89 protein-coding genes and 9 pseudogenes (1 of these 98 only partly in view) are annotated in these 115,343 nt (G+C 68.4%); 44 read left to right on the top strand and 54 right to left on the bottom strand.

Annotated features, from left to right (window positions below; genetic code table 11):
• Positions 1–6: 6 nt before the first annotated feature.
• Complete coding sequence (locus tag ACFY29_RS25645; protein WP_386990807.1) at positions 7–756, bottom strand: suppressor of fused domain protein; 750 nt, start codon at positions 754–756, stop codon at positions 7–9.
• Between the two features lie 227 nt (positions 757–983).
• Between ACFY29_RS25645 and ACFY29_RS25640 the strand changes: the two genes are divergently transcribed.
• A complete protein-coding gene (locus tag ACFY29_RS25640) occupies positions 984–1,682 on the top strand; it encodes a LysE family translocator (protein WP_386990240.1) in 699 nt (232 codons plus the stop codon).
• Between the two features lie 201 nt (positions 1,683–1,883).
• The gene (locus tag ACFY29_RS25635; RefSeq protein ID WP_386990238.1) at positions 1,884–2,453 is read left to right on the top strand and encodes a hypothetical protein; all 570 of its coding nucleotides are present in this window, start codon (positions 1,884–1,886) and stop codon (positions 2,451–2,453) included.
• Between the two features lie 858 nt (positions 2,454–3,311).
• Here ACFY29_RS25635 and ACFY29_RS25630 read toward each other — a convergent pair.
• Positions 3,312–4,016, bottom strand: a complete 705-nt coding sequence (locus ACFY29_RS25630) for a hypothetical protein (protein WP_386990236.1) — start codon at positions 4,014–4,016, stop codon at positions 3,312–3,314.
• Positions 4,009–4,524: an RNA polymerase sigma factor gene (locus ACFY29_RS25625; protein WP_386990234.1), complete on the bottom strand. Its 516-nt coding sequence runs from the start codon at positions 4,522–4,524 to the stop codon at positions 4,009–4,011. Before ACFY29_RS25625 ends, ACFY29_RS25630 begins: the two co-directional genes overlap by 8 nt.
• Positions 4,525–4,640: 116 nt before the next feature.
• Between ACFY29_RS25625 and ACFY29_RS25620 the strand changes: the two genes are divergently transcribed.
• The 4 genes from ACFY29_RS25620 to ACFY29_RS25605 all read left to right on the top strand — a co-directional run bounded on the left by ACFY29_RS25620 (position 4,641) and on the right by ACFY29_RS25605 (position 6,203).
• Positions 4,641–5,096, top strand: coding sequence for a hypothetical protein (locus ACFY29_RS25620; RefSeq protein ID WP_386990233.1), 456 nt, complete (start codon positions 4,641–4,643; stop codon positions 5,094–5,096).
• Positions 5,097–5,100: 4 nt separating this feature from the next.
• Positions 5,101–5,763, top strand: coding sequence for a cytochrome b/b6 domain-containing protein (locus ACFY29_RS25615; protein ID WP_386990231.1), 663 nt, complete (start codon positions 5,101–5,103; stop codon positions 5,761–5,763).
• On the top strand, positions 5,753–5,956 hold the full coding sequence (locus tag ACFY29_RS25610) for a hypothetical protein (protein WP_354968209.1): 204 nt from the start codon (positions 5,753–5,755) through the stop codon (positions 5,954–5,956). The genes ACFY29_RS25615 and ACFY29_RS25610 overlap by 11 nt, the downstream gene beginning before the upstream one ends.
• A 97-nt stretch (positions 5,957–6,053) precedes the next feature.
• Complete coding sequence (locus ACFY29_RS25605; RefSeq protein WP_386990230.1) at positions 6,054–6,203, top strand: hypothetical protein; 150 nt, start codon at positions 6,054–6,056, stop codon at positions 6,201–6,203.
• Between the two features lie 21 nt (positions 6,204–6,224).
• Here ACFY29_RS25605 and ACFY29_RS25600 read toward each other — a convergent pair.
• The 12 genes and pseudogenes from ACFY29_RS25600 to ACFY29_RS25545 form a co-directional block, all read right to left on the bottom strand.
• Positions 6,225–6,402, bottom strand: a pseudogene (locus ACFY29_RS25600) (IS6 family transposase); the annotation flags it as partial.
• A gap of 213 nt (positions 6,403–6,615) precedes the next feature.
• A complete protein-coding gene (locus ACFY29_RS25595; RefSeq protein WP_386990228.1) occupies positions 6,616–6,867 on the bottom strand; it encodes an alcohol dehydrogenase catalytic domain-containing protein in 252 nt (83 codons plus the stop codon).
• 216 nt (positions 6,868–7,083) lie between these two features.
• The gene (locus ACFY29_RS25590; protein WP_386990226.1) at positions 7,084–7,782 is read right to left on the bottom strand and encodes a hypothetical protein; all 699 of its coding nucleotides are present in this window, start codon (positions 7,780–7,782) and stop codon (positions 7,084–7,086) included.
• A gap of 52 nt (positions 7,783–7,834) precedes the next feature.
• Positions 7,835–8,074, bottom strand: a complete 240-nt coding sequence (locus ACFY29_RS25585; protein ID WP_386990224.1) for a hypothetical protein — start codon at positions 8,072–8,074, stop codon at positions 7,835–7,837.
• A 7-nt stretch (positions 8,075–8,081) separates the two neighbouring features.
• Positions 8,082–8,351, bottom strand: a pseudogene (locus tag ACFY29_RS25580) (plasmid pRiA4b ORF-3 family protein); the annotation flags it as partial.
• 25 nt (positions 8,352–8,376) lie between these two features.
• Positions 8,377–8,598, bottom strand: a pseudogene (locus tag ACFY29_RS25575) (helicase-associated domain-containing protein); the annotation flags it as partial.
• A gap of 114 nt (positions 8,599–8,712) precedes the next feature.
• Complete coding sequence (locus ACFY29_RS25570) at positions 8,713–10,593, bottom strand: hypothetical protein (protein ID WP_386990222.1); 1,881 nt, start codon at positions 10,591–10,593, stop codon at positions 8,713–8,715.
• Between the two features lie 37 nt (positions 10,594–10,630).
• Entirely contained in the window at positions 10,631–15,565 is a 4,935-nt protein-coding gene (locus ACFY29_RS25565; RefSeq protein ID WP_386990220.1) for a hypothetical protein, read from the bottom strand.
• Positions 15,562–18,729, bottom strand: a complete 3,168-nt coding sequence (locus tag ACFY29_RS25560; RefSeq protein WP_386990219.1) for a hypothetical protein — start codon at positions 18,727–18,729, stop codon at positions 15,562–15,564. Before ACFY29_RS25560 ends, ACFY29_RS25565 begins: the two co-directional genes overlap by 4 nt.
• The gene (locus ACFY29_RS25555) at positions 18,726–22,169 is read right to left on the bottom strand and encodes a DUF6603 domain-containing protein (protein ID WP_386990217.1); all 3,444 of its coding nucleotides are present in this window, start codon (positions 22,167–22,169) and stop codon (positions 18,726–18,728) included. Before ACFY29_RS25555 ends, ACFY29_RS25560 begins: the two co-directional genes overlap by 4 nt.
• On the bottom strand, positions 22,166–24,631 hold the full coding sequence (locus ACFY29_RS25550; protein ID WP_386990215.1) for a hypothetical protein: 2,466 nt from the start codon (positions 24,629–24,631) through the stop codon (positions 22,166–22,168). Before ACFY29_RS25550 ends, ACFY29_RS25555 begins: the two co-directional genes overlap by 4 nt.
• Positions 24,632–24,739: 108 nt before the next feature.
• Positions 24,740–24,955, bottom strand: coding sequence for a hypothetical protein (locus ACFY29_RS25545; protein ID WP_386990846.1), 216 nt, complete (start codon positions 24,953–24,955; stop codon positions 24,740–24,742).
• Between ACFY29_RS25545 and ACFY29_RS25540 the strand changes: the two genes are divergently transcribed.
• Complete coding sequence (locus ACFY29_RS25540) at positions 24,888–25,409, top strand: IS3 family transposase (protein WP_386990805.1); 522 nt, start codon at positions 24,888–24,890, stop codon at positions 25,407–25,409. The two genes, ACFY29_RS25545 and ACFY29_RS25540, sit on opposite strands and share 68 nt — an antisense overlap.
• A gap of 105 nt (positions 25,410–25,514) precedes the next feature.
• Complete coding sequence (locus ACFY29_RS25535) at positions 25,515–27,626, top strand: MMPL family transporter (RefSeq protein WP_386990213.1); 2,112 nt, start codon at positions 25,515–25,517, stop codon at positions 27,624–27,626.
• A gap of 1,339 nt (positions 27,627–28,965) precedes the next feature.
• Here the strand turns inward: ACFY29_RS25535 and ACFY29_RS25530 are convergent.
• The 4 genes from ACFY29_RS25530 to ACFY29_RS25515 form a co-directional block, all read right to left on the bottom strand.
• Positions 28,966–30,090: a DMT family transporter gene (locus ACFY29_RS25530; RefSeq protein WP_386990211.1), complete on the bottom strand. Its 1,125-nt coding sequence runs from the start codon at positions 30,088–30,090 to the stop codon at positions 28,966–28,968.
• A gap of 182 nt (positions 30,091–30,272) precedes the next feature.
• Complete coding sequence (locus tag ACFY29_RS25525) at positions 30,273–30,656, bottom strand: hypothetical protein (protein WP_386990209.1); 384 nt, start codon at positions 30,654–30,656, stop codon at positions 30,273–30,275.
• A gap of 26 nt (positions 30,657–30,682) precedes the next feature.
• Complete coding sequence (locus ACFY29_RS25520; RefSeq protein ID WP_386990207.1) at positions 30,683–31,120, bottom strand: DUF4231 domain-containing protein; 438 nt, start codon at positions 31,118–31,120, stop codon at positions 30,683–30,685.
• 274 nt (positions 31,121–31,394) lie between these two features.
• A complete protein-coding gene (locus ACFY29_RS25515; protein WP_386990206.1) occupies positions 31,395–32,549 on the bottom strand; it encodes a serine hydrolase domain-containing protein in 1,155 nt (384 codons plus the stop codon).
• 1,061 nt (positions 32,550–33,610) lie between these two features.
• Between ACFY29_RS25515 and ACFY29_RS25510 the strand changes: the two genes are divergently transcribed.
• From ACFY29_RS25510 to lepB, 4 genes are all read left to right on the top strand, one after another.
• Positions 33,611–35,350 (top strand): BTAD domain-containing putative transcriptional regulator, encoded by a 1,740-nt coding sequence (locus tag ACFY29_RS25510; protein WP_386990205.1) that lies wholly within the window; start codon positions 33,611–33,613, stop codon positions 35,348–35,350.
• 499 nt (positions 35,351–35,849) lie between these two features.
• Entirely contained in the window at positions 35,850–44,597 is an 8,748-nt protein-coding gene (locus ACFY29_RS25505; protein WP_386990203.1) for a DNRLRE domain-containing protein, read from the top strand.
• Positions 44,598–44,620: 23 nt separating this feature from the next.
• Complete coding sequence (locus ACFY29_RS25500) at positions 44,621–45,211, top strand: hypothetical protein (protein ID WP_386990201.1); 591 nt, start codon at positions 44,621–44,623, stop codon at positions 45,209–45,211.
• Between the two features lie 134 nt (positions 45,212–45,345).
• Positions 45,346–45,837 (top strand): signal peptidase I, encoded by a 492-nt coding sequence (lepB, locus tag ACFY29_RS25495; RefSeq protein WP_386990199.1) that lies wholly within the window; start codon positions 45,346–45,348, stop codon positions 45,835–45,837.
• Positions 45,838–45,996: 159 nt separating this feature from the next.
• On the opposite strand, the gene ACFY29_RS25490 is transcribed toward lepB, so the two are convergent.
• The 3 genes from ACFY29_RS25490 to ACFY29_RS25480 form a co-directional block, all read right to left on the bottom strand.
• Complete coding sequence (locus ACFY29_RS25490; RefSeq protein WP_386990197.1) at positions 45,997–47,241, bottom strand: ISAs1 family transposase; 1,245 nt, start codon at positions 47,239–47,241, stop codon at positions 45,997–45,999.
• Between the two features lie 183 nt (positions 47,242–47,424).
• The gene (locus tag ACFY29_RS25485; RefSeq protein WP_386990195.1) at positions 47,425–48,060 is read right to left on the bottom strand and encodes a response regulator; all 636 of its coding nucleotides are present in this window, start codon (positions 48,058–48,060) and stop codon (positions 47,425–47,427) included.
• Complete coding sequence (locus tag ACFY29_RS25480) at positions 48,057–49,271, bottom strand: sensor histidine kinase (protein ID WP_386990193.1); 1,215 nt, start codon at positions 49,269–49,271, stop codon at positions 48,057–48,059. The genes ACFY29_RS25485 and ACFY29_RS25480 overlap by 4 nt, the downstream gene beginning before the upstream one ends.
• A gap of 228 nt (positions 49,272–49,499) precedes the next feature.
• On the opposite strand from ACFY29_RS25480, the gene ACFY29_RS25475 reads away from it, so the two are divergent.
• The 3 genes from ACFY29_RS25475 (at position 49,500) to ACFY29_RS25465 (ending at position 53,957) form a co-directional block, all read left to right on the top strand.
• Complete coding sequence (locus ACFY29_RS25475) at positions 49,500–50,537, top strand: ABC transporter permease (protein WP_386990191.1); 1,038 nt, start codon at positions 49,500–49,502, stop codon at positions 50,535–50,537.
• Positions 50,534–51,217 (top strand): ABC transporter ATP-binding protein, encoded by a 684-nt coding sequence (locus ACFY29_RS25470; protein WP_386990190.1) that lies wholly within the window; start codon positions 50,534–50,536, stop codon positions 51,215–51,217. The genes ACFY29_RS25475 and ACFY29_RS25470 overlap by 4 nt, the downstream gene beginning before the upstream one ends.
• Positions 51,218–51,614: 397 nt before the next feature.
• Positions 51,615–53,957 carry a flippase-like domain-containing protein gene (locus ACFY29_RS25465; protein WP_386990188.1) on the top strand — a complete coding sequence of 781 codons (2,343 nt, stop codon included), beginning with the start codon at positions 51,615–51,617 and terminating at the stop codon, positions 53,955–53,957.
• A 137-nt stretch (positions 53,958–54,094) separates the two neighbouring features.
• On the opposite strand, the gene ACFY29_RS25460 is transcribed toward ACFY29_RS25465, so the two are convergent.
• Positions 54,095–54,691, bottom strand: coding sequence for a hypothetical protein (locus ACFY29_RS25460; protein ID WP_386990186.1), 597 nt, complete (start codon positions 54,689–54,691; stop codon positions 54,095–54,097).
• A 481-nt stretch (positions 54,692–55,172) separates the two neighbouring features.
• Here ACFY29_RS25460 and ACFY29_RS25455 point away from each other — a divergent pair, with 481 nt between their 5' ends.
• The 3 genes from ACFY29_RS25455 to ACFY29_RS25445 all read left to right on the top strand — a co-directional run bounded on the left by ACFY29_RS25455 (position 55,173) and on the right by ACFY29_RS25445 (position 60,668).
• Positions 55,173–58,358: a penicillin acylase family protein gene (locus ACFY29_RS25455; RefSeq protein ID WP_386990184.1), complete on the top strand. Its 3,186-nt coding sequence runs from the start codon at positions 55,173–55,175 to the stop codon at positions 58,356–58,358.
• Positions 58,359–58,703: 345 nt separating this feature from the next.
• The gene (locus ACFY29_RS25450) at positions 58,704–58,991 is read left to right on the top strand and encodes a hypothetical protein (RefSeq protein WP_386990182.1); all 288 of its coding nucleotides are present in this window, start codon (positions 58,704–58,706) and stop codon (positions 58,989–58,991) included.
• Between the two features lie 81 nt (positions 58,992–59,072).
• Entirely contained in the window at positions 59,073–60,668 is a 1,596-nt protein-coding gene (locus ACFY29_RS25445) for an FAD-dependent monooxygenase (RefSeq protein ID WP_386990180.1), read from the top strand.
• A gap of 56 nt (positions 60,669–60,724) precedes the next feature.
• Here the strand turns inward: ACFY29_RS25445 and ACFY29_RS25440 are convergent, their stop codons facing one another.
• Together ACFY29_RS25440 and ACFY29_RS25435 are read right to left on the bottom strand one after the other, a co-directional pair.
• Positions 60,725–61,561 (bottom strand): hypothetical protein, encoded by an 837-nt coding sequence (locus ACFY29_RS25440; protein ID WP_386990178.1) that lies wholly within the window; start codon positions 61,559–61,561, stop codon positions 60,725–60,727.
• 78 nt (positions 61,562–61,639) lie between these two features.
• Positions 61,640–64,054 (bottom strand): low temperature requirement protein A, encoded by a 2,415-nt coding sequence (locus tag ACFY29_RS25435; protein ID WP_386990176.1) that lies wholly within the window; start codon positions 64,052–64,054, stop codon positions 61,640–61,642.
• A gap of 68 nt (positions 64,055–64,122) precedes the next feature.
• Between ACFY29_RS25435 and ACFY29_RS25430 the strand changes: the two genes are divergently transcribed.
• On the top strand, positions 64,123–64,773 hold the full coding sequence (locus ACFY29_RS25430) for a S8 family serine peptidase (RefSeq protein WP_386990174.1): 651 nt from the start codon (positions 64,123–64,125) through the stop codon (positions 64,771–64,773).
• 30 nt (positions 64,774–64,803) lie between these two features.
• On the opposite strand, the gene ACFY29_RS25425 is transcribed toward ACFY29_RS25430, so the two are convergent.
• Positions 64,804–65,682: an endonuclease/exonuclease/phosphatase family protein gene (locus ACFY29_RS25425; protein ID WP_386990172.1), complete on the bottom strand. Its 879-nt coding sequence runs from the start codon at positions 65,680–65,682 to the stop codon at positions 64,804–64,806.
• 421 nt (positions 65,683–66,103) lie between these two features.
• Positions 66,104–66,481, bottom strand: a pseudogene (locus tag ACFY29_RS25420) (heavy metal-responsive transcriptional regulator); the annotation flags it as partial.
• Between the two features lie 138 nt (positions 66,482–66,619).
• Between ACFY29_RS25420 and ACFY29_RS25415 the strand changes: the two are divergent.
• The 4 genes from ACFY29_RS25415 to ACFY29_RS25400 all read left to right on the top strand — a co-directional run bounded on the left by ACFY29_RS25415 (position 66,620) and on the right by ACFY29_RS25400 (position 70,573).
• Positions 66,620–67,576, top strand: a complete 957-nt coding sequence (locus tag ACFY29_RS25415) for an alkylmercury lyase family protein (protein WP_386990803.1) — start codon at positions 66,620–66,622, stop codon at positions 67,574–67,576.
• A gap of 55 nt (positions 67,577–67,631) precedes the next feature.
• Positions 67,632–68,114, top strand: a complete 483-nt coding sequence (locus ACFY29_RS25410) for a YdeI/OmpD-associated family protein (RefSeq protein WP_386990170.1) — start codon at positions 67,632–67,634, stop codon at positions 68,112–68,114.
• 545 nt (positions 68,115–68,659) lie between these two features.
• The gene (locus tag ACFY29_RS25405) at positions 68,660–69,457 is read left to right on the top strand and encodes an SDR family NAD(P)-dependent oxidoreductase (protein ID WP_386990168.1); all 798 of its coding nucleotides are present in this window, start codon (positions 68,660–68,662) and stop codon (positions 69,455–69,457) included.
• 147 nt (positions 69,458–69,604) lie between these two features.
• Positions 69,605–70,573 (top strand): RNA polymerase sigma-70 factor, encoded by a 969-nt coding sequence (locus tag ACFY29_RS25400; protein ID WP_386990165.1) that lies wholly within the window; start codon positions 69,605–69,607, stop codon positions 70,571–70,573.
• On the opposite strand, the gene ACFY29_RS25395 is transcribed toward ACFY29_RS25400, so the two are convergent.
• From ACFY29_RS25395 to ACFY29_RS25375, 5 genes and pseudogenes are all read right to left on the bottom strand, one after another.
• On the bottom strand, positions 70,550–70,945 hold the full coding sequence (locus tag ACFY29_RS25395) for a hypothetical protein (RefSeq protein WP_386990801.1): 396 nt from the start codon (positions 70,943–70,945) through the stop codon (positions 70,550–70,552). The genes ACFY29_RS25400 and ACFY29_RS25395 overlap by 24 nt on opposite strands.
• A gap of 71 nt (positions 70,946–71,016) precedes the next feature.
• Positions 71,017–71,246 (bottom strand): annotated as a pseudogene (locus ACFY29_RS25390) (YnfA family protein); the annotation flags it as partial.
• Positions 71,247–71,540: 294 nt separating this feature from the next.
• Complete coding sequence (locus ACFY29_RS25385) at positions 71,541–71,984, bottom strand: MerR family transcriptional regulator (RefSeq protein ID WP_386990163.1); 444 nt, start codon at positions 71,982–71,984, stop codon at positions 71,541–71,543.
• Positions 71,981–72,331 (bottom strand): hypothetical protein, encoded by a 351-nt coding sequence (locus ACFY29_RS25380; protein WP_386990161.1) that lies wholly within the window; start codon positions 72,329–72,331, stop codon positions 71,981–71,983. The genes ACFY29_RS25385 and ACFY29_RS25380 overlap by 4 nt, the downstream gene beginning before the upstream one ends.
• Positions 72,332–72,482: 151 nt before the next feature.
• On the bottom strand, positions 72,483–73,478 hold the full coding sequence (locus tag ACFY29_RS25375; RefSeq protein WP_386990159.1) for an ATP-dependent DNA ligase: 996 nt from the start codon (positions 73,476–73,478) through the stop codon (positions 72,483–72,485).
• Positions 73,479–73,756: 278 nt separating this feature from the next.
• On the opposite strand from ACFY29_RS25375, the gene ACFY29_RS25370 reads away from it, so the two are divergent.
• Complete coding sequence (locus ACFY29_RS25370) at positions 73,757–74,431, top strand: HNH endonuclease family protein (RefSeq protein WP_386990157.1); 675 nt, start codon at positions 73,757–73,759, stop codon at positions 74,429–74,431.
• Between the two features lie 479 nt (positions 74,432–74,910).
• Here the strand turns inward: ACFY29_RS25370 and ACFY29_RS25365 are convergent.
• From ACFY29_RS25365 to ACFY29_RS25355, 3 genes and pseudogenes are all read right to left on the bottom strand, one after another.
• Positions 74,911–75,171: pseudogene (locus ACFY29_RS25365) on the bottom strand (transposase); the annotation flags it as partial.
• A 27-nt stretch (positions 75,172–75,198) separates the two neighbouring features.
• Entirely contained in the window at positions 75,199–75,741 is a 543-nt protein-coding gene (locus ACFY29_RS25360; RefSeq protein ID WP_386990155.1) for a peptidoglycan-binding domain-containing protein, read from the bottom strand.
• 22 nt (positions 75,742–75,763) lie between these two features.
• Positions 75,764–76,375 carry a peptidoglycan-binding protein gene (locus ACFY29_RS25355; protein WP_386990153.1) on the bottom strand — a complete coding sequence of 204 codons (612 nt, stop codon included), beginning with the start codon at positions 76,373–76,375 and terminating at the stop codon, positions 75,764–75,766.
• A 494-nt stretch (positions 76,376–76,869) separates the two neighbouring features.
• Between ACFY29_RS25355 and ACFY29_RS25350 the strand changes: the two genes are divergently transcribed.
• Positions 76,870–80,658: a helix-turn-helix domain-containing protein gene (locus ACFY29_RS25350; protein ID WP_386990151.1), complete on the top strand. Its 3,789-nt coding sequence runs from the start codon at positions 76,870–76,872 to the stop codon at positions 80,656–80,658.
• A 1-nt stretch (position 80,659) separates the two neighbouring features.
• A pseudogene (locus ACFY29_RS25345) lies at positions 80,660–80,814 on the top strand (site-specific integrase); the annotation flags it as partial.
• A gap of 766 nt (positions 80,815–81,580) precedes the next feature.
• Here the strand turns inward: ACFY29_RS25345 and ACFY29_RS25340 are convergent.
• From ACFY29_RS25340 to ACFY29_RS25325, 4 genes are all read right to left on the bottom strand, one after another.
• Positions 81,581–82,036, bottom strand: a complete 456-nt coding sequence (locus tag ACFY29_RS25340; RefSeq protein ID WP_386990149.1) for a MaoC family dehydratase — start codon at positions 82,034–82,036, stop codon at positions 81,581–81,583.
• A gap of 34 nt (positions 82,037–82,070) precedes the next feature.
• Positions 82,071–83,006 carry a beta-ketoacyl-ACP synthase III gene (locus tag ACFY29_RS25335; protein WP_386990147.1) on the bottom strand — a complete coding sequence of 312 codons (936 nt, stop codon included), beginning with the start codon at positions 83,004–83,006 and terminating at the stop codon, positions 82,071–82,073.
• Positions 83,007–83,296: 290 nt separating this feature from the next.
• A complete protein-coding gene (locus ACFY29_RS25330) occupies positions 83,297–83,428 on the bottom strand; it encodes a hypothetical protein (RefSeq protein ID WP_386990145.1) in 132 nt (43 codons plus the stop codon).
• Between the two features lie 10 nt (positions 83,429–83,438).
• Positions 83,439–83,915 carry a MerR family transcriptional regulator gene (locus ACFY29_RS25325; protein ID WP_386990143.1) on the bottom strand — a complete coding sequence of 159 codons (477 nt, stop codon included), beginning with the start codon at positions 83,913–83,915 and terminating at the stop codon, positions 83,439–83,441.
• A gap of 116 nt (positions 83,916–84,031) precedes the next feature.
• Between ACFY29_RS25325 and ACFY29_RS25320 the strand changes: the two genes are divergently transcribed.
• Entirely contained in the window at positions 84,032–85,081 is a 1,050-nt protein-coding gene (locus ACFY29_RS25320) for an aldo/keto reductase (RefSeq protein WP_328415294.1), read from the top strand.
• Between the two features lie 260 nt (positions 85,082–85,341).
• Here the strand turns inward: ACFY29_RS25320 and ACFY29_RS25315 are convergent, their stop codons facing one another.
• On the bottom strand, positions 85,342–88,074 hold the full coding sequence (locus ACFY29_RS25315; protein WP_386990140.1) for an ATP-binding protein: 2,733 nt from the start codon (positions 88,072–88,074) through the stop codon (positions 85,342–85,344).
• Between the two features lie 137 nt (positions 88,075–88,211).
• On the opposite strand from ACFY29_RS25315, the gene ACFY29_RS25310 reads away from it, so the two are divergent.
• Both ACFY29_RS25310 and ACFY29_RS25305 read left to right on the top strand, forming a co-directional pair.
• Entirely contained in the window at positions 88,212–88,808 is a 597-nt protein-coding gene (locus ACFY29_RS25310) for a dihydrofolate reductase family protein (RefSeq protein WP_355613705.1), read from the top strand.
• Positions 88,809–88,889: 81 nt separating this feature from the next.
• The gene (locus ACFY29_RS25305; RefSeq protein WP_386990138.1) at positions 88,890–89,240 is read left to right on the top strand and encodes a DUF1801 domain-containing protein; all 351 of its coding nucleotides are present in this window, start codon (positions 88,890–88,892) and stop codon (positions 89,238–89,240) included.
• Between the two features lie 56 nt (positions 89,241–89,296).
• Here ACFY29_RS25305 and ACFY29_RS25300 read toward each other — a convergent pair whose 3' ends face one another.
• Complete coding sequence (locus tag ACFY29_RS25300) at positions 89,297–90,034, bottom strand: VOC family protein (protein WP_386990135.1); 738 nt, start codon at positions 90,032–90,034, stop codon at positions 89,297–89,299.
• Positions 90,035–90,199: 165 nt separating this feature from the next.
• Between ACFY29_RS25300 and ACFY29_RS25295 the strand changes: the two genes are divergently transcribed.
• Complete coding sequence (locus tag ACFY29_RS25295) at positions 90,200–91,435, top strand: low temperature requirement protein A (RefSeq protein WP_355613709.1); 1,236 nt, start codon at positions 90,200–90,202, stop codon at positions 91,433–91,435.
• A gap of 118 nt (positions 91,436–91,553) precedes the next feature.
• On the top strand, positions 91,554–92,972 hold the full coding sequence (locus tag ACFY29_RS25290) for a pyridoxal phosphate-dependent decarboxylase family protein (protein WP_386990133.1): 1,419 nt from the start codon (positions 91,554–91,556) through the stop codon (positions 92,970–92,972).
• Positions 92,973–92,974: 2 nt separating this feature from the next.
• Here ACFY29_RS25290 and ACFY29_RS25285 read toward each other — a convergent pair whose 3' ends face one another.
• Positions 92,975–93,583, bottom strand: a complete 609-nt coding sequence (locus ACFY29_RS25285; protein ID WP_355613713.1) for a TetR/AcrR family transcriptional regulator — start codon at positions 93,581–93,583, stop codon at positions 92,975–92,977.
• 111 nt (positions 93,584–93,694) lie between these two features.
• On the opposite strand from ACFY29_RS25285, the gene ACFY29_RS25280 reads away from it, so the two are divergent.
• Both ACFY29_RS25280 and ACFY29_RS25275 read left to right on the top strand, forming a co-directional pair.
• Entirely contained in the window at positions 93,695–94,255 is a 561-nt protein-coding gene (locus ACFY29_RS25280) for a hypothetical protein (protein WP_386990131.1), read from the top strand.
• A 1-nt stretch (position 94,256) separates the two neighbouring features.
• A complete protein-coding gene (locus ACFY29_RS25275; protein ID WP_386990129.1) occupies positions 94,257–95,675 on the top strand; it encodes a dihydrolipoyl dehydrogenase family protein in 1,419 nt (472 codons plus the stop codon).
• 70 nt (positions 95,676–95,745) lie between these two features.
• Here ACFY29_RS25275 and ACFY29_RS25270 read toward each other — a convergent pair whose 3' ends face one another.
• Together ACFY29_RS25270 and ACFY29_RS25265 are read right to left on the bottom strand one after the other, a co-directional pair.
• Complete coding sequence (locus ACFY29_RS25270) at positions 95,746–96,408, bottom strand: response regulator transcription factor (RefSeq protein WP_328415302.1); 663 nt, start codon at positions 96,406–96,408, stop codon at positions 95,746–95,748.
• A complete protein-coding gene (locus ACFY29_RS25265; protein ID WP_386990127.1) occupies positions 96,396–97,556 on the bottom strand; it encodes a sensor histidine kinase in 1,161 nt (386 codons plus the stop codon). Before ACFY29_RS25265 ends, ACFY29_RS25270 begins: the two co-directional genes overlap by 13 nt.
• A 130-nt stretch (positions 97,557–97,686) precedes the next feature.
• Between ACFY29_RS25265 and ACFY29_RS25260 the strand changes: the two genes are divergently transcribed.
• The 5 genes from ACFY29_RS25260 (at position 97,687) to ACFY29_RS25240 (ending at position 100,097) form a co-directional block, all read left to right on the top strand.
• The gene (locus ACFY29_RS25260) at positions 97,687–98,088 is read left to right on the top strand and encodes a DUF6069 family protein (RefSeq protein ID WP_386990125.1); all 402 of its coding nucleotides are present in this window, start codon (positions 97,687–97,689) and stop codon (positions 98,086–98,088) included.
• Positions 98,085–98,558: a hypothetical protein gene (locus ACFY29_RS25255; protein WP_386990123.1), complete on the top strand. Its 474-nt coding sequence runs from the start codon at positions 98,085–98,087 to the stop codon at positions 98,556–98,558. The genes ACFY29_RS25260 and ACFY29_RS25255 overlap by 4 nt, the downstream gene beginning before the upstream one ends.
• A 314-nt stretch (positions 98,559–98,872) precedes the next feature.
• On the top strand, positions 98,873–99,433 hold the full coding sequence (locus ACFY29_RS25250) for a hypothetical protein (protein ID WP_386990121.1): 561 nt from the start codon (positions 98,873–98,875) through the stop codon (positions 99,431–99,433).
• Positions 99,434–99,478: 45 nt separating this feature from the next.
• Positions 99,479–99,691: an OsmC family protein gene (locus ACFY29_RS25245; RefSeq protein WP_386990119.1), complete on the top strand. Its 213-nt coding sequence runs from the start codon at positions 99,479–99,481 to the stop codon at positions 99,689–99,691.
• 40 nt (positions 99,692–99,731) lie between these two features.
• Complete coding sequence (locus ACFY29_RS25240; RefSeq protein WP_386990117.1) at positions 99,732–100,097, top strand: DNA polymerase ligase N-terminal domain-containing protein; 366 nt, start codon at positions 99,732–99,734, stop codon at positions 100,095–100,097.
• Between the two features lie 262 nt (positions 100,098–100,359).
• On the opposite strand, the gene ACFY29_RS25235 is transcribed toward ACFY29_RS25240, so the two are convergent.
• The 5 genes from ACFY29_RS25235 to ACFY29_RS25215 all read right to left on the bottom strand — a co-directional run bounded on the left by ACFY29_RS25235 (position 100,360) and on the right by ACFY29_RS25215 (position 105,184).
• Positions 100,360–101,019: an MSMEG_1061 family FMN-dependent PPOX-type flavoprotein gene (locus tag ACFY29_RS25235; protein ID WP_386990115.1), complete on the bottom strand. Its 660-nt coding sequence runs from the start codon at positions 101,017–101,019 to the stop codon at positions 100,360–100,362.
• 88 nt (positions 101,020–101,107) lie between these two features.
• Positions 101,108–101,932 (bottom strand): DeoR/GlpR family DNA-binding transcription regulator, encoded by an 825-nt coding sequence (locus tag ACFY29_RS25230; RefSeq protein ID WP_386990113.1) that lies wholly within the window; start codon positions 101,930–101,932, stop codon positions 101,108–101,110.
• A complete protein-coding gene (locus tag ACFY29_RS25225) occupies positions 101,929–102,855 on the bottom strand; it encodes a carbohydrate ABC transporter permease (RefSeq protein WP_355613732.1) in 927 nt (308 codons plus the stop codon). Before ACFY29_RS25225 ends, ACFY29_RS25230 begins: the two co-directional genes overlap by 4 nt.
• Positions 102,856–102,858: 3 nt before the next feature.
• The gene (locus ACFY29_RS25220) at positions 102,859–103,785 is read right to left on the bottom strand and encodes a sugar ABC transporter permease (RefSeq protein ID WP_355613734.1); all 927 of its coding nucleotides are present in this window, start codon (positions 103,783–103,785) and stop codon (positions 102,859–102,861) included.
• A gap of 19 nt (positions 103,786–103,804) precedes the next feature.
• The gene (locus ACFY29_RS25215; protein WP_386990110.1) at positions 103,805–105,184 is read right to left on the bottom strand and encodes an extracellular solute-binding protein; all 1,380 of its coding nucleotides are present in this window, start codon (positions 105,182–105,184) and stop codon (positions 103,805–103,807) included.
• A gap of 162 nt (positions 105,185–105,346) precedes the next feature.
• Here ACFY29_RS25215 and ACFY29_RS25210 point away from each other — a divergent pair, with 162 nt between their 5' ends.
• The gene (locus ACFY29_RS25210; protein WP_386990108.1) at positions 105,347–106,240 is read left to right on the top strand and encodes an SIS domain-containing protein; all 894 of its coding nucleotides are present in this window, start codon (positions 105,347–105,349) and stop codon (positions 106,238–106,240) included.
• Positions 106,241–106,469: 229 nt separating this feature from the next.
• The gene (locus ACFY29_RS25205; protein ID WP_355613740.1) at positions 106,470–107,969 is read left to right on the top strand and encodes a Gfo/Idh/MocA family oxidoreductase; all 1,500 of its coding nucleotides are present in this window, start codon (positions 106,470–106,472) and stop codon (positions 107,967–107,969) included.
• 178 nt (positions 107,970–108,147) lie between these two features.
• Here ACFY29_RS25205 and ACFY29_RS25200 read toward each other — a convergent pair whose 3' ends face one another.
• Positions 108,148–108,990 (bottom strand): LysR family transcriptional regulator, encoded by an 843-nt coding sequence (locus tag ACFY29_RS25200; RefSeq protein WP_386990106.1) that lies wholly within the window; start codon positions 108,988–108,990, stop codon positions 108,148–108,150.
• A 72-nt stretch (positions 108,991–109,062) separates the two neighbouring features.
• Here ACFY29_RS25200 and ACFY29_RS25195 point away from each other — a divergent pair, with 72 nt between their 5' ends.
• Positions 109,063–110,265, top strand: a complete 1,203-nt coding sequence (locus ACFY29_RS25195; protein ID WP_386990105.1) for an MFS transporter — start codon at positions 109,063–109,065, stop codon at positions 110,263–110,265.
• Positions 110,266–110,377: 112 nt separating this feature from the next.
• Positions 110,378–110,551 (top strand): annotated as a pseudogene (locus ACFY29_RS25190) (VOC family protein); the annotation flags it as partial.
• 75 nt (positions 110,552–110,626) lie between these two features.
• Here ACFY29_RS25190 and ACFY29_RS25185 read toward each other — a convergent pair.
• From ACFY29_RS25185 to ACFY29_RS25170, 4 genes and pseudogenes are all read right to left on the bottom strand, one after another.
• Positions 110,627–111,214 carry a transposase gene (locus tag ACFY29_RS25185; RefSeq protein WP_386990103.1) on the bottom strand — a complete coding sequence of 196 codons (588 nt, stop codon included), beginning with the start codon at positions 111,212–111,214 and terminating at the stop codon, positions 110,627–110,629.
• A 217-nt stretch (positions 111,215–111,431) separates the two neighbouring features.
• A complete protein-coding gene (locus ACFY29_RS25180) occupies positions 111,432–112,280 on the bottom strand; it encodes an RNA-guided endonuclease InsQ/TnpB family protein (protein WP_386990101.1) in 849 nt (282 codons plus the stop codon).
• On the bottom strand, positions 112,277–112,759 hold the full coding sequence (locus tag ACFY29_RS25175) for an RNA-guided endonuclease InsQ/TnpB family protein (protein WP_386990099.1): 483 nt from the start codon (positions 112,757–112,759) through the stop codon (positions 112,277–112,279). The genes ACFY29_RS25180 and ACFY29_RS25175 overlap by 4 nt, the downstream gene beginning before the upstream one ends.
• Before the next feature lie 101 nt (positions 112,760–112,860).
• A pseudogene (locus tag ACFY29_RS25170) lies at positions 112,861–114,014 on the bottom strand (IS3 family transposase).
• Between the two features lie 219 nt (positions 114,015–114,233).
• Between ACFY29_RS25170 and ACFY29_RS25165 the strand changes: the two are divergent.
• Positions 114,234–114,758 carry a RidA family protein gene (locus tag ACFY29_RS25165; RefSeq protein WP_386990098.1) on the top strand — a complete coding sequence of 175 codons (525 nt, stop codon included), beginning with the start codon at positions 114,234–114,236 and terminating at the stop codon, positions 114,756–114,758.
• Between the two features lie 327 nt (positions 114,759–115,085).
• Positions 115,086–115,343: the start of a hypothetical protein gene (locus tag ACFY29_RS25160; RefSeq protein WP_386990096.1), read on the top strand. It continues 765 nt past the right edge of the window; the window shows 258 of its 1,023 coding nt (coding positions 1–258); it begins with the start codon at positions 115,086–115,088; its stop codon lies beyond the right edge, outside the window.

The raw sequence follows: 115,343 nt of genomic DNA, 5'->3' as shown, positions 1-115,343 counted from the left end.
GAGCTGTCAGGCGTACGAGGGCCGGCGCGGGTCCAGCAACTCGGTGACGCGGCCACGGTCGAGGACTTCGATGAGTGCGTCGGTACCGCGTTCGACCTTGACCGCTATCTCCTCTGGGTGCAGAGGGATCAGCGCGAGCAACGCGATTCGGACGCCGCCGCCGACGTCGATCGTCCGGGCCTCTGGCGGCACCCGCAGCATCGGCGTGACGACGACTCCGGCGAACGGGGTGTCCGTAGCGTACGGCTGCGCGGGATCGCCGTTCGGCACGGAATGCCATTCGCCGATCCAGGTTCCGTACTCGTGCGGCAGCCGAGCTACCTGCTTGAGGATCCGCAGCGGCCACCCGGTTTCGTCGCCGAGCCCGGCTACCTCGGTCAGCGGCCAATCTGCCGGCAGGCTGAGCATCAGTTCGGCGTACGGGCTGATGTCGTGGCCCTCCGGGACCGTCATCGGCAGATCACTCATCCCAGAAGTGATCAGCGTCCGGTACGGGCGTTCCTCGGTCGGGGCCACGACATAGACATGCACACCGACCAGGCGCGAGGCGATCTCGTGGTAGACGAACTCGACGGGCCCGAAGTGTTCCTCGATGTGTCGGTCGATAGCGTCGGCGAAGGCCTGCTGCGGCCCTTGCGCCGGTACGAACCCGTCGTGCAGCGACTGATGACGGAGGACTCCTGACCCGCGCGACTCGTCCATGGCGACGCAGCCTATGCAAGGGTCCAACGGGGGCGCGACCGGGGGCACGCTCATCGGCACGACCGGACGGCGCATGGCTCGAGCGATCGTGACGCTCCGCAGCGCACGGTCCGCGGCAGAAGCGGATGTCGGGTGCCGGTCACGACGCGCGGGCCGTCGACACCATGGTCCGGAACGTCTGCCGGTACGCCGTCGGCGAGACCCCGATCGCGCCGGTCAGGTGCTGGCGCAGCGACGCCGAACGCGGCATCGACGTCCGGCGGCGCCGGTAGTCGGTTGGCTTGGGAAAGGGGGTTGAGCGGGGCGGCGCCAGTAAGGATGATCCACTAATGGATCTCGTCGCCTCGCTACCTGCCTTCGTCGTTGCCGTTGTGCTGATCTCGGCATCTCCAGGTCCTGCGATGGCGCTGATCATGCGTCGGGCGGCGCTGCGCGGATTCGCCGGAGCAGTGCCGACCGTACTGGGCCTGGAGGCCGGTCTCTACCTCTGGGCGTTGTTCGCCGCCGCAGGTCTGGCAGCCATGGTTGCCGCTTCGCAAGCAGCCTTCATTATCCTCCGGGTGATCGGCGCGGGATTCCTGATCTACCTCGGAATCAAGGCGTGGCGGACCGCCTGGCAGAGCCGGAAGCTGGAGTCGGTCCAGGAGCCGACCGAGGACCTACTGCCCAACCCGAAGCGGAGCTGGTGGAAGTCCTTCGGCGAGGGTGCGTTGGTGATGCTCGCCAACCCGAAGGCCGCCGTGTTCATGATCGCGTTCTACCCCCAGTTCGTGCCGACCGACCGGCCGTTGTTCGCGACCACCACCCTCCTCGCGCTGCTCCAGGTAGCTATCGAGATCGTCCTGTACCTCGGTCTGGCGGCCGTGGTCGGGCGAGCGGGCGCGTGGTTCCGCCGACCGGTGATCCGCCGTCGGCTGGAAGCGGTCAGCGGCACCGTGCTCATCGCCCTGGGGCTACGGGTAGCCGCCGCGACCCGCTGACCGCCGCGACCCCGCCCGACTTCCCGGCGGGTGGCGGCGGGTCGGGCCCGTCGGCGGACGTGGCCATGCTCGGCCGGCGGCAGATCCGTGCACCGCGAGCAGCTCAGACGCAGTCCGGGGCAACCCGGGAAGCGGATTCCGTCCATTATCATCTTCGCGCCGCTGGCTGCGGGGGCACGGCAATTCCACCGGGAGGGGGACATGGCGACGGACGTCTGGGGCGTTCTGGTCGAGGCGCAGCGGCTCCCGTGGTCGTTCACGCCTTTCGAGCGCGTCGGCCCGTTGGAGTTCGGCATGACACACGACCAAGTTCAGGCCGCGGTGCATGGCGCCCTCATCGTTGCCGTCTCGGACGGCACCTCGGGCAGTGAAGGGTGGGCGGAATTCTGGCTTGAGCGATGTACTGACGCGAGGTTCTCCGGGCCGGCGGTTACCGCCTATTACGACGAGTCGATCGGCCTGGCGGGCATCGCGGTTAATGCGCTGCGTGGCCCACAGGTGACCCTGGAGGGGATGCGACTGGTAGGGCAGACGCCCTCACGCCTGGAGGATGAGTTCACTGACTACCTCGTGGCCCACAGCAGGGAAATGCGGTACTCGCAGTGCGCCGATCCGTGCTCGCCACAACTCGGGTTGGTGCTGCGGGCACAGCGAGCTGGCGACGTTGTGCTGAGCCGCCCAGTGATGGTGGCAAAGGCATGGGCTGATCGCTGCTGGGACACCAACGAAGGCCGCATTCCGACACGGGAGTGGAAAACCTTCGAGTGGTGACCCACGCCCGGCCGCTCGCCGGTGGGCGTCTTCGTCAGCCAACTTGGCCACCGTCGCTGTTGTCAGCGAGTCGAGAGCACCAAGATCGGGTACACGCTTCTCGGCAGAAGCGGATGCCTGGCACAGCAGCCGTCGTGGACAGTCGGCGTCACGGTCCGTATCCGGCATGCTCAAGGCCCGTGTAACCCATCAACTGAAGTCACCGTGTAAGGGATCAAGCGGAGTACGACACAGCCGGCTGCCCGGCGAAGTTCAAAGTTTCTGTACGTCTTCAAGCGGCCCGCATCGGGCCCCACGCGCCGCCGCCAGGGGGCGCGCGCCTGCCGCTGCCGCTGTCGCTCTGCGGCCGCCACGCCTGACGCCCGGCGGCTGGCGCGGAAGTGGAGAAGCCCGGAGGGCCGCCGCAGAACGACAGACCGTTGACCGGTGGTGTGATGGGCCGGCAGCCGGCCGGGCCGCGCGGCCAGAACCCGCGCGGCGTAGGGGATCGCGCGCCGGCGGCGTCGGCGAGCTGGCAGCTCGTGCGGGTTGCGGTTAGGGCGCCTCCGGCGGGGGCGCTCCGGCTCCCGGATGGCCGAAGACCGTCGGCGGGTGCCGGGCCGTGGGTGGTTGCGGAGGGAGCCATCCCGCCTGCCATCGACCCGGGCGAGCCGAGCAGGCGCTGTTGCATTAAGCCATCGCGCCGTCTCGGCGCCGCAGATCTTCCCGTCACGAGGTTCCAGACGGGCGGCAGGGCGGCCATCGGTTGCTGGATACGGCTGTCAGTAGGACACCTTTTGTCCCGATCCTGTAGACCGAGTTGTGGGCCCCAAGCTCGATCTTGCAGGAAGTCTTGCGACAAGTGATCTTGACGATCCCTTAACGCATCAGCGCCCCGGTCAGCACGGCGTCGGCCGACTGGAGGCGGATCTGGCTGACCTCGGCGACCGCCAGCCGGAGCTGGTATCCGTAAGTTCCTGTGCGGTTGGTGACCTGGCAGGTGCCGATCGGGTGCATGGCGCCGGCACGGTCGACGGCGAAGGCTACATAGGGGCCGTCGGCGGGCGCGGCGGTGATGGTGACCAGCACCCAGGACGGGTTCCCCTGGTAGAGGAAGACGGTGCCCGCTGGTCGTGCGTCGGCAGTGGTCAGGGTGGTTGCCTTGAGGTAGCGACCGTTAGCGACAGCGAGGGTCTGCCGGTACTGGTCGGCTAGGCGCCGGTCCTCTGCGGTACGTGACTGGACGAACAGCGCCCCACCCACGGCGCCGACCAGCACGGAGACCGCGATCGCCAGGGCCGCCACGACCCGCCGCCGGGCCACGAAACGCCGGCGCGGTGGCGGCGCGGGAGCCGCGTCCAGCCGGGCGAGGACGCTGCTCTCGAACTGCGGCGGGGGATCGACGGAGGGCGCGAGCAGCAGGACGGCATCGGCGGTCGTGGTCAGGTGGTGAAGTTCCCGGCGGCAGTCCTGGCAGCGCGCCACGTGGGCCAGGGCCCAGGCCCGATCATCCCCGGCGGCCGCACCGGAGGCGAGCTCCGGAAGCACGCCGCGCACGTCGGGGCACTGTGGCAGCTCACTCATCACGTACCTCGAAATGATCGCGTAGCCGGGACAGGCCCAGCCTGATCCTGGTCTTGACGGTGCCCAGCGGTAGGCCCTGCCGCTCGGCGATCTCCTTGGCGGTGAGTCCGTGGAAGATCGCCAGGACGACGGCCGTGGCCTGTTCGGGCGGCAGCTCGCGCAGGGCGACGCGGATGCGGTCGGCGTCGGCGACCTCGTCGGTCGGTGCGGTGATGGCGGTTTCGGCGGCGGTGAGCAGCGCCACCATCACCTCCGGCTCGTAGGGGCGATCGCGGCGCAGCCGTATCGCGTCGATTGCCGCGTTGCGGGTGATGGACAGCAGCCACGGCAGCACGGCGCCGCGGCGGGGATCGTAGCCGCCGGCGTACCGCCACGCCCGCACGAACGCCTCCTGGGCGACGTCCTCGGCCGTGGCCGTGACCCCGACGATACTCACTGCCAGGCCGTATACCCGGGCCTGGAAGCGGCGCACGAAGCTCGCCGTGGACTGCGGATCCCCGGCCGCCATCCCAGCGACCATAGCCTCGTCACTGACACCCACATTCAGTACTACGCACGACACGTCGTTGCGGGATCTCTCCTGGGCGAGAAATCCCTCCCCAGGTCGACGCAGGTAGTACTGGTATGAGACTCAAGATTGCGATAGGCGTGGCGATGCTGGCCACACTGGCCGCCTGCACCGGACCGAACGGCGCGACCGGGGGCGACAGCGGCGAGTTGTCGGTCCTCGTCGTCGAGCCCGTCAGCGGCGCCACCGTGTCCACCCCCTTCACCGTCAAGGTCGACAGCAGCGTGCCGCTCGGCGCGAGCGAGTCTGGCCAGCACCACGTCCACATCTGGTTCGACGACAACGAATCCGACTACCTCATCGTCGAGTCGAACACCACCCGGATCACCGACGCGCCCTCGGGCCAGCACACGATGCACGTGTCGCTGCGCAACGCCAACCACTCCCCGGCCGGGGCCGAGGCCACCACGCCGATCACCGTCGGGAGTGGCGGCGGGCCGGCGCCCTCGCCCAGCGCCGGCGGCGATGGTGGGTCGCCCACATCCTCCGGCGCCGATCCGTACGGCTACTGACGCCATGGCCCGGGCTCCAGGCACTGTTCGGCGTTACTCCCGCGCCACGCGGTGGTTCCACGCACTCACCTATCTCACCGTGCTGGTCCTGCTGGGTACTGGCTGGTGGCTGGTCGCCGGGCGGGAGGGGCAACCCAGCGTTGCCGCCCGGATGACCGGGGTCGCCGACACCAGCCTGCACTTGGATGCCGGCTGGGCGCTGACGGCACTGGCCGCCAGCGCGGTGACGCTCGGGGTACGGGCAACCCGCGCCTTCCTCCGGGAGTCGCTGCGCTACGACCACGGCGATCTGAGGTGGTTCGCCCGCTGGCCGGGCGCATTCATGACCGGCCGGTTCGCCCGGCACGAGGGCCACTTCGACCCGGGACAACGGGTCGCGAACCTGCTGATGGTCGGGCTGTTCGTGGCCCTGATCGGCAGCGGCATCGGGTTGGTCCTGGTCACCGGTGGCCCCTGGTTCGTCTGGCTGCAGCGGGTGCACCGATGGGCCACGTACCTCATCACACCGGTCCTCATCGGACACATCGTCATCGCTGCCGGCCTCCCGCCCGGCTACCGCGGCGTGGCCCGAGCCATGCACCTCGGTGGCCGCCTGCCGCTACAGGTCGCCCAGCGGCTCTGGCCGGGCTGGCTCGATCGGCAACGCGGAGCCCACCATGACAGCTGAGCCGCCGTGCCCGTTCACGACCTCGGTCGCCTCGCTGCTCATCGGCGCCCTCGGCCCGCTCGAACGGCAGGAACTTGAAACCCACCTGCGGCAGTGCCCGATGTGCCTGGAGGAACTCATCCTCCTCGCGCCGCTGCCCGGCCTGCTGCACCGAGCAACGCCGCCTGAGTTGTGCCCCCGATGGGAGCCCTGATCGACGGGATGGCAACGAGCGTCGGGGTCGGGCTCGCGGTGGGTGTCCGCGTCGGCAGCTCGGCCGGCTGCTGCGCCAGTTTCGCACCGAGGCCGGCGTGACCGTGCGCGCCGCCGCCGAGGCCCTCGAATACAGCCGGCAGAGGATCTGGCGCATCGAGCGCGCCTCACGCAACCAGCGACCGGCCCGGTGGAGCGGAGTGACCTACCGCTCCACCGCGCACGGTCACCTGGCGAGTGGCGGCTGAAGCGGGCGACGTCGGCCAGCAGTGGGGTGAACCGCTGCACCCACCGGTAGGCGGTGACGTGATCGACCTCCACGCCACGTTCGACCAGCAGTTCCTCAACGTCCCGATACGACAGGTTGAAGCGTAGATACCATCGAACCGCGACCACGATCACCTCCGGTGGGAACCGGAACCCGGCGAACGCGGACGTCGGAGGCAGCCACGGTCCAGGTCGGGTCGATGACTTCACTGCTCAAGTCTGCGTCGATCTTGCCGACGTTCGATGCAACAGAGCCGCCTCGCCCAACGGCCACCGAACCACGATCCCAGCGTCGTCATCCCGATCAACGCGCCGATACGGCGACGACGGATCCTCGGCGGCGTGATCAACGAGTATCACCGAGCGGCCTGACCGGATCAACGAAGCCTCGGGTCAGCCCCGCGCAGCGAGTTTGGCACGATACACGGCCTGTCCGGCGGCGAAACCGGCGACCTTCGGTCCCACCTCGGCGACCACCCCCGAAAAGTCGTTACCCTGCCCCTCCGGGAAGGTCGCCGGCCAGATGTTGGCGAAGATGCCCTCCCAGATACCGATCTCCCCAGGGTTGAGCGCCGCGGTGACGACCTCGACAACCACCTGCCTCGGTCCCGCCGACGGCCGCGGCACTTCCAGGACCTCCAGCACCTCCGGACCGCCGTACCGTCGGAATCGCACCGCTCGCATTCCATCCTCCTTCTCGGCCGCTCGTCTGCGTATCGGGCCTCGGTCGCGCAGGTGGCATGCCGAGCGCCGCGGCCGTCGTCCGAAGGTCGCGACGTACCAGGGTCAGCAGGGAGGGCATCGCCACGCTCGGTGTTGCCCTGCGCCGACTTGCCTGAACCGTTGACGCGGGCTTCCCGGTCAGCTCGGGTAGCCCGTCCCCCGCGGCGGGGACTGCCAGCGCGTCGCGTCTGACTGCCAGGGCTCGTTCGTGGAATGGCTGCGCGGCGAATCGGTCCAGCGTGAACCGCCGGCCATCGCCGGCGCCGGTTCGTCGGACTTACCCGGCTTCGTCGGATCCTCACCCTGCTTCGTCGAGCCGAGCCCGTCCGCGCCGAGCGGGCGGTCCCGTTCCGATACCGGCGGAATGATCGTGTCCGGGACAACGATCGTCGGCTCATCGGCGTCCGACTGCGGCCAGCGCCGCCACCGCTGGACACTGGCGACCCCGACCAGGAGCAGCGAGCCCAGCAGCAGCGTCGTCCCGGTCCGTACGGGGGTGAGCAAGTCAATCTGGTAACCCGCCACGCTCAGCTTGTGACTGAGTAGGTCCAGCAGCCGTGCCGGGCTGAACAACAGGCCTGCGTAGCTGACCGTGTACGCAAGTCCGGTCAGCACCGAGCCGATCGGGGAGATCCGGACGGTGGCGATGAGCCCGAGGAGAAGGCCAGCAGCCGCCAGTACCAGCAACGGCTTCAGCAGAGCGTTAGGGTCGAGCGCATCACCACTGTCCTGCGCATCCGCGAACACCCGCAGGGACCGGCCTTGTCCAGCGGCGAGCAGGACCCAGGCCAGCGGACCCACGATGAGCGCGGCGATGACGGTCTTGATGTGTCGCATTCGGGCAAGGTACCGAGCTTCCCTCGTAGATCGACAACCCGATAAGGAAAACTTAACTTGCCGTCAGGCAACATCGTCCGGCTATCTGACGGTGTCGACGGTGGGCTGTCAGCGTGCGTAGCTCGGTGAGTTCCGCGCCGATCCGGGCGAGTTCCCGGCGACTGCTGGCGGGTAGCCGCTGGGCGTGCGCGACGAGTGCCACCACGATCCCCTCCACGCCCAGGCTCCGCGGCCGGGTTACCAGCGCGTCCAGGAATTCGCCGAGTGCCGCGCGGTGTCGACTGGTGCTCACGGCTGCCCTATCCGGCCGTTGCGCGGTGGTAACGGGCGGGATCGAAGCCCGCGCCGAGCGTCTCAACAGCGTCGTCGCGGTCTGGGCTGGCCGGGTCGGCCAGAGCGGCGAGCAGGTGTTGACACCAGGCAGCGCCGCCGACCTCTTCCGGCGGGCAGGCCCCACCGCCGTCGAGGATGGTGAACGCGTTGTCGGGGCCACCGGGCCGGATGTCGTCGACGGTGACGGTGTGCGTCCACTCGTCGCCGAAGTCGTAGACGTAGGTGAATCGGGCGCCGCGGTCGGTGGCGAGGGTCGGCGCACTCGATCAACCGGACCACGCCCAGGTTACGCAGCCTCCCGGTCCGCGCCTCGACGTCGGCGAGCAGCGTGGTTACCGGGTTGGGCAGCTCATGGGTGGCGCGGTCGGCGAGAAACTGGCGCAGCTGGTCGAGGCTGCGTCCGGCGTCCAAAGCGGTCAGCAGCGTCGCGTCACGCAGGGTCCAGACCCGGTCCGCGGTCTGCGCCACGTACGCGTCCAGCATCAGCCTGTCGGCCGGCGGCAGCTCCCCAATGACCAGGCCTCATATCAGTTGCAGTTCTTCATGGAGGACGATCATGTTGTGGAGAAGACTGACGTGCCTCGACCCTGCCAACACTCAATGCAGCGGTGCCGTTTGATCTCCTGCTGATGTTGACGTTGTGGTGGTCGGCTCGATCCGGTCCCAGGCGAGGCCGCTCGAGCCCTGACCCAGGCCGACCTGCTTGCGGCGGCCGAGCCAGGTGACGACCTGACCATCACTCCACCGGGTGCGCTGGTAGGTGCGGGTGAGGACCACGCCGGCCTTGGGCACTTCCTCCTCGTGGACGAAGTAGGGCCGGCGCGCAGTCTCGTCCAGCCCGGCGCGAAGGAACGAGCCGCGCGGCTCCACAGGCGCCTCCAGCGCGCCCGGGATCAGGCGCGGCATGGCCGCCCGCTGCAGGCGCACGTCCCGACTCGAGCCGGGGTTATGGACCGGGATGAAGGGAATCCAGTTCTCCGGGACGCCGCGGCCGAGTTTGTACTGAATCAGCGCGCCGGTGTCGAGCCTGGGTGGCTCGACGTGGGGCAGCCCAAGCGAGACCAGATACCGCTCCAGGGCCTTGGCGGCCTCGAAGCCGTTCGCGCCCCCGCCGGCCAGCGCCGGGATGGTCTGCTCGACGCCCCAGACCATGTTGGCCATCTCATCCCGCGCCAGGATGACTTTTTCGAGCGGCGCGCTCTCCTGCAGTTTCCCCACCGCGGGAGGCAGGAACAGTCGCTCCAACACCCGGCCCTCACGGTGCAGGCTCAGGTCGAACATTCCCCAGCGCGTCCGCTCCGCGCCGTCAGGCTGCCCGGCCGCGCGGACCAGGGTCCTCGCCCCAAAGACGTCTTTGACGACTACCCCAAACACCTCGCTGAGCGTGCCGATCGGGAGCACATAGGGCACGAGGCTCCAGTCGTTGCCGAACACCAGTCCAAACTCCGCCAGCACCAGCGTCGCCAGGTCGGTGGTGCTGGGCTTCAAATCACCCAAATCGGTCCTGCGATCCTCGAACTCCCACCAGCGCGCGGCCGGCATTCCCCCGAAGACGATCGGGCTGGGGACGAAGCTCAGCGGCGGCTGGACCTCCACGACCGCAGGCGGGATCTCCGCCCCATTCGCGTCGGAGAGGCCGACCGACTGAGCGTCCACGTCGAAGGCATACCAGTCCAGATGCCCCTGGGCGTACTGCTCGGCCACCAGCACGGTCTGGCCCTCACCAGCCACGGCGGGGGCGGAGCAGGCGAACTGATACTCCAGATAGCCGGGCGACCATGTGACCGGGTCGCCGGTCTCGGACTGGCTGTAGGTCCGCCTGAACCAGTCCACGAACCTCTGGCCCGCGTCGCCCAGCGCCTGGCGCGTGTCCGGGTCCGGCACGGCGGCTGCCAGCCATGCGGCGTGCTCGTCGGGGACGGCCTTGATGGCCTCATACAGCTTTCCGCCGTCTGGCATGCGCCTTTGCAGGGCGTGCAGGGTCGACCAGGACTGCGGGTCACTGCGCAGGTGCGCCTCGGCCTCGCTACCGGCGGGCGGGTCGTCGAACGGGTATTGCCCTAGATAGAGGGCCTTGAAGTCGCCGAGCGCGGCGATGAGTTTGAGCCAGTAGCGGCCCAGCTGGGCGCGCGTCATCAGGTCGAGGGGGATGGGCTCGCGCTCGACCTGGGCCTCCAGCGGTAGGCGCTCGTCGTAGGCGATGGCGGGCCCATCGAGCCCGGCGAAGCGGTTCACCCGGGCGGTCGCAAGCTGGACCTTGGCTTCCACCGCCGAGCCTGCGTCTTCCCCGTCGAACTCGCCGAACTGCCACTGACGGCAGATCATCCACAGCGGGTCGCGCACCTCCGCTCGCAGGCTGCGGTCGAAGTCGTGGCCGCGCGGCCGGCCCTCCAGCCTGTTCCAGGTGGTGATGCTGGGGAAGAAGACCTCGGAGAGAAACAGTGCCTTGGTGGCGCGCGGTATCGGAATCTGTGGCACAGGCCCTCCTTCGCGTGTCTGCGCCAGATGTGCCCGGCTATTCCCGGATCGCCGTCTGGTGGGTCAGATCGGTGGAGATGGTGGCGAAGCGGCGGGTGGTGACGGCCGAGAGCACCGCCGGCAACAGGTGGCCAAGCGCAGTGCTCCCGAGCTGGTCCGGCTCGACGGCCCGCTGTCTCACGCGCTCCAGGGTGTCGTTGAGGATTCCCTCCAGCTTGCCCCACGTCCACTGTCCGGTGATCTGTGGCGTGACGGCAAGCAGCAGGACCTGCGGCGGCTCGGTGCTGGGTTGGTTGTAATGCACGGCGATGCCGGTGGTCTCGACCTTGCCGGGTATCACCTCGCTCCATTCGTCGACGAGAAGGCCGCTCTGCTGGGCGGCCGGGTCGAAGCCGCTCGCCGGCAGGCACTGCACGAGCGACACGAACTCGCCTTGCGGGTAGAACACTCCTGGCTGGCCGATCTGCTCCGGCCGGACGGGAGGAAACTCGACCGCCACCCAATGGTCTGCGGCGCGGAAGGGAAGCTGCAGCGGCTTGAGGATGCCGCCCGGGGTTGCGAACAGCTCGCTGAGGATGAGGACCTGCTCGAGGTCGCCCATGCTTTGGCGGGCCCGGGCCACCCCTTGTAGCCACTCGTCGACGAGCAGGGGGTTCTCGTGATGGGACCGGGTCAGGCCTTGGTCGGGCGGCGCATCGCGGAAGGCGGCGGCGGCCTGGACCTCGCTCAGCGCGCTGAGCGAGAAGCGCGGCACAAGGTTGAACGACGGCCCGAAGAGCTCCTGTGCGGCTTGGCGGTAGTCGGCGAGGCGTTCGCTGGCCGGCCGGCTGGCGTCGGCCGCGGAGGTCCGCGCCGCAGTCGCTAGCACCAGCCTCGCATGGCCGATCTTCAGCAGGCGCAGTCCCTGGTCGCCCAGTGTCTGGCGGGCGCGGTCCGAGTCGCCCGCCGCGCTGAGCGGTACGGCGTCGGGCAGGCCGAAACGTGCCAGAGCCAGGATGAAGCCTCGCACGGTTTCCGCGACGATGGCGCCCACCACCGGGTCCCCGTTGCCGTCCACGGGGATGGCGGCGGCCAGGTCTGCCAAGGCCGTGTCGAACCGACCGATGGCCGTCTGCAGGCGGCCATCGAGCTCGTCCAGGTCGTAGCCCTGAGGGTTGAGGTTCTCCGCCGGGTTGGTGTTCGCTTCGGAGGGCAGGCGGAAATCGAGGGCCGAGAGCGGGCGGGCGGTGGTGACCAGATTCCGCAGGCGGCGCAGCAGCGGCAGAAGTGGGAACAGGTTGGCGCTTGCCGGATCGGCAGGCTCGGCCATGAACTCGAACGTGACCTGCAGGTCGTCGTCGTGCTGGTCCACGCGGATGGCGGAGGCCAGGCGCTTCTCCAGTTCCGTCTCCTGGCTCAAAATCTCATCCCCCGCCAGCAGGACCAGGTCGATGGGCTGGAGCCCCAAGTCGGCCAAGCTCTGCTCGTGCGGAGGGTGTCCCTCCCAACTCGCCTTAACGACGATGCGGTCGGGCGCGGGGAGGTGCTCGCCCAGCCAGCGGTTCAGGCCCGGTTCGACCCGCGCCCGCTCGGTTGGTGCCCCCGGCCAGGACCCAGGTCCCGTTTCGCCCGGCAGGTGCAGCGCTACGCGCTGGGTGATAGCGAGGCCGCTGCGCGGGGTTCGAGCGATCTCGGGTTCGGGCGGCAGCCCGCCCTCGGCGAGAGTCTTGATCGAGGCCGCGGCCCGTTCGAAGTTGCCCTCGGTCACCTGGAAGACGCCTTCTGCCAGGAGGAGGTCGGCGATGGCGTCGAGGCTGTCGGCCAGGCGGGCGACCTCGGCCTGGACGGCGACCGCGTGTGGCGAGGCTGGGTCGGCGGGCAGGCCCTCGACGCCGTATGGATAGGCCACCGGGGTGGCCCGTAGGAAGGCGGCTTCGACCAGGGCGTAACCGTCCAGCACATTGCGAGATTCCTTGGTCTCGATGGGGCTGCCGCTCTCGTCAGGCGTGATCTTGTCGGCCAGCAGCGGGTACTGAACCCGGAAGAGGGGGAGGTACTGGTTGAGGGACGGGTCGTCATACCGATCATGCAGGCCGCGCTCAAACTGGTAGCCCAGCAGCGCGCCAAGCTCCTGGCCGTTGCGGACCCCTTCGATGAAGGACAGCGCGGTCCGCACCCGATCCGAAGACAGGTTGACCGCCATCGTCTCCGGGCGGGCCGGGTCGAAATGGGTGAGGTAGGCGCCGCGCAGTACCGCCGCCGCCACGGCGTGGTTGAGCGACGGCGCGTGGATGAAGCCGCCATTGTCGGGCTGCTCGAACAGGTCGCCGTCGCTCGTCGGGTCGTAAAGGGTGACCGGGATTCCGGTGGTGTCGGCCTTCTGCTGAGACGGGCCCGGGCGCAGGTCCTCCAGCCAGCCGAAGGCGCCCAGATAGAGACCCGTGCGGCGCAGCGAATCGGGCGGGGCTTCGCCGTCGCCGGGGCCCTCGTTCCCCGAAACGAAGCGCTGCAACTCCAGACGGCGGGCGAAGAAGCCCATCTGCCAGGCGTCCAGCCGGTACGAGCACAGGTCCAGGTGCTCGACGAGGATTCGCTCCAGGCGCGCGGTCGGCAGGTCCACCAGGTCCGCGAGCGCGGCGCGCACGGCCTCGATGGTGAGGGCTTCGGGCCGACCGTGACCGTCGGGGGTCAACAGCCAGGCGCCCACCGGCAGGTTGGCCTGCGACAGGGCAGGCAGAACATGGCCGACCTCGGCGTCCAACAGCTCCCACCGGGTGACCGTCCGGTCCTGCGTGACGTTCGCGATCTCGACCTCCCGGCGGGCGGTGAGGGGAAGCACGTCGAACCGGGCGTACAGGCGCGTCGCCGCATCGTGGACCGAGAGCAGCAGCGCAGAGCGCAGCAGGCGGTAGAGCAGAGGGCGGGGCACCGGCTGGTCTTCGCCGGACAGGTGTCGAAGGCGCTGCTGCTTCAGGTCGTCATAGGCGCTGTGGGCAAGCCAGCCCAGGTAACTGCTTTCGGTGAAGCCATCCGGGTTCGCGGGGTCGGGGATGCGATAAGCCTTCTTGAGCAGCTTCGTCTCCGACAGCTTCTCGGTCTCGTCCGCGGCGACGTCGTCCACCAGCGGGTCGAGGATCTGGTCGTGGTCCACGAAGAAGGCCAGGTCGAACAGTCGCGGCGGCGGGTCGAGGGGCAGCCCCAGCTCCTGCAGCAGCGCCAGGGCCTGGCGGCGGATGTTCTCCATGAGGGCCGGGCCGTAGAACCTGCCAGGGGTGAAGGCGTAGAAGTTCCAGATCGTCTCTTTCCCGGTCGCATGCCGGCGATAGAACTCGATCGAGGCCGCGTTCAGGCCCAGGGCGCGCAAGAAGTCCTGATCCGGGTCGGCGGTTGCGCCGATTCGGGAAGCGCTCGCGGCTAGCTGCCGCCAGGTCTCCTGCAAGCGGCGGATCACCCCGAGCATCCCGTTCAGGAATCCAGGCTGGCCGCCCAACTCGCGCTCGGACCACTGCCAGGCGGAAAAATCGGAGCTCAAGAGCACCCCATAGGGCTGGCTACCCACCCGCACCGCCGGCAGCGGGCCGCGCCCGGTGACGTAGCCGGTGAAGAAATCCCGAACGCGGGCGATGAGGCCCAGGTCCAGGTCCAGCATCTCCTCTAGGTAATAGCCAAGCGTGGCCGGGAAGAGGGCGGTGTTGAACCGCCGGGCCTCGCGCAGGTCGCGCCCCCCGGCGCCGTCCAGCCGCTGCAAGGGGGCGTAGCCGATGCCGAGCGCCTCGGCCAGCCGCTGGGCGTCCGTCTTCTCGTGTGGCTGACCGGTCGGCTCGAAAGCGGGCGGGCCGACCTCGAGGGCGAAGCTCTCGGCCGGGTCGGGGCCCGCGCTCGAAAAGCCGGAACCTTTCCCGTCGGCGTTGTTGGTGGGCGTCCCCTGCGGCAGCAGGCTCATTCCGTCGGCGGCGTAGTGGTGGTTGTCGAACAGCTCCTCCACCAGGTCTTGGCCGGCGACCGCGTCGGACGACAGCCGTAGGCCGAGCACGAGCAGGCGGTCCAACCCGCGCTCTGCGGCGGTCGCATCAAGCGGGATTCGCAGGCCCATGCCCTTCGCGACCGCCTGATCGAAATCGCCGACCCAGGCAAAGTCCGCGCCCGTCTGGAGCTCGCCGCCCGTCTGCCGATATTCGACCTCCAACCGGAGCGGGTCGGGACCGAGGACGAGCGGGTCGGGCACCGGCGCGCCGGCCTGCCGGAAGACTCGCTCGCCCCCGATGTAACCCATCACCACGAATCGGTCGGGCATGACGGTTGAGCACGGCGCCCGGCTCCAGCTCTCCGACTTGAGGCTCTGCGGGTCGACAGCCGGGAAGCTCAGGTCGTCGGCCGAGGACACGTCCAGCGTTTCGGGACGGGTCTGATCCGCGATCCAGGCCGCCCGACGGCTGTCCGACGAACGGGCCAGCTTCGCCCATGCTCCCTGCTCGAGCGCCTGCCGGGTAGGTTGGTCCGTCTCACGCGAGGCCGTCCACATCTCGCGCCAGAAGGCATGGCCGTCGCTCACCTCCGCGGCGGTCAGCCCCTTCTCGTGGGTGTGCACCGCGATGTCGTCGGGGAAGATGCGCACCCACAGTTCCCTGCCCGCCGCGCCCGGCATGAAGCGCGCCTCGACCCGCACCGGCAGGAGCAGGAACGGCAGGTCGTCGGGGAGCTGCTCGACCAGGTCCCAGGGGGACTCCGGGATCGACTGCCAGAGGCGATGGAATTCCTCCTTCGCCGCTGCGGCGGCCCGCTCGCCGTCAGCCCGGGCGGCTTGCAACCGCTCGAGCTCGGCCTGAATGGCTCGCGCCTCCTGCTCACCGGCTTGGCCCCGACGCAGGACGTGCTCGAGCCGGTTCTGCCCGCCACGCAGCCGCCGGCGCAGTTCGGCCAGGTTCTCTCCGGCGCTGGCCAGCGCCTGCCGGGCAGCCGCGGCGCCCTGTCGAAGCTCGCCGAGATCAGTCATACCAGCATCCGCTCCGCGTGCACGGCCACCATCACCGGCACCTGGTAGAGGATGTACGCCATGTCGGCCGCGTTGACGCCCCACCGGATGGCGTCGTCGGGGACGGTCGTGATGTTGGTGGTCGGGACGGTGGTCAGATCGATGAGGCCGATCTGCGCGGGGTCACCCAGGTGGTTCCAGGACAGGTCCGTCCATCGGGTCGGGGCGGGCGGCGTCGTGTCGTGGATATCGAGCCCGAAGCGCGGCTCGCCGGGCCGCTCCTGGATCACGAAGAACCAGCCGGGGTCGCCGTCTTCCGGCTCGATCGACCCCTTGGCCTGCGAGGCCGTTAGGTCGAACCCGATGAAGCGCAGGTCGGGCAGGACCTCGGCCTTGAAGATCGGCTCCAGGAGGTTCGCATCGGGGTCGCTCTCGTCCAACACCCGGATCATCCGCCGGGGCAGGACGGGATCGTCGGGGTCTTCGACCCACTTCGCCTTCTGGGCGTAGAGGATGGCGCTCGGATAGCGCTTCAGCAGGTCGCCGCGGATCACCAGCACCAGGCGCGACTCGCCCGGCTCGCTCCCGGTGGGCAGCGGCTTGTTCTCGTGCGTTCCCAGGTCGGTGGATGGTCCCCACTCGTGCAGTGGCTTGAAGTCGCGCAACTGCCGGGCGCGGGTCGCGGGATCCACCCGCCTGTCGCGGCTGGCCCTTTCGGCCGGCTCCCAGAACAGCAGGAAGCTGCTCGGGCGCAGGTCGGTCGGATACTCGCGCCACAGCAGCTCGCGGGCGAACTCGTGGTTCAAGCCAACGACGTACGCCTCGATGAAGCGCGGGTTGGTCTCCAGCAGCGTGATGGTGTTGTTGGGGATCAGGTGCAGGTTCGGGATGAGCAACTCGCTGGAGAGATCGCGCAGCGGCCGGTACATCGGCTCGTTGAGCACCGGGTGAGCCATGACCGGCACGAGGGTGCCGGTCGGCTTGAGATACGTGAAGGTCGGCGGGATGGCAATCAGGCTCAAGGCCCGGCGCGGGATCGCCGTGACCGGATTGAGGGCCTGCTCCACGACGGCCGCCGCGCGGTCGAAGTCGAGCGGCGGGCCGATGGTCTTGACCGGCAGCGGGCTCTCGAATCGCGCGTTCACGTCGACCAGCGCCTGGCGGAAGCGAGCGGCTTCGGGGCTGTCGGACGAGCCGCTGCGGCCGATGCCCGGAGGCAACCGATTGCCCGGCTCGGTGAGCACGAACCCGGGCCGGGGTGGGATCGCCTGCACGGCCGCGACCGTGCGGTTCTGGTTGCCGAGGCGCGTGGCGGCTTCCAGGCGGCCGCGCACATACTCGATCACGCCGAGCGCTGCGAGTCCCAGCAGGGTTACCGGCAGCCCGAGCCCGAGGGTGACGACAGAGAACAGGAGCAGCAGCACAGCCGCCGTCACCATCGCCGCGCGCAGCGGTTTCCACAGCAACACCGCGCGAAGCCAGCCGGGCAGCGGGAACGGCAGCAGGGATCGGGCTACGCCCTCGAGCAGGATCTCCTTCTCCGGCGCCCGCTTGGGCGGGGCCGCGGTGATTCCGCCGGGGGTGTTCATGCGGGGAAGCATGGCGCCCGGCCTGCCACGCTGCCGGGGAAAGGCCTTGCGCATCAGCGCGCCGCGCGGCCGCGTCATCCGGCGAAAGGCAGGGTCGAGGGAGGCGGCCGGCAGGCGGCTCTCTTCCACCTGATGGGCGACGGTCGTCGGGCTTCCCAGAACCCGGCGGTGGACCTGGGCGGTCACCGCCAGCTTCTGGTCCCGACCAAGGGGCTTCAAGAAGCGTTCGAGTACGCTGGCGCCCGCCGTTATCGAGACCTGGAACTGACGGATCTTCTGGTTGGCGGCCAGCACGTCGCCGAGCTGCTGCCAGGCCGTCTGCATGTAGTCTTCCTGGTTGGCCTGGATCACCTGGGTGCCGAGGCCAGCCGGAACGCGCAGGCGCGGATCCCGGTTGAGTTCGTTGGCCCAGCCGGGGTCATCGACGTGCAGGTGGCTCTGCAGGGCGTGCCAGCGCCCGTACAGCGGCGGGCTGATGACCGGGTCGGGGTGCTCTCCGCCATCGGCCGAGGGCTGGAGCGCGTCTTCCTGCAGGTTCACCCTGGCGGCCAACTCAGCCAGGAAAGCGGGGTGGGATGCAGGCGGCCACTCGGCCGGGCGAGTTCGGGCCTGCGGGCTCTTCAGCGCGCCTTCAAGCCCCATGACGGCCGAATCGCCCGGCGCGTCTCGCATGCCGGGCACGCCGAAGCCCGGGGCCTGCATATCCATATCCCGGATGCCCACCCGCTCGTCCACGCGGCGCGGCTCGAGCAGGTTGACGAGGTACTCGAAGTCGCCGCGCCTGGCGGTGCGGAAGAACCAGCGGTAGTAGACCGGATACTCGGTCTGCCCGTTCCCCCATGAAGGGGCAAGGGCATCCTGCCCGACGGTGGGCAGCGCCAAGCCGGCCAGCCGCCCGATCTCGAAGGCCGGGATCACGAAGGCGTGGTAGGCCGTATCCTCCTTGAGCTTGCGCGGGCAGACCAGCCGCGACAGGGCGGAATCGGGGTTGGCGTGCACCAGGCTCTTGAGAGCGACGACGGTCTGCTGCGGGGTGTTGGCCCCCGCATTGGTGATGTCGCGGGAGACGTGGACGTGCGCCCATGCCCAGGCCTGGTCCGCCGGAGGGAACACCGCGTTCGGGTCGCCGGTTAGTGTGATGCCCGCCAGCGGCGCGCCTGGCGGCCGACCTTCGGTGAATTCGGTCTCCTCCAAGGCGAGCAGGAAGATCCACGGGCGCAGCTTGCTCTGGCCGTTGTCGGTCACCGGGCCACCGGCCGCGTCGACTCGCACTGCACTGGCCGGGGTGTACCGCCAGGGGAAGTCCTCGTCGTAGAAGTCGATGGCGGCCAGGTAGTTCGGCTCGTAATCGGTGACCCAGTTGCGCGGCTCTGTCCGGACCACTGCGTGTGGGTGGATTCCGATCACGTCGCCGGGGCCGAGAAGGAGAACGTCGTTGGTGGCGAAATCGGCCTGGTTGTTGACGTTGAGGGAGATGCGCACCTCGGCGCGTTCGGCGGGCCCGCCAGGACCCAGCGTGTCGGGCTGTCGAATCTGTGCGGCGATTCCCTGGCGCAGCCAGGGTAGGAACGTGTAGGCGGCGATCGGGTCGCTCATGACCGGTTCACCTCGAAGGCGGGGACGACCAGGATCTCGTTGGCCAGGCCCGGCTGCTGGCGCAGCATCTGCTCCAGCAGGGCATTCGCCGCGGCCTCGGAAGCGTGGAAAGCTGCGGTGGGCACCGGGCTCAGGTCACGCGCGAAGACGACCGCGAACTCTTCCTGCCGGAGATTGACTTCGCCGGGGGCGTCGGCGGGCTTGGCCTTCCTGGCATGCGAGAGGGGCGACCTGGCCACGGCGCCACCGACCGACCAGGCCTCGAAGGACAGCGGTTCGACCTGGAACAGGTCGAACCACGGCGCCAGGGCGCGCTGGTCGTCCTTGTAGAACAGCTCGTACTCCACCAGTCGGAGCGCCGCGTAGTCCGATTTCAGTTCCTCAGAGGCCTGGATGCGGACCCCGGCGTCGTATTTCTCGAACGACTTGCCGGTCAGCTTCTGGGTATCCGAACGCTCGAAGAACTGAGCCGGGGCAAAGTCTTCTCTGGCCGCCGCCGTCCCCAGCGACGCCGCGTCGCCCGCCGGCCCGACGGTCACTTCCTGGATGCGGAAGCGGGTGGCGTCGGCTGGCGTCTGTGCCCCGAACTTCTGGACCTCGACGTTGAGGGGGACGACCTTCTGCGAGATCGTCAGCACGCCGGCTGGCGAGACCACCGGAGGGCCGCCCGGATCGATTTGCTTGAGGGTCACCATCAGGTTCTTGTCGGGCGCCAGCGACGCCTGCCAGTTGCCCGGGTCGGACAGGGCGGCCCGCAGCAGCGGCAATACGGCGATGTCGTCGAGCCGCGTGTCGCGCTGTTCGCCCCAGGTGCGGTCGAAGCGCACCGTGATGGAGAGGAACCAACAGATCTTCAGGGTCGCCTTGCCGTGGGCGTGCCAAGGGGTGGGCCCTTCCAGGGTGAACGCGAGCGAGATGGAGGCGATGGTGGACGAGCCCGCCCGCAGCGCCAGCATGGCGCCGATGTCGGCGATGAAGTAGAAGGGGTTGAACTGGAACAGGACGTCGAACGACAGGAAGCCGTAGACGCTGAACGAGCCAGCCGCGGCGTACAACTCCAGCCGGGCACCGAACTGGACGGTGTTCGAGGTCAGGGCGAAATACGTCTCCAGGGTGAGGCGCGGGTTGTCGGCGTCAAGCAGCTGCAGGGTGATGCGCCGAATCTGGGGCAGGTCGAGGGGCGGGGGCTGATAGAGCGGGTGGAAGCCGCCCACCGTGAGCAGGAAGTTGGCGTCCCCGAACCACTTCAGGCGCACCGCCATGTCGCCGGACAGGGGGAAGGTCAGCAGGCGTGAATCGAAGATCGACGCGTCGAAGGCGAGTGTCCCGGCCTCGAAGTCGATCACGCCCAGGAAGTTGACCTGCAGCTGGAGGATGCGGGCCTTCTCGTCGGGGAGGACCATGCGCACGATGCCGAGGATCAGCAAACGGACCGGGTTGGGCAGCTCGACGATCAGCCCCAGGTCGATCGTGATCAGGGTGGGCGTGCCCCACTCGATGCGCGCCATCGGGCCAAGGACGAACCGGCCGGGCGTGGGGGGGAAGACCTGCCGCATGTCCGACAGGATGCGGTTGGCGTTGGCGACCACGTCCTCGGGGAACAGGATCGAGTCGAGGGTGCCGTCCCGCAACCCGCTGCGGAGGCGCTCGACCATTACTGAGCGGTTGAACCCCAGCAGCCCGCCCACTCCCGTCAGCGTGAACCCGAAGCCGAGCTGGACGGGTGGGAACTCGGCCGTGATGATGACAATGAGCGAGAAGCCGGGCTGGCCGCCAGGCAGGATGGTGTTCAGCAGGCCGACTGCCTTGAGCGCCAGGGTGCCCTGGAATTCCAGCTCGAGCAGCCCGGAGTACTCGCCCTTCTCGACGTCGAACCGGAGGAAGCCGCCGCCGGTGAACCCGCCGCCGCTGATCGCCAACCCAACCCCGTCGGGCGATTGGAGGCCGACCCCCACGTCAAATGGGCCGGCGTTACCGTCCTCAAAGAGCAGTTCCAACTGGATGCCGATGCCCTGGACGGTGGCAGTCAGCGGCCCGAGCTGGCCGGTCAGGTTGGCGCCGAGCCGGGTCCGCAGGCGCGGCCCGGCGTCGGGCGGAAGGTAGAGCCGGATCTGCACGGCTTCGACCAGGATCGGGCCGAGCTCCAGGTGAGAGGGAAGCTCGACCTCGAATCCGCCCCCGCCCTTGAAGCGGAGGCCGCGGGTGCTCGACCACTCCACGCCGAGCGGGATGTCCACCCGCTTCTCGCCGTCCCCCAGCAGGTCGCGTACGAAGCTGTCCCCTTCGCCGGCCGCCAGCACCAGCGCCAGGCCGCGTACGTCTGCTGCCATGATCAGCTCAAGCTGACCCGAGAGGTAGTTCGCCTGCAGGCCAGCCTCCGCGCCCGACACCTCGAGGCGGGTGGCGCCCGCCGAGCCCAGCAGGAGAACGCTGCTCGGAGGGTGGAAATCGAAGGAGAGGCCGAAGCCGGCGCGCGGAAGCTCCTGCCCCGGCATGAAGGGGTACTTGACGCTGATCCCGTCCGGGCGGACCAGGATGCCAAAGCGGGAGGCGATGTCGCTGCCGGCGCGGATCTTCAGGTCCAGGTCCTGGGCCAGCCGCAGGGTCAACGGCAGCTCGGAGGGCACGTCCGGCTCGATCACCAGGCCCGGCAGGCTGGCCCCCGCGGCCGGAAGCTCCCGCATGACGAAGGCAAATTCCCGGCGGGTCCCGGCGATTGTGAGGTAGTAGAAGGGAAGCCGCAACACGACGCTCGTCCCATGGAGCGGGTCGTCGAAGATGCCGCTGTACTCGCGGGTCAACTCCTCCTCGGCATTGCGCAGAGCGGCCGGCAGGCGGAAGGCGACCAGCAACTCGGCCGAGTGCTCGAGGATGCGGATGTAGTTCAAGTTAGAGGTGCCCCAGCCGTAGACACCCTTGATCAGCGAGAGCGGATCGGCGGCGATCTGCGGGATCCGGTCCCATCTGAAATGGGCCCGCATGAAGGCCGGGCGGCCCGAGCCCGAGGGGACGCTCTCAAGCTGGATCACGTCCATGGCCTGGAACAGGTTGTAAGCCGCGGGGAGGCTGGTAGCCAGGTACTCCGTCCACAGCAACTCGAACAGTCGCTCGCCGATCTCGGCCAGGAACGTCGCGGCGTCGACCCCGGCCGGCGCGACCGAGAAGGACTGGATCGCGTCGTACACATCTTTGACCTGGCCCAACAGCGCCAGCACCTCCTCGGGGGAGGGCTCGTCGGCCAGGGCCTCCAGGGTCTGCACGGCCGCTTCGACCCGCGCGCCCAGGGCGGTGTATTCGGGCGGCAGGGACGTGACCCCCCAGCCCAGCCGCAGCATGAACTGCTTGAAGGCGTCGGGGCCGGAGACCGCCTGCTGAAGCGGCCTGAGCGCCAGGGTCAGGTGGCGGGCGATCAGCTCGAGGGTGCTGGCGTTGTCGCTCATCGCAGCGGGTAGAAGTCGTCGTACTGGAGGTCGATCTGGAAGTGTTTGAAGGGATCGATGATCTCCACCAGGACATAGCGGCAGACGGCGCAGAACTCTAGGCTGTCTAACGCCGTGCCGTGCATCATGCAGGTGCCAGCCGGATGGAAGATGCCGCAGGACTTGGCGCCTCCCCCGTGGTACAGGCCGACGATGCGGGGCTTCTCGCTGAAGCAGATGGGCAGGTTGACCCCGTTCAGGATCGGGTCCTGCACCGCTTTCATGGCCTCGGCCGGGTCGCACGGGTCGGGGGTGAGCGGCCTATGGTTGGCGGTGATGAAATCCTTGATGTTCTTGGCCACGAGTCCCGCAAACGGATAGGTCTCTGAGCGGACCGAGTCGGGCGCGAGCGCCGGCATGTAGAGCACGTCGCCCTCGAGGAACGTCAGGTCCGGGTTGATCGCGCCGACCACGGTCACCTCGTCGGCCGAGCGCGGCTCGTCGATCTCTAGGACGGTGGTCCGGCCGTCCGGCGCCCTCAAGACGGTCTCGATAGGGTTCTTCCTGAGCGGATTGGGGTAGTCGCGCTTGCGCAGGACGACCTTGTCGCCAACGGCGAACTGTGCGCCCTGCCCGGGCTGGAGCTTCACATTCCAGCGGTTCGCGCCGGTCGACGTGACCAGGTCGCGCACCAGGGCCCCCTTGCGGGCCCGAAGCCAGTTCCACTTGATCTGTTCGCCGTCGAGCTGGCCGCCGGTCTGGGCGTCCGACTCCACCTGAAGGTTGCCGTACCTGTCCAGGTCGGCCGCCGAGCCGGTGAAAGCGTCCTCCGCGAGGGCATATTCATCGCCCAGCCCATAGGAATGGGCGATCTCATGCAACGCCCGGCCACTGCGCAGGCCGCTGACGGAGTTCGGGATGCTGGGCGGGTCCCAGTGGTAGGCACCCGTTCCGCTGACAATGGACAGGCCGCGCAGCTCTGCGGAGTCCTCGACATTCATGGCGATATAGCCGTCGTGGTTTATGCCGCGATCCCATTTGCAGCTTGAGAGGACAAAGACGTAGTCGTAGTTGGTGGGCCGGTTTCCGTCCTGGCTGGCGGCCCACAGAGCCGTCAGGTCGTGGCCCTGGTCGCCGCGCAGGGTTGTGAGGAAGCGATCCAACCGGTCGCGGTCCAGGCGGTAGGGGTGGAAGGCGATGAACTCGTCGTCGCTCTCGCTGTTGACGCGCGGCGGGTTCCCGTACGCCATGCCCAGGGTTGTGTCCTTCTCCTCCACCAGGCTGCGGTTGCCCAGCTGGCGCCAGCGGTTGATCAGTGAGTCGGTGGCGTGCGGAGCGGGATCGGGGTGATACAAGGCGGTCCAGTCGGTCTTGATGTCCGCGTTGGTCCGGGCCGTGTTGGAGGGTAGGTCGGTCGAGACCGGCAGACCGGCCGCGTAGATGAGGTGCTCCAGGCGCCATTCCCCGGCGTCGGGCGGTCTCTCCGGGTTGGGGACCATGAAGCCTCGCCGCTTCTCGTCCACGCCCGTCGTGTACACCTCGCAGCGAATCGAGATGCCGCGCACGCTGGAGGGTACGAAGACCTGCCAGAAATTCATCGAGGTCGCGAGCAGGTCGAACGGGGTGGTTAGGTGGCTGGTCTTGAAGCGGTGAACGAGAGAGACGGCAAGTTGCTCGAAAGTGCCGGAATCAGCGGGGGTGAAGCCGTCGCCAATGAACAGGAAGTTCGGGACGACGGCAGGGTTGATAAAGCCCGGCCAGCCCCCTCCCGGCACGATGCTGGCGAAGTTGGTGCTGTTCCAGGGCTCAACCAGATGGACGTCTCCGCTCGCCGAGCCGCCGCCCAAAGCGGCCGGCAGGGTGGCGGTGAGGGTGATCGTATCCGGAGGGGAATCGAAGAGGGTGAGGAAGATCCGCCCGGTGCCCGCGTGGACGTTGGCATCCGGTCCCCAGGTGACACCGTGGCTTTCGGTCAGATCGCCCACCACCCCGTCGTCGAACCGGGCCCGAACCGAAAACTTGTAGTCGGTCTCGTCCGGACGGTTCGCACCGTCAGGGCGGATGGTCAGGCTGGGCGGGGTCAGCCAGACCTGGGCGACCGACTCGTGAATGTGGAAGCGGATGGGCAAGTGATACTGCGTGCCGTCGGCGTTGTTGGTGACGTCGGCCACCACGATGAAGTTGCGCAGGTGGAGCGGAGGCAGGAGGTCTTCGACCCGGACGACGCCGGTGATCCTATTGACCCGGACTCCGGCGCCGCGAAAGCTGTCGCCCGTCAGCACGCCCTGGATCAACGGCCTGAACGTCAGGCTCACATCGTGGGCGTTCGTCGGATCAACCAGGTATTGCCGGGCCCAGACGATAGTGTCGTCCATCCTCCTGAAGGCCAGGTGGCTGGCGCTCAGGTCCGGCCCCGTCTGGCCCCTCAACACATGCAGGTCCAGATCTTTCGTGCGTGACCAGGAAGCGAACTTGATCGGCACGCGCGACGCCTCCCTAACACAGGCGGCCCCGCCACAAGTCCGACGGTTCAGTCTGATTGTCGGTCGATTGGCGTGACGGCGCCAGCAGGTCTTGTCCGAGTGTGCTCATCACGCGGGGGTGATCTTCCACAGCGACAGCGGCCGCGAGTACACCTCGGCTGACTTCGCCCGGGCCTGCGCCCGCTGGAAGGCGCGCCAGTCGATGGGCCGCGTCGGATGCTTCGACAACGCCGTCGCCGAGGCGACCTTCTCCACCATCAAGGTCGAGTACGTCCACCGCCGCCAGTTCCGTAGCCGTACCGAGGCGCGCCTGAAAATCGCCACCTGGATCACCGACTTCTACAACCGGCGCCGCAGGCACTCCGTCTGCGACTGGCGATCACCCATCGACTATGAACGACCAACGACCAACGACCGGCGCACTGGCGGCCCCCGACCTCGACGCCGAACCGCACGAAAACACAATCGCGCTCGCACCATGGGGTCACCCTCGTTGCCGCCAGCCGGATCACCGCCGCGTGCGCGGGGAGCAGACGACGAACCCTCACATGCCACGGGACAGCGTGGGATCACCACGCGTGCGCGGAGAGCAGAGGAGCACGCCTCACCATCCGCCCACCGGCTGAGGATCACCCCCGCGTGCGCGGGGAGCAGGTCGGCACCGCCGGCGGCCTGGAGCGAGCGTCGGATCACCCCTGCGTGCGCGGCGAGCAGACGTTCACCGAATCCGACAGGTGGCACCTCGGTTCGGGAGCGGCCGGAGGATGTCGGCCCCTAGGGGTTTTGGGCAGTGGTGTCGGTGCGTACTGCCGATGTCGGGACGCTTGGGTAGACGGGAACATTACCTGGTCCATCGGGGATTGGACGTCCAAACGGGGGGATCATGGCCAGGTCGGTCGCGAGCTTGATCACAGGACGCAAAACGAAGTACCTCATCATCGTGTTCTGGCTGGCTCTCGTCGCGGTGGCTGGGCCGCTTGCCGGCAAGCTCACCAGCGTCGAGGACAATGAGGCCAAGTCCTGGCTGCCGGGTAGCGCGGAGTCGACTCAGGTGCTCGACCGGCAGGCGGCGTTCGCGTCGGCCGACACGATCCCGGCCGTTGTCGTCTACCAGCGGTCTTCCGGACTGACCGAGACCGACCGGGCGCAGACAGTGTCCGATGCGCACAGGTTCGGCCAGATGGCCGAAGTCGACGGTCAGGTCGGCGGCCCGATCTTCTCCAGCGACGGTCAGGCGGCGCAGATCATCGTCCCGCTCAATCTCGGCCCTCAGGGGTGGGACAAGGCGGGCGATATTGTCACCTCGATGAAGGACGTCGCGAAGGCCGGCGCCAGCGGGCTGTCGGTGCACGTCACGGGGCCCGCTGGCAGCGCGGCGGACTCCAGCGAGGCCTTCGCTGGCATTGACGGCAGGCTGCTGTTCGCCACGATCGGTGTGGTCGTGGTGATCCTCTTGCTCACCTACCGCAGTCCCGGGCTGTGGCTGCTGCCCGTCGTCTCCGCCGGCGTCGCGCTGACGGCCGCCCAGGCGGTCATCTACCTGCTGGCGAAGAACGCCGGCCTCACCGTCAACGCGCAGAGTGCGGGCATCCTGACCGTGCTCGTGTTCGGCGCGGGCACGGACTACGCGCTGCTGCTCGTGGCGCGGTACCGCGAGGAGCTGCGGCGCCACTCAGACCGGCATGAGGCCATGGCGGTCGCGCTGCACCGTGCCGGCCCGGCAATCATCGCGAGCGCCGGCACCGTCGTGATCGGCATGCTATGCCTGCTCTTCGCTGAGACCAACTCCACCAAGGGCCTCGGCCCGGTCGCCGCGATCGGTGTCCTGGTGGGGCTCGCGGTCATGCTGACCCTGCTCCCGGCCATGCTCGTGACGGTCGGCCGCTGGATCTTCTGGCCGGTGCGGCCCCGGTTCGGCTCCGCGGAGCCCACCACCACCGGGTTGTGGGCCAACATTGGCAAGCGGATAGCCAACCGCCCCCGAATCACCTGGGTCGCCACCGGCCTGGCACTGGCCGTCATGGCGATCGGCCTCGTCCAGCTCGATGCGACCGGGCTGACCCAGAAGGAATCGTTCCGTGGCAACCCGGACTCGATCGTGGGCGAGGAAGTGCTCGCCCGGCACTTCCCGGCCGGTGCGGGCAACCCGGTCGTCGTAATCAGCAAGGCGGAGCAAGGCCCCGCGGTGAAGGCGGCGCTCGCGTCGACTGAGGGCATCGACCCGGCGTCGGTCAGCGAACCCGTCGCCAAAGGTGGCCTCGCCTATGTCGTGGGCACCCTCAACGCCGCAGCCGACAGCCCGGCGGCCTACGACACGGTCGACCGGGTACGCGACCGCGTGCACGCCGTGCCCGGCGCGGACGCTCAGGTCGGCGGCAACACCGCGATCAACCTCGACCTGCAGCGGGCGGCCCGATACGACCGCAACCTCATCATCCCGATCGTGCTCGTCGTGGTCCTCGTCATCCTGGCGCTGCTGCTGCGAGCCGTCGTCGCGCCGTTGGTGCTGGTAGCGACGGTAGTGCTGTCGTTCGGTGCCGCCCTGGGCGCGAGCGCGCTGGTCTTCCGGCACATTTTCGGCTTCGGCGGCGCCGACACGTCGTTGCCACTGTTCGTGTTCGTGTTCCTCGTCGCACTGGGCATCGACTACAACATCTTCCTGATGACCCGGGTACGCGAGGAAACCGCGAGGTACGGCACCCGGCGCGCCGCACTCATCGGCCTCGCCGCTACCGGTGGCGTGATCACGTCCGCGGGTCTCGTCCTCGCCGGCACCTTCGCGGTGCTGGCCACCCTCCCGCTGACCGCCTTCGCCGAGATCGGCTTTGCGGTGGCGTTCGGCGTCCTGCTTGACACGATCATCGTCCGCGCGGTCCTGGTCACCGCGCTGAACCTCGACATCGGACGGCACATGTGGTGGCCCAGCCGGCTGGGCAAGATCGCCGACGTGGAGCCCGCCGAGGCGGCCCAGCAACCAAACGAGGTCCCCGCCTGACGGATTTCGGCGGGTCAATGGAAGTCACGGAACGCGGGGCTGACCGGCGCTGTCAGCGCCTCGAGCCGGTCGGCCCTCAGATTGATCACGCCGCCATGCGTTTCCAATCGCCCGCACACGTGTGGGCGTGCTGGTCCGGGCCATCGCCGGCACCCGTTGAGCAGGGCTTCATGCTCGGTGACCTCTTCGGCGGACCCGAAGAGGTCGCCGGGCAGCTATACCTGTGTGAGCGTCAAAGTCTGGCCGATCGTCACCAGCGGTGGGCATTGGTTCGTGTGGCCCCTCGGACACGTACAGTTACCCCACAGTAATCAGCGTCGGGCCTAGCTTCGACGCTGATTTTGTTTTCACCGGGGTTGTAGTGAGGGCGAGCCGTAGCTCGCGGTAGACATTGCCTTTGTCCTCGCTGTGGGCGTCCCGCAGGGTGTTGCGCATGTCATCGAGGCCGCCGACGAGGCGTCGGATGTCGTCCTCGCTGTAAACCAGCGGCCTATTTGGCGCTGGCTTCCTGAAAGTCAGCCCTCCGGTCGTGAACGGAACAACCGGATCTGCCGCGACCGGCGCGCCGACCCGACTCTTTGGTAACGAGCGCATGTAGGCCCCTGGACCGGCAGTCCATCGACGGAGCCGAAGCGCCAAATTTCCCGGGCTGTGTAGGCCTGCCGTACCTGGCTCTGCATCCGAACCAGTACGCCGACAGGTGCTTGCACAGACAGCGGCTGACGGACAGCGCCGGGCGACGCAGCGTGACAACATAGCTGACCGTCGTTACGTTACGCGCTGGTTTAGCAACGCGGCACCGCCGCCGGGCGCCTCTGGGAAGTCGTCAGCTGCACCTCGCAGGTACCACTGCGGTTTTCCGCGCTTTGCGTACGAGCCAAGCGTTGCTGCTCCCGCAGGCAGGCCTCCGCGCTGGCAGGAGCAAGGTGAGTGGTGGCAGTCCGCGTCCTCGCCCGCCCGACGAGCAGCTCGTCGAGGCGCTCGTACTTGCCCCCTGCCAGTCGCATCGCCGGAGCCGGCGCCGCTGCCGACATTGCCCGAGCCTGCGGCCCGCAATGGCGATGGCGTGCTGTTCGACCTGGGCCGCCCCGATGCCGCCGGCCGGGTCACCGCTCGTCCACTGGTGCGGGCCTTGGGCTGGACACCGGGCCTCACGCTGCACGTCGACGTCGTGACCGACGCGATCCTGGTCATCCCGGCCGCCGATGGCGCGCACGTCGTGGGAGCCCGCGAGGAACTACCCCTACCGGCCGCCGCCCGGCATCTGTGCCGCATCGCCATCGGCGATCCCGTGCTCCTGGCCGCCCTGCCCCGCCAGAACCGCATCGTCGTGCACCCCTCACACACCATCACCGCGGCGGTGGATTCCCGGAAACCACGGGTGATCACGGCTGCTCAACCTGGCACCAGGAAGCGGAACCTCGACCGGAGTTGCGGCCGGCCCGGCTCGCGGATTCTCGATGCGGGCCGGCGCCCTGCGAATGACCGGGATCTCCACAGTGGCGGTGGTGCCAAGCGCCGGGGACGCGAAAGGCATCAACGGCAGTTCCATCGTTACGGAGTCACCGATGGCCATTCCGCGACCAGTCGGTTGGGCCACGGCCGTTCGTCTCCGCGCATCGATCACGATGGCGAGCATCCCGCTGAGGATGATCAGACAACCGGCGGCCTGCGCCATGGCGATCCGCTCGCCGAGCAGCGCGACGCTCAACAACGCCGCGGTCAACGGCTCCGCGAGCGTAAGGGCACCGGCCGTACCGGACTTGACGGTGCGCAAACCTCGTGCGTACAACAGGTACGGAACGGCTGTCGCGGCGAGACCCAACCACACGACGAGTAATCCGGTGCGGACGTCCACCACCATGGCGATGTCCATGTGGATCCACGGCGCCAGTACGAGCGCGCCGGCTGCCATGCTGCCGGCGGTGGCCATGATCAGCGATGGGGTGCGCGCCGAGAGTCGTTTCATCGCTGTGGTGTACGCCGCGAAGGTGATGCCGGCAAGGCCGCCCCAGCAAAGACCCACCACGTCCACCAGCCCGGTCTCGGGTCGCAGTAGAACCACGCAGCCCCCCACTGCGCCGACGGTGCCGCTGCACCACAACGCGCTCAGCCGCTCACCGTCCAGCACGCGGCCGGCGATGCCGGTGAACAGGGGGACGGCGCTGATGGCTACGACGGTGCCCATTGCGGCTCCGCTGTGTGACACCGACGACATGAAGCTGAATTGGTACGCGGCGCTCGCTACCCCCGTCACCAGCAGCAGGACCCACGACCGTCGTCGTGCCGGCGATGGAGAGATCTTCGAACGGCAGAACCCGAGAACCACCAGACAGATGCCGCCTACCGCATGTCGCCACCCGGCCAGAGCGGCCATGCCGATGCCGCTTGCCGCCAACGTCTGCGCCGGACCAATCGTTCCCCACAGCGCCGCGGCGCCGAGAACCATCGCGGCACCCACCACGTTCCCATGCCTACGTTTCACCCAAACAGAGGTACGGCCGGACCGTGACCAAGCGAAAGATCATCTTGTGTCAGTGCATGCTCGGCGTAGCCCGCAGAGGCCGTGCGGAGATTCGACGGCGCCGTCGTCTCGGGTGTCAGATGCTGCTGTCGACGCCGGGACGGTCGAGGCGGAGGGGATAGTCAGCTGCCCCACTGGCCGGCCTCGGCATGGAAGACCTGCTCGATTCGCTCGACGTCGGTGGCGAGGTCATTGCCGGTGTCCCAACGCAGGCATGCCTCCTCCAGGCTGACCGCGGCGTCGACGTACAACTTCGCTGTCGGGGCGAAACCGATGAGCGCCTCGAATGCGGTCACCGAACCCGCGAGGGAAGCCAGCAAAGCAGCAACCAGGCCGGCTGCGGTCCGGCCGCCTCCGTCCGCGAACTGACTGACCGCTCCCGCCATGGGGGCCAAGCCGAGCAGCGTGTTACGCACGATGATGGCCTGTTGATTCGCACGGGTGTACTCGTCGACCCGGTTGCGGTAATACGTCAACTGACCGGCGATACGCACGCTCTTGTACACGGCGCGGACAGCCGTATCCCGGTCAGTCACTGCGGCTCCCGTCCTGCCTTGACGGCCAGCACGGCTCGTCGCAGCACCACCGCACGATCCTGGCCGGTATACGGACCGGTCCGTGTCAGGTACTGGAAGTACATGGCACGAAGCCGTTCCGCGCGAATTCGAGCATCGAGGAAGGCACTCAACGACGCCCGTTCCCTGGGCCACTTGCTGCTGGTGGAGAGCAGAACACCGACAACCGCCAGCAGGAAGCCGGGCCACCGCTGACCGGGCAGCAAGGCCTGGACGCCGCCCAGCGCGGTGAGCACGGCCGAACCACCCAGAACCGTCACATGCTGCCTCCGATGCGCGTTCTGCTCGCACAGCGCCTTGCGGTCGTAGGCGTCGAAGACAGGCCTCACCACCTGGTCCAGTTCAGTGATGTCCTCGGCCAGCTGACACCAGGTACGTGACGGCGGCGCTGACATCGTCGGGCTCGAATGGTAACGAGGGGTCGGGCCGTCCACGCGACCCTGTTGATCGATCCCAGGGCTACGGCGGCGTCTGGCCCGCATCCGTACCGAGCTGCCGACGGATCTTTGCTCCGGACGGCGGGTCGGTAATTCTTGCCAGGGTCTGGCCGCCGCCGATGTCAGGCGGGGCGTCAACCAACACGTCCACCCTCGGTCGACGACGCCAGGAAGACTCGCGCCGCCGCCGACCGGGGTGTACGTCGAACTCCCGTTCTTTCCCCGATGGTCGTCAGCCGCAGATCAGGTCTTCGAGCAGTGCCATCTGCCGCTGTATGACCGCCAGTGCCCGGTCCGGGTCGGCGAGCTCGGTGGCCACGTACACGACCGTCGAGCGGTGCCCGTCCGGGGCGACCGCGGCGAGGGTGCTCATCCCGGGCATGGAGCCGACGTGTGCCCAGGAGCCGCCGCACCGGTTGGGTATCCACATGATGCCCAGCCCGTAGCGGATGCCGGGCCGGATTACCCGGAACTCGTCGGCCAGCACGGTCTGGTGCAGCTCGGCCATCTGTCTCGGCCGCAAAAGCTGGCCGCGCGCCATCGCCTGCCAGAAGCGGGCGAGGTCGGTGGTGGTGCTGACCAGGCCGCCGGCCGAGGCCGTGACGGTCGGGTTGAAGACGGTTGTGTCGACCAGTGGCCCTCCTGGCGCGAACTGCCGGTACCCCTCGGCGTGGGGCTGGGGCAGGGTCGGCCGGTCGCCGGGGTAGAACGTATGGGTCAGGTGCAGCGGCATCAGGATCCGGGAGCGTACCTCGGTGTACCACAGGTGTCCGGAGACCCGTTTGATGAGCATCCCGGCCAGGAGGTAGTTGGTGTTCGAGTAGCTCCAGTGCGTGCCGGCGGGGAACAGTGGCGGGTGCCGCATCGCGTCCGCCACTAGCTGCGACTCGGTGTAGTGGTCGAAGCGGTGCGCCAGGAACTCGTCGGCCGACTGCAGCGCGGCGAGGCCGGCGGCGGGGTCGTAGAGGCCGCTGGTTTGCTGCAGTACCTGGCGTACGGTGACCTGCCGGCCGTCGTTGCCGTTGCCGTTGACGACACCGGGCAGCCAGCGTTCGATCGGGTCGTCCAGCCCGATCCGGTCCTCGCCGACGAGTTGGAGCAGCACCACCGACACGAACGTCTTCGTGGTGCTGCCGATCCGGAAGTACCCGTTGACGGGCATCGGCGTGCCGGTGTCCAGGTCGGCTACGCCGCTGCGGGCCACGGTCACCCGGTTCCCGTCGCGAACCTGGCTCTGCGTCCCGGATACGCCGAGGCGGTGCAGATCGTCGAGGCCGTGCTGGAGCACCGTGGCCGTGGACCGGTGATCCGGGGCGGGCGGTGCGGCTGACCCGGCTCCACCGCCGGCTGCCGCGGCCAGCACCGCGCCAGCCATCACGGCCGCCACGGCCCTCCGCCACCTCACCGTCCTCTGGACTGCGGAACGTGCGCTCACATCGAGCTCCTTACGGGAAAAGGGAATGTGCCCAAATTGTAAGAAGAGCTTCGATGTCTGCACTAACCGGAAAACCCGTAACCCGACATGGGGGCTAGCCCCCATTACGCGACAAAGAAGACCGCGAAGCCGACGCGATACAACTGCCGACAGACCCATGTCCGGCAGCGGCTCACAAAGCAATTGCGATCCTCGCAAGATCACTGGCAGCCTGACGCCGAGGATGGTTCGTGCGATCCTGGCCGTTTAGGTTTGGTTCAGAGGTCAGGATTGCTGGTCACCGTCCTGTGTCGACGATGGCCGAGGTCGGCGAGAACAGGCCCGGCTCGGTCTCGGTGGGGTGCAGCCGGAGGCCGCCCTCGAGCGCTGTGACCAGGATGGCCCACTGTTCGTCGTTGCGGCCATCTCCTGCCGGCCGGCGACGCCCGGGCCGGGGGAGCGGGCGACCCCTCATCATCTTGGATGATGTGTGCGGTGTGTGCCTCCAGCGGATGCCAACCGGGGTCAACCGGTGCCAACGCGGGCCACTGCGGCCGACCGCCGATCGCAAACCGGGGCTCGTGTGCTCAGGGTGTGGTCCTGGGCTGGGAGAACGGCGGTTTCGGTGACGTGGGTGAACGTGGGCCACTCCTGCCACCCCAGGTGAACGCCCAGGTCGCGAGACTAGGCGCAGCGGGGTCGCAGACGGCGGGATCAGGGGACCGGTTGGCGTCAGCGGCTGCCATGCCGCGTCACGGACAACCGGAAGCGCTTCCTGTGGCACTTCCGTTACGTCGACGCGCCGCTCCGTCACATTGATGCTCATCACCTTTGTTGCCGTCGGGATGTCTTGTTGTGCCGTGATGGGCCCGTTTAGCCTGGGCGCGTGCTCGAAGGTCAACGGGGGGCATATGCAGCTGGGGATTCGGCTTTTGGGCAACGTAGAGCTGAGCGTGGACGGCCGGGCCGTCACCCCGGGTGCGGGGAACCGACGGGCGGTTCTCGCTGGGCTCGCGCTGGCGGCGAATCGGTCCGTGTCGTTGAGGCGGCTGGCCGAGGTCGTCTGGGCCGACACCCCACCGGCGTCCGCTGTGGCGAATCTCCGTTCGCACGCAGCCGGGCTTCGCCGGGTGCTGGGTGATCGGTTGGTCGCGCGCCCGAACGCGTACGAGTTGCAACTGGCGCCGCACGAGCTGGACGTCATCGAGTTCCAGCGGCTGGCAGAAGAAGGTCGCAGCCGGCTGGCCACCGAGGATCCGATGGGCGCCATTCCGACGCTCACCGCAGCACTAGCGCAGTGGCGTGGCGCGGCCGGCGACGGCCTGCCGCGCGGCACCGCGCTGGACAATCGTTGGGCGAGTCTGGATGAGGAACGGCTCCAAGTCTTCGAGGAGCTGGCTGAGGCGCGGTTGGCGGTAGGGAGGCACGGCGACCTGCTGTCCGAGCTGCGCGAACACCTGGCGGCCCACCCGCTGCGGGAGCGGGCGTGGGGGCAATTGATGCTCGCACTGTACCGATGCGGAGACGTTCCGGCCGCACTTGCCGCCTATCGGGAGGCGCACGCGACGATCGGCGAGCAGCTCGGCATCGAGCCAGGTGAGGAAATGGACGTTCTGCACCGGTCGATACTCAGCAGGGCGCCCGAAGTTTCGTACCCCCCGCCGCGCGCTGCGATCGTCAAGGCGCCGACGTCGGCCGTCGAGTCCAGGTTCGACGGTGTCATTGGCTGGACCACGCCGCGTGAACTCCCGGCGGACGTGGTCACCTTTGTCGGCCGTACTGCGGAGACCGCAGAGGTTGTGACGACGGTGACCACCGCTACCCCGGCCGTCATGGTCGTCACCGGCCCGGCCGGCAGCGGCAAGACGGCGGTCGCCGTGCGTGCCGCCCACGTGGCGGCCACCGACTTCCCCGACGGGCAGGTATTCATTGACCTCGGGTACCGGGCATCGGTGACGCCGGGCGAGGTGCTGGCCCGGGTGCTGCGCGCGCTGGGTGTCGCGCCGTCTGACGTGCCGGACGGCGCCGACGAGCGGGCCGGACGGTTCCGCTCACTTGCCGCCGGACGCCGGCTGCTGCTGGTAGTGGACGGCGTCACCCGGCCGGCCCAGGTGCGGCCGCTGCTGCCCGCCGGACCCGGTCCGGCCCTGATCGTGGTCGGTCAACGGCACCTAGGCAATCTCGACGGGGTGCATCGGGTCGCCCTCCCGCCGCTGGACGCCGCTCGGGCCCGTGACCTGCTGGCCGCCCTCGCCGGTCCGGACCGACTGGCAGCGGATCCGGACGGCACCACCGAGCTGGTCCGGCTCTGCGCGGGGTCGGTGCTCGCGCTGCGGATCGTCGGTTCGAGGCTGGCTCGGTGGCCGGGGATTTCGGTAGCGACGCTGGCCGGCCAGCTGGGGGACGGCCGGGGCCGGCTGGACCTGCTGGCCTACGAGGACCTGTCGGTGCGGGCCAGCCTGGCGACCGGTGTCGCGTTGGTTCGCTCTGAGGACGAGGTGGCCGGTCGGCTATTCGAACTGTTAGGCGCGTCCCCGGGGGCCCCAGCGGTGGTCGACCGGGCCGCCATGCAGCTCGGTGTCTCTAACGAGCGAGTGCGCAAGGCTCTTGAGGACTTGGTCGAGGCGCATCTGCTCTACCGGGACGGGCTAGGCGACTATCGACTCCCCGCACTGGTCGGGGAGTATGCCGCCGAACTGGCCGCCGGGCCGTCCCCCTCGGCGTACCAACCGATCAGCGGCACGCCCATCACTCTGCTGCCCAGATCGGCGTGAGGCCGGGTTCCTGCATCTCTTGCCCACGTTCGTGGTGGCCGAGCTGCACCTCGCGTCCAACAGCATGGAGTGACATCTCAGCACCAGGCTAGGCCAGAACTGAGCGGTGTACTGGGCCCAATCGAGCGGGCCTGGGCTGCGATATGGCCGTCATCGGGGCAGGGTGAGGTTGTCCCCCGTTATCCCGGGCGCTCCGTCGTCATGGTCACTGCTGGCTCCGCACTGACGTTCGTGCTACCGCTCAGTCGCGCCGGTCGTTGACTACCGGCGCCCACCGAGGAGCGTGGGCACTCCTACGGATCCCGGTAACGACCGTAGTCGATGTCGTGGCGATCCTCCTGCTGTCATATCCGCTGGCGAAAGCCCTGAGGCCGTGGGCGGTTTCAACATCGACAGGAATAGCACTCGCGTGCGATCGTATAGCTTCAATATAGGAGATCATGTATGACCCTTCGGGATCCTTACCCATCGTGTCTACCTGCAGACCGGAGGGTGACGGGTGAAGAAGACAGTGAGGGGTCCCCTGATCGGGGGTCTGGTGCTGGCCATGGTGGCGACGCTCGGAGGGATGGAGGTCCTACCGGACCAGGATCCCCAACGCGCCGACCAGGCGGCCAGCGCCGAGGACGAGGGCCTGCTGTCCCGGCTCGGTCGAGCGGCGGGCGGTCTGGTGGACGGTGGGCCGCGTAAGGCGAAGCCGGAGGTGGTCAGCGCCGGGCTGGCGGTGAACGAGAAGCCCCCAGCGGCGAAGAAGTGGCCGCCGCAGAAGCGGGTCAAGGAGTTGACCAGCAAGCGGACCGACAACGGCAAGGTCTACCAGCTCTCGGACGGTCGGACGCAGGCCGAGATCTCGATGGTGCCGCTGCACTACCGCGACGCCAAGGGCACGTTGCAGACCATCGACACCCGGGTCCGTCCGGTCAAGGACAAGGGCTACGTCCAGGGCAATCGGACGAACACCTTCACCAGCTTGTTCGGTGACAGCTCGGATGAGCTGGTCCGCTTTGAGCAGGGTGGGCGGAGCATCGAGCTGGGTCTGGACGGCGCGGCGAGGGGCGTGACGCCGACGGTGTCAGGCTCGACGGTGACCTACGCGGGTGTGGCGGGTGGCGCGGATGTCGTGTACGACGTCACCTCCACGGCGCTGAAGGAGAAGATCGTCCTGCGCCGGGCCCCGAGCGGACCGGTGTCGTACACGTTCACGTTGGACACGGCCGCCCTCACGGCGCAGCAGCGGGCGGACGGGTCGATCGCGTTCGTCCCGCGCGCGGGCGGCGAGCCGGCGTTCGTCATGCCGGCGCCGTTCATGTTCGACGCCAAGGACGACAAGGCGTCTCCGGTCGGGAAGGTGTGGAGCGACAAGGTCACCCAGAGGGTGAGCCAGTCCGGCGGCCGGTCGACGATCACGGTTGCCGCCGACGGTGGCTGGCTGGCCGACCCGGCGCGGGTCTACCCGGTGGTCATCGACCCGACCATCAAGGTCCAGCCGGTGCCGACGGACGCGCAGGACGTGCAAATCTACTCCGCCGACCCGGCCCACGCGTACGGGCAGGACATCACCAAGTGGCCGTTGCACGTCGGTACGTCGGGCTCGGGCAAGTGGCGCTCGCTGGTCAAGTTCGACACCAGCCTGGTTCCGGCGAACACCACGATCGACGACGCACGTCTGGAGATGTACTACTCCCAGACGCACACCGCCTGGCAGTACGACGTGCCGATCGAGGCGCGTCGGGTCACCGCCACGTGGGACGAGGACTCCGCGACCTGGGACTCGATGTACAACAAGGTCGACACCGGACCGGCGGGCAACTTCGTGACCGTCGACGACGGTAACACCGGCTCGTCGGCGCAGGGCACCTGGACGGCGTCGACGAGTCCGTTGACCTCGGAGGCGGTCGGTACTGACTATCGCGTGAACAAGGACGCGGTGACCGGGGAGGCCTACACCTGGACGCCGACCCTCACCGAAGCCGGTGACTACAAGGTCGAGGTGCACTACGTCGGCGCCTTCGACCGGACCGACACCGCCAAATACACCGTCCACTCGTCGGGCGGGAAGAGGACCGACTACACGATCGACCAGCGGACGCCCGACGAAAAGGGCGCCTGGAAGACCCTCGGCACCCACCACTTCGACGCCGGCACCACCGGCAAGGTCGTGCTCGGCGACGTTGCCAACGAGGTCGTGATCGCCGACGCCGTGCGGTTCAGCAAGCAGGGCGCGGTGAAGGACGCGGCGAAGTCCAGCGCCTGGCTGTCCTTCCCGGTGCGCAGCGTGGTGCAGCAGTGGGTCAACAAGACTCAGACCAATCACGGCTTCTCGCTGCAAGCGAAGAACGAGACGACCCTCGGCCAGGGCGGCCCGGTCTTCGAGGCGTCGGAGTACGCCTACGCCAACGACCGGCGCGACTACAACCTACCGAAGCTCGTCGTCACCTACGGCCGGCCCGGTGTGGCGGTGAACCCGCCGACGACGGTCACCTCGACCGGCGCCGTGCTCAACTGGCCCGCATACAGTGATCCGACGCCCACCACGGCCGACAACGACGACATCGTCGAGTACCAGGTGCACCGCAGCGTGCACCAGAACTACACGCCGTCCGCCACGACGCTTATCGCGCCGGTCTCGTCGAACACGCTGACGTATCAAGACACCACTGCGGTGCCGACAGCGGCGGACAACACCGACCCGATGGACCGCAAGTTCTACTACTACATGGTGGCGGTCAAGACCCGGGGCGGGCAGCTCTTCGCCGGTCCGACCCAGCCGGCGATGCTGCCGAAGGCCGGCCAGATCACCCGGATCTACCGGACCGCCGGCACGAACGCGACCGGCACCGACGGCGTCATCGACACCACGCTGTCGAAGACCCGCTCGACCGAGAACGTCGACGTCTACGACGGTGACCCGTACGTCAGTCCCGGCAACAACTCCGCCTACTACGGCGACACCCGGGGCCTGATCAAATTTCCCGCCCTGACCGGTGTCCCGACCAACGCGCAGGTGGTCGACGCCCAGCTGAGGATGTACAACACCTACCTCTACCCGGGCGAGGACCAGGACGAGTACGTCGACGTCCACAAGCTGACCACGGGCTTCGACGAAACCAAGGCGACCTGGAACACCAGCAACGGCACCACCGCGTGGCTCACCACGGGTGGCGGTGGTGACTACGATGCCAGCTGGAAGGCGAGCTTCAACGGGTTCACCAACGACCCGGAGTGGGCGAACTGGAACGTCACGCCCGCAGTGCTGGGCTGGCTCACCGCGCCCAGCAGCAACAAGGGCTTCCTGCTGCGCCAGCGGGACGAAACGAACCTGACCGCGCGGGCGATGCTGCTCTCCTCCGAGGCCGAGGAGCCGCTGCTGCGGCCGACGCTGGAGGTCACCTACCTCGAACAGACCGCCGAGTCGACCTACTACGCGGCCTCCACCCCCGCGCTGGCCACCGCGAACTCCACCTACACGGTGCCCGTCACCCTGTCGAACCCGACCCTGGCGGCCTGGAACCCCACCGACTGGGAACTGGCCTACGACTGGAAGCGGGCCGACGGCACCACGGACGGCGCCGACGCCAACTACGAGCTGAAGACGCCGCTGCCCAAGAGCATCCCGGCCGGTGGCACAGTCGACGTGACCGCGCAGCTGAAGACCCCGCCATCGTCGACGGAGGGGAACAAGCGCACCGACTACGTGCTGCAGTGGGACCTGCGCAACAAGCTGACCGGCAAGAAGCTGTCGGAGACCGTCCCGGCGATCCAACCGCTGCCGCAGAACGTCGCGGTGGAGGAGCCGACCTCCGACCAGTTGGGTCTGGAAAAGTTCTACTCGTACGCGGGGAAGAACACCGGCGCCGGCGGCGCCCTGATGAACAATCTGTACGCCGGCAACACTGTCTGGTCGTACAACGCGTTCAACAACCCGTCGCGGGGCCTGTCGACGTTCGTCCGGGTGTCCTACAACTCGCTAGACACCACCGACAGCGTCGCCGGCTACGGCTGGTCCCTGCAAGCGTCGTCGATGATGCGCCTCGGAACTCCGCTGGACTTCCACCCCAACCCGAACCCCACCAAGATCACCCTGACCGACGGCGACGGCACCAGCCACTGGTTCACCTGGGACGCCACGGCCAACGAGTGGAAGAGCCCCAAGGGCGTCCACCTCTACCTGGAGAAGGTCACCAGCCTCAACTGCAAGGCCAACACGCAGGAGCCGCAGGCATGGCGGTTGACCCGGCCGGACCGCACGCAGTTCTACTACGACTGCGACGGCTTCCTGACTAGCGTGGTGGACAACAACCAGAACGAGATGCGCTTCACCTACGAGGAGCGCAAGTCCAACAACAAGCCGACCAAGTTCCTCAAGTACATCACCGACTCGACGGGCCGCGAGACCCTAAAGATTGAGTATTACGCCAAGGGCCAGACGTACGACTACATCGACGACACCACCTGGGACCGGGTGTCCGGGGCGGCCAACCTGACCAACCCCAAGATCATCGATCACGTCTCGCAGATCACCGACATCTCTGGTCGCAAAATCACCTTCGCCTACACCGACAAGGGTCTGCTGGGTGAGCTGATCGACGGCGCCGGGTCGACCAACGGTGCCCCGAAGACGTTCAAGTTCGCCTACGACATGACGCAGGGCAACAAGAACGTCAAGTTGGTCAAGGTCACCGACCCACGCGGCAACTCCACCGCCCTGACCTACCACTACCCGCAAACCGGCGACGACCCGAAGTGGCACTGGCGGACCAAGTACTACACCGACCGGCTCGACGACCTCAACTTGACCCAGTTCGCCTACGTCGACCCGGACGCCACCAACAACATCCGCACCACCGTCACCGACGCGGAGAACCGGGCCAGCGTCTCCCTGATGGACGGCTACGGCCGGCCCATCGAGACCACCAATGCCAAAAACCAGAAGATGGCCCTGACCTGGGATGACGACCACAACGTCACCCAGCTTCGGGAGGACAATGGCGCGGTTTCCACCTGGGCGTACGACGCTAGGACCGGTTACCCAACCGTGATCAAGGACGCCGAGGCGGTGGCCAACGGTACGGCGGGCAGCATCCTGACCTACCAGCGGCAGCTCAACGGATACGTCGCCGACCTGGTCGAGAAGACCAGCCCACAGGGCCGTAAGTGGACCTTCGGCTACGAGACCGACGGCGACCTGTCCTGGGTCGTCGATCCGATGGGCAACACCACGACGGACCCGGACGACTACAAGACGTCCTACACGTACGACGCCTGGGGCCAGCAGCTGACCACGACCGACGCGAACGACAACACCTCGGTCAACAGCGACTTCGACCCGAACGGCTACCCGCAGACGATCGCGGACGCGGAGACTCGGGCCACGAAGTTCGTCTACGACGTGCGCGGAAACGTACTCAAGGTCACCGATGCACTGGAACACGACATCACCCAGACGTACGACACGTTCGGTCGTCCGCTGGAGAAGAGGATGGCCAAGAACCAGGCCGCCGGTGAGTGGATCATCGCCCCCGCTCCGAGTTACGACGAGAACGACAACGTCTACGAGTCGTACACCCCGACCGGTGCCGTGATGAAGGCGTCCTACGACAAGGCCGACCAGCTCGCGTACACCCTGGCTCCTGTCGACAAGGCGGGTGACCCGGAGCGGCGGACCTCCTACACCTACGACAAGACCGGTCACCTGCTGACCGCCACGGAGCCGAAGGGCAGCCTGACCGCCACGGCCGGGGACTACACCACCACCAAGGCGTACGACGAGATCTACCAGCTCACCAGCGTCACCAACGCCGAGGGCCAGAAGATCTCCTACGAATACGACAATGTCGGAAACGTCAAGAAGGTGGTTGATCCGCGGAAGAACGCCACCGCGGACGCCCTCGACTACAGCACCCTGCTCGACTACGACAAGGCGCACCGGCTCATAAGGACCACGGATGCCGCGGGCAAGTCGACGAGCCAGACCTACGACCGGGACGGCCTCGTCGTCACGACGACCGACAAGCTCGGCAATATCACCGAGGCCACCCTCGACCCCCGAGGCAAGCCGAGCCAGGTGAAGGTTCCGCACAAGAACGACGCAGGCACCATCACCTACCGCACAACGAAGTACGAGTACGACGAGGTCGGCAACCAGACCAGGGTGATCAGCCCGCGGGGCGTGGACACCACCGACGACCCGAACGACTTCGCCACGGAGAAGGTCTACGACAAGCTCAACCGGGTCGAGGAGACCCGTACCGCCTACGACATGGACGACGCCCGAATCACGAAGGCGGACGCCACCATATACAAGTACGACGAGGTGGGACGGCTCGCGCTCTTGTCGGCGCCGCCGTCGGCGGGTGAGGCGGTCCGTAACGACACCACGTACACGTACTTCGACAACGGCTGGACGAAGTCCAGCAGCGACCCGTGGGACATCGTCACTTCCTACGAGTACAACGACCTCGGCGCCCAGACCAGGCGGACGCTGACCCCGGCCGGTGAGAACCCGTCGAGTTCGACGGCGAACCGGATGATGACCTGGAGCTACTACCCCGACGGCAAGCTGAGCTCCCGCTCCGACAACGGGGTGCCGTTCGGTAAGCAGGTGGTGTTGGTCGACAACTCCGACTTCAACAACACCACCGCCGCCGGCACCTGGACCGCGGGCAACACGGCGGGCGACAGGCATGGGACCAACTACGTCACCCGACCCGCAGGGACTGGCGCGAACACCTTCACCTGGCAGCTGAACGTGCCGCAGGCCGGCACGTACCAGGTCTTCGCCCGCTACCCGACGGTCACCGGCGCGGCCACCGACGCGAAGTACACGGTGAGCCACGGCAGCGGCGATACGCCGCGGACGGTCAACCAGTCCACGGGCGCCGGCACCTGGGTCAGCCTCGGCTCGTACAGCTTCACCGAGGGCAACAGCCACAAGGTGTCGCTGTCGGACCAGGCCACCGGCATGGTCGTCGCGGACGCGGTCAAGCTGGTCCGTGACAACAGCGGTGAGCCGGACGACGAGCAGAAGGACTACCGCTACTGGTACGACCCCAACGGGAACCTCGAGACCGTCACTGACTCGTCCCCGGGTGCCCGCGTCGACAACTACGCCATCGAGTACACGGCGCTGAACCAGGTGCAGAAGGTCACCGAAAGTAAGTCCGGTACGGCCAAGAACACCACCTCGTACACCTACAACGAGAACGGCGCACCGCTAACCACCACCCACGACAAGGAGTACTCGGCCTTCGAGTACGACGCGCGAGACCTGGTTTCGAAGGTCACCAACGGTAAGTCGCCCACCGACACCGACAAGAAGGTCTCCACCCTCACCTACACCGACCGCGGCGAGACGCTGAGAGAGACCAAGGGCAACGGCAACACCGTCGACTACACGTACTACCTCGACGGGCTGGTCAAAGACCAGGTCGAGAAGAAGCCCAACGGGGTGGTCGTCTCCGAGCACTCCATGTCCTACGACCCGAACGGCAACCGCACAAAGGACGTCAACAAGAAGATGCGCGCGGACAATCACTCCGCGTACATCCTCAACACCACCGAGAACGCCTACGACCCGCGTGACCGGCTGGGGTCGGTGACCAAGACCGGTGATGTGTCGGGGACGGAGACCTACGTCCACGACGCCAACAACAACGTCATCAGCCAGACCGTCAAGAACGTCACGACGGCCTACAACTACGACCGGAACCGTCTCCTCACAGCAGAGACGAACGGGGTCAAGTCGTCCTACAACTACGACCCGTTCGGTCGGCTGGATACCGTCACCTCCGCCGGAACCGTCATCGAGCGCAGCGTCTACGACGGCTTCGACCACGTCGTCGAGAAGCGGACGAAGAACGGCACGGCCACGTCCGTCACGAAGTACACGTTCGACCCGATGGACCGGACGACCACCAAGACCACGGACGTCGGCGGCGCCAAGGAGAAGGTCACCACCTTCAACTACCTCGGTCTTTCCTCGGAGGTGCTGAACGAGGAGGTGGCCGGCAAGGTTGCCAAGTCGTACCAGTACTCGCCGTGGGGACAGCGCCTGTCCCAGGTCACGCACAAGGAAGACGGCAGCGAGGAAGACGCCTACTTCGGCTACAACCCGCACACCGATGTCGAGCAGGTGACCGACGAGGCCGGCGACACGAAGGCAACGTACGGCTACACGGCGTACGGCAAGAACAACGAGGCCGAGTTCACGGGCATCGACAAGCCGGACACCGCGGACCCGACGAAGGAGCCGTACAACGCCTACCGCTTCAACGCGAAGCGCTGGGACCAGGCGTCCGGCGACTACGACATGGGCTTCCGCAACTACAGCCCCAACCTGAACCGGTTCCTGTCGCGGGACAGCTACAACGGAGCTTTGGCCGACATGAACCTCGGCACGGACCCCTGGAACGCCAACCGCTACGCCTTCGGCGGTGGCAACCCGATCAGCAGCGTGGAGATTGACGGCCACATCAGTCTCGGTGGGGTCTGGGGCGACATCAAGGACGCCGTCAAGGGCGTCGGCAAGAGCGTCGTGAAGGGCCGGGGAAACCCTGCCATGACGGTCTTCCGGCTCTTCGCCGACATCCTCCTCGATGCCAGCCCTGCCGGCTCCACCAACCAGGAGAGCGCCATCGGCGACAAGCCCAACTACAAGCTGGGCCTGTTCGCCACCCCGGACCGGAAGGTCGAGTGGCGGCCGGGGGACACGACGGCGCCGCGGTACGCGCAGGACTGCAAGAACACTGGGCAGAACTGGGTCTACTACAAGCCGCTCGACCACTACGGCCGAGCGAGCGGGGTCACGGCCTGCCTCAACGCCACCGGCTTCAACTACGAAGAGGACGGGGAACTGGTCAAGAAGGGTGTGCCGGACACCAAGATCGTGGGATCGTCCCCGCCGTGGCCGCAGAGTACCCCCGGCTTCTGGGAGAACGCCCCGAAGGGGTGGACCCTGGGGGCGGATCCCAAGCTACAGCGCGGTCACCTGCTCGCCCGGCAACTTGGTGGCGTCGGTGACGATCGCCGAAACCTGGTGCCGATGTACGCCTACGCCAACAGTCCGGTCATGAGAGGTTTCGAGAACCAGATCGCGGCCTCCATCAAAGCGGGGAACACCGTGTACTTCCACGCGGTGCCCAACTACACAGGTGACGGTCCGATCCCGACTAGCATCACCCTCCAGGCGTGGACCACCCAGGGGGCACAGGTGGTGAACACCACCATCCCCAATGTCCCTGGTCCGTGAACTGCTGAGGCAAAGGAACGAAAATGAATTGGACAGACCGGATCGTGGACGCGACCGGGTGGCGTCGGGAGCCTCCCGGCGTCGACTGGGCCGAAGTCGAATCGGAGCTCGGGGTGACACTGCCGACCGATTACAAGGAGATTTGCCACCGCTTCGGGCCGGGATCGTTCTCGGCATACCTGTACGTTCTGCCGCCGACCGCCGATCAAGGTTCGACGTCACTGCTCGGGACATGGCGGAGGTATCGGCAGGACAACCGCGAGGGCGACATGATCGAGCAGTTCCTCGCGCCCTACGGCCTGTATGAGCCGGACAGGGGTCCGGGTCTGATCCGCTGGGCTTCGGACCAGACCGAGGGCGAGTACTTCTGGCTTGCTGACCGCTCGGTGGGGTCCGACCGGTGGCCGCTGATCGTCCGAAAGGACCCGCTGGAGCCGTGGCGCCGGCTCGACATGTCCGTCGCGGAATTCGTCTATCGAGTGATTGCGGATCCAGAATTCAAGCCCTTCACGGTCGCCGATCCGCCGCGGCGGGCGTTCTATCTGCCAGCCGGACAGACCATCTCCAGCCCCGAGGAGTGGGAGGCCCTCACCAACCCGGACCGAGAGAGCTGACCGTGTCAGCGCCCTCCGAGCTGGGACGGAACCTGCAGAGGTTCGCATCGTTCCGGCTCGGAGGGCGCGCACTCCGGACTTCAAGTTCCGCTGGCCATGGATTTGTAGGGGACAAAGCTGACATGATCACAGCCGTGCGGAAGATCGCCGTCCTGATGGGACTCGTTCTCTCCCTGACCGCCTGCGCATCTCTTGGTGATGGCGCCCGAGACAAGCGCTACGAGGTCAACTCCCCCACGATGGAGCCGACGATCAGGAAAGGGTCGACGGTCGGCGTCGACGTGGTGAAGCCGGGCGATTATCAGCCGCGCACAGGTGACGTCGTCATGTTCAATCCACCGGACAGCTATGGCTGGAATCCCGATGGGCGGCCACGGATTCTGCGAGTGGCGGCCGTCCCCGGTGACACGATCGCCTGTTGCGATGCCCAAGGCTGGCTCATCCGTAACGGAACCGCGCAGCACGAGCCCTACATCCAGATAGACGGCGCACCGACACAGTTCCAACCCATTACCGTGCCGCCCGGCGAGATCTATCTCCTCGGCGACTACCGGGGCGTGGCGAACGACTCCTCACAGAATGGATCGGTCCCGGCGGAAAACGTGATCGGCGTTGTGAAGCCCTGAGCAGGCAGGCCGATCGCCCGACAATGAGCCATTTTCATGAACGCCGACAACCACGGCGTCTATCCAGGGCCCCGGAGTGGTCCGCGAATGTCCGGTTGGTCATGGGATGCCGTGGAGGGCGAGGCAGGGCCCCGGAGTGGTCCGCGAATGTCCGGTTGGTCATGGGATGCCGTGGAGGGCGAGGGCGGCGGCGGGGTTGGTGTGGGCGCGGCGTGCGCTGGCGGTGTTCGCCCAGCCTGCGAGGCGGATGGTGCCGCGGACGATGTCGCGGAGGGCGGCCATGACGGTGGGGGTGTTGTGGGTGCGGACCTGGCTGGCGTCTTCGCCGAAGGTGACGTCTCGGATCCAGTGCACGCTGTTCTCGATGGTCCAGTGGTCGCGGGCCCAGGCGGCGATCTCCTCGGGTCGGGCCTGGTGGGTGGGCAGGTCGGTGATCGCGTAGACGACTTCGATGGTCCACGTCTTCGTGTCTGGCCGGCGGCGTCTGCGGCGGATCCGTACGACCTGCCGGGCGTGGGGAAACAGCAGGTCGTCCACGGTGACGACCTGAACCTCGCGGATCTCGTGGCGGCCGTGGCCGCGGTTGGTCTGGCGGTGCAGGACCGGCACCTGCTTCCAGGGCAGGGCCCGCAGTTGCGCGGCGAGGGTGGGTTGGTTGTCCTTGACGGTGAACAGGTAGTGGGCGTGGCGCTGCTCGACGAGGTAGACGGCGTGGGCGCGTTGGGCGTGGAGGGCGTCCACGGTGATCACCGTGTCGGTGAGGTCTGCGTCGGAGATCTGGTCCAGCAGGGGCGCGAATTCCGGTATTTCGTTGGTCTTCGCGCCGATCTCGCGGGCGGCGACGGTGACCGCGTCGCTGTGGCGTACGGCGGACAGGATGAACACCTGGCTGCCGTCGGGGCGTTTGGCTCCGCGTAGGCACTTGCCGTCCACCGCGATGGCGGCGCGGCGGGGCGGGTTGGCTGCGGCGGAGCGGTGAGCGCGACGCTGTTCCCGCTCACCGACACCGTCCGGGGTGAGCGGGGTGGGCCCGGGTCGGGCCAGCGTGGCCAGATGCCCGTACCCGGCGGCGGTCAGATCAACCGGGTCGACCCTGCCGTAGGCATCACGCAGTGTCCGCTCGTCCGGAACCCGGTACCGGCCGGTGAACGGGTCGAACGGGCAGCCCAGCTGGCCCAGTTCCCGCTGGTCGCAGCGCCGCACCCACTCCGCGATCGCGGTCAGCGAGTTGTGGCCGACCGAACTCATCGCGCACACCCCGATCGCCAGCAACGTCGCCAGCCGGTACCGCACACCACGAGGATCACGAGGGTCGACCACCTGACCCAACCGGTCGAGCAGCCCCTCCACCCCGGCCAGCGGGGCACCGACAGGGACAGCCGCGGCGCGATCCGCCGACGGCATAGGCGATGATGACATAGCGGGCACGACACCTCTGCCGATCGTGAAGTCTAGACACCTCCATGATCCACATGTGTCGTGCTCGCCTCACACCAGCCACCGGAAACCAAAGTCAGACCAAAGAGGACATTCGCGGACTACTCCGGGGCCCTGGCCTGAGCCTCCCCAGCAGGGGCGTCGGTTAGGTCAGCGTCGGATGAGGCCGAGCTGGGTTGCGGTTGCGACGGCGGAGGTGCGGGACTCGACGCCGAGCTTGGTGTAGATGCGGGCGAGGTGGGACTTGACTGTGCCTTCGGTGAGGTGAAGACGGGAGCCGATTGCTTGGTTGGACAGGCCGTCGGCGACCAGGGTGAGGACTTCGGTCTCGCGGCGGGTCAGGGCGGTGCGGGGGTCGCGTAGCCGACTCATGAGCCGGTCGGCGACGGCGGGGGCCAGGGTGGTGCGGCCGGTGGCGGCGGTGCGTACGGCGGCGGCGAGGTCTTCAGGTGGAGCGTCTTTGAGGAGGTAGCCGGTGGCGCCGGCTTCGATGGCGGGCAGAGTGTCGGCGTCGGTGTCGTAGGTGGTGACGATCAGTACGCGGGGTGCGCCGGGGCGGGCGGTGATGGCGGCGGTGGCCTGAGCGCCGTTCATTCCTTTGCCGAATTGCAGGTCCATGAGGACGACGTCGATGTCGCCGCGGCCGGCGCGGGTGACGGCTTCCTCGGCGGTGGCGGCTTCGGCTACGACTGTGATGCCGGGTTCGGTTTCCAGTACGGCGCGCAGCCCGGCCCGGACTATGGGGTGGTCGTCGGCCAGGAGCAGGCGGATGGGCTTGTCGGTCACGAGTTTGCCTCGACGCTGTTGTCGGCGGGGGAGGCAAGGGGCAACTGGGCGGCCAGGGCGGTGCCGTGGCCTGGGGCGGATTCGACGGTAAGGGTGCCGCCGAGGGCCAGGACGCGGGCGCGCATCGCGGGCATCCCGAATCCGCCGGTCTGCGCGTCGGGCGCGGGAAGCCGGTGAGGGTCGAAGCCGTGCCCGTTGTCGATGATGTCCACGGCGACGTGGTCGCCGAGGTAGCTGAGGGTGACGTCGGCGGTGGTTGCCTCGGCGTGGCGCACGGTGTTCGCGAGGGCGGACTGGACGATGCGCAGCAGGGCCGCCTCGTGCTCGGTTGGCAGCGGCCGGGGCTCGCCGGTGAGGTGGAAACGTGCGGTGAGCCGGTGGCGAGCGCTGGTGGTGGCGCACAGTCGTTCCAGGGCGCCAGCCAAGGTCGTGTCTTCGAGGGCAAGTGGGGCGAGGGCGGCGACGAAACGGCGAGCCTCGGCGAGGTTGTCAACGGCGGCCTGGCGGGCCTGCTCGACGTAGCGGGTGGCCTTCTGCGGTGTGGAGGGCAGTGCCCGTTCAGCGGCGCGTAACAGCAGCTGGATGCTGGATAGGCCTTGAGCGAGGGTGTCGTGGATTTCCCGGGCGAGGCGCTCGCGTTCGGCGAGCACGCCGGCGGTGTGCTGTGCCGTGGCCAAGTCGGTGCGGGCCGCAATGAGCTCGTCGATCAGCTTCCGGCGCTGTTCGCTCTCGCGGTACAGGGCCTGGTACCCCCAAACCACCGCGATCGACACGGCGGCGCCGAGTGCCGGGCCGATCGCCATCGCCGGGCTGACGGAACTCTGGTGAGCGCCGAAGCCTGCGATGGCCGCCGCCGCGGTGATCACTACGGCGGCCAGGCCGCCGCGGCGTGACAGCAGGTGCAATTGCAGGAAGTAGAGCGGGAAGGCCACCCACACCGCGTCGGCCGATAGAACCAGCAGCATCAGCCACATGGCGACCACGGCGGTCAGCCATACCGCGGCGGCGCGCCGGGAGCGGCTGATGCGGGGCAGGAAAGGTCCGGCCGCGTAGACCAGCCCACACGCTGCGGCCACAGCGATGACCGCCCCGGCGTGCGGACGGCTGTCAACGACCGCCCGCCCGGCGGTCAGGGCGAGCAGGCCGACGACCAGCACGTGCACACACCAGGTCAGGGTGCGGGTGGCGGGCGTCAAGGCCGTAGCAGTCATCCTCACAGTTCTTCCAGCCTAGGCAGTCATCTCCCGGGACGGCCTCGATCAAAAGTTAGAACCGGCGTGCAGCCTTTCGACGCACCAGGAGCTGCCCTGCGCCAGACGCGGACTCAGAGGGTGCGCGGCGACGCTAGGGACCTACCGCTTCCACCCCATGAAGGGCAGGCCAAAGCCGTGTTCGTCGCCTGGAGAGATCTGAAGTTCGCCAAAGGGCGTTTTGCCCTGATGGGAACCGTCATCGTGCTGATCACCCTGATGGTCGGGCTGCTGTCCGGGCTGACCGCCGGCCTCGGGCAGCAGAACATCTCCGCGATCACCGGCCTGGCGGCCAACAAGATCGCTTTCAACGCGACGGGCACCGGTGAGAAGCTGTCGTTTTCGAACTCCACCGTCACCGAGAACCAATGGCAGCAGTGGGCCCGGACCCCGGGCGTGCAGAACGCCCAACCGCTGGGCATCACTACCACCAAGGCCGCCGCCGGCGACAAGACCATCGGGGTCTCCGCCTTCGGCGTCCAGCCCGGCTCGCCGCTTGCCCCAGCAAGCAGCAAGATCAACGAACGCGCGGCGGTCCTGTCCATCACCGCCGCTGACAACCTCGATGTAGCCATGGGCGACACCTTCACCCTCGGCGGGCAGCAGGTGACCGTCGCCGCCGTGCACGGAGACGCCTCCTTCAGCCACACCCCCGTCGTCTGGACCAGCCTGGACCTGTGGCAGAAGCTGGCACCTCCCACCGACAAGCCCAACGGGCCCACCGCCACCGTCATCGCCCTGAACACCACCACCGACGCCGACGTACGGGCCGCCGACAAGGCCACCGGCACCACAACGGTCGCCAAGACCAACTCACTGTCCGCGATCGGCTCCTACACCTCCGAAAACGGCTCCCTGCAGCTCATGCGCGGCTTCCTGTTCGCGATCTCCGCACTCGTCATCGGCGCCTTCTTCACCGTCTGGACCATCCAGCGCAGCGCCGACCTCGCCGTACTCAAAGCCCTGGGCGCCTCCACCACCAACCTGCTCAAGGACGCGCTCGGCCAAGCCGTCGTCCTGCTGACCGGCGGCACACTGCTCGGCACCGGCCTCGCCGCCGGCCTCGGCGCCCTCGTCGCCGGCGCCGCCGTGCCCTTCATCCTCACTCCCGCCACCATCCTCGTCCCGGCCGCCGTGATGATCGCGCTCGGAGCACTCGGGGCCGCCCTGTCCATCCGTCGCATCACCTCCGTCGACCCGCTGACCGCCCTGGGGAGCGCCCGATGAGCCTCAACGTGCACGACATCACCCTCACCTACCCCGACGGCGACACCCGCCTGACCGCCCTCGACCACGTCACCCTGAACGTGCCCAAGGGCAGCCTGACCGCCGTCGTCGGCCCCTCCGGCTCCGGAAAGTCCACCCTGCTCGCCGTCGCCGCCACCCTCATCAGCCCCGACGCCGGCACCGTCACCATCGACGGCACCACGACCACCGGCCTGAGCCGCCGAGAACTGACGACCCTGCGCCGGAACAAGATCGGCATCGTGTTCCAGCAGCCCAACCTGCTGCCGTCGCTCACCGCAGCCGAACAACTCCAAGTCATGGCACACCTCGACGGACGCTCCCCGGCCAAGGCCCGCAGCCGAGCCATGGAACTGCTCGACAACGTTGGCCTTGCCGCACAGGCAGAACGGCGCCCCCACCAGCTGTCCGGCGGCCAGCGCCAGCGCGTCAACATCGCCCGGGCGTTGATGAACGACCCCACCGTGCTCCTAGTCGACGAACCCACCAGCGCACTCGACCACCAAAGAGGTGCCGCCATCATCGACCTGATCACCCGACTCACCCATCAACAGGCCACCGCCACCGTGCTCGTCACCCACGACCACACCCGCCTCGCCGCAGTGGACCAGATCGCCGAGGTCCACGACGGCCGACTCAAAGTGCCCACACCGATGCAGTAACCACTGTTCTCGAGACGCCCAACAGTCGACCGGTTTCCAAGACGTGCTCCACCAAGATGCGGACCTGACCGCCGCCCACAGCATCCTCCGCGCGACCGTGATCGCCGTCAGCTCACAAGCCCCGGGAGTCTGGTGTGTAGTCGCTCGAAATCGAGCAGGCTGCGGCAAGGTCCGGCGAGTGCACTCCCGCGAGCGGACTCCAGCGCCGGCAACACGAGCACCAGGGCCAGGACGACGCCCGGCGGTAACCGCTGAGCACCGCGATTACCTTGTCCACCTGCTGATTGTCGCCCCTAGCGGGTTGATTTTCGGGCAAGAACCGTTCCGCCCGCGGGCGGTCCGTAGGGTTCGGACCGACAGCGGGAATCGAGCCGGATGAGGGGTCAGCCGAGGACCGGTGGTAACGCGGAGGCATCGCCCGTCGCCGGCGCTGCTGGTCAGCCTGGCCGTCTCGGCCGGTCTGCTGGTCGTCGTCAGCGTCTTGGTGCGGCACCGACCCGTAGCGCTGTGGGAACGGGACCTGTTCGTCCTGATCAACCACCTACCCTCAGGGCTGACGCCGGTGCTGGTCGTCGTCATGCAGGCCGGCTCATATGCGGCGGTGTTCGTCGCCGCCGCGGCGGCCGTCATCCTGCGGCGCACCGGCGTCGCGTGGCGTTTCCTGCTGGCCGGCAACCTCGCGTACTGGCTCGCCGTCGCCGTCAAGGCCGCAGTCGCCCGGCAACGACCGGCGGCGCTGCTGACCGAACTGACCCTCCGGGACACGATCACCGGAGCGCTCGGCTACCCCTCGGGGCACGTCGCGGTCGCCACCGCCCTGGCCCTCGTCGTGGCGCAGGCCGGCAACTCCCGCTGGCGCCGCCTGGCCTGGACGGTGATCGCTCTGGTCGCCGTAGCGCGGATCCACGTCGGCGCTCATCTGCCGGTCGACGCCCTCGGTGGGATCCTCGTCGGTTGGCTCGCGGTAGGCCTGACCCGGCTCGCCGTCGGCGAGGTCGGACCGCAGCAGTCCACCCACGATCTACGCGAGACGCTGCGGCGACGCGGATTCGACGTGCGGCGGCTGGAACCGATCGGCGGTGACGCCCGCGGCTCCCAGCCGTGGCAGGCGGTCACCACCGATGGACAGCGGCTGTTCGTGAAGGTGACCGGCGGCCAGCAACGCGATGCGGACTGGGCCTACAAGCTCTACCGGAGCCTGCGCTACCGGCACGTCGCCGACGCACCGCCATACCTGAGTCCCGAGCAGCAGAGCGAACACGAAACCTACCTGACCCTGCTGGCCGAACGCGCCGGCGTCCGAGTCCCGGCCGTCGTCACGACCGCCACCGCACCCGGCGGAAACGCCCTGCTGGTGCAGGAGTTCATCGACGCGGCCCCGCTCGGCGCCGTCGTCGGGCCGGTCCCGATCGCCGCCGTGCGGGACGCATGGGGACAGGTGGCGCTGCTGCACCGGGCGGGCATTGCGCACCGCGACCTGCGGGCCGCCAACGTGCTCGTCGACGGCGACCGCGCGTACCTGGTCGACCTCGGGTTCGGCGTCGACGACGCCCCGGCCGACCAGCGGGCCCGGGACATCGTCGAACTACTGGTCGCCCTCGCCACCCGGGTCGACCCGGCCAGTGTGGTCGCAGCCGCAGTCGACCGACTCGGCGCCGAAACGGTCGCGGACAGCGTCCCGTTCCTGCAACCGCCGGTGCTCTCCCGCGCCGGCCGCAACGTCCTACGCGCCCACCCCGGCCTGTTGAAGTGCCTCCGCGAGGAGATCCTGCGGCGCTGCCCGGACCGGGAGCGGCCCCCGGCCAAGGTGGTCCGGGCAGCGCCGCGGGACATCCTCCTGCTGGTGGTCCTCGGGCTGATCGTGCACCTCCTGCTCCCGCAACTTGGCGAGCTACGCACCGCAATCCACCTGATGGTGCACGCGAACCCGGTGGCCGTCGTGGCAACGCTGCTCGGCTCGGCCCTCACCTACCTCCTCAGCGCCGTCGTGCTCCGGTTGGCCGCGGCCAACCGGGTACCGCTCGGCGAGGCCACTCTGGTGCAGGTCGCAGCGTCGTTCGCGAACCGGCTGGCCCCCGGCAGCCTCGGCGGTGCCGTGCTCAGCCTGCGCTACCTGCACCAGAAAGGACTCGACACCGCGGCGGCGGTCACCGCCGTGGTCGTCTCCCGCACCGCCGGCGTGGTCTCGCTCGTGGTGCTGCTGCCGATCCTGCTGCCCTTCGCGCGGCAGCCCGCCCGCACCCTCACCCACGGCGCGACCAAGGCGCTGCCGCTGCTGCTGGGCGCCCTCGTCGCGCTGCTCGTCCTCGCGGCCGTCCTCGCCGCACCCCGCATCCGGCGGCGCGCACGCGCGGCGGCCGGCCGTGTCATCGCCGCCCTGCGCACCTTGACTCACCAGCACCGTCTCCGGCGGCTCGTCGCCGCGTCCGTGACGCTCACACTCACCTACGGCCTCTGCCTCTACCTCGCCCTACTCGCCACCGGCCAGCCCGTCGACATCGCGCTACTACCTCCGGTGATCCTGGTCTGCGTCATCGGCGAGGGCGTCGCCTCCGCCGCGCCCACCCCCGGCGGGCTCGGTGCCACCGAGGCCGCGCTCGTCTCCGGCCTGCTGCTCTACGGAGTGCCGCTGGACACCGCCGTCGCCGGCGTCCTGATCTACCGTCTCGCGACCTTCTGGCTCCCGGTGCCGCCGGGCTACCTGGCCCTCCGCCACATGACCCGTCACCGCTTGCTGTAACCGCGACTGCGCAGAACGAGACGACGACCAGCGCTGCGGCCCACACTCGACGGGAGCGGACCACCAAGGGCACACGACACCAGGGCAACGTTGCACTGGTGCGATGTCCGGGTTCAGCGGCCGCGCCTGTAGCGCCCTCAGCGATCGTCTCCAGCAGGGATAAGGAGCCAGCGCGCAAAGCAGCTTTCGTCGTCCAGTTCGGTGTACCACCGGATCTTGAACCGATACGCTGTGATGTCACCCGTCTGGATCAGCATGCCCGGGTCAGGCTCTCGCTGCGGTGGACCGTGAACGATTGGCACCGGCCCTGGCCGTGCCGGCAACAACGGGGCCGAGTACTCGCCGGCGCCGTCGATTGCTGTGCTGAAGACCGCCAGTTCACCACTGCCGACGGCGAGGTCATCACCGTCGTCGTCCTCGGCGTCCGGATACTCCAGTGCTGCAGCGAGCACACGCGGGTAGTTGGGCCCAGATGCCTGCACGAAGGCGAGCGTGCCGCCCTCGGACTGGAAGACCTCAACCCAACTGTCGTCGCGGACAACCCCGTCCCCGCCGACCAGAGCCGCCCTGCCAGCCCCGACGACGATGGCGGTGTCCTCTGTCGCCATGTCAACGACCCGTTCGAAGTCGTCGTTGCTGTAACCGCACCATTCGCTCCGACGCATGGCGTCGATAGCGAGGAACGGTTCACCGTTGGTCCACAGCCGGCCGACATGAACCCATGATCCTCGCACTGACCCAGTATCACTGGCGCGTACGAGGACCCAGCAGCGGGGCATCTCGTGGCCATCGCCCCAAACCAGCCCTACCGGTCCTGTCGATGAGCCATTCGGGCCCGCGTCCGACTCGCATCGCCCGCCCAGCTACACCAGCGGCTTCCAGGACGCGCTGCGCAGCTATGGACCCGTCACCGCTCCGCTGGAACTGCTCGGCGGACGGAGTTGGTGACTGGTCGCACCAGCGGAAGAGCAACACGGGGTGGCAACGGCGCCACCCCCACCGTGCCGGTTCCGGGCGGCGGAAGACGGCGAAACGTCGGCATTGGCTCGTGGTGAACGACGGCTATCCCGGACGGTGGTCCTGCGCCGATCATTGCCCCAGATTGACATGAGTCATTCTCACCTCCAGGCGGAACGCCCGGGCACGGAGGCGAGAGGTCGGCACCAGCAGCCGGGCGTACCGAACGGCCCGACTCCGCGTCCCCGGAGGATCGCCATGCCCAGACCCGCCCTTCGCGCCCGGCTCGCGGCGCTCACCGCCGCCGCCCTGACCACGAGCGTCCTGACGGTCATCCCGCCGTCACCGGCGCTCGCCGCCACCACCTTCACCCCCGACGACTACTGCCTCGGCCAGTGCGCCGACATCCTGCCCCCGGGGCAGAACGGCAACGCCACGCTGGTCGCCATCCTGGCCCACCAGACGCTCGGCACGCGCCCGGCACACTCCAGCGACCAGCTCGACGAGTACGCGAACCTGGTCTACAACTACGCCGGGCTGACCGACGAGCAGATCGCCCACTTCTACAACGACGCCTCGTTCGGCGTCCCCGCCGCGCAGGTCGAAAGCACCATTTCGCCGCGGGCGGACGTCACCATCGTGCGGGACAAGGCCACCGGCGTCCCGCACGTCAGCGGCACCACCCGCGCCGGCACCATGTTCGGCGCCGGCTACGCCGGGGCCCAGGACCGGCTCTGGGTGATGGACCTGCTGCGGCACGCCGGTCGCGGCACGCTCACCTCGTTCGCCGGCGGCGCGCCGGGCAACCGTGAGCTGGAGCAGAGCATCTGGGCCAACTCGCCCTACGCGGAGGCGGACCTCCAGGCGCAGGTGGACGCGCTGCGCCTCAAGGGCACCCGGGGCCAGCAGCTCTACACCGACGTGGTCGACTACATCACCGGTATCAACGCCTACATTGACAAGTCGATCGCCGACGACAACTACCCCGGCGAATACGTGCTGACCGGCGCTGGCAAGCCGAAGCACTTCACCATGACCGATTTGATCGCCACCGCCGGTGTGGTTGGCGGGCTCTTCGGCGGGGGCGGTGGCAGCGAGATCCAGTCCGCGCTGGTCCGGGTGGCCGCCCGGGCCAAGTACGGCACCACCGAGGGCGACCGGGTCTGGCAGGCGTTCCGCTCGCAGAACGACCCGGAAACCGTGCTCACGCTGCACGACGGGCAGAGCTTCCCTTACGGCACGACACCGCCGGGCGCGACCAGCGCGGTACTCCCCGACGCCGGCACGGTGATCGCCGAGCCCCTCGCCTACGAACAGAGCGGCGGGGCCGCCGCCCGCGCCGGTGCCAGCACAGCCACCCACGGGCTGCTCGGCGGGCTGTCCAACCTGCGCGCACACGGCATGTCCAACGCGGTGGTGGTCTCCGGCCGGAACACCACCACCGGCAACCCGGTCGCCGTGTTCGGCCCGCAGACCGGCTACTTCGCCCCGCAGCTGCTCATGCTCCAGGAACTCCAAGGGCCGGGGATCAGCGCGCGCGGCGCCGCGTTCGCCGGGCTGAACCTCTACGTGCTGCTCGGTCGAGGTCAGGACTACGCCTGGAGCGCCACCTCGGCCTCCCAGGACCTGACCGACACGTACGCGGTGCCGCTGTGCACCACCGACGGCAGTGCCCCGACGCTACGCTCCAACCGCTACCTCCACCGGGGCCAGTGCCTGGCTATGGAGGTGCTGGAGCGGCGCAACTCCTGGTCGCCGACGCTGGCCGACTCCACCCCTGCCGGCTCGTACACGCTGCGCGCGCTGCGCACCAAGTATGGGCTGGTGGCCTACCGGGGCCTGGTGAATGGGCAGCCGACCGCGTTCACCAGGCTGCGCTCGACCTACCGGCACGAGGCCGACTCGGCGATCGGCTTCCAGGCGTACAACGACCCGTCGGCCATGGGCAGCGCGGCGGCGTTCCAGGCGTCCGCGGCCAACGTCGGGTACGCGTTCAACTGGTTCTACGTCAACTCGACCGAGGCGGCGTACTTCAACTCCGGCTCGAACCCGGTCCGGCCCGCCACCGCCGACCCGAACCTGCCGACGAAGGCCGAGCCGGCCTACGAGTGGGTGGGCTGGAACCCGGACACCAACGACGCCACCTACACCCCGGCGTCGGCTCACCCGCAGTCAGTCAACCAGGACTACTACGTCAGCTGGAACAACAAGCAGGCGCAGGACTTCGCCGCGGCCGACGGCAACTTTAGCTACGGCGCGGTGCACCGGGGTCAACTGCTCGACGGTCCGGTGCGCGCAGCCATCGCCCAGCGCAAGCTCGGCCGCGCCGACATTGTGAAGATCACCGCCGAGGCGGCGGTGACCGACCTGCGTGGCCAGCAGGTTCTCGGCGAACTGCTGCGGGTGCTCGACAGCACCCCGGTCACCGACCCGGCGCTGGCCGCCGCCGTGAGCAAACTGCGGGCCTGGCAGCAGGCCGGCTCCCGCCGGGTGGAGACGTCACCCGGCTCCAAGGTCTACCAGCACGCCGAGGCTATCCGGATCTTCGACGCCTGGTGGCCGCTTCTGGCCGCGGCCCAGTTCCGATCCGGCCTCGGGCCCGACCTGTATGCCGCCCTGGTCGATGCCATCGAGGTGAACGAGGCGCCGTCAGGCGGCCAGAACGGCGGGCGTGACGGCGCCGTGAGCTGGGCGTTGCAAGGGCAGGCGCACAAGGGTTCGTCGTTCCAGTACGGCTGGTGGGGCTACGTCGACAAGGACCTGCGCACCGTGCTCGGCGACCCCGTCGCCGGCGGGCTGGGGCGCGCGTACTGCGGCAACGGCAACCTTGGCGCGTGCCGGCAGGCGCTGCTCGAGACGCTCGGCCGCGCCGCCGCGGTGCCGGCCATGACGGTCTACCCGGGTGACACGTCCTGCGGGGCCGGCGACCAGTGGTGCGCCGACTCCATCGCCCAGTCCGGGCTCGGCGGCATCACCCACCCGCTGATCGCCTGGCAGAACCGTCCCACCTACCAGCAGGTCGTCTCGTTTCCGGCGCGACGCGGCGACAACGTCACCAACCTGGCGCAGGGCCGTCCGGCCACCGCGTCGAGCACCCAGTTCCTGACCAGCAATACCCCGGACAAGGCAGTCGACGGCAGTCTCGGCAGCCGGTGGTCCAGCAGCTACAAGGACAACCAGTGGCTCCGGGTTGACCTCGGCGCGGCCCGGACGGTCAGCCGGGCGGTGCTGCGCTGGGAATCCGCGTACGGCATCGGGTACCGGATCGAGGTCTCCGGCGACGGTACCTCCTGGCAGCCGGTGTTCAGCACCACCACCGGCAACGGCGGCGTCGACAACGCCACCTTCACCCCGGTAAGCGCCCGCTACGTGCGGGTGTACGGGGTCAACCGGGCCACCTCGTACGGGTTCTCGCTCTACGAATTCGAGCTCTATGGACGGTGACCTCGGCCGGAGGGCCGGCGGGAACCACCCGCCGGCCCCTGCGGGGCGTGCGCAGCGCCACGGCCGGCGGGCGGGGCCTGCAGGCTCTCCCGAACGCGATCGTGGTGCCGGCGGTCCGGGCGGGGACGACGATCCACGTCGCAGCCATCTCGGCTGAGGCGCTCTACCGGCGGCGCCAGGCGTCGGCCTCCACGTCGAGCAGGTCGTTCAGCGTCAGTGCCGAGTTGATCAGGCAGAGGGGGCTGAACGCCCATCGTGCCGAGCCGACGCAATTTCCCGTCGAAGTCAGTGGCGACGAGATCCGGGACGAGGCCAGAGGTAACCCGACGCCCAACCAGCTTCGACATGAGCCACCTTGGCCACCTCAATCCGGAAGGCGTGGTCGCCGCTGGCCGCGGGCCGTCTCGGCGCCCACCAGCGCTCGGCCGCTTCCTGTCGCTGATCGTTCTCACCGCGTTTGCCGAGATCAACGGCGCGCGGCTGTTTGGCAAGGCTGGCACAAGCACCAGGGCATACGTTCGATCCCCGGATGAGTTTCGTCGGCAGATCGCGTCGATGATGCAGCTGGGGCTACCGTCGGGTCGTGACGGTCAGTCGCGCGTCGAGCCAGGGGATCTGGATGGTCGGCATTGAGTACGTGATCGCGTTCGGTACCTCAGCCGGCCCGCTGGAGGCACCGGTCGCGATCATCGGCTCTCGACGGGTCGATGTCCGGTGAGCGCCGTCGAGGTTCTGGTGGTCGGGGCGGGGCCAACCGGACTGGCCATGGCCGGGCAGTTGGCCGCCCTGGGTGTGCGGGTCCGGGTGGTAGATCGATCTGTCGACCGGGTGCACGAGTCCCGTGCCCTGGCGATTCAGCCCCGCACCCTGGAGGTGCTCGCCAGTCTCGGGGTGGCCGATGAGATGGTGGCCGTCGGGAACCGCGCGGTGAGGCTGTGTCTGCATGCACGGGGGCGGGCGCGTTCCGTGCCGCTGTTTGACTTGGGTTTGTCCGGCACCGCGTATCCGTATCTGTTGTTCCTGTCGCAGGCGGAGACCGAGCGCATCCTGGGGGAGCACCTCGCGGCGGTGGGGCTTGACATCGAACGGGGTGTCGAGCTGGTGGGTCTGGACCGTGCCGCCGACGGCGCGGTGGCGATGCTGCGGCACGGAGACGGCCGGGCGGAACGGGTGGCGGCCCGGTATGTGGTGGGTTGCGACGGCGCGCACAGCGCTGTGCGGCACCTCGCCGGGATCGGATTCGAGGGCGCCGCGTATCCGCAGACGTTCGTCCTGGCTGACCTGGAGGCCGACGGCCTCGACACGGGGACGGCGCACGTCTTCTTGTCCGAGCGGGGGATGTTGTTCTTCTTCCCACTCGGCCACCCGAGCACCTGGCGACTGCTGGTCATGCGACCGCCCGCCGAGGTGGTCTCACCAGACGCCCCGGTCACCCTCGACGAGGTGCAGGCACTCGCCGACACTTACACCGCCGCGACTGTGCGCCTGCGTAGTCCTGTCTGGATGACCAACTTCCGGCTTCACCACCGCGCCGCCACCCACTACCGGGCCGGGCCGGTGTTCCTGGCCGGCGACGCCGCGCACATCCACAGCCCCGCCGGCGCGCAGGGAATGAACACCGGCATCCAGGACGCCGCCAACCTCGGCTGGAAACTCGCCCACGCCCTGCGGGGCGGCGCCACCTCGACGCTGCTGGATACCTACGAGACGGAACGGGCGCCAGTCGGTCGGATGGTGCTGCGCTTCAGCGACCGGGCGTTCACTGTCGCGACGTCCACCAACCCGGCCGTCCGGTTCGCTCGTACCCGGATCGCCCCCGCTCTCATCCCGGTCGTGCTCGCGTCCCGGTTCGTTCGGGCCTCCGCGTTCCGGACGGTTTCGCAGTTGGGCATCAGCTACCGGAACAGTCCGCTGTCGGTGGACGGTCCGCGTCCATCGCGCACCGGTCCACGACCCGGCGACCGGCTGCCCAACGCCCCGCTCCCCGAAGGCGGCACGCTCCACCGGCTCACGGCCACGCCCAGGTGGCACCTGCTGCTGTGCGGGCCGCCACCCGCCTGGTCGAGCGGCGAGACCGTGACATTAAGTCAGCAGTACTCCGACCGGCTCGACGTGCACTGGCTGACCGAACCCGACGCGAGTGAAGCGGCTACCGCCGCCCACGCGTTGCGACAGCTCGGCCTGGCCCCCGGCTCCAGCGGCCTGTATCTGATCCGCCCCGATGGTCACATCGGCTACCGGTCCGCCGGCACCGACATGACTGGGCTGGTGACCTACCTGCAACGCTGGCTCCGCTCGCCACTGCCGTGAGACGGAGCCCCGTCGAGTATCGGCACCGTGCAGCCGTGCCGGTCAGCGCGGGGAGGTCATCGCGCGGTGGTATCGGCGGCCTCCTTAAGCGCTTGGCGTAGGCGTCTGATCGGTGGTACGCCTGACACGCCGGTGTCCTCGATATAGAGCCGGCATGCCATCGCCGGACGGTGGTGGGGTTCGGCGAACGGATCCTGGCCGTCGATAAGGACACTGGGTGAGCCGACGAAGCCGAGCTGCTCGGCCTCAGCCTGGCTGGCCACCACTCGGACGGTGATCCGCACCGTCGCCAGGCCCACCTCGTCGAGTGCTCGGCGCACCACGACAATGCCCGGTCGGCGCCATCGCGACCATCGATCGATGACGTTGCGGCAGCGCCGCTGGTTGATCAGGTGTGCCAGCAGACGGCGGGTCTCTGCGAGGGTGATGGAGATGAGCCCGTCGTCGGGATGTCGCCGTCCTCTCCCACTGCGGCGGCCGTGACGGCAAGGTGGTCCGGGTGATGTGGCGGTACCAGGCCTCGTGACGGCGGACCTGGTAGTGGTCGAGGCCGGTTGCAGTTCTGGCCTGCTGGAAGCATTCCTCGATCGCCCAGCGGCGCCGGCGACGCGGACCAGGGCGGTATTGGTGGTGCCGGCGGGCCCGGCGCACAGGTAGAACGCCAGCTCGCCTGGGTCGGTGATGCTGCGACGGATCAGGACCCACCGGCTGCGGCCGGTGTGGTCGAGGTCGGGCAGGCCGGCCATGGCCCAGCCGTACAGCCGTGACCCTTTCGACCCAGACCCGGCCGACAGCCGTTTCCACGTCTCGTCGGGGGCTTGTCCGGCGAGGGTGTCGATCCGGGCGGTGGCGACACCCAGTCCGACCTGTTGGTTGCGGGGCACGGCCACCACGTAGCCGACCCGACGCTGGTCGCAGAACGTCCGGAACTTCGAGTCCTGCCCCGTTTGGGGTTCGTGCTTCGCCTCGGGTTACCTGATGGGGTCGACAGGCCGTGCGTCGGCCAGGATGGTCGACGGTGGCGGCTCGTGTAGCCGCCGGCGTAGTTCGGCCGCGCGGTGGGAGTCGATCATAATGACGGCCGCGGTGGCGGCGGTCAGGATGGTCAGCGCCAACAGCGGGGGCAGTGGGCTGGTCGCTGGCGCGAGGATCGCCACCAGCAGGATTCCGGTGGCCCGGACCCAGCGGATTTCGTGCTGGATGCGCCACCAGAATGCCTGGTTGGCGAGAAGGTAGACGACCACTCCGGCGAAAAGGATGGCGTGCCCGAGCGGGTCGCGCGCCGGTCCTGACGGGTCGCTGACCACGTCGAGGGTCTTTCGCAGGCCGAAGGCGAGCAGCATCAGTCCGATGATCATGGGCAGGTGCAGGTAGGTGAAGGCGTCGCGGGCCAGTTCGGCTCGCTGGTTGCCGGTCCGGTCGTGCATGACGCGTTCCGCGACGATGGCGTCCGTGTCGAAGTACGCCCACCAGAGGGTGGCCAGGAGGGCCATGCTGGTGGCGACGGCGACGATCACGGACCAGGAGATCGGGCGGCCGAAGACGGCCACTCCTGCCGAGATGACCGACTCGCCCAGCGCGATGAGGATGATCAGGGAGTACCGGTCGGTCCAGTGCTTGGCCGAAGTCACCTGCCAGAACCGCCGCACGACGAGGTAACCCCCGGCGAGGTCGACGACGATGGCCGTCAACCAGAGGCCCGCCACGAGCTGGTTCAGCCCCTCGGGGGGATGTGGCCGCGAGGATGCCAGCGCGGCAAACACCAGCAGGACGAGCGCGGACACGGTCGGGATGCCCGCCCGCAGCAGGTGGGCGCGTGGTATCCGGTCTCGACGAAGGACCAGGAGCGCCGTCAGGTGCAGCACGCGCAGTGCGATGTAGCAGGTCACGACGATCAGTGGTCCGGGCAGGCCGTCGGGTACAACGTCGAACGCCTGCGGGATGGCGATGCCGATCGTCAGGGTCAGCGCCACGACCAGAAGGACACTCAACCGCACGGGGATGGACTCGCCGCGAAGGACGTTCCCCACCTGGCTGTAGAGGGACCAGGCCACCCACAGCAAGGTGAGCACAGCCAAGGCCTGGACTACCCCGACCCCCGTGGGCTGTCGAGTCATCAACACCGTCACCTGGATGAACGTGTAGACGACCACCAGATCGAGGAAGAGTTCCTTGGGTGTGACTCCGCTGGTGGCGGCCCGGCCCGCCGCGTGCGCCGCCTGCCGGTGCAGCACGTGATGCCGACGGCGGAAGACGGTGAGGTCGGCCAGGACCATACTGGTGAGGACGGCGGCGAGCAGTCCCACCGCGCCCACCGGCGTCAGGCGGACCGCGATCGGAAGCAAGGCGGTCACCAGAACGATCCCCAGCAACGGGCTACGACCCAGCAACTGAATGGTGCGGCGCTCGAGGGCCACCAGGCCGAGCAGGTAGGCGATGACACCTCCATAAAGGACGAATGTGCCGACCTGGTCCCAACGGTCCGCGGTGGCGGGCTCGACTGAACTCAACGCGCGTTTGAGCCCCAGGGCGATGAGGACGAGACCGACGATCATCACGACGTGCAGGACGCTGTACGCGTCCCGACCGAGTCGTGACCTGGTGGCTGCCGGCTGCTGCTCCAGCGCCTGCTCGGCGGCGAATCCGGCAATGTCGAAGTAGCGCCACCAGAGCACTGCCACCACGACGAGGCTCAGGGCGGAGCCCGCGATGACGGACCAGGTGATCGGTGGGTCACCGATGAGACCGCGGCTGGTGCCGATCGAGATGATCGTCTCGCCCAACGCGATGAGCATGACCAGCCGGTGCCGCTCAGCCCAGTGCGGCACGGACACGATCCGCCAGGTGCCCGTGCCGAGCGCCCGCACGCCGATGAAGTCGACGGCGGTGGCGGCGAAGAACAGGACCAGTTGGACGGAACCACCGTCGACGTCCGAGGGCAGGTGGCGAGGCAGCAGCGCACCGGACAGGAGCAGGACCGCACCACCGAAGAAGGGCAACCATGCGCGTAGAACGGGCCTTCGGGGCCTGTCCGAGACGCTGTATGTCAAGATCAGTAGCGCGATGGACTGGGCCAGCAGGAAGGCGACGACGAAGATCAACGGCCCGAACAAGCCCCCCGGCCGGTCGGTGAAGATCACCGGCGCGGCGATGCCGATCAACAGGATGGTCGCGGCCACCCCGAACATGAGCGGCCGCAGGAATCCCCGGTCCACCCGCACGACATTGCCGAGCACGGTATATGAGCTCCAGCAACGCCAGATCAACAGAACCACCAGCACACCCTGGAGCACGCCCTCGACGCGGAAGTTCTCCGCCATGAGGTCCGTCACGCTCAGGAACGCGTACACGAACACCAGGTCGAGGAACAGCTCCAACCGGGTCACCCCGACGCCCCCGGGGGATATCTGAATGCCCCCGAAGAATCGCGTAAGACGCTCGCCCCTCTGCAGCGTTGACCGGCTCCTGGTCACCTTCCCCACTCTGCCATTCGATCGCAGGCAGCGGCGCCGCCTCTGACGGGTTGCTCAAGGGCGTGGCGCCCGGCGCGAAGCTGGCCGAGGGCAAGGTCTGCGGCGAAGACGGTTGCCCCTGGTCGCCGATCCTCGCCGGCACGCAGTGGGCGGCGACAGAGGTGCACGCCAAGATCATCAACAGGTGTCTCGGCAGCATCGACCCACCCGATGTCGACCCGCTCGAAGCCGCGGTGAATGACCTGTCGGCCCAGACCGGGGCGCTCTTCGTCATCGCGGCGGGCAAGGACGGCTGTGGTTACCGCGTTCACCCAGTCGGCTCACCGAGGACCGCCGTCGCGGCGCTGAGCGCGGCCGCGGTCGCGGTCGCCGACAGGGGCTACATCGCCAACTTCTCGAGCTGCGGCCCTGGCGCCGGCGACTCCGCGCTGAGGCCGGAGATCAGCGCCCCTGGCGTGAACATCACCGTGGCGGTCCCGGCGGCGGCTCCACCGCGGCACAGCTGCATCCGACAAAACGGTCTGCTGGCCCCTGCCGTAAATGGACAGCTCCAATCAAGCGGGCTGGGGCATAGATCGAAGTCGGCCGAACGGGTGCAGGTGTCGACGTTGCGGCGCGTGGGTGCCCGATAACTGGCGGGGTCTCTGGTAAACGGTTCAGCCTCAGCTCACGGCAAGGTCGATGTATGCGGGGTCGTGGTCGGACCCATCACCGCTGATCTGGGTGCGGCGCATCACGTGCGCGGCGGTGACGGTCAGGTCGGGGGTCGTCCAGATCTGGTCGTAGAGGGCGAAGGTGGTGACGCCCTTCGCCCGGTGCCGATGTGTCCACATGGTGGGGGACAGGTCGGCGAACTTGTCGTCGATGAGGGTCCCGTTGCGGTTGGGGCCGGCGATCGTGGTGCCGCGTTGGATGTGTTCGGTGAGGTTTGCTTGTTGCAGGGCGGCGAGGGTCTCGGCCTCAGGGGCGTCGTTGAAGTCGCCGGTGACCACAACGCGGCGGGTCAGCCGCTGTCGGCGCAGGATCTTGGTGATCGCCGTGGCTTGGTCGCGGCGTCGTTCGGCGATGGCTTTTCGAGCGGCTGCGACCTCGGCGGGGCTGAGGGTGTGTTCGTCGGTGATGAAGTTGCTCTTGAGATGGTTGACGAGCACGTGCAACGGTTTGCCGTCCGGGGCGGCGATCTCGGCTTGAAGGAGGTCGCGGCCGAACACCGGTTCCCCGGCGGGGTTGGGCCAAAACCGCCAGGAGCTGATGCGGGTGATCGGGTGGCGGGAGCAGATGGCAACGTCGATGCGGCGGGGGTCGTTGCCCTCTACGACGACCCGGTAGCGGTAGTCGATGCCCAGGGGACGCAGGTCGTCGCGGTGGAACGTGTCAAGGGCGTCTTGGTCTTCGACTTCCTGCAGGCACAGCACGTCGGCGTTCAGGGCGGCGATGCGTCGGGCGATCCACGCCCGGGCTTTCGGGTCCTTGCCCTTCACGAGTCTGCCGCGGAAGGTGCGCAGAATTCCGCTCATGTGGGTGCCGTCGGGCAGGACCACCTCGACCACTGACGGTTGCTCGCTGCTCGGCCCGCCTGTTGCGTCCGGAGTAGCGTCGGTGGCGATCTCGGCGAGCGGGGGATTGGCCACGGTCCGGGAAAGCTCCGCCTGGAACGACCAGCGGGAGAACAGGTTGTTGGCGTTGAACGTCGCGATCCTCACAGCTACCGCCCGCTTCCACTGTCCACGGATCGGCCCTTGGATGAGCTTGACGATACGGTCCGCCCGCCCAAGTGGGCAGCAACTATCAGCAAGCCGCCAATCCTGGAGCCCGCCGGCCCCGCCTTGGTGACCCCGTCGGGAAGACGTAGAGGTCCGTCGGTGCCTTCAAGCCGCCGCCGATTCAGATCAGCTCATCGACTCTGGCCGCGGGCGGCCCGCGACGAGCGTCAACGTCCGGAGAAGCTCGGAGCCAGAGCGGCTACAGGTATCGGCAGACCTGCTCGGGTGGGCAGGTGTCCGGTTCGGCGTCGGCGGCGGACCGGTGAAGCTGAGCCACGGTGGAGCGTAGGGCGTGCAGGTCGGCCAGCTGGGCGTCGATGGCGTCGAGCCGTTGGGCGAGCAGTTCGCGTACATGTCCGCAGGGGGCGTTGCCGGCGTCGCGGACGGCAAGGATGTCGCGGATCTGGGCAAGGGTGAACCCGGCGGCGCGACCGCGGCGGATGAAGTCGAGCCGCGCGACCGCCCCGTCGTCGTAGTCGCGGTAGCCGTTCCCGCAAGGTCCCGCAGGTGGGAGCAGGCCGCTGGCTTCATAGAAGCGTAGCGTTTTGGTAGTAGTGCCGGTTGCGTCGGCGAGTTCCCGATCCGCATTGGTGGCCTCCTGCCGTCGCGCCCTTGACCTTCCCCTGCACTGGAAGGTCCAGTCTGGTACCGGTAGAGCCGTAACGGCCAAGCGGTGTGCGTCATGCCACCGGTCACCAGACGGAAAGGGGCTGTGATGACCGCAGCAGCAGAGCGCCAGCTTGCTGTTGAGCTTCGTTCCGTGCCCGAGTGTCCGAACCTTGGCCCGGCTCGGCAGGAGCTGCGCGCCGCGCTGGCCGACGTCGGGCTGCCGCCGGAGGTTGTCACCGAGGTGGTGGGGGACTATCCGTCACCGTCGATCCTGGTCAACGGCTTAGACGTGATGGGCAGCACCGGTGACGGGTCGGCGGCCTGTCGCCTGGACCTTCCCACGGGCGAGCGCATTCGTGCTGCCTTGCGCCAGGCGATGCGCGCCGAACCCGCCACCGCCGCAGCCGAGCCGAGCCCGGTGGATTGCTGCGCGCAGCCGGGCAACGCTATCCGGACCGACCGACCCCGCCGCGCCGAGCATCTGCCCGACCGCCTCCGGCAGGTGCACCAGACGATCCTCCGCCACTTCTCCACTACTGGAACCGTCCCCACGGACGCCGACATCCGCACTGCTGTCGGCGCCCCGGACCTGGACACCGCTAACGCGCTGCGCGAACTCGCCCGGGAAGACCTTGTCGCTGTCGACAGCGCCGGGCGTCTGGTCGCGGCCTACCCGTTCTCCCCAACGCCAACGCCGCACGTGGTCTCATTCGGCGATGTCGAGGTGTTCGCGATGTGCGCCATCGACGCGTTGGGCATGCCGTTCATGCTCGGTACCGACGCAACGATCACCTCCGCTGATCCGCACACCGACCAACCGGTCCGCGTGACCATCACCAACGGTGCCGCCACCTACGAGCCGGCCGAAGCGGTGGTCGTCTACGCAGCCACCGGAGGCGCTGGTCGCTCCGTGGACACCTGCTGCTCCACCATCAACTTCTTCACGAGCGCGCCCAACGCTCAGGCGTGGATCACCGCCCATCCCCACCTGGCCGCCACTGTTCTCGACCAGAACCAGGCCGTCACGCTCAGCCGCGACATCTTCGAACCGCTGCTCGCCTGAGGCCGACAGCACCATCACCACCCCGCCGCCGCCGGACCCGACACGAGGTGCCTCAATGCAAGGCTCCGCAAAAAATCAACAGTTCACCGCCACGGTCACCGCAGCCACACGCGGCAGTGTCCTGATCCCGGTCCCCTTCAACCCGGACACCGTCTGGGGAGCCAAGCCCGCCCACCACATTCGCGGCACCGTCAACGGCATGGGTGTGCGTGCCGTGGTGGAACCAGCGGGCGATGCCTTCGGGTTCACCCTCGGCCCGGCCTGGCTACGGTGCTGCGGCCTGGCAGCCGGCGACACCGTCTCCGTGACCATCGAGCCCGAAGGGCCCCAACGCGGCGACCTCGCCGAAGACGTGGCCGCCGCGCTCGACGCGCATCCGCAAGCCGGCGCGTTCTTCGACTCGTTGGCCCAGTTCTACCGGCGCGCATACCTACGGTGGATCGACGCCACAAAACGCCAACCCGAGCAACGGCCCCGACGCATCGCCGAGATGATCGAACTCCTGGAAGCCGGGCACAAGGAACGCCCGCGCCCTTAGCGACCCGGATCGACGCGGGGTAGTGCCAGCGGGCGTGTAGCAGCGCCTGTAGCAACGATGACGAACGACGGCGGACCACCAATGGCTCTTGACGGGGACGACGCGGGCTGGGCCGGCCGCGGGTGGACGCAACCGCAAGGCAGGGTGGCGTCGGGCGATGTCGGGGAGCTGCGCGCCGGCGGTGACTCGTCGCTGCAGGTGGGCGAAGTTGGTTCGTTCGCCTTCCCACACCACCAGCTCGCCGTCGAGGACGGCACCCGGCTCGACGGCTTCGGTGACGGCTCGGGTGATGTCTGCTGGATATGCCCCGAGCGCTGGCTCGGCACGTTCACCGTTCCGGTCGGCGCCGTCGGATATCAGAATGGTCCGAATTGCCTGGGGCCGCAGCCATGGCGGCGCCCCCTACGGTGTGTCGCTCGGCAGGGCTATCCCAGGCGGCGCTGGGGCCAGCGCGCCAGACCAACTCGACCGTGAAGAGTTGGTCCTGTCCGCATGTCAGAGATGGTCGGGCTATCTCGTCTCAGGTTGCGAAGACGGGTTTTGAGATGAACCGCCTCGACAACAAGGAGCAGGTCATGAGCGAGGAGACGACACACCAGAAGGTCGCGCTGGTCACCGGGGCGAACAAGGGGATCGGTCGTGGGGTTGCCGAGCAACTCGCTGCACTGGGCATGACGGTCCTGATCGGCGCCAGAGACCCGCGGCGCGGCGAGGAGGCCGCTGCGGCGATGCGCGCGGCCGATTGCGACGCGCACGCGGTCACCTTGGACGTCACTGACCAGGCCACCGTCCAGGAGGCCGCGAAGCGGATCGAGGAGCGCTTCGGCTACCTCGACGTACTGATCAACAATGCCGGCATCACCGGCTCCGGGCAGGTTTCACCCGAAGACGCCCGCGATCAAGTCCCCAGTTCCGTCGACCTGGACATGGTCCGAGCGGTGTTTGAGACCAACGTCTTCGGGGTGATCGCGGTGACCAACGCCATGCTGCCGCTGCTGCGGCGGTCACCGGCGCCGCGCGTCGTCAACGTCAGCAGTCACGCCGCGTCGCTGGCTCTTACCAGCGATCCGGACGGGCCCTTCGCGGCGCTGCTGCCGTCGGCTGCGTATTCGCCGTCCAAGAGCGCGCTGACCGCGCTGACCGTGCAGTACGCCAATGAGCTGCGAAAGGACGGCGTCCTGGTCAACGCAGTCGCCCCCGGCTTCGTCGACACGGAGAGCAACAACCACACCGGGTTCCTTACGGTCGCGCAGGGCGCCGCAGTCGTGGTGCGGCTGGCTTCGCTCGGCTCGGACGGACCGACTGCCGGGTTCTTCAGCGAGGAGGGTTCGGTGCCCTGGTGATGGCGGCTCTGGACAGCGGGATGTTCTACGTGCCTGGCGACATGGCCGGTCCGCAGGTGCCGGGCCCTGCTGCTGGCCGGCCAACAGGCAGTGGTAATTGATGGTCGAGGGGCGCTGCTTCTCCAATTGGGAGTTCTGCCGCCCCTTGTGGCGGCAGCGATTCAAGGAGGGGGCGGCGTGAGGAAGACCGAAGAGTTCCAGGAGTTGCGGCCGCTGCTGTTTTCGATCGCCTACCGGATTCTGGCCAGTGTGAGCGAGGCCGAGGACGTAGTCCAGGAGACCTGGCTGCGCTACCAGGCCACCGCCACCCAGCCCGGGTCGGCTAGGGCGTTCCTGTCGACCGTGGTCACCCGGATCTCGATCGACGTGCTGCGCTCGGCCCGCGTCCGGCGGGAGGAGTATGTCGGGCCATGGCTCCCCGAACCGCTGCTGACCGACCCGTACGAGGATCCGGCGCGGTCGGCGGAGCTGGCGGACTCGCTGTCGATGGCGGCCCTGCTCCTGCTGCAGCGGCTCACCCCGCTCGAGCGCGCGGTCTTCGTGTTGCGGGAGGTGTTCGCTTTCGGCTTCGCGGAGATCGCATCGGCGGTGGGCCGTTCGGAGGCGGCGTGCCACCAGCTCGCGGTGCGGGCGCGCCGTCACATGGACGCGGGCCGGACTCGGTTCGATGCCGACCGGAGGGAACGCGAGGAACTCGCCGAACGGTTCTTCGACGCCTTCCGGGAAGGGGATGTCGACGGTCTGACCGAGCTGCTGGCCGCCGACATTCACATGATCGGCGACAGTGGCGGTAAGGCCCCACAATTCAAGCCCATCATCCTTGGCGTCGAGAAGGTGATCCGGGTGCTGGCGATGTTTGTCCCGCTGGTGATCAGCAGCGGTGGCGTGGTGGAGGCGCAGCAGGTGAATGGCCAGCCGGGCGCAGTCTTCCGCGACCGGGACGGCCAGGTTCTCAGCACCTGGACGTTAGACATACTCGACGGACAGATCCAGACGATCCGCACGGTGAACAACCCCGACAAGCTCGGGCACGTTGGTCCCGTAGCGGACGCCTGGGCATCATTCCGCGAGGCGCGGCACACCAGCGTTGGTCTACGGCGGCCTAGATCCGGCTAGTTCTGTCTCGTAGATCATGTTGGTCGGGGATGGCGGGTAGCCAGTCGAGGGTTTCGACCAGGTTGAGAGTGGCCTGGAAATGGGTGGCGAGTTTGTCGTACCGGGTGGCGAGGCCGCGCCAGTGTTTGCGTCGGTTGAAGCCGCGCTCGATACCTGGTTGCGGCGCTTGTAGGCGGTGGTGTCGAACGTCGGTGGGTGGCCGCCGCGTCGTCCCCGCCGGTTCTGGTTGGCGATCTGGTCGTTGGGCTCGGGGATGACGGTGGTAATGCCTAGAGCCCTCCGGTTCGCTCGGGAGGAGTACGCCATGTCGCCGGTCACCGAGTCAGGTCGCATGCGTGGTCTGCCGGCATCACCGGGTCGGACCTGGTGCAGTAGCGGGATCAGTTGCCGGGTGTCAGCTGCCTGGCCGGGGGTGATGCGGGTAGCGAATGAGCAGCCACGTCCCAGGCCAGGGACCCGGCGACGAAGATCCCGCCGTAGGCGCCAGGATACGACCGAAGTCCGGATCCGGCTGCAACGACGCCGCGAATCCGTACGCACCGAGAGCCACGATCCCGGCGGCGATCCACAGCAACCCGCGATGCTCCCGCCAGCCCTGCCAGCCCAGCCAGGCCCCGCCGATCTCGGCCACCGCAGCCAGGACGAACAAGACGAGGGAACGCGCGAGTGTCACGACGAGGACCCGACCGAGGTCTCCTCCGGCGATCGATGTGTAGGCGGTTCGGCGCACGCACAGTCCCCACCAGCACATCCGGTGCGGTGTCGGCGGACCCGCCGGGTTGCCCACCACCAAGCGACGCCTGCCGCGACTGCCAAACCGACCGCGACGCCGGGCATCGCCCGGGTGGCGGTGGCCCAGCCGGCACCGCCGAGGAGCCCGGCCGCCAGCAGCAGCGGCAGCACGCAGCATGCCGCGCACGCGACGCCGGCCAACCCGGTCAACCCGGACGGCAACAATCGACGCGGATTAACCCTCGACACGATCAGCTCCCTTGGCTAGTTCCACGAACGGAAGCGGACAGCATGAGCTTTCCGCGCAGGCAACCAGGTCGTCGCAGCCAGCGGCGACGGCCTCACGTAGCGTGTCCCGGATCACCGACAGGTCGGCGATCTTCTGCTCCACCTCAATCAGCTTCGCCTGCGCACGGGCCTGCAACCCGGCCTCGGGACGCCGACCATGCCGGTGAACACTCACGTCCAGTAGATCGGCGACCTCATCCAGGGTGAACCCGAGCCGCTGCGCGGTCTTGATCACCCGCAGGATCGTGACAGTCTCCGGCGGGTAGAGCCGATGCCCACCCAACGTCCGATCCGGCTCGGCCACCAGACCTCGCCGCTCGTAGTAGCGCAACGTCTGCTGGTTCACCCCCGCCGCCTCCGCTACCTGCCCCGACCGCAACCCCGGCTTCACGCGCCCTCCTGGAGCCCGGCGCGTGCGGCGAGAGCGTCGAGTACGTCGACGTGACCCTCTGGCACCGCGACGTCCAAGGCGAGCTGCCCGCCGGTTGCGGTCAAGGTGAAGGTGAAGAACGAGCAACACCCGGTCTCCCGTGTAACCAGGTCCGCCGCCCGTCCGGCTACCGTCGGCGCGGGCCGCAGCTCCAGCCGCACCCGCAACCGGTCAACGCGCTCCGTCCCGACCACCGCTGAGGCGAACAGGTCATCGAACTCGGCCAGCCGCAACGGCTGCTCCACCGTCGGCAGCGTGCACTCCTGCGGCACCCACGACCCCTCACCCAGGGTCCTCATCTCTGTCATGCTCAGACGGTAGGCCTGTACCTAGGTACAGGATGCAAGCCGCTCGCGCGAGTTCCAGTCAGGCGGCCCGGCAAGGTCGACTGGCAGCGAGGAACACGGGCCAGCGAACGGCTGACGTTCAGCTCTAGATCACTCGATCAACAACGGCACCTCAAACGTCGACATGTCCGCCCGTAAACGCAAGTAGCGGACGTGGTGTCGCCACCGGTGATGTTCGTAGGCGGTGTCGACGTCGATTTCCGCGACGATGCTGGGAGTGACGGGGGCGTACGGGAGGGGGTTGGGGCCGGTCGAGTTGTCCGGTCCACGCGGCGGGCAGGGGTTGCGGCCAGGGGTGTGACCCCTGCGGGTCGACGGGCGTGAGCAGGGCGGCCAGTTCGGCGCGCTGTGCGGGTCGTAGAGGGCTGGTTCGGCCGGTGTAGCGGAGCCGTCCATGCTGATCGCAGCGGCCCAGCAAGAGGGTCTCGGGGTCTTCGATGCTGGGGGAGACGCCGCCGATGATGGCTTCGGTGGTGCGGTAGGCCCGGACTTTATGCCAGCCACGTCGGCCCGGTTCGTAACGCCCGTCGAGGTGTTTGATCACGACGCCCTCAATGCCCGCGGCGGTCCAGGTCGTCAACCATTCGGCGGCCTGGTCGAGGTCGGCGGTCTGTGGGGACAGGGTGAGTTGGGCGGGTGCGCCGGCGAGCAACTGGGTGAGCAGGGCACGTCGCTCGTGCAGGGGCCGGTCCAATAGCGGTCGGCCCGGTGGGGCGCTGAGCAGGTCGAAGACGACGTAGTGCGCGGGGTGGCGTCGGGCGATGTCGGGGAGCTGCGCGCCGGCGGTGACTCGTCGCTGCAGGTGGGCGAAGTTGGTTCGCTCGCCTTCCCACACCACCAGCTCGCCGTCGAGGACGGCACCCGGCTCGACGGCTTCGGCGACGGCTCGGGTGATGTCGGGGAAGTAGGTGGTGATGTCCCGGCCGGCTCGGGACTGCAGGTACACGGTGTCGGGCCGGCGGAAGGCCAGTGCCCGCCAGCCGTCCCACTTCGGCTCGTAGGCCAGGTCCGATGCCTCAGGGACAGTGTCGACGGCCTTGGCCAGCATCGGCGTGAGCGGCGGACGCAGCCCGTCGGTGGTGCCGACACGCCGGCGGGCTGGAGTCACCGCAGGACCGACCCACGACATCGAACTCGAATTTCACTCACCTCCTCTCACATGGTTGAGGGGCGCACAGGGATGGCGCTGGAAGATGCCGAACGCTCGATGGCGGTAGCAGAACGAGAAGCAGGACGAGGTCCGCCGGGTGCGCCCAGCTCGTGCCCGCACGCCAGCGAACCGCTTCGAAGTTTCGTGGCTGCTTCCTCGCCTCTTCACAAACATGCCCTTCGATGGACATGATCGTCGGAGACGGTTGCCGTCCACCCAGTGCCGAGGAGGCCCTCATGCGGGTAACCCCAGTCTCTGCCCGTTTTCCACGCATCACGCGCCACGCCGCCGCAGTCGTCCTCGCCGCGCTCGCGGGCGCCGGTCTGGTCGGCGTCAGCGCGCAGCCCGCGTCGGCCACGCCTCCCGGGATCCCGTCGAAGGCGACGGCCCAGTCGCAGCTCAACTCCCTGACCGTAGCGGCGCAGGGCTCGACCAGCGGCTACTCCCGTGACCTGTTCCCGCACTGGATCACGATCAGCGGTAGCTGCAACACCCGCGAGCAGGTCCTCAAGCGCGACGGCACCTCCGTCGTCGTCGACAGCTCCTGCGCGGCCGCCTCCGGCCGCTGGTACAGCCCCTACGACGGCGCGACCTGGACGGCCGCCTCCGACGTCGACATCGACCACGTCGTGCCCCTCGCTGAGGCGTGGCGCTCCGGCGCCAACTCCTGGACCACCAGCCGCCGGCAGAGCTTCGCCAACGACCTCACCCGCCCGCAACTGATCGCGGTGACGGACAACGTCAACCAGTCCAAGGGCGACCAGGACCCCTCCACCTGGCAGCCGCCCCTGTCCTCCTACCGGTGCACCTACAGCAAGATGTGGATCACCGTGAAGTACAACTGGAGCCTGAAGCTGCAGTCATCCGAGAAGTCCGCGCTGCAGAGCATGCTCAACACCTGCAGCTCCTGACACAGCCCCTCGGCCGGCGGGGCGTCCTTCGGGGCGCTCCGCCGGCAGGACTATGCCTGCTGCGGCGGAGACGCTGGGCTGTCGCCGGCCTGCTTGCGCCACTGGCCGCCCGCGTCAGCGGCGAGGAGGCGCTTGACCATCGCCAGGGCATCCGCCTCGGTGTCGAACTCCCAACGCAGCACCCGGCCATTCTCGCTGTCGCCGGCACGGGCTACGACCTTCCACCGAACCTCACGGGTCAGCCACACATCCCGGCGACCCAAGCGCCCCCAGATGCCGTTCCACCAGCGACCCGCCACGTCCTCCACCACGGCATCGTACAAGTGTTCGATCATCCGATCGGGGCTGACCGCGCTAATGCCAGGCTCTGATCGATGAGGCGTGACAAGGGTTGGCTCGGGTGGTGACCAGCGAAGACGGCCGTCCGCTTGTCTGGCGGTAGGGTCGCCGGCGTGCTGCCCGGGCGAACCGCACCGCTGGCCGTCGTCATGCACCTGCGCCGCGGCCAGAATCCGATCACATGTCCCGTCCGCCGTCCATCGGCGCAGGCGTTCGTGACGGGTCTTCCACGGCCCATACAGTTCGGGCAGGTCGCGCCACGGCGCACCCGTTCGCAGTTTCCACAGGATCCCGTTGATGACCTGACGGTGATCCCGCCACCGCCCCCACGCCTCACCCGGCTCGGGAAGCAGCGGCGCGATCACCGCCCACGCCTTATCGGTCAACTCGCCGCGACGCACCACCGACACATCGTCAGCGATCAACCACTACACGATCGGACGCCCCAGGCGGGCGCAGGTGTTGGTGCCGCCGGCTTCGGAGGGGAACTTCAGGGATGCGCGTGACTGCGGCCCGAACTGGCCGTCCGCGCTGATGCCCGCCTTGCTCTGGGCGAACTTCAGCGCGTTGAAGGTCAATTGACCGAACGACGCGTCCTCTTGAAGCCGGGCCTTGCCCGCGGGTGCGAGGTAGCAGTCGTTCAGGGCCCACTGGAGGGCCAGCGTGCCCGGCCCGCCGTCGCCCCAGAGCAGCGAGCACGGCAGGGCGCCGTACTTGCCGATCGGCGCGGCGACCGTGTAGCCCGCCTGGTTCGAGACGTACGTATAGGACTCGCACTCGGGTTGGCTGCGAGCGTAGGCGGGGTTGGCGGAGACGAGCGTGCCCGCGATCACAGCCGCGAGCAATGTGCACAGTGCTGCCAGACGTTTCATGGAACCCCTTTTCATCGCAATTTTATCCGGGCCATGCATCGATGCATGGGCCGCGCCGGCGCCCTTCGCCTTTCGCGGTACGACGAATTGAAGCTTCATCCCCTTGTTCTCCTCCGAACCCTCAGCTGCCATGGCTCGTGTCGGTCCACAATCTGTCGCCGGGCATCTTGAACCAGGTGACTCCGTCCGAGATCCTGTCCCGGATGAGGAAGGTTCGGCCCTCCTTGCGTCCGTAATACGTGTAGTACAAGTAAGTGCCGTCTGACTTGTCGAAGTGGTAGCCCCAAACGGAGTTCTGGCTTGCCGCTTCCCAGGTCTCCGGACCAACCCAGCCATCGACGTCGATGTCAACCGGGTGTGCGGCGTTGTAGAGCTGCTGCCAACGGACCGTGGCGTTGTGAGTGTTAGATCCAAACGCCCCGTCGATGTCGCTGTAGCCTTCATCCGCCCAGAGGTGCCGCTGCCAGAAGCGCACCAGATTGCCGCTGTTGATGCATGGGGTGGCTTCCTTGCAGAGCATGTGAAGGCCGGGGTAAGCGGTATGCGCCGACGCGGGGCTCGCTGTGACCAGGGAGGCTCCCAGCACCACAGCCAGCGCGAGGACCACCCGCGATGCGAGTACCCTGCTGCGCAGCCGGACCGTACTTTCGGTTTGACTCATGTAGACCCTGTTCTCGAAAGGTGAGCGGAGGCATGATGCCGCGTGTGTTACTGGCGTCCGCTTTTCCGTCACGCAGCTCCTTGATTTACATCAATCTTCGGCGCGCCCCGAAAGCTGTTTCGCTCCCTTCTCCTCAGGTCTGGGCCGATCACCACGATGCGGGGCCGCCATCGGTCAGCGGGCCGTAGCTACTTCAGTGGCCAGACATTGACTCCCCGGGGGCTTATGACGGATCCCGCACGGCAACCCCTCGTGGTGGCGGCCACCGAGGTTGTTCGCCGCGTCCACCGTGGACCGTGCATGCGTTGACCGGTAGCGTGGCGCGCACTGGACAAACAACGTCGGACAAAGCTTGGCGTCTTCGCTGGTCAGAGGCGTGCCCGCAGGCCGCATGGAGCGACCAGCCACCGACCCCTTGAACGGCGACCCCCGCCCCGCACCCGGCACGCGAAGTCCCTGATACTGCCCTCGATCCAAACGATGGGCAGCGGACGCCTGACGGTACGAAGCCCGCCACGGGTGCGCGGTGGGGGAGTCTGCCTGGAGGCAGGACTTGGAGGTTGGTGTTGGGCCGTCGGGAAACGCCCCTGGACCCGAAGGCGGGCCCGGTCCACCGGCTGGCGTGGCAGCTGCGCCAGTTGCGGGAGCGGGCTGGCAGCCCGAGCTATCGGGTTCTGGCTCGGCGCGCGCACTACTCGGCGAGCACCTTGGCGGATGCGGCGAAGGGTGACCGGCTGCCCTCGCTGGAGGTGACGTTGGCGTATGTCGAGGCGTGCGGTGGCGATGCCGACGAGTGGCGGGCAAGGTGGTCGGCCATCGCGAATGCAATGGCTGCATCGGCGACGCCAGTTCGCGATGAGGAGCGCTGCCCCTATCAGGGGTTGACGTCGTTCCAGCCTGAGCAGGCGCAGTGGTTCTTCGGCCGGTCAGAGTTGGTTGACCGGCTACTGAATCGGGTCGAGCGGCTGCCACTGAGCTGCCTCATCGGGGCATCCGGTAGCGGGAAGTCCTCGTTGCTGCGGGCTGGTCTGCTGGGCACCATCGCAGCCGATCGCCGGGCGCCGCAGCGTTGGCGGACCATGTTGATGACGCCGACCGAGCACCCGCTCGAGGCCTTGTCGGCCGAGGTTGCGAAGTTGTCCGGTCAGGACGTCGAGCAGGTGCGCGAAGAGCTGACGGAGGACTCAGCCGGCCTGGACATCGCCCTACGTACCACCATGGCCGCCGGTCATCCGCAAACCCGGGCACTGTTGGTGGTGGACCAGTTCGAGGAGATCTTCACCCTCTGCGCCGACAAGGACGAACGCCGCAAGTTCATCGAAGCGCTACTGGACGCCACTCAGGGTTCGGACCGCCGTGCCACTGTGATGCTCGGCGTGCGCGCCGACTTCCTCGCTCACCTCATGAATTATTCGGGGCTGACCGACGCACTGGGCGACGAAGGGCACCTGATGGTAGGCCCGGTGACCACCGCTGATCTGCGTGAGATTGTTACCCGGCCCGCCGCGCAAGTCGGAATGGGAGTGGAATCCGATCTGCTGACCACGGTGCTCGCTGATGCCGCCGACGAGCCGGGCGCGTTGCCTCTGGTGTCGCATGCGTTGCTGGAGACGTGGCAGCGACGAAGCGGGGCGACCCTCACCCTGTCGGCCTATCACGCAAGCGGTGGCGTACGGGGGGCGGTCGCCCAGACCGCCGAGCGGGTTTATGCCGAGTTCGGGGCAGCGGAGCAGCGAGCCGCTCGCCGGATCTTTCTCCGGCTCACGGCCTTGGGCGATGGCACCGATGACACCCGCCGGCCCGTCGCGCGAACGGAACTCGAGGGTATCGCCGATGAGGCCGTCACGATCAGGGTCCTGGACCAGTTGGCCGCAGCCCGGCTGGTGGTCCTGGGCGACGGCACTGTATCGGTGGCCCATGAGGCGCTGATCAGTGCCTGGCCACGGCTACACCGATGGCTCACCGATGACCGTGCGAGCCTGCTCATCCACCGGCGGCTCACCGACGCCGCCCACACCTGGACTTCATTGCACCGCGATTCCGGAGCCCTGTACCGGGGCACCCAGTTGGTTGCCGCGCGTGCGTTCGCCGATGACCGTCGCGACGAGTTGAACCAGCACGAGCGCGACTTCCTGCGCGCCAGCAACGCTCTCGCCGAAGCCGAACAGGACAAGGCCCGGCGCCACGCCCGTCTCCTCAAGCGCCTCGTCGCAGGCGTTTCCGTCCTCTTGGTACTCGCCCTACTGGGCGGCGCGGTGGCGGTGCGGCAGCGCCAGGACGCCCGCCGGCAGCAGGTGGTCGCGCACTCCAGCGAGCTGTCGCTACAGGCGCGATCTCTGGTCGCCACCGATCCGGAACTGGCCGGCCTGCTGGCCGTCGAAGCGGATCACCTCCACTCCAGCAACGAGAGTCGGGGGAGCGTGCTGAGCGCGGCAGCCGCGCCTCGCCACACCGAACTCAACGTCGGCGGACCGTCTATCTACGCCGTCGCGTTCAACCCTGACCATTCCCTACTCGCCTCCGCCACTGCGGACGGCACGATCGGGCTGTGGGACCCCGCGCGCGGTGATCGCATCGCCACACTGCCGGGGCACGCCGGCCGGGTCGCGAACCTGGCCTTCGCCAGCGATGGAAAGCTGCTCGTTTCCGTCGGGGTTGATGGAACCAAAGGTTCCATCATCGTCTGGGACGTTCACACACGCCAGCAGATCACCTGGCTGGAGGAGAACAACCTCGCCTCCGGCACGGCCTTCAGCTCCGACGGAACAAAGGTCGCCGTCGGCTTCGCGAGCGGCGCGGGCGGCTCCGGGGCCAGCGCGGACACCCCAAAACCCGGCGACATTGCCCTATACGACCTGCGGGCCGGGACCCGCACGCTGCTCCGCGGGCACCACGTGCCGGTCGCGTCCCTGACCTTCAGCCACGATGGCAGGCTCCTCGTGTCCGCCAACGGGAAAGAGAACCCGACCGTGTGGGACGTGGCAAAACGCAGACCGATTGCCCACCTGCCCACCGAGCACATCTTCTCGGTCGCCTTCGGGCATTCCGGATATGTTCTCGCCGGTTTGGCGCACGATCGAGGGGTGTACCTGTGGAACCTTGGCGACGACCGGCCGGTTCCGCTCCCGCCGTTGCCACTGTCGGGCCGCTATGCGTGGTCGATCTCCGCTCCTGTGGACGACAAGCTCGCCGTGGCCGACGAAAACGGCGTGATCACCATCTGGGACCTGCGACGCCGCGAGCCCCTGCAGACCTACCAGGACCGGGGCCGCAGCGAGACGGCCTCCGTCGCGATGAGCCAGGACGCAGCCATGCTCGCCTCAGCCGGGTTCAACGGAACCATCGTGCTCCACGACCTCGGCCACGCCCCATTCACCGGGTTCACGGCACAGGTGAAGGACGTCAAGGTCAGTCCGGACGGAAGCACCATCGCCTCAGCGGGCAGCGACAGGACAGTTCGGCTGTGGGACGCACATGGGAAGTTCCTGGTCACACTGGGTGGGCATCCAGACGAGGTGCAGGCCGTCGCTTTCAGCCCGGACGGACGCCTGCTCGCCGCGGTCACCCGAAATAACATCGTCACGATCTGGGACATCCAGGGCCGAAAGCATGTGACCCGGCCCTTCCCGACCAAAGGAGTCGGTGCCTCGACGGACGTTGACTTCGATCCCGGTGGCCGTATCCTCGCAGCCGCCACTCTCGGCCCTGCCTTGTGGGACGTCACGGACATAAACAAACCGTCCGAAATAACTGCCAGGTTCCCGGCCCGCATCGTCACGTCGTTGGCCTTTACCCCGGACGGGCGTCGACTCCTGGGGGCGAGCGTGGGCGGCTATATCAACACGTGGGATATCACTACTGGAAAGCTGCTCAACCGGGTCAACGCCCAGCAGAGCACGGTGCAGGATATCGTGGTCAGCCCCGACGGCAGCTGGCTGGCCACCGCGGGTGACAGCCGCACCATCAAACTGTGGGACGCCGCGACCGGTCGGGAAACAGCCGTACTGAGTGGCCATACCGCGCCCGTCCAGGTCCTCGCCATCAGCCGAGACGGCCGCCGTCTCGCCTCCGCCGGCGACGACCACACCATCATCGTCTGGGACACCAGCACCCGCCAGCACGTCGTCACCCTCACCGGCCATACCGCAAGAATCCGCGGGCTCGCATTCACCCCGACCGGAAGCCTCATTTCCGGCGCCGAGGACGGCCGAATCATCAGCTGGTCGTTTAATCTCCATGCTGCCAAGGCCCAGATCTGCGTCGCCGCCGACCGCAACCTGACCCGACAGGAATGGGCTACACACATTTCCACGGAGCCATATAAACCCTCCTGTGCTGCACCGCCGAGTCGCTGACGGCGCGCGGCGTACCTGTGCCAGGGTGCCGGCCGACCTCGACGTCCACCCGAGAGTCGCCATGCGGGTTCTCTGGCATGCCTGCTTTCTCGGTGGCGATGGAGAGCTACGCGCAGCTCTTCAAAGACAACCTGGGAAGCCGTCAAGCGCGGCGGGCCGCGCGCTCGGCAGCTGAAGGTCAGTTCGGCGGTTGGGATGGCCCTTCCGGTCAACTCTCGGTCGCGTATCGGCTGCCACAGACGGGCGCCACCCTCACGCGGGCTACGGACCGGTCGATCGGACGGGCTTGGCGTTGCGATACCGTCAAGGCGCCCGCACCAGCGTCGAGTGGTCCGCGTCCGTCGGCTGTCGATGGTCCGCAGGGCGCCCCACGAATCCAGGGAGATACCGATGCCGGAGCCTGAGCCCGTCCAAGACGCCCACGCGGCGGATGCCGACACCTCAACCACGGCCGAGACCGACCAGCCTGCCGCTCACGCAAATCGGGCTGCCCGACGCGCGAAGGGCAAGGTCGCCTCGCCTCAACCGCATGGAAAGGGTCAGCACCTCGGTGGCCGGGGCTCGGTCCAGAGCCCGCGCCAGTGGGGTAACCGCCGAAGCGGCTGATCCGATGGTGGAGCCCATTGTCAGCACGCGGCTCCCGGTGTCAACAGCGAGCGCCGCCACACCGACCGCGTACGTCAGGGCCACCATGCCGCCGGAGCCGGCGTAGACAGGAATTGTCGGAAGCGGTTGACGTCCCTAACCGACAAGCGGAATCGACGGATGTGATAGGTGCGTACCACCCGCCGCATGTTGAACGCGGGTGGTACGGGCAGCACCGGCAAACCTGCTCGCGCTGCCTTTCAACACCCACGCCCCCTCAGGAGGGAGTGCAGGATCTGATACGAGGCCGGATCGCTGGCGGAAGTTCCGGCAGCCCTCACTCATAGAACACCAACACCTGGTCCGCGATGCACGCAGGCTTGGTCTCGCCCTCGATCTCCACCTTCACTTGTACGACCACGCGGGCGCCGTTGGACAGGGGTCGGGCCTGCGTAAGCGTGGCCACACCGCGGACGCGCGAACCGACCAGCACTGGCGTGCGGAAACGGACCTTGTTCAGACCACCGTTGACCACCAGGCGAACGCCGTCGACGTGGATCAGCTCGGACAGGAAGGCGGAGCATAGCGAGAGCGTGAGCGCGCCGTGCGCGACGGTCTTCCCGAAGGGGCTCTCCACGAGGGCGCGCCGCTCGTCGACGTGAATCCACTGATGGTCGCCGGTGACGTCCGCGAACGCGTTGATCCTGCTCTGGTCGATGGCCTGCCACTCGGTAGTGCCGAGCAGCTCGCCCTCGTGCTTGAGGAACGCGGCGATGCTCTCGTACGTGCTCATCCGCTCCCCGTTCCCCCGTGGTTCATAGTCATGGTCATGGGCAGCGGATGATCTGCCCGGCGTACGACAGTCCTCCGCCAAAGCCCAGAAGCAGCACCGGTGCACCGGGCTGCAACTCTCCGCGTTGGAGCAGTTTCGACAGCGCGATCGGGATGCTTGCCGCCGAGGTGTTGCCCGATTCGATGACGTCACGGGCAACGACGGCCTTCGTCGCCCCGATCCGCTGTGCGACCGGCTCGATGATGCGCAGATTGGCCTGGTGCAGGACGATGCCGCCGAGATCGTCCGGCGTCATGCCGGCGGCGGCGCAGATCCGGCGGGCGATGTCGGGCAGCGTGGTGGTGGCCCACCGGTAGACGGTCGGTCCAGCCTGGGTGAACTTGCGATCACGCTCGATCACCACGGCCTCGCCCATGTCTGGGTAGGAGCCCCACACCACCGGGCTGATCTCGGGCTGCTCGGCGGCGGTCAGCACCACCGCGCCGGCTCCGTCACCGACCAGCACGCACGTCGTCCGGTCGGTCCAGTCGGTGAAGTCACTCAGCCGCTCCACGCCGATCACCACCGCGTTCGTCGCCGAGCCGAGCCGAACGGCGCCGTCAGCCGTGGCCAACGCGTGGGTGAACCCGGAACAGGCGACGTTGACGTCGATCGTCGCAGGTGACGGCATGCCGAGCCGACGCGCGACCCGGGCGGCGACGTTGGGACTGCGGTCGACCGCCGTGCAGGTCGCCACCACCACCAAATCGACCGCCTCGACGGCCACGCCGGCATCACGCAGGGCCGCGGCCGCCGCCTCGGCCGCCATCAGGTCGAGCGGCTCGGCGGGCCCGGCGATCCGCCGTTCCCGGATGCCGACCCGACTGCGGATCCACTCGTCGCTCGTCTCCACCATCGTGGCGAGGTCATGGTTGGACAGCACTTTCGCAGGCTGGTAGTGACCTGCGCCGACGACCTTCGAACCGCGCACCAGTGCTTCCCTTCAGCCCACGCCAAGACCAGTAGGTAGACGTTGTCTACCATCTCGGCGTAGACGATGTCTACGCATGCGCCGAGCGATACCCGGGAGCCGCACGCCAGCGGTGACTCGTCGCTGCAATGGGGCGAAGTTAGTCCGCTCGCCTTCCCCACACCACCAGCTCGCCGTTTATCTTGGGTCAGCCAATCGGCTAGTGGGTTCCTCGGCGATGGCGCATCGTGGACATGTCCATGACGGTGCCTGTCAATCTGCTCAACCAGCTGCGGCCGAAGTTTCCGTTCCTACAGGAGCGCCGAGCAGCCGCCAGAGGCGTCAGCAGGTAGCGGGTCGGGCGAGGCGTCCGGAACGTAGCTGGTGACGTAGTTGGGCGCGATCAGAAGGATGACGTCGGCGCTGGTGGCGTCAGCCAGCACGGCGCCGTGTTCACGAGCCCGACACCCGCGCGTAGCCGATGCGGATCTCGGTCGGGTGCGCCGGTGCCGAAGGGGTTGGAGCGTGGCATTGGTGGTCGGCGGCGCTGCCTGGGTCGAGGAGGTCCTCATACACTCCGACCTTGAATCTGATCAGGTCCAGGCATTCGGCGAGTTTGCCGATCTGAGTGGTGACGTGGGCTTGGTGCTCACGCATGAGCGTGAGTCGTTCCTCCTCGTTTCCGGCTCCTTGCCGCACGAGGTCGGCGTATCGGCGTAGCGCGGGCAGGGGCATGCCGGAGGCGCGCAAGATGATGCAGACGGTGAGCCAGTCCACGTCATCCTGGCTGTAGACGCGGCGCCCGCCAGGTCCGCGCCGCACAGGGTTGATGAAGAGGCCCTCGTGCTCGTAGAAGCGCAGCGCGTGCACGCTCAATCCGGTGCGTTCGGCGACCTGCCCGATGCTCAGACTCGTGGTGACCTCAGCCATGCCGCTCAGGGTAGCGGCTTGACCTAGAGCCGACTCTAGATCCTAGGGTTCCCCGTGCGATCGACGCTTTTGTCGCTCTGTGTAATCACGGCTGAACCAGTAAGGGAAGCATCACCATGCGCTATCGCACCCTCGGCGGAACCGGTATCGAAGTCAGTGCCTACTGCCTCGGGACCATGATGTTCCAGGATGGCTGCAACTCCGACCACGACGATTGTGTCCGTATTATTCACACGGCTCTGGACGAGGGGATCAACTTCGTCGATACCGCTGACATGTATGGACAGGGAGAGTCCGAGGAAATCGTGGGGAAGGCGCTGCGGGGGCGCCGTGATGACGTCGTACTCGCCACCAAGGTGCACTTCCAGATGGGCGAGGGCCGCAACCGAAGTGGCAACTCGCGCCGTTGGATCCTCAAGGCGGTTGAGGACAGCCTCAGGCGCCTGAACACCGACTGGATCGACCTCTACCAGGTCCACCGCCCCGACGACTCGACCGACATCGAGGAGACGCTCTCGGTGCTCAGCGACCTCGTACACCAGGGGAAGATCCGCGCCTTCGGCTGCTCGACGTTCCCGGCTGAGGAGATCGTCGAGGCGCATCACGTCTCCGAGCGTCGTGGCCTCGGACGCTTCCGCACCGAGCAGCCGCCGTATTCGATCCTGGCCCGCGGGATCGAGGCCTCGGTCCTGCCCGTCTGCCAGCGCTACGGAATGGGTGTGCTGGTCTGGAGCCCACTGGCCTTCGGGTTCCTCACCGGCAAGTACCGCAAGAACCAGCCCATCGACCTGTCAACCGGCCGTCCCACAATCCGGCCGGAACGATTCGATCCCACGATCGCAGAAAACGCCGCGAAGCTCGACGTCGTCGAGCAGCTCGTCGAACTCGCGGAAACCATCGGCTGCACCCTCCCACAGCTCGCCATTGCGTTCACCGTGGCCCATCCGGCCATCACCTCGGCGATCATCGGACCGCGGACCATGCCCCAGCTGGAGGATCTCCTCAAGGGCGCCGCACTCACCCTGGACGATGCGACCCTCGACCGAATCGACGAGATCGTGCCGCCCGGAACCAACCTGTACAACCCCAACGCACCTCTGCCCCCGCGTTCACTGACCGACACCGCACGGCGTCGCCGCCCACTCACCGACCGCGCCGCAGCCTGAGTGAGCTGACCGTGGTGGGTCAGATGCTGAATCGAGGCAGACGGGCGTCCCCTCAGAGACCCCTTCCGCGGCGACTGGAACCACACCGTGCACTGTGGATCTGTCACCGACACCGCTCCAGACAGCGCATCCGTCCCGAAACGGACCAACCAATTTCGCGGCGGGCTCTGAGCGCAGTGGCACGTTCAGCGCACCCGGCTATTCACTGTCCGACGTGGTAGGAGAACGCGACGGTCGCAGCGGGACGGGCCCGGCGCTTATCAAACTCGTTGAGCCGGGACCTCGACGCCGAGAGCGTCGAGGTCCCGGCGGCCTTCGGCGGCACGGTCCGGCAGCAGCAGGAGCGTGGACGCCCGTTCGAACCGGGCACCGATGTGCTCCCACCCCGCCACGGCGGCGGTGAGGGCTGCGGTGTCGCCGTACAGGCGGCCTCGTGCCCGGGCGGTGCAGGCGGCGGCCCACGCGCTCTCGTGCCGTTCGGCGGCCGACAGCAGATCCGGGGCGTCGGGGAGTTTGGCGACGACGGCCAGCTCGGCGCCCACGGCCTGCGAGTAGGGCGGAGACCAGCTGCGGATGCTGTTGTACGTCTGGCGGACCAGTGCGGCGGCGTCCTCGACCCGCCCGGCGTGTAAGGCGAGCCGCGCGTCCACCATCGTCACGAACGTGGAGTGCGGGGGTAGCTCCCCGATGACCTCGATTGCGCGGGAACGCCACAGCGCATGCCCCTCACCATTGCCGCGCAGGCCGTGGACGAGGGCGACGGCGGCCATCGGCGGCATCATCGAGCGGATGAGCGGGCGGCCGGCCCGCAGCCAGCCGTCCCACGCGGTGCCCGCCATCCGCAGCGCCTCGTCGAAGCGTCCGCTGAGCACCAGCGGCGTGATCAGGAGGGCGGCGGATTGGTAGGAGTTGCCGGCGAGGTCGTCGTCCATGGTCCGCCCGCCGATCGACAGAGCGGCCGGCAGGTCGCCGACGCCGAGGGCAGCCAGGTGGGCCATCCGGTACGTGTCGACGATCTCGGGGCCGGCGTGCGGGTCGTGCCGGGACATCGCGCGCAGCAGGGACAACCGTTCGTCCGTGACGCGGCGCACCTCCGCGGGTCGCCCCGCCACGAGGTCCGCGGTGGCCACCACGTCCAGAGCCGCGCTGATCAGCACCGGGTCGCCGGTGGCACGGGCGGCTTTCACGGCGATCTCGGCGAGCGCCGGGTCGGCCTCGTACCTGTCGGAGGTCGCGGCCCAGGCCGCCGCCTCGGCGAGGCGGGCCACCACCACGGTGTCGCTCGACCCGCCGGCGGCGGACGCCGCTTCGTCAAGGAGGCCACGCAGGCGCACGTGCGGCACCGCGGTTGATGAGAGTCTCCTGGCGGCGGTGACCGCCTGCGACAGCGCGATGGCCGTGGCCCTGCGATCCCCGGCCGCTCGCCCCCGCTGCGCGGAGGCGAGCAACAGGTCGAAGGACCGCTGGCCGTCGCCAATGGCATGGGTAACGGCGGAGGCGGCGTAGAGGTCCGCCGCGGCCTCGCCGGGGGCGGGGGCCTGCTCGGCGGCGGTCCGGTAATGGCCGAGCGATTCCATCAGGAACCGCCGCGAGTAGGCGAGGTGTGCCAGTGCCCGGGCCAGCCGGTGCGGCAGCTCGCCCGGGCCTTCGGGGGCGACGGCGAGGGCGGCCCTCAGATCGTCGGCGACGCCGTCGAACTCTTCGTACCACTCGTTGCCGTCCAGCCTCGTCTCCAGCTCGGTGGCGACGTCCGCCGCCCAGCGCAGGTGCCGGTCCTGGATCTTCGGCCGCTCGCCTGACACGTCCAGCTGTTCGATGGCGAACGCGCGCACCGTCTGCAGCAGTCGCCACCGGGCCGTTCCGCCCCGGCGGTGCACGCTGACCAGGCTCTTGTCCGCCAGCCGGCCAAGCACGTCGGCAACCGCACCGCGGCTGCTCCCGGCAGGGCTCACCCCGGCGACGGCGGCGAGGTCGAACGCCCCGGCGAAGACGGCGAGCCGCCGGAACAGTGCCTGTTCCTCGCCATCGAGCAGGTCGTGGCTCCAGCCGATGACCGCGCGCAGCGAGCGGTGCCGCGAGTCCACACCCCTACCGCCGGCCACCAGCCGTAGCTGGTCGTCGAGCGCGGCCAACAACCCGTTCTCGCCCAGGGTGGCACTGCGGGCCGCGGCCAACTCGATCGCCAGCGGCATACCGTCCAGTCGCGCGCACAGCTTGGCGACCACCACGGGGTCCGCCCCGAACCCGGGGTCCGCGGCGGTAGCGCGGTCGATGAAGAGTCGCTCCGCGTCGGACTCCAGCGGCAGCGGGCCCAGCGGTACGGCACGCTCGCCCCGTACGCCGAGGCGTTCCCTGCTGGTGGCGAGGATGTGGGTACGCGGGCAGGCGGCCAGCACCCGCTCCGCGAACGGTGCCACCACGTCGATCACATGCTCGCAGTTGTCCAGAACCAGCAGCGACCGACTCTCTCCGAGCCGCTCCACCACAGCGTCCTCCAGCGACTGCTGGGGGCGCTCGCTGACGCCGAGCGCCGTGGCCACGGCCTGTGCGACGTACCCGCCACGGGCCGGGACGAGGTCGACGAACGCGCCGCCGCCGGGAAAGGAGGGCCCTGCCGCCCCGGCGATCTGGCCCGCCAGCCGGGTCTTCCCCATCCCGCCTGGTCCCACCACGGTCACGAGTCGGGCGCCGCGCAGCGTCTCCATCAGGTGTTCGCGCTCCGCGCTCCTACCCACGAATGTGGTGAGTGCCGATGGCAGGCCGGTCAGCCGCCCAGGCACCGGCGCCCCCGCCTGCACCTGTACGGCGAGCTCGCCGAGCGCCCTCCGGTCGGCGACGCCGTACTTGCGCAGCAGTGAGGAGACGTGATTCTCCACGGTCCGCACGGAGATGTGCAGCCTGCCGGCGATGTCGGCGTTGGACAGCCGCGCGCCGAGCATGACGAGCACCTCGATCTCGCGCTTCGACGCTCCGGCGGGATGCGTGACGGCCATGGGCGCCATCCTGCCCGACACCGGGTCAGTAGTGCGTAGTCCACTGAGTGGTGGAATGCGTGATCGCCACCGATGCCCGTCCCGCCGCTGGTGCAGCAGGCTCTACCTGAGTTCACCGAGACCACGTGGGAGACATCATGGGACGCGTCGTTCTGTCCATCTTCACCACCGCCGACGGGGTCGTCGACGACCCGCAGCGGTTCACCTTCCAATTCGTCAGCGAGGACTCCATGCGGACCGGGCTGGCGCAGCTTCAGGCCGCCGACGCGCTGCTGCTCGGCCGGGTCACCTATGAGGGGTTCGCCGCGTCCTGGCCGAACATGACCGACGAGGCGGGCTTCGCCGACAAGATGAACAGCATGCCCAAGTACGTCGTCTCGACGACGCTGGACCGAGGCGAGTGGAACAACACCACCGTCATCAGCGAGAACGTCGCCGAGACGATCACCAAGCTGAAGGCCGAGGCGAACGGCGACATCCTGATCTACGGTAGCGTCGCACTCGTCAGGTGGCTGCTGCGCAACGAACTCGTCGACGAACTGCGCCTGGTCACCTACCCCGTCGTGATGGGCGGTGGCGTGCGCCTCTTCGAGGAGTCAGGTAAGCCGGCGGTCCTCCGGCTGGCCGGCGCGCAGGCGTTCGACTCGGGCGTGGTCGTACTGACCTACGCCCCCACCGCGGACAAGCTCGTCGGGTGGGAGCAGGAGGCCGGAACCCCGGGCGGTGAGGGGTAGGAGCGAGGCGGCACTCGACCCTCGGCTACGACACGTTCAGAGACCCGTGCTTTCCAGCGAACAGTGACGAAGGAGAAGACCGTGGACGACGATGTCACCCAGTACATCAACAAGACGCAGCCGTGGCAGATCGACGTATGTGAAAAACTGCGTGCGATGATCGACCAGACCATTCCAGGTGTCGAGGAACGGCTCCAGTACGGCAAGCCGCACTACATCAAGGATGGCCACTACGCGGCCGTCATCGCGGTAGCCAAGTCCAAGGTCTCGTTCATGGTCTTCAACGCAACGGACATCCCTGAGGTCAAGGGATTCCTCCGGGCCATGGGCAACGGCGAGCGCAAAACTGTCGACATCAAGGAAGGGCAAGACGTCGACTACGACGCAATCGCCAGCATCCTGGGAAAGACCACGGCTGCCGGCACCGTCTAGGGCGCGTCGCACAGTCGGGGCTGGTGGCCGTGGTGAGCGGCTGACGAGTGGTCGGGTCAGCCTGGGGTGAGGAGGCAGAACTCGTTGCCTTCCGGGTCTGCCAGGACGATCCACGGGACATCGTCCTGACCTAGGTCGATGGCGGTCGCGCCGAGAGTTCGCAGTCTGGCCGCCTCGGCCTCCACGTCGTCACCTGGGTATGGGCGAACGTCGAGATGGACGCGGTTCCACACGGTCTTCACGTCGGGTGTGCGGATGAACTCCAGATAGGGGCCGACGCCCTTGGCGGAGCGCAGTACGGCCGTGTTGTCGGTCACCTCGTGCACGGCCCAGTCCGTGGCCTCGCCCCAGAAGCGGGCCATGGCGCGCGGATCCGCGCAATCGACCACTACCGCGGCGATCGGCCCGGTGTCTCGGTAGAGCGGTCGGGGGTCCAGCACGCAGAACTCGTTGCCCTCTGGGTCGACCATGACCGTCCATGGGACGTCGCCCTGGCCCACGTCGGCAGGTGTTGCGCCGAGATCCTCCAGGCGCGCCACCACCTCCGCCTGATGGGCAGCCGAGGTGGTGGCGAGGTCGACGTGCACGCGGTTCTTCACCGTCTTGGGTTCCGCGGAGACGACGAGATCGAGGCAGACAGCGACGGGGTCGGGGTAGACGAAGCCCTCGGGTTCGAGGTTGGTCACGCCAGGTCCCTCGCTGGAGACTTCCCAGCCGAGCACCGCCGCCCAGAAACCGCCCAGTGCGGAGTCGTCCCGAGCCTTCATGTTGATTTGCACGAGCCGCGTTGCCATGCAGGCGATGTTAGGGCCCGTCGAGTCGGCGGTGGTGCCCGACCTGTCGACGCTGTCCCCGACTGCGGCGTAGGCGACCACGGCAAGGTGCCGGTGGGGGTAGGCGCACGCAACCCCTCTGGCAGCCGATTCGTTGGTGCGACAAGGGGCGGACGGAGGCGGACGATGGCGGCGCGACGCGGTGCCGAACTGCTGCGCCCTCCCACGAGTTCGGGCCGCGCCACGTTCCTGGAACTCTTCTTCGATCTGGCCTTCGTCGTGGCCCTCACCCGGGTCTCGCAACGATTCGCCGACCTGAGCGATGACACTGGCTGGGCGCTCGTCGAAGGGTTCGGTCGTACCCTGCTGCTCTTCCTGGCGCTCTGGCTGATCTGGTCGCACACCACCTGGATCACCAGTCGCTACGAACCAGAGCAGTCGATCATCCAGGCTGTCGTGGTCGGCACGATGTTCGCCGGCCTGGTCATGGCGGTGACGCTGCCACGCGGTATGGAGGAGCGGGCGCTGCCGTTCGCGGTCGCATACCTGATGGTGATGGTGGTGCGGCCGCTGGTGGTCGCCGCCGCGCTGCGTGGCCATCCGCGACGGCTGGTGCCGTTCCGGCTTGCCGCGTGGGCTGCGGCAAGCGCGCCGCTGTGGCTGGCCGGCGCGTTGGGTCCGGACCGACTTCGCCTGCCGCTCTGGGCTGCCGCCCTCGCTGTCGACTACCTCGCCTGGGCCCTGGGCTGGCCGCTGCCGTGGCTCGGGGCCTCAGCGGTGGGCCGCTGGCGGATCGCGGGGACGCACCTTGCCGACCGTCACCAGCAGATGTTTCTCATCGCACTCGGTGAGTCGATTTTGGTCATCGGCATGGTTTTCGGCGGCACGGACTACTCCGCGGAGCGGGCAGCCGCCTTCGGAGTCGCGTTCGTCACCAGCGCGCTGCTCTGGCGGATCTACTTCCACCGCGCCGGTCTGCTGCTGACCGAGGCGTTGGATCGGGCGGGTATGCCCGCCCGGCTGGGCACGGCGTCGGAACGGACGCATTTGCTGATCGTGCTCAGCGTGCTCGTCACCGCGGTCGGTTACGAGCTGGTGATCGATCATCCGTTCGGGCTGCCGCGACCCAGTTGGCTTCTGTTCGTGGTAGGCGGGCCGGTGCTCTTCCTCGTCGCCCGTATGCGGCTGGAGTACGAGATCTTCGGCCGGATCTCCCGATCCGGGGTGATCGGCTTGGTGGCCCTGCTGCTGTTCACGCCGGCGTTGGCCCGCTGGGCGCCGATGGCCGGGCTGAGCGTGGTGGCCGGAGTGCTGGCCCTGGTCGCGCTACTCGACGCACTGCGGAGTCGGGGACGGCCGCTGGAGGTTTCCACCTCGCCGATCGGGCGGGAGGCATCCGGCGATCGCGACTCCGAGGCGTGACCGCACGCGGCCGTGCCGACTCTGGAGTACGGCGAGCGGTGCAACAGATAGTTGCCCTTCTCGGTCTGCGGCAACGCTGAGCGGCGGAAGCTCGATGGCTCGACGATAGGCTGCGTCGGTGGCAGACTTCGGGCACCTGTTCCGCTCGGCGGCCGAGCATGTAGCGGACTACCGAACGTCGCTGTCGGACCGCCCGGTCGGAGTTCCCATCGACCAGGCGGCGCTGGCCGAGGCCTTCTCCGGCCCATTGCCCTCCGCGTCGCGCCCGCCGGAGCAGGTGCTTGCGGATCTGGTCGCTGCGGCCGAGCCGGGGCTGGTGGCCAGCGCCGGCCCACGGTACTTCGGGTTCGTGGTCGGCGGCGCGTTGCCGGCGGCGACCGCGGCCGACATCGTCGCCGCTGGTTGGGACCAGCTCGCGACCAACGCGGTCACGTCGCCGGCCGCCATCGCGGCCGAAGCTGCCGCCGGTGCCTGGTTGAAGGAATTGCTGGGGATCCCGGCGTCGGCGTCGGTCGGGTTCGTCACCGGTGCCCAGGCGGCCAACACCGCCGGGCTCGCCGCCGCCCGGCACCAGGTGCTGGCGGACGCGGGCTGGGACGTGGAACGGCGCGGGCTGCTCGGGGCGCCACCGATCCGTGTGATCGCTGGGCAGGAGCGGCACGGGACCATCGACCGGTCGCTGCGTCTGCTCGGCCTCGGGACCGACGTGGTGCACCCGGTGTCCGCCGGGCCGAACGGCGCCATCGACCTCGGGTCGCTACGGGAGGCGCTACGGGCCGGCACGCCCGGCCCCACCATCGTCTGCCTGCAGGCCGGAAACGTGAACACCGGCGCCTGCGACCAGCTCCGGGAGGCCTGCGAACTGATTCAGCTGCACGGTGGATGGGCGCACGTGGATGGGGCATTCGGGCTGTGGGCGGCGGCCAGCCCCGCCACCCGGCATCTGGTGGACGGGCTGGAACTGGCGGACTCGTGGGCCTGCGACGGTCACAAGTGGCTCAATCTTCCGTACGACTCGGCGTTCGCGTTCTGCGCCCGGCCCGACGTACATGCAGCGGCGATGTCCTACAGCGCCGCGTACCTGGTCGGTTCCGGCGGGGCGCCGGCAGGAGCGGGTTTTACCGCCGAGTCCTCACGCCGGGCCCGGGGGTTCGCCGTCTGGGCCGGACTGCGGGAGCTGGGCAGCGACGGGGTCGCCGCACTGGTCGACCGTTGCTGCGAACTGGCTCGCCGGTTCGCCGCCGGCCTGACGATGGCTGGGTTCGAGGTGGCGAACGAGGTGGTCCTCAACCAGGTGCTGGTCGGCTTCGGCGACGACGCGAGCACCGACCGGGTGGTGGCTGCGGTCCAGGCTGATGGCACCTGCTGGGTAGGCGGGACAACGTGGCGAGGACGGCGGCTGATGCGGATCTCGGTGTCGAACGCCACCACGACCGAAGCAGATGTAGACCGATCGATCGCCGCGATCACCCGCCTCGCCGGGCAGCAACGGCCTGGTCGCCCACAGCCCAGGCGAGATCCAAGACCGCTGTCGTAGTACTAGCGAGCGGATTCGGTCGACTGGCGCTCGGTGTTGATCCGCAGGAGTCCTTCGATCCCGCGGAGGAAGGTCTCGGACACCAGCGCGGGGTCGAAAAGGCATCCGGCTGCCATGGCGCCGTCGCGAAGCATGACGAAGTGGCGCGCGGCGGGATCCGCCGTTTCCTCGTGGACCTGCGCCATCAGCCTGGCGAGCGTGTCCAGGAACCATTGCCGGTGGGCGATGATCTCCTGGTGCACGGGATGGTCGGTGTCGGGATACTCCGCCGCGGCGTTCAGGAAGGCGCATCCGCGGAACCTGGGGGACTGGATGTTCTCGGCGATGGAGCCAGCAACGGCCAGGAGAGCATCGACTGGTGATGGGTTGGTGGCGATGGCCGCGTCGACCGCGCTGCGCTCCATCTGATGGACTTCCCGCAGGTAGGCGAGGATGAGGTCGTCCTTGCTGGGGAAGTGCCGGTAGAAGGTGGCCCGGGTCACTTGTGCCTCGGCGGTGATCCGGTCAACGCCGACGGAGTGGATGCCCTCCGCGTAGAAGACCCTGGTTGCCGTGGTGAGGAGCCGGAGTCGCGCCTCAGAGGGCCGGGTGCCGGGTTCGCCGCGCGTCATACCGACCAGCTTAGCGGATAGAACGTTCGGTATTGACAGTTGCAGCCGAGATCGCCATGCTGGAGCGTGACAGAACGTTCGGTCTCCCAAAGCCCCCCTGAAAGGGTCACCGTGACCACCATTGCTGCTTCGCCCGGCATCTCCCAGACCGCCTCCGCACTGCGGCGGCTGTACTTCACCCGCTTCGCGTTCGCCATCGTGTGGGCACTCGTGACGATCGCGACCGCCACGGAGATCGGCCCGCTCACGGTGGTGCTCTTCGTGCTCTACCCGCTGTTCGACGTGGGCGCCGCAATCTACGACCTTCGTTCGTCGCGGACCACCGGCTCGCCAGCCCTGCTGTACGTGAACATCGCGGTCAGCCTGATCACCGCCGTCGGCGTGGGTGTCGCCTGTGCGTCCGGTATCCCCGCGGTGCTGCGGGTGTGGGGCGCCTGGGCGATCGTGGCCGGGCTGGTCCAGCTCATCGTCGGTGTCACTCGGCGCAAGATGGGTGGCCAGTGGCCGATGATCATCAGTGGCGGCATCTCGGTTCTGGCTGGTGGGTCCTTCATCGCGGCTGCTTCCGCCGACAACCCGTCACTGACCAACGCGGCTGGCTACGCCATTCCCGGCGCCATCTTCTTCCTCATCGCCGCCTTCCGGCTCGGCCGCAGCGCGAAGGGCAACTGACATGACCACCATCGAGTACGACGTCGTCGTGATCGGTGCGGGTCCGGTCGGGGAGAACGTCGCCGACCGGGTCGTGCAGGGCGGCCTGACCGCCGCCATCATCGAGCGGGAGTTGGTCGGCGGGGAGTGCTCGTACTGGGCCTGTATGCCGACCAAGGCTTTGCTGCGCAGCGCGTCCGCGCTACGGGCGGCTCGCCAACTGCCGGGTGCGCGGGAGGCGGTGACGGGAAACCTGGACGCCGCGGCGGTGCTCGGACGCAGGGACTCCTTCGCGTCTCATTGGAAGGACGACGGGCACGTGTCCTGGCTCGAGTCGGCGGGGATCGCTCTGCACCGCGGCCAGGGGCGGATCCGTTCCGCCCGGGTCGTCGAGGTGACCGGCGTCGACGGTGTCACGACGTTGACCGCGCGGCATGCGGTGGTCGTCGCGACGGGGAGCAGTGCGTTGCTGCCGGATATTCCGGGTCTGCGGAAGGTGGCGCCCTGGACCAGCCGGGAGGCCGCCGCGGCCACGTCGGTTCCAGGCCGGCTCGCCGTCATCGGTGGTGGTGTGGTGGCGTCCGAGATGGCGACCGCGTTCGCCGCTCTGGGGTCTTCGGTGACGGTGCTGGCCCGTGACGGTGTGCTGCCGTCGGCAGAGCCGTTCGCCGGTGAACTCGTCACGGAGTCGTTGCGCGCGGCCGGTGTGTCGGTACGCGTCGACGCGGAGGCCGTTTCCGTCAACCGCGACGACAGCGGAACCGTCCACATCGAGACCGCCGACGGCGAGCGGGTCGAGGCCGACGAGGTTCTCGTGGCGGTCGGTCGTACGCCGAACACCCAGGACATCGGCCTCGACGGCATCGGGCTGGCGCCGGGTGCCTGGCTGGCTGTCGACGACACTTTGCGCGTCGTCGGCGGCGGGGAGTGGCTGTACGCCGCGGGTGATGTGAACCGGCGGGTGCTGTTGACCCATCAGGGCAAGTATCAGGCGCGCGCGGTGGGCGACGTGATCGTGGCCCGGGCGAAGGGTGCGACGGTCGAGGACGGCCGGTGGGGCCGGCACGCGACGACGGCCGATGAACGTGCGGTGCCACAGGTGGTCTTCACCGACCCGGAGATCGCGTCGGTGGGGCTGACCGCGGCTGCGGCCGAGGCGGCCGAACTACGGATCCGGGTCGTGGACTACGACCTGGGCGCCGTTGCCGGCTCCTCCCTGCACGCCGACGGCTACAGGGGACACGCCCGCATGGTCGTCGACGAGGACCGGAAGGTGATCGTCGGCCTCACCCTCGCCGGCCCGGACGTCGCGGAACTGATCCACGCCGCGACGATCGCCATCGTCGGCGAGGTCCCGCTGGACCGGCTGTGGCACGCGGTTCCGGCGTATCCGACCGTCAGCGAGGTGTGGCTGCGGCTGCTGGAGACATACGGCCGCTGACGGTGAACCGAGCGCTCGTCCCGTCGCGGTTCGCGCGGCCGTCCACCAAGGCCGAGCGCCCGGGACCTGGTCAGGCGAGCCGGCCGTCGTGGGCGAGCAGGGCGATCTGGGTGCGGTTGTCGAGGTCCAGCTTGGTCAGGATGTGCGAGACGTGGGCCTTCACGGTGGTCACGCTCATCAGCAGCTCGGTGGCGATCTCGGCGTTGGAGCGTCCCTGCGCGATGGCCAGGACGACGTCGCGTTCCCGGGGCGTGAGCAGGGCCAGCCGGGTACGCGCCTGCTCGTAGGACTCGGCGCCGGACGCGACCCGCTGCATGAGGCGGCGCGTGACGCCCGGCGACAGCATCGGGTTGCCGGCGGCGACGGCGCGGACGGCCTGGCTGATCCGCTCCGGCGGGGTGTCCTTGAGCAGGAACCCGCTGGCACCGGCCCGCAGGGCCCGCACCACGTGCTCGTCGGTGTCGAACGTGGTGAGCACGATGATCTCCGGTGGCCGGGGGCGGCGGCGCAGGCGCTCGGTGGCGGTGATGCCGTTGACGCCGGGCATCCGGATGTCCATCAGCACCACGTCGGGCATGTGCCGGTCCACCGCGGTGATCGCCGCACCGCCGTCGGCGGCCTCGCCCACAACGACGATCCCGTCGGCGCCGTCGAGCATCATCGTCAGCATTCCCCGCACGAGGGGATCGTCGTCGACGATGACGACCCGGACCGGGCCCGTCACGTCGGCCACGGCAGCCACGCGGTGAGGTGGAACCGACCCGAGGCGTCGATGTGGTGGGCGACGCGGCCGCCGGTGAGGGCGGCCCGCTCGGCGAGACCGATCAGGCCCGCGCCGTCGTGCCCGGCGGCACCGCCGTCGGGTGTGGTCGGGTTGCTCACCGCGATGCTCAGGCCGGAGCCGGGCGCCCCGCCGACGGCGAGTCGGACCGGCTGCCCGGCGGCGTGCTTGCGGGCGTTGGTCAGCGCCTCCTGCGCGATCCGGTAGGCGGTGCGGCCGACCGTCGGGGGGACCTCGACCGGCGGGCCGAGCGGGTCGTCGACCTCGATGTGCTGCCCGGCGGCCCGAGCCTCCTCGACCAGGCGCGGCAGGTCAGCGAGGGTCTGCCCGGGCGGTGCGTCCGCCGGCGCCTCGGCGTCGTCGGTGCGCAGCAGCGTGATGACCTCGCGCAGTTCGTCGAGGGCGTGGTGTGCGCTGGCGCGGATCACCCCGGCGGCGGCGCTGAGCCGCTCGGGTGGCGCGTCCGGCCGGTACTCCATCGCGCCGGCGGCCGCTGCCAGCAGCGACAGCCGATGGGCCAGCACGTCGTGCATCTCCCGCGCAATCCGGGTGCGCTCGGCCGCCCGGGCCTCGACGACCCGCCGTTCCTGCTCCTGCTCCGCCCGCCAGGTCCGGTCCCGCAGTGCCGCCAGCAGGGCGTACCGGGCCTGCGCCCAGGTGCCCCAGCCCAGCAGGGCCGCGTACGCGGCCGTCATCAGCACCAGCCGCCACGCGTACGGCAGGCTGGGCATCGGCCGCCACACCGCCTGCACCGCCTCGCCTACCACGCCGACCGCCGCCACCACCGCGGCCTGCCGGAACGGCCGGTTGCGGGCGGTGAACAGCACCGCGAAGCTCGCCACCGGAGTGGCCACCGGCGACAGCGCCACCAGCAGGCCCGCCAGCACGCCAGCGACCTCCGGGCGGCGGACGACCACCGGGACGAGGGCCAGGGCGGCCACCGCCAGCGCGACATCGGCGCGGACCAGGGCGGTCGACTCGGAGCGGGTGGCGGACCACAGCACGGTCGCGATGAGCACGCCCATCGTCACGGTCGCCACGCCCACCGGGACCGAACGCCACGTCCGCGGCGGGTCCACGTCACACGTCGCCGCATCCACCAGCGCAGGCTACTGGGCTCGCGGAGCGCCGGACCACCTCCTTTGGTAGTACGCGGCGCCGCCGACGGATGTACCCGCTGCGGCGTCCGGACCGACGTGCCCGACCCGGGCCGGTCCACAGACTCAGGGCATGACGAACAACCTTCTCCTGCGCCGAACCGCAGTGGCGGCCGGCGCGACCCTGGTAGCGACGGCGGAGTTCGCGATCCTGCACTCGGCGGCCGGCGTCGACCTGGCAGCCGGCACCGCAAACGCGACCCGGCAGATCACGGTGGCCGCGGTCGTGGTGGCCGCCGCGGTCGCTGCACTGGCCGCCTGGGCGCTGCTCGCGCTGCTGGAACGCCTCACCAACCGGGCGCGCGCCTGGTGGACCTCGATCGCGGTCGCGGTCCTGCTGCTGTCACTGCTGGTCGGGCCGCCGAGCGGCGTCGGCGGGGGAGCGAAGACGACGCTCGCGCTGCTACACCTGAGCGTCGGCGTCGTCCTCATCCTCGGCCTGCCCCGGCCGCGCCCGGAAGGGCTGAACCGATGACCGCGCTGACCATACGCAAGCAGGACGGCGCCTTCGTCCTCGACTCCGATGCCGGACCGCGCGCCTCGCTGCATACCGGCTGGACGTGGCGGTGCGGCGAGATCCGCACCGGCGCGGGCCTCTGGACGGTCGAGCCGACCGACCGCCGACGCATCGGGGTCACCGCCCAGGCCGAGCACGGCGCCGCGGTACGGCTCGACCCGCGCCAGTCGCACGTGCCGGGACCTGGCGGGGCGACGCGCTGGGCGCCCGGCCGCTGCGGTGGCGAGCTGGTCCGCGACAGGCACCGACTCGCGGTGCGCCTCCCCGGCCGGCTCGGCGGGCCGATCCGCGTCGACGTAACCGGTGAGTGGGCCGAGGTGGAGCTGGTGGCGCTCACCGCCTGCTTCGCACTGATGAGTCGACGGCGGCAGCGCATCCTGATCATGATGGCGGTCGTCAGCACCGCCAGTCGCGGCCCCATGGGTTGACGCGAGCGTGTCCGGCAGAAGGCGATGACGAGGACGAGTGATCGATGGAACCGGCAGGCCCGAAATGGGTTGTGCGATGGGCGTGAAGGAAACGGGTGTCTTCCCACCCGACAAGCGCTGAGGAGTGACACGGATCTGCTCGCCGTCGGTGGCACCGCTCGCTCACCCGTGCCCGCGCCGGTACTCGCCGACACGGGTGCTCCGGCCAGCTTGGCTCGCAGGGTCGAGTTCCGCGAGGCTCGCGCCCAGCTGAGCATCGTGATCGGTTCGACGGCCTGCTGGCGGTCCTTGACCGGGGTCGACACGATGCAGGCGTGAGCCGTCCGCCCACACTCCCGCCGTACCCCGGTGCCCGCCCCGCGCCGTCGGGGCGGGGGAGCGCGGGGTGGTGGGTCCTCGGCGCCGCCCTGGTCGTCGTGATCGCGGTCGGAGGCGTCGTCGTGTTTTGCGCCGGCCTCTGGACGTACGCGAACCACGACCGGCCCGAGCTGATCGACAATCCACCGGTCAGCGAGGTGGCCGAGAGCGCGTGCGCCACGATGCGCGCCACCGTGGCGGCAAAGGCTGTACCTCCCGACGCACCTGCCGACGCGCGGGCGCGCTCGATCCGGGAGCAGAACGCCGCAGTGACCGCCATGGTGGCGCGGGTGCGTGACCTGGACCGCGACCTGTTGGCGGGCGATCATCCGGTCAACGCGTGGCTGGCCGACTGGGAGACCCTCGTCGAGGCCCGCGAGCGGTATGCCGCCGATCTCGCCACCGGACGCCGGCCGCGCTTCGTGGTGCCGACCGCGGATGGCGAGCCGCTCACCGATCGGATGAACTCGGTGGGGCTGACGTGCGAGGTTCCGCCGCAGCTCATCGACCTCCTGTAGCCGGATCAGCCCTGCCGACGTGGTCAGTGCGTCCTCGTCCGTGCGATGTCACCGGGAACCAGCTTCACGCCGGTGGAGCTGCTTCTGGCTGCCATCGGCGGCTGCACGGCGATAGACGTGGACCACATCACCAGGCGTCGTGCCGAGCCGACGCAACTCTCCGTCGTAGTCAGCGGCGACAAGATCCGGGACGAGGCCGGAGGAAGACTGAGGTCTGCGGGTGCCGGGCGAGTCTGCGTTGAACAGGTTGAGCAGTAGCGCATCCATCGGCAGGCGGTGAGGCCGGTGTGTGCGGACAATGGTGAGAGTGGCACCTGCATTCGTCCTGCACCACCACCGCAAACCACGACCGCACTTTGACCTGCGGCTCGAGGAGGACGGTGTGCTGCGCTCCTGGGCGGTGCCTCGCGGCCTGCCGGACAGTCCCGACGACAACCGGCTCGCGATCGCCGTGCCCGATCACCACCTCGATCACCTCACCTATGAGGACGCCGACAAGTCGATCGCCGACATCGGCACCTGGGAGGAGCACGACCGCACCGAGCGTCGAATGCTGTTCACGTTGAACGGCCGCGCCGGCCGTCGGCGATACGCGCTCATCCGGACCGGTGAGGGTTGGCTGCTCCACCTGACGAAAGAGCAGCCTCCGGACGAGCGCGGTTAGAAGGCTCCCGAGGTCCGCCCGTACTCCTAAAGCGCCTTCGACCAGCGCTGGTGATCGGGCCAGGCCTGCGGGGTGGTGCCGCCGGCTGTGAGCGCCGACACTCCCGCCGCCGGCGGCGGCACTCGGGGGCCTGCCCGGGGTGCACGCGCCGCATCCCCGCGACGGCCTCATCGCGACCAGCGCCACCCGCCCCCGCAGCGTCCGACCGTCGTCAAGGTCCGATCGACAAGGGCGGTGCTCGGCACAATCGCTGTGCGGCCCGTCACTCGTACCGGTACTTCAGCGAGTCCGCCTCCGCCTGCTCGATGTCAGCGATCGTCAGCTCCGGTATCCGCAGCTGGGCCAGCGTCACCTCGGCCGAGGTCGGCTGGGCGTCCGCTGGCAGCCACTTCTCCGGCTCCCAGACCCCGGTGCGCAGGAGCGACTTGGGGCAGTGCGGGTAGACCTCGTCGATTCCCACCACCAGCGCACTGGCCGGCGGCTTGCCCACGGCGGTCAGCTGCGACAGCAGATCGGGGCGAGTGGAGACGCAGGCCCGGCCGTTCAGTCTGAGCGTCGTGGTGCGCCCCGGGATGATGAACAGCAGCCCGGCCCGTCCGGTCGCGATGACGTTCTGCAGGGTGTCCAGACGCTTGTTGCCAGTCGCGTCCGGTATCGCCACGGTCCGTGCGTCCAGGACGGCGACGAACCCGGCGGGGCCGCCGCGCGGGGAGACGTCACAGTTGCCCTCGGCGTCCACGCTGGCGACCAGGACCAGCGACGAGCAGCCGATCAACCGCCGGGTCTGCTCGGTGAGTTCGGTCATCTGCTTGCGCACGGCCGCGTCGCTGGGGAGTTCGTAGGCCCGGCGCAGCGCCTCCTGGTCGGGCACGGCGTCGAGGCGCAGCGAGTCGAAGGCGCTGGCGGCAAGGGCTGGCGTCATGCCGCCGACCCTAATGGGCATACCTGGCCAACGATAGCCACATTGACTGGCGCATCGACCTCGCCAACTCCGGCCCGCCGGGCCGGCCTCAGGCCAGCAGCACGTTGACCCCGGCGGCACGTAGGTCGGCGACGACCTTCGCGTCCGCGCCGTCGTCGGTCACCAGGATGTCCACCGCGTTGACGTCGCAGATCCGGGCAAAGGAGTGCCGGCCCAGCTTTTCCGAGCCGGCCACGACGACGACCCGACGGGACCGCCGGACCATCGTCGCGTCGATGCCGGCCTCGCCCTCGTCGTGACAGGACGTGCCGCCGTCGGGGGAGAACGCGTCGACCCCGAGGATCAGCACGTCGAGCCACAGCTCGTTCAGGACCATCGTCGCCAACGGCCCGGTCAGCTCGTACGACTGGGGCAGTGCCACACCGCCGAGGATGACGGTACGGACGTGGCGTCGCAGCACCATCTCGGTGGCGATGTTGAGTGCGTTCGTCACTACCGTCACGGCCGGCCGCTGAACGGCCTGGGCGAGGTCGACCCGCGCGGCGAGGCGTCGGGCCGTCGCGGACGTGGTGGTGCCACCGTTGAACGCGACCACGTCGCCCAGTTCGACGAGCTCGCAGGCGATCGCGGCGATGCGCTCCTTGGCGCCGTTGTCGCCCCGGCCCCGGTAGCGGACCGGCAGGTCGTACGAGACGGACGTGGCCACGACACCGCCGTGCGTCCGAGCCGCCAATTGTTGCTCCGCCAGGGTGGTGAAGTCCCGGCGGACCGTCGCCTCGGAGACCTGCAGGGCGCTGGCCGCCTCGGCGACGGACAGCCTGCCGCGCGCGCCCAGGATGTCGAGCAGCGCCTGCAGGCGCTGGGCGCGGTCGCGGCCGTCCGCCCGGTCGGTGGCAGCCTCGGCCGTGCTCACTTGATGGCCCCCGCCGTGAGACCTGCCACCAGGCGCTTTTCAACCAACGCGAAGAGAATGATCACGGGCACGATGCCGACGATAGAGACTCCAAAGACGTATTGCCACGCCGAATCGTACTGACCGACGAATTTTGTGATGGCGACGGTCAGCGGCTGGTTCTCCGCCGTGGTCAAGATGACGAGGCTGGCGGCGAACTCGTTCCAGCACGCGACGAACGTGAAGATGATCGCGGTGACGATGCCCGGCCAGACCACCGGCAGGGTTACCCGCCGCAGCGTCTGCAGTTTGCTGGCACCGTCGATCATTGCCGCCTCGTCTATCTCCTTGGGAACCCCGGCGAAGAAGCTGTGCATGATCCACACCGCGAAGCTGAGGTTGAACGCGCCGTTGACGAGGATCATAGCGAGCCAGGTGTCGTCGATGCCGATCGCGAGGAACTGCCGGAACAGTCCCGCCGCGAGTACGGTCGGCTGGAGCATCTGGGTCACCAGCACCAGGAGCAGGAACGCCAGTCGTCCGGGAAAGCGGTGCTTGGCCGTGTAATAGGCGGCGGGCATGGCCACCACCAGGACCAGCAGTGTCCCGCAGGCAGAGATGATGACGGTGGAGACGAGGTTGTAGGCGAGCGGTGTCTCCGGCGTGGACCACATCGACGCGTAGTTCGACGGCACCCATTCGGTCGGCAGGTATGTGGCCGGAATGCGCAGGATCTCCGAGTGCCGCTTGAACGAGCCGATCAACATCACCAGGTAGGGTGCCAGGAAGAACAACGCCACCACCGCGCCGGCCAATGTCATCAACCATCGGCGGCGGCCGTGGCGTTGCCCGCCACGGCTCCGGGTGCGACCGTTGTCTCCGCTGGCGCGCACCGATTTCTTGGCGCGCTCATCGCCCTGAGATCTCGTTGCCGTCGTCGCCAAGGCTCACTCGTCCCTCATCGGCCGGACAACCCGGAGGTAGATACCGATGACCGCGAGGACGATGACGAAGTTCACGACACTCAGTGCGCTCGCCGTCTCGACCTGGCGGTCCTGCTGGATGTATTTGAAGATCAACGTAGTGGTGGTGTCTGCGTCGTACCCGGGAATGCTGCCGGTCAGCGTGCGGAGGATGGGCAGCGAGTTGAAGACGTTGATGATGTTGATCAGCACGGCGACGGCGATCGCTGGCCGCAGGACCGGGAAGATCACGCTCCAGTAGGTCCGCACGGAGCCGGCGCCGTCCACTGAGGCGGCTTCCACCACCTCGCGCGGCACCATCTGCAGCCCGGCGAGGATCGTGTACGTGGTGAACGGCAGCGAGACGAACACCGCCACTCCCATGGCCACCAGGAAGGCCGGCACCGGCTGTCGGGTGAAGCCGAACCCGGTATCCAAAATCCCGAGGTCGACCAGGAACTGGTTCATGACGCCGTAAAAGGGATCGAGTCCGTAGTAAAAGACGGTAGACGTCATCACGACACTGGCCGCCCACGGGACGATGACCGCGAGTCGAACCAGTCGGCGTCCAGGGAAGGCCTTGTCAAGGAATTGCGCGAGCGCCATCGAGACGAGCAGCGTCACCACGACGACGCCGACCACCCATATCGCGGTGTTGAGCAGCACCCTGCCCAACGCGGGGGAGTCGAACAGCGTCACATAATTGTCGAACCCGGCCGAGCCGCGGTCCACCCCGACTGGCGACACGTCCCGGGTCGAGGTCCAGACCAGATAGCCGGCCGGGAACAGGACGATAGTGACAATCAGCGTCAGCGTCGGCAACAGCCATGGAAGTGCCGCCACCAGGTCCCGGCGTGCCTGACGACGCGCCGAGACCGCGGGTGCCGGCACTTCCACCAGTTGGTTGGTCATCATTTGTTAACCGCGCAGGCTAGCCGTTGGCCTTGGCCTGAATTTCATCCAGCACCGCCCTGGGATCCTTGCCCTGCCCAATCTGTCCCATCAGGCTCTGCATCGCGCCCTGGGTCGCCGCCCATTGCGGGTTCGTGCTGGGGTAGAACCTGGCGTTCGGCAGGACCTCGAGGAAGCTCGCGATCTCCGTCTTGCCCGCCTGCGCCGCTGCACCGGACTTGGTGGTGGGCAGGAATCCCTCGGTGTCGACGAACTTCGTGTAGACCGGTGCGCTGAACACGTAGTCCAGGAAGGTCTTGAGCGCTTCCTGCTTGTCACCCTCGTTCTTGAACGCCATCAGGTGGTCGGCGACCCCGAGGGTCATCGGCTGACCGTCCTTGGTGGGAATCGGCGCGCTCGCGTACTTGAGGCTCGGGTTCTTCTCCGCGATCTGCCTGACGGTTGGCGGGAGCGCCACCACCATGCCAATCTTGCCCTGGATGAACACGTCCAGCATGGGGGTCCGGTCGGACGCCCCGGGGTCGGGCTGGGTGGCCTTTTCGTCGATCATCCGTTTCATGAACGTGACGGCTTCGAGGTTCGCGGGGGTGTTGACCGCGATGGTCGACCCGTTGGTCCACGATCCGCCGTTGCCGAAGGTCCAGATTGAAGTCTCCGCCTGGGCCTCCTCGCTGCCCAGCGGCATACCGTAGCCGTAGACGCCGTCGCCGAGACTGGCCACCTTCTTCGCCGCGTCGAGCAGCTGGTCCCACGTCTTCGGCGGTGCCGTGACGCCGGCCCGCTCGAACAGTTCGGTGTTGTAGAGCATGGTGCGGGCCGAGGCGATCAGTGGCAGGCCGTACATGGTGCCGTCGATCGAGGCGTTGTCCGCAAAGGACTGCTGGAAGTCCGCCCTGGTGTTCGCCGAGACCACTTCGTCGGCGGAGTACAACAGGTCGTCCGCCGCGAAACCGGAGAAGGCGTCGATGTTGAGGATGTCCGGTGCGGCGTTCGACTGGACCTTGGTACGGACAACATCGTTGATGTTGTCCCAGGACTGGATCTCGAGCTCCACGTTGATGTCCGGGTGAGCCGCCTCAAAGTCGGCGATGATGCCCTCCCAGAGCGCCTTGGTGCCGTCGCTGTAGCTGGGCACAAGGAACGACAGCGTGCTGCCGCCCTCACTCTGCCCGTCGTCGCCGCCGAACCCGCAACCTGTCAGCGCCAGGCCGGCAACCGCTACGGCTGCCCACGAACGCACGAATCTCTTCATATCCGCCTCCACCGGCGCAAGGACATCGCCAAAGTCGTGATCGGAATCCTGGCTGGCTGTGATCGTTCGTGACTGGTTCTGGTCGGAATCTTCCACGATCAAGCCGCCGCTGGGGGAATTCTGCGTTGCCGTCCCGAGCAACGTCAAGGCCTTCCGCTGTAACTGCTGCTCTGGTCGTGGACGGTCCCTCCCGGGCACCGATGCGTGTTCCTGACTGATTCCGTGACTTTCTTGACAGACTTGATCAGATCGCTCCATTCTGGAGGCTCTCCAAACCCGCTCGCATGAACCACGAGGACGAGGCACCCGATGAGTGAAGGAACCTTCCTGGCGGCCGAGATCAAGACCCAGCCGGATGACTGGCTCCGTGTCTTGGACGTGCTGCCCTCCGTGGCGATGGACCTTCCGCAGCCCGGCGAGCGAGTCGCGGTGCTCGGATGTGGAACATCGCTATTCGTCGCCCAGGCCTACGCGGCCCTGCGCGAGAGCGCCGGCGAGGGCATCACCGACGCGTGGCCGGCCAGTGAACACCAACTCGGCCGTGGCTACGACCGGGTGCTCTGCATTACCCGCTCGGGCACCACCACCGAGGTGCTCGACGTCCTCAAGCAGCGCCGGGACAGCGCGCCGACCACCGTCATCACCGCCGACGCGACATCCCCGGCGGTGAGCATGGCCCGTCCGGTCGTGCTCAGCGACGTCGACGAGAGTTCGGTCGTACAGACTCGCTTCGCGACGACCACGCTCGCGCTGTTGCGGGCGGCCCTCGGTCACGACCTACGTCCGGTCGCCGAACAGGCACGGCAGGTTCTCGACCGTGGCGTCGACGCGACGAGCCCGGCCGCGACGGCCGACCAGATCACCTTCCTCGGACGCGGCTGGACGGTCGGGCTCGCGCACGAGGCGGCCCTGAAGCTACGCGAGACGACTCAACTGTGGACCGAGTCCTACCCCGCCATGGAGTACCGGCACGGTCCGCTCAGCATCACCGGGCCCGGCCGAGTTGTCTGGGCGCTCGGAGAGGTTCCCGTCGGCCTGGCGGACCAGGTCCGGGCCACCGGCGGACACTTCGAGTGGTCCGAGGTGGACCCGCTCGCCGATCTGGTCCGCGTCCAACAGTTGTGCCTGCTGCGGGCCGGGGCAGCAGGGCTCGACGCGGACCAGCCGCGCAATCTGTCCCGGTCGGTCATCCTCGACGGCTGACCGCTGGGCACCCGGGCCAGGGTGCCGGAGGTAGCCGGGCCAGGTGGTCCGGTGCTGACTGATCCCTCGCGTCGGCCAGCATGGTTAAGCAATCGTGCCAGGATCGTGCGTCAAACGATCACCTTCAAGCAGAAGATCTCTGATCGACCATTGCGCTCGCAAGTGGAGTGATCGATACTGCTTGAAATTTCGCGTGACACGTCACATTCCCGCAGAGGAGCTGATCCACGTGAGTCCCAACGAAGCCATCCCGAGCGAGTCCACCGAGGCAGCCAGATCCCACCCGTCGCGTCGCAACGTCCTGAAGGGCGTGGGCGCGCTGGGCGCCGCGGCCGGACTGGGCGGTGCCCTACTGCCGGGCGCGGCGGCCAGTGCGGCGCCCGCGGCCGAACCTGCCCGGATCAAGGGCAAAGAGAAGTCCATGGCCAACGTGCCCTTTGAGGGCTTCGACGAGGTGCGCGTCGGCATCATCGGCCTTGGCAACCGCGGCGGAGACCAGGCCATGCGGTGGGCCGCCGTCTCCACGATCACCGCGGTCTGCGACATTCGGCCCGACCACGTCGCGGAGACCATCAGCCGAGTCATGGCCCAGGGCTTCCAGGACAAGGAGCCGGTCGGCTACTCCAACGGCGAGGAGGACTTCGAGCGGCTCGTCCGCCGTGACGATATCGACCTGATCTATATCGCCACGCCGTGGGAGTGGCACCACCCGATGGCCAAGGCGGCCATGGAGCACGGCAAGCACGTTGCCATCGAGCTGCCGATCGCGCCGCACCTGGACGACATCTGGGACCTGGTCCGTACCTCCGAGCGCACCGGCAAGCACTGCATGCTGCTGGAGAACGTGAACTACTTCCGCCCCGAGATGCAGATGTTCAACATGGCCAAGGCGGGGCTTTTCGGCGAGTTGCAGCACGCCTCCGGTGGATACGTCCACGACCTGCGCTGGCCGTACACCTTCGGGGGTGCCTACTACCCGGAGCACTGGCGGCGGCGCTGGCAAACCCGGATGAACGCCGCCCACTACCCGATGCACGGGCTCGGGCCGGTCTCGGCCTGCCTGGACATCAACCGCGGCGACCGCTTCGACGAACTCGTCGCGGTCGCCTCGCGGCCCAAGGCGCTGGCCCTGTTCCGCGAGGAGGACCCGCGGGTCGGCGCGGACCACCCGTCCTGGGACGACGATCCCTACATCTCCGGGGACCGCAAGCAGGTCTTCATCAAGACCGTCAACGACCGGTTCATCCGGGTCGAGCACGACGTGAACTCGCCCCACCCGTACAGCCGGGAGACCACGCTCACCGGGACCCGGGGTTCCCTGGAACTGGACAACGCCCGGATCTACCTGGAGTCGCTCGGTCACACGAACCACGCGTGGCGGACCGGCAGTGCCTTCAGCACGATCATGAACCAGCACGACCACTGGATCTGGCCGGCCCTGCAGAACCTGGCCAGCCAGTACGGTGGGCACGGCGGCGGCGACTTCATCTCCATCTTCCGGATGGTCCAGTTGATGCGCCTGGGCATGACCCCGGACATCGACGTCTACGACTCGGCGGCGTGGTGCTCGGTAATCCCGCTCAGCCACGAGTCGCTGAAGGGCAAGGGTTTCAAGTCGGTCAAGGTGCCCGACTTCACCCGCGGCCACTGGACGGAGGCACGCCCCACGTTCGACCGGCCGCGGCCGGAGGACCCGTGGCTGGACGGCAACGGCCGGCCGCGCCGGTAGGCACAGGCGCGGGCTGAGCTGACGCACCCGGGGTCGGGCACGAACGGTATTGTCCGTGCCCGACCCCGGTGCTTCGAGAGCCACCCAGCGAGGTCTGCCTGGCCAGGCCACGGTCGCAGGTCAATGAAACAAGTAGCCGATGTGCGTGCGTTCGAAGGTGGGCACGACATGCTCGTGCTCAGACCATGCGACGTAGCGCGGTCTCCACGGCATCGATCAGCGGATTACCTTCGGTCCGTGGGTGCCGTGCGAGACCGAGCTCGACGTCCGGCAGGGTGGGCAGGGCGTCCGCGTCGTGGCAGGCCATGACCGGTTCGAGGTTCGCGGGCATGAGCGCCGCGACGCCGAGCCCGGCCCGTACCGCGGCGAGCACACCGATCAGGCTGTTGCTTTCGAACGCCACCCGCCAGCGCCGATCGGCACGTTCCAGCGTTTCCAGCACTGACGTACGCCAGGAGCACGGGTTCGAGAACAGCACCACCGGCAGCGGATCGGCAGCCACGTCCACACCCTGGCCGATCGCCCAGACCAGCGGGCGGCGTACCGTCCAGCGCGGCGGCCCGGGAACGTCCGGCACCGCGTCGAGCACGAGTTGGACGCGGCCCGCGTCGTAGGCCTCCCGCATCGCGGCGCTGGAAATACTGAGCACCTCCAGCGTCGCGCCGGGGTGCAGCCGGGCGAGGTCGGCGAGGGCCTGCGGAAGCTGGGACGCGGCGAGGTCTTCGAGCAACCCGACGACGCAGTGGCCGGTAAGCGCGCGTCCGGTTTCGGTGAGTGCCTGTGCGGAGAGCGAGAGAATGCGTTCGGCGTACGGCAGGAGCTCCTCACCCGCCCGGGTCGGCGAGACGCCAGACGGCGACCGGTAAAGCAGCGGACGGCCGACAACGCTCTCGAGCTTGCGCAACTGCTGGCTGAGCGCGGGCTGTGTATGCCCGAGCGCGGTCGCGGCGCGGCTGATGCTGCCCGCCCGCACGGCGGTGACGAACGACCGCAGCAACGCGGTCTCAAGATCCCTGGCCATAAGCATTCATTATGCCAGCTCCAATAAATTACCCACTTCTTATGATGTGAGGGATGACTTAACGTCACGCTGGTGACCGGATACCGACAGGTGCTCGCCGTGCCAGGGATGGCATCGCTGCTGGGCGTTTCGCTGCTCGCCCGGGCCGCGATCACGGCTGACGTGATGGCGCTGACGATGTATGTCGTGCTGGGCCTGGAGCTGAGCTACGCCGCAGCGGGCGGGGTCGCCGCGGCCCTGACCGCCGGAGTGGCGCTGGGCGGGCCGCTGCTCGGCCGCATGATCGACTCGCGGGGCCCGCGCACCGTGCTGCTGGTAACCGTCGTAGTGCAAGTCGTGTTCTGGCTGAGCGTACCGATCCTGCCGTATGGGTTCCTGCTGGTCGCCAGCTTCGTGGCGGGTCTGCTGATGGTGCCGGCCCAGGCGGTGAGCAGGCAGGCGATCGCCGCGATGACGACAACGGAGCAGCGCCGGGCCGCGTTTGCGCTGGAATCAGTGCAGGGCGAGCTGTCGTACATCGTGGGCCCGGCGGTGGTGATCCTGTGTGCGGCGACGATGTCCCCCGATGTGGTGGCGTGGGGGGTCGGTGCCGCGATCGTGGCCGGCGGAGCCGGAATCGCCTTGCTCAACCCCCCGGTGCGTGCCGATGCCGAGGCGGATGCCAGCGCGGCCGGACGGCCCCCGCGCAGGCAGTGGCTGGGCGCCGGAATGATCGCCGCGCTGACGATGGCGTTCGGCACCACGACGCTGCTCAGCGGCGTCGACCTCGCCATCGTCGCCACGCTGCAAGAAGCAGGTCAGGTGTCCTGGGCTGCCGTGGTCGTAGTGGTGTTCGGCGCGTCGTCCGTCGTCGGCGGACTGATCTACGGCGCGCTGACCCGGCCGCTGCCCACGTGGCTGCTGCTCGGCTTGCTCGGGCTTGTGACGATTCCCGCCGGGCTCGCCCACGACTGGCCCTGGTTGTGCGTGGCCGTCGTCGGCAGCGGGCTACTCACCGCGCCGACCCTTGCCACGGTGGCCGACGCGGTGAGCCGGCTGGCGCCGGCCGGCGTGCGGGGTGAGGCGACAGGCCTGCAATCGTCAGCGCAGAGCGCTGGCTTCGCGCTCGGATCCCCGCTCGTCGGCGTGGCGATCGACCTCTCCGTACCGGCGGCCGGCTTCGCGGCGGCCGGGCTGGCCGGCCTCGCTGCCGCACTGACCGGACACCTACTGTCCCGCCGCTCGCCCGCTCGAACGGCGGCGCCCTACCACCCTGTTCCAGTTGATCTCGGATAGTGAGCGTGGCGAGGCGGCGGGGGTGCCGCGATCCTGCCGGGAGACGAAGTACGACTCGCGGCGCCGACCGGGGGCGACTGGTCACCACGGCGGCAGCGGCGCGCCGGTGACCGCAATCGACCACTCCGCCAAGGGCGTCGGCCCATATCTGCAGTTCATCCGCACACCCGACGTGAAGACCGTGTGGAACCGCGTCCATCTCGACGTCCGCCCATACCCGGGTGACGACCTGAAGGCCGAGGCGGCCAGACTGCGGACTCTCGGCGCCACCGCCATCGACCTAGGCCGCAGGGGCTTGGCCTTGGCGCCAGCGCCGTGCGCGCCATGCTCGGGATGCCGGAAGGCGTTGTGGGTGGTCGCGTCACCAGTTCCGACCGATGTCGGAAGTGTCGATCTCGGGGTTCAGGTCGGCCGCGCTGGATTGCAGAGTCACCCCCGCGTGTCCTCCCGGACTCGTCCTGACCAGCTTCGCGTCGGCCACCATCTGCCGGTAGACAATGTCGGACAGGCGCCGCTTCAACGCCCGTAGGGCTTCCATCGGGGTCTTGCCCGCGGCCAGTCTGCGCCGGTAGTAGCGGCGCCCTTCGGTGTCACGGCGTAGCTGGACGATGGCCATCATGTGCAGCGCCCGGTTGATGCGCCGGTTCCCGGCTCTGGAGAGCCGGTGCCCGGCTCTGGAGAGCCCCTGCCCGAACCGCCGGGTGTCACCGGAGGCAATATCGAGCAGGCGGGGGCGGGCACCGTGGATGTAGACCAGGGTCTGCGAGTCGAGCCACGCGTACCGGTACGCCCGCGTGCGGAACTGGGTCGACCGCCCCGGTTCCACGCCCTCAAGGCACAGCCGCTGGTCATCGCCTATCCACCGCACCCACGCCACCGTGTCCCCGGCAGGGCTGACCGACAGCGACGGCGGCCCCCAGCTGAACCGCCCGACCTTCACCTCGCGCACCACCGCGCCCTGCCCGAGGTCCGGGCGCGCCTGCCCGAGGTCGAGCCGCGGTGCCCGAGCCGACGCCGGTCGGGCCGTCGACGCTGTTCTGACCGGACCGGCGTCGGCCAGGCGGGGGGCTCGGGGCAGCAGACGGTGAGGGCGCCGGGCACCGAGCGCACCTTGAGCTTCCGGACCGCCGTACGCGCCCAGCCCTGACCGCAGCCGCACCATCCGCTCAAGACAGGCCGGCGGCGGCACCGAGGCTCACCCGTCCACCGCACTCGGACCGGTGCGACAGGCTACTGGTCAGCTCAGAGTTTGTGGGCGGGTGAGGCCAAGGTCTTGACGATCTCTCCGCCCTAATGGGCGGAGTTTCCCTCCACGCTGCGTGCGGGTGGATTCCTGCTTCGCGGCGCGGTGCCGGTCTTACCTGCGCTCCACAGGCGTTTAGGCTCTCGGCGCGTCCCGCCGCGAGGATGTTGATGGCCGCGTTGACGTCCCGGTCGTGGGTGCTGCCGCACGGGCAGGTCCACGCTCGGACGTTGAGCGTCATCTTGTTGTTGATCCGGCCGCAGTCGGAGCACATCCGGGTGGATGGAAAGAACCGGTCCACCCGGGCGAAGGTCCGCCCGTACCGTACGGCCTTGTACTCCAACATTCCCGTGAACGATGCCCAGCCGGCATCGTGCACGGACTTCGCGAGTCTGGTTCGGCCGAGACCGGTCACGCACAGGTCCTCGACGAACACCGCTTGGTTGTCGCGGATGATCGCCGTGGACAGTTTGTGCTGCCAGTCCCGCCGGGTGTCGGCCACCCGGGCGTGTGCCCTCGCGACTGTCACGACGGCTTTCTTGCGGTTCTGACTGCCTCGCTGCTTGCGGGACAGGTCCTGCTGCAACCGCTTGAGCGTGCGGGCCGCGCGGCGCAGGAACTTCGGCGCGGCCACCTTCGTGCCGTCGGAAAGGACGGCGAAGTGGGTCAACCCGAGGTCGATGCCGACCTCGGAGTCCGCGGGCGGCAGTGGTTCGTCGGTGGCCTGCACGACGAACGAGGCGAAGTACCGGCCCGCGGCGTCCCGGATCACCGTGACCGAGGTGGGCTCGGCGACAGATCCCGCGACCAGCGCACCTCAACGTCGCCGACCGTCGGCAACCGCAGCCGACCATTGGCGCAGACCTTGAACCGGCTGTTCCTGGTGAACCGGATGGCCTGCCGGTTGTCCTTACGCGACCGGAACCGGGGTGGGGCCACCTTCCGACCTTCACGTTTGCCGGTGACCGAGGCGAAGAAGTTGCGGTACGCGGTGTTTAGGTCCGCGAGGGCCTGCTGCAGCACCACCGACGACACCTCGGCCAGCCACGCCCGTTCGGGTGTGGCTTTGGCCGCGGTGATGACCTGCCTGGACAGTTCCCCGTCGGTGACATACCGCCGCCCGGCGTCGCGGGCTTCCTGCCTCGCGCGCAGTCCGTCGTTGAACACCACCCGCGCGCACCCGAACGCCCGAGCCAGCGAATGCTGCTGAGCAGCCGTCGGGTAGACGTGATAGTTGTAACGGAGCCACACAAACACAACGTACCAATGGTTTACGACACAGATCGAAGGCATCCGCACCGCCAGACACTGGGGACTGCCCCGGGTTCGGTTGACTCGCGGGGTTGAGTGGTTCAGGCCGCGTGTACGGGCCTGTTGATTGGCTCAAACTCGATGGGCGTGAGTCGTCCGAGGCGTCGTTGCCGTCGGCGGCGGTTGTAGGTGCGTTCGATCCAGGTCACGATCGCCAGGCGTAGTTCTTGACGGGTGCGCCAGCGTTGCCGGTCGAGGACGTTGCGCTGCAGCAGGGCGAAGAAGGACTCCATCGCGGCGTTGTCTCCGCAGGCGCCGACCCGCCCCATCTAGCCGACCAATCCGTTGCGGTGCAACGCTTTCACGAACTTTCGGGACCGGAACTGGCTGCCCCGGTCGGAGTGCACCACCGTCTTGGCGGGATCGCGGAGCCGGACCGCGTTGCGCAGCGCGGTGACGGCCAGGGATGCTTTCATCCGGGTGTCGATGGAGTAGCCGACGATCCGGCCGGAGTACACGTCTTTGATCGCGCACAGGTACAGCTTGCCCTCGGCGGTGGAGTGTTCGGTGATGTCGGTCAGCCACACCCGGTTGGGTGCGTCGGCGGTGAACCGGCATTGCACCAGGTCGTCGTGCACGGGCGGTCCGGCCCGCCTGGTCAGGCCCCTGCGTTTGGCGAACACCGACCAGATCCGCTGTTGTGAGCACCGCCTGGCCACCCGGTTCGCGCTGGCGGTGATGCCGTGGGCGGGCAGTTCGTCGGCGATGAACCGATACCCGAACGCCGGATCATCGGCGTGGATGTCCAGGGCGGCGTTGATCAGATGCGCATCGTCCCAGACTCGCTGCGAGACCGGAGCCGTGCGCCACGCGTAGTAGGCCTGCTTGCTGAAGCCCAGCACCCGGCAGGTCACCGCGACGACGATCCCGTCCGCGGCCAGGTCTGCGACCAGCGGGTACATCATTTTGGGGAGATCTCCTTGGCGAAGTACGCCGCAGCTCGACGCAGGATCTCTTTCTCCTGCTCGAGGACCTTGTTCCGTCTGCGTAGCTCCCGCAGCTCCCGCAGCTCGGCGGACTCGCTGCTGATGGTCCCGGGACGGACGCCGTCCTCGACGTCGGCGAGCTTGAGCCAGCGGTGCAGACACGCCTCGGAGATCCCGAAATCCTTCGCGATCTGCGCGATCGGCGCCTCGCCCTTACGGGCGACCGCGACCACGTCGCGGCGGAACTCCAGGGGGAGCGCTTTCGGCATGGCAGACATCCTCCCAGCGAGGAGCACGTCCTCACAGGTCAGGAGTCAACCGAACCGGGTGCAGTCCCATACCTTGCACGTGGGGCGCGCTGCACCACCGACAACCCAGCCCACTGTCGCGATCGGATCGCATCCGGCTCCCAGCGCCGGATGCGCGGTCGAATAGCAGGTTGCGCAGACTCCGACTCCACCAGCTATGGCTGGAGCACTAGACTTGTGATGACAGCGGGTAGCGAGACAAGCACTTTTCGTGACCACCCCAGGTCCTTGAGGGCACACGTCCTCACAGCAGGCGCAGAGGGGAAGATCGACGTGGCCCATAACGTCCACGCGGGAGAAGTTAACGAACTGAAGTTCATCAACCCAAGGGGTCTCTACGATCCTCGGCCGAACGCCTACTCGCATCTTGCGGTATTCCCGGCCGGCTGGCGGATGATCCTTCCGGCAGGACAAGGCGGCGAGACCGAGGACGGCGTTCTGGTGGAGGACTTCGGGACGCAGCTCAGGCAAGCGCTGGCGAATACGGCAACTGTGCTTGCAGCCGCCGGCGCCACGATGTCGGACGTGGCGAAGTTCAACCTCCTCGTCGTTGACCACGACGAGGAGAAGTTTGGGGTGGTGAGACAGGAGTTCGATCGGGTATGGGGTGACCGGAAGCCGGCATGGACTCTGATCCCGGTGCCCGCCCTGGCGCTGGACGGGATGCTGATTGAGATCGACGTTATCGCTGTCGTGTCGCGGTGAGGCCGTGGACAGGCTGGCCATCGAGTGGCCCCCTGTTGATCCCGCCATCGCCGCTCCCTGCGCCGCGCCCAGGGTGAACAAGATCGACGCCATTTCGCCGGCAACCACCGCTACGCGTCGCAACTCAGCCCAGTCGGATTCAGGCTCCCAGAGACCATGGCGCCGATGATGGTTTACATGGTGCTGATGAACGGTGACCTGCAGTCCGCCGTCCAAGTGCCTCAGCACCAACAAGAGCATGCCCTCCGTCACGGGCCTGCCGGACGCAATCGGGTTGTTCGATGAGGGCGCACGGGCGACCATGGTCGGCATGGCTAGGGATCGGGTGTGAGATCGCCGCTTCAGGGCGGGCTACCGCCGACGAATGCGGTGGTCGGCGCCGTTGTGGAGATCGCCTGCGACGAGTCCGGATTCTCGGGCACCAATCTGCTGCATTCGACCACCCCGGTGATCACACACGCGAGTGTCGACCTGGGCGTGGGCGAGGCCATCGGGCTGATCACAGCGCTGCGGTCCGGGTTCCAGTTCTCACCGCACGAGCTCAAATCCGGGCAGTTCCTTCGCCGCTCGAGTGCGGGGGGAGCG

It is taken from the genome of Micromonospora sp. NPDC000668, from assembly GCF_042897975.1.
Lineage (GTDB): Bacteria > Actinomycetota > Actinomycetes > Mycobacteriales > Micromonosporaceae > Micromonospora.
This window is presented reverse-complemented; position numbering and strand designations above follow the sequence as displayed.

What these genes read in the sequence shown, in the direction of transcription:
- ACFY29_RS25410 (WP_386990170.1), top strand. Translation starts at nt 67,632, where the DNA reads ATGCAAGGCTCCGCAAAAAATCAACAGTTCACCGCCACGGTCACCGCA.
- ACFY29_RS25415 (WP_386990803.1), top strand. Translation starts at nt 66,620, where the DNA reads ATGACCGCAGCAGCAGAGCGCCAGCTTGCTGTTGAGCTTCGTTCCGTG.
- ACFY29_RS25300 (WP_386990135.1), bottom strand. Translation starts at nt 90,034, where the DNA reads ATGGCAACGCGGCTCGTGCAAATCAACATGAAGGCTCGGGACGACTCC.
- ACFY29_RS25560 (WP_386990219.1), bottom strand. Translation starts at nt 18,729, where the DNA reads ATGAGCGACCCGATCGCCGCCTACACGTTCCTACCCTGGCTGCGCCAG.
- ACFY29_RS25360 (WP_386990155.1), bottom strand. Translation starts at nt 75,741, where the DNA reads ATGAAGCTTCAATTCGTCGTACCGCGAAAGGCGAAGGGCGCCGGCGCG.
- ACFY29_RS25645 (WP_386990807.1), bottom strand. Translation starts at nt 756, where the DNA reads ATGAGCGTGCCCCCGGTCGCGCCCCCGTTGGACCCTTGCATAGGCTGC.
- ACFY29_RS25245 (WP_386990119.1), top strand. Translation starts at nt 99,479, where the DNA reads ATGTCACCGGGAACCAGCTTCACGCCGGTGGAGCTGCTTCTGGCTGCC.
- ACFY29_RS25275 (WP_386990129.1), top strand. Translation starts at nt 94,257, where the DNA reads ATGACCACCATCGAGTACGACGTCGTCGTGATCGGTGCGGGTCCGGTC.
- ACFY29_RS25480 (WP_386990193.1), bottom strand. Translation starts at nt 49,271, where the DNA reads ATGACTGCTACGGCCTTGACGCCCGCCACCCGCACCCTGACCTGGTGT.
- ACFY29_RS25590 (WP_386990226.1), bottom strand. Translation starts at nt 7,782, where the DNA reads ATGCGACACATCAAGACCGTCATCGCCGCGCTCATCGTGGGTCCGCTG.
- ACFY29_RS25200 (WP_386990106.1), bottom strand. Translation starts at nt 108,990, where the DNA reads ATGGCCAGGGATCTTGAGACCGCGTTGCTGCGGTCGTTCGTCACCGCC.
- ACFY29_RS25165 (WP_386990098.1), top strand. Translation starts at nt 114,234, where the DNA reads ATGACAGCGGGTAGCGAGACAAGCACTTTTCGTGACCACCCCAGGTCC.
- ACFY29_RS25380 (WP_386990161.1), bottom strand. Translation starts at nt 72,331, where the DNA reads ATGACAGAGATGAGGACCCTGGGTGAGGGGTCGTGGGTGCCGCAGGAG.
- ACFY29_RS25475 (WP_386990191.1), top strand. Translation starts at nt 49,500, where the DNA reads ATGGGAACCGTCATCGTGCTGATCACCCTGATGGTCGGGCTGCTGTCC.
- ACFY29_RS25325 (WP_386990143.1), bottom strand. Translation starts at nt 83,915, where the DNA reads ATGGCTGAGGTCACCACGAGTCTGAGCATCGGGCAGGTCGCCGAACGC.
- ACFY29_RS25220 (WP_355613734.1), bottom strand. Translation starts at nt 103,785, where the DNA reads ATGACCAACCAACTGGTGGAAGTGCCGGCACCCGCGGTCTCGGCGCGT.
- ACFY29_RS25500 (WP_386990201.1), top strand. Translation starts at nt 44,621, where the DNA reads ATGAATTGGACAGACCGGATCGTGGACGCGACCGGGTGGCGTCGGGAG.
- ACFY29_RS25490 (WP_386990197.1), bottom strand. Translation starts at nt 47,241, where the DNA reads ATGCCGTCGGCGGATCGCGCCGCGGCTGTCCCTGTCGGTGCCCCGCTG.
- ACFY29_RS25255 (WP_386990123.1), top strand. Translation starts at nt 98,085, where the DNA reads ATGACCGCGCTGACCATACGCAAGCAGGACGGCGCCTTCGTCCTCGAC.
- ACFY29_RS25620 (WP_386990233.1), top strand. Translation starts at nt 4,641, where the DNA reads ATGAGACTCAAGATTGCGATAGGCGTGGCGATGCTGGCCACACTGGCC.
- ACFY29_RS25295 (WP_355613709.1), top strand. Translation starts at nt 90,200, where the DNA reads ATGGCGGCGCGACGCGGTGCCGAACTGCTGCGCCCTCCCACGAGTTCG.
- ACFY29_RS25405 (WP_386990168.1), top strand. Translation starts at nt 68,660, where the DNA reads ATGAACCGCCTCGACAACAAGGAGCAGGTCATGAGCGAGGAGACGACA.
- ACFY29_RS25285 (WP_355613713.1), bottom strand. Translation starts at nt 93,583, where the DNA reads ATGACGCGCGGCGAACCCGGCACCCGGCCCTCTGAGGCGCGACTCCGG.
- ACFY29_RS25625 (WP_386990234.1), bottom strand. Translation starts at nt 4,524, where the DNA reads ATGGCGGCCGGGGATCCGCAGTCCACGGCGAGCTTCGTGCGCCGCTTC.
- ACFY29_RS25470 (WP_386990190.1), top strand. Translation starts at nt 50,534, where the DNA reads ATGAGCCTCAACGTGCACGACATCACCCTCACCTACCCCGACGGCGAC.
- ACFY29_RS25520 (WP_386990207.1), bottom strand. Translation starts at nt 31,120, where the DNA reads ATGTCAGCGCCGCCGTCACGTACCTGGTGTCAGCTGGCCGAGGACATC.
- ACFY29_RS25615 (WP_386990231.1), top strand. Translation starts at nt 5,101, where the DNA reads ATGGCCCGGGCTCCAGGCACTGTTCGGCGTTACTCCCGCGCCACGCGG.
- ACFY29_RS25210 (WP_386990108.1), top strand. Translation starts at nt 105,347, where the DNA reads ATGAGTGAAGGAACCTTCCTGGCGGCCGAGATCAAGACCCAGCCGGAT.
- ACFY29_RS25235 (WP_386990115.1), bottom strand. Translation starts at nt 101,019, where the DNA reads ATGACGCCAGCCCTTGCCGCCAGCGCCTTCGACTCGCTGCGCCTCGAC.
- ACFY29_RS25260 (WP_386990125.1), top strand. Translation starts at nt 97,687, where the DNA reads ATGACGAACAACCTTCTCCTGCGCCGAACCGCAGTGGCGGCCGGCGCG.
- ACFY29_RS25340 (WP_386990149.1), bottom strand. Translation starts at nt 82,036, where the DNA reads ATGAGCACGTACGAGAGCATCGCCGCGTTCCTCAAGCACGAGGGCGAG.
- ACFY29_RS25310 (WP_355613705.1), top strand. Translation starts at nt 88,212, where the DNA reads ATGGGACGCGTCGTTCTGTCCATCTTCACCACCGCCGACGGGGTCGTC.
- ACFY29_RS25240 (WP_386990117.1), top strand. Translation starts at nt 99,732, where the DNA reads ATGGTGAGAGTGGCACCTGCATTCGTCCTGCACCACCACCGCAAACCA.
- ACFY29_RS25315 (WP_386990140.1), bottom strand. Translation starts at nt 88,074, where the DNA reads ATGGCCGTCACGCATCCCGCCGGAGCGTCGAAGCGCGAGATCGAGGTG.
- ACFY29_RS25370 (WP_386990157.1), top strand. Translation starts at nt 73,757, where the DNA reads ATGCGGGTAACCCCAGTCTCTGCCCGTTTTCCACGCATCACGCGCCAC.
- ACFY29_RS25565 (WP_386990220.1), bottom strand. Translation starts at nt 15,565, where the DNA reads ATGACTGATCTCGGCGAGCTTCGACAGGGCGCCGCGGCTGCCCGGCAG.
- ACFY29_RS25455 (WP_386990184.1), top strand. Translation starts at nt 55,173, where the DNA reads ATGCCCAGACCCGCCCTTCGCGCCCGGCTCGCGGCGCTCACCGCCGCC.
- ACFY29_RS25630 (WP_386990236.1), bottom strand. Translation starts at nt 4,016, where the DNA reads ATGAGTGAGCTGCCACAGTGCCCCGACGTGCGCGGCGTGCTTCCGGAG.
- ACFY29_RS25535 (WP_386990213.1), top strand. Translation starts at nt 25,515, where the DNA reads ATGGCCAGGTCGGTCGCGAGCTTGATCACAGGACGCAAAACGAAGTAC.
- ACFY29_RS25555 (WP_386990217.1), bottom strand. Translation starts at nt 22,169, where the DNA reads ATGAGCGACAACGCCAGCACCCTCGAGCTGATCGCCCGCCACCTGACC.
- ACFY29_RS25450 (WP_386990182.1), top strand. Translation starts at nt 58,704, where the DNA reads ATGAGCCACCTTGGCCACCTCAATCCGGAAGGCGTGGTCGCCGCTGGC.
- ACFY29_RS25320 (WP_328415294.1), top strand. Translation starts at nt 84,032, where the DNA reads ATGCGCTATCGCACCCTCGGCGGAACCGGTATCGAAGTCAGTGCCTAC.
- ACFY29_RS25635 (WP_386990238.1), top strand. Translation starts at nt 1,884, where the DNA reads ATGGCGACGGACGTCTGGGGCGTTCTGGTCGAGGCGCAGCGGCTCCCG.
- ACFY29_RS25610 (WP_354968209.1), top strand. Translation starts at nt 5,753, where the DNA reads ATGACAGCTGAGCCGCCGTGCCCGTTCACGACCTCGGTCGCCTCGCTG.